Here is a 111,672-nt window from a genome sequence, read left to right as displayed (position 1 = left end):
CGGCTGCGCGGGCGTCCCTACCAGCGGTGAGGGCTCCGTCGAGGGCATGGCCGACGACCCGGTCGCCACCGCGGCCTCCAACAACCCGCTCCTCAAGACGCTGGTCTCCGCCGTGACCGAGGCCGACCTGGTCGACACGCTCAACTCGGCCGAGAACCTCACCGTCTTCGCGCCGACCGACGACGCGTTCGCCGCGATCCCGAAGAAGCAGCTCAACGCCCTCCTCAAGGACAAGGAGATGCTGACCACCGTCCTGACGCACCACGTGGTCGGCGAGCGGCTCAGCCCGGAGGACGTCGCGGGTGAGCACGAGACCCTGGCCGGCGACATGCTCACCGTCGAGGGCGAGGGCGAGGACTTCACCATCGGTGACGCCAGCGTCGTCTGCGGCAACGTGCAGACCGCCAACGCCACCGTGTACGTCGTCGACCAGGTCCTGATGCCGGAGATGTGAGTCGTCGCCTGACGACCACTACGTAAGGATGCTGACGTGGACCACGTGAGGCCCGTTCCGGACGGGACGCCCGAGGGCGTCCCGTCCGGGGGCGACCCAGCCCGGCTGGCCGACCTGCTGCGGCAGGCGGCGCGAGGTGACGAAGCGGCCTTCGCCGCCTTCTACGACGCGACCTCGGCCCGGGCCTACGGCCTGGCCCTGCGCGTCGTACGCAACCCGGCGCACGCCGAGGAGGTCACCCAGGAGGCCTACCTCGACGCCTGGCGGTCCAGCACGAGGTACGACGCCGGGCGCGGCAGCGCCGTCGGGTGGCTGCTCACCATCGTCCACCGCAAGTCCGTCGACCGGGTCCGCTCGGTCGAGGCGGCCACGTCCCGCGACGAGACCTGGAACCGCGAGACCGCACCGACCGACCACGACCAGACCTCGGAGGCCGCGCACGCGTCGCTCGACGCGGCCCGGGTCCGCAGTGCGGTCGCCACGCTGACGGACGTGCAGCGGCAGGCGGTCGAGCTCACCTACTTCGGCGGCTACACGCACACCGAGGTGGCTACCTTGCTGGACGTCCCGCTCGGGACGGCCAAGACACGAATACGCGACGGCCTGATCCGCCTGCGAGACCTGATGGGAGTGGCGTCATGAGTGAGATGGACATCCACAAGCTCACGGGCGCCTATGCCATGGACGCGCTCGAGGAGCTCGAGCGTGCGCGGTTCGAGCAGCACCTCGCCACCTGCGAGGACTGCCGGGCCGAGGTCGCCGAGCTCCGCGAGACGGCAGCCCTGCTCGCCGAGACCGTCGCGGTCCCGCCGCCGGACTCACTGCGCGAGTCGGTGCTCGCCGGCATCTCCCAGGTCCGCCCGCTCCCGCCGGAGGTGCCCACGGCCCCGTCGCGACACGTCGACGGTCCGGCAGCTCGGAGGCGGGGCTGGATGCCCTTTCTGGTCGCGGCGGCACTCGCGCTCATCGTCGGCGTCGGCGCCCTGGTGACGCAGCCCTGGGCGCCCTCCGACGACGTGAAGCGCCTCACCGCGGCCGAGCAGGTCCTCCAGGCCCCGGACGCGCAGGAGGTGTCCGTCGACCTCGGCGAGGCGGGACGTGCCACCGTCACCCGGTCGAAGTCCCAGGACCGCGCGGTGATCACCACCGAGGACATGACCTCCGCGCCCACGGGCAAGGACTACGAGCTGTGGTTCATCGACGGCGACTCGTTCGTCTCCGCCGGGCTGATGCCCGACGAGCCCGACCAGACCGTCGTCCTCGACGGTTCCGCAGCGGCGGCCGCGGCCGTCGGCATCACGGTCGAGCCGGACGGAGGATCCGAGCAGCCGACCAGCGACCCGATCGCCGTCTTCGACCTGTCCGAGGCGACATGAGCACCCCGGAGCCCCGGCGGATCGCCGTCGTCGGCTCCGGCGTGGCGGGGCTCACCGCGGCCTGGGTCGCGTCGCGCACCGCCCACGTGACCCTCTACGAGGCCGACGACCGGCTCGGCGGCCACGCCGACACCCACCGCGTCACGACCCCCGACGGCGAGCTGGCGATCGACACCGGCTTCATCGTGCACAACCGCCGGACCTACCCCACGCTGCTGCGGCTCTTCGCCGAGCTCGGCGTGGAGACCCAGCCCTCGGAGATGTCGCTGTCGGTCAGCGACGCCGGCACCGGGGTCGAGTACGCCGGCGCGCTCGGGCCGCGCGGCCTGTTCGCCCAGCGGTCGTCGCTCCGCTCGCCCGGGCACTGGCGGATGCTGCTGGAGATCCCGCGCTTCCACCGCCGGGCGCGCGCCCTGCTCGCGTCCGATGCCGGGGCCGACGAGACACTGCGGGACTTCCTCAGCGAGGGCGGCTTCTCCCCCGGCTTCGTCCGGCACTTCATGGAGCCGCTCGTGGCGGCCGTCTGGTCGTGCGACCCGGCGACGGCGCTGGACTACCCCGCCCGCTACCTCTTCACCTTCCTCGAGCACCACGGGATGCTCGGCGTCTTCGGCTCGCCGGAGTGGCGCACCGTTGCGGGCGGCTCAGCGACGTACGTCGCCGCGGTGGCGGCCGGCCTGCAGGAGGTCCGGCTCGAGACCAAGGTGACGTCCGTGCGCGAGCTCGCCGACGGCGTCGAGGTCACCGACGGCAGCGGAGCGACGACGCGCTTCGACGCGGTCGTGGTCGCGACGCACCCCTCCCACGCGCTCGCGATGCTCGAGGCGCCGACCGACCTCCAGCGCGAGGTCCTCTCCGCGCTGCCCTACAGCAGCAACCCGGCCCTCCTCCACACCGACACCTCACTGCTTCCCACCGCCCCCGGCGCCCGGGCCTCCTGGAACTTTCACCGCCCGGCGTCCGAGCCTGAGACGCCGCAGGGAGTGACGGTCACCTACGACCTCACCCGCCTGCAGCGCCTGCCGACCGACACCCACTACCTCGTCACCCTGGGCGGCGAGGACCTCGTCGACCCGGCGAGCGTCATCGACCGGATGGAGTACGAGCACCCGATCTACACGCCGGCGTCGGTGGCCGCGTCGCGGCGCCTGCCGGAGATCAACACCCCGCACATCGCCTTCGCCGGGGCCTACCACGGCTGGGGCTTCCACGAGGACGGCGCCCGCTCGGGCCTCGCGGCCGCCACCCACCTGGGCCTGCCCTGGGTGCGGACGACGCCTGCGCTCCCGCGGCCGGGCCGCTTCGAGACCACCGTCCGGCACACCCGTCGTACGCCCTTCAAGCGGACCTTCGAGCACCGCTCGACCTTCTGGCTCGTCGACCTCGACGACCTGCCCGACCACGGCGTGCTCGCCCGGTTCGAGGCGCGCGACCACCTCGGGTCGCCCGAGCGGACCCTCCGGCAGAACGTCGAGGACTTCCTCGGCCTCCACGGCGTGCGCCTGGGCACCGGCGGCGGCACGATCCTGATGGCCGCACAGCCTCGCTCGCTGGGCTACGCCTTCAACCCGATCAGCGTGTTCTGGTGCTTCGACGACGAGGGCCGCCAGGCGGGCGTCGTGGTCGAGGTGCACAACACCTACGGCGACCGGCACGCCTACCTCGTCCACCCCGACGAGCAGGGTCGCGCGACGACCGACAAGGCGATGTACGTGTCCCCCTTCCACGGTGTCGACGGCACCTACGACGTCGCCGTACCGATCCCGACCGACCGACTCCACGTCGCGGTGACCCTCCGTGGTCAGGACGACGGTGGCTCGGCGCCCTTCAGCGCCAGCCTGACCGGCACCCGCAGCGACGTACCCGTCCGCAGGACCCTCGGCGCTGCACTGCGCGGCAGCGCGCTGATCCGGGCACACGGCACCTGGCTGTGGGCCCGCCGGCTGCCGGTCCGTCCCCGACCCATCCATCGACAGGAGGGAGTCTCGTGACCCTCGAGAAGAACCACGACCAGCCCGGGCGCACGCGGGGGATGCCCGCCCTCGAGCAGCTGCCGTCCGGACCGCGCACCGCCGTCTCGGCCGCGGTCGCGCGCCGGCTCTTCCGGGCCGCCGTCGCCCGCCTCGACGTCACCGTCGTCGAGGAGCCGACGGGTCGCACCTACGGGCGGGGCGGACCGCTGATGCGCCTGCACCGGCCCGAGGAGTTCTACGCCCGGGTCGGCCGTGACGGCCTGATCGGCTTCGGCGAGGCCTACCTCACCGGGGCGTGGGACGCCGACGACCTGGCCGGCTTCCTCACCGTGCCGGCGGCCCGGATGGCGACCCTGGTCCCGGAGCCGCTGCAGCGGCTCCGCGCCCTCGTCACCCACCGGCTGCCCAGCCACCAGCGCAGCACCGAGGCCAACAGCCAGGCCAACGTCTCGCACCACTACGACCTGTCCAACGACCTCTTCGCGCTCTTCCTCGACGAGACGCTGAGCTACTCCTCCGCGCTCTTCGACACCTCCGTCCTCGCCACCGGCGACGGGCCCGGGTCCGTCGCCGACCACCTCGTCGCCACTCCACCGGAGCCCACCGACGACGCCGACCCGACGCGCCACCACCACGACCTCGCCGAGGCCCAGGGCCGCAAGGTCGAGCGGCTCCTCGACGAGGCCGGCGTCACCGCCGGCTCCCGGGTCCTCGAGATCGGCACCGGGTGGGGTGAGCTGGCCATCCGCGCCGCCCGCCGCGGCGCGAGCGTCCACACCATCACGCTGTCGGTCGAGCAGCTCGAGCTCGCCGAGAAGCGCATCGCCGCGGCCGGGTTCGCCGACCGCGTCCGCGTCGAGCTGATGGACTACCGGGCGCTCGCGGCCACCGGGGCGACGTACGACGCCGTGCTGTCGGTGGAGATGATCGAGGCCGTCGGCCACGAGTTCTGGGGCACCTACTTCGGCACCATCGACCGCGTGCTGGCGCCCGGAGGCCGCGTCGCGATCCAGGCGATCACGATGCCGCACGACCGGATGCTCGCCACGCGCGACGGCCACACCTGGATCAACAAGTACATCTTCCCGGGCGGCTTCCTGCCCAGCGTGGAGGCCATCGACCAGGTCACGCGCGACGGGACGAGCCTCCGGCTCACCGGACAGCTCGCGATGGGCAGCCACTACGCCGAGACGCTTCGGCGCTGGGACCGCCGGTTCCTCGCCCAGCGCGACGCCGTCCTGGGGCTCGGGTTCGACGACCTCTTCGTGCGCGTGTGGCACTTCTACCTCGCCTACTCGCAGGCCGGCTTCGCCAGCGGCTACCTCGACGTCTCGCAGCTCACCTTCAGCCGAGAGGACGGAACGACCCCGTGACCCAGACCGCTCCCAGCGACACCCGGCTCACGACGCCCGGGGTGGCCGACCGCCTCGCCACGGCGGTCCGGCCCTTCATCGGGGGCGACCTGCCGGTGCGCCTGCAGGCCTGGGACGGATCGGTCGCCGGACCCGACGGCGCCCCGCTCGTGGTGCTGCGGTCCCCCGACGCGCTGCGCCGGCTGCTGTGGCACCCGGGCGAGCTCGGCGCCGCGCAGGCCTACGTGACGGGCGAGCTCGACGTCCCCGAGCAGGACGGCTGGGACCTCGGCTCCGCCCTCACCCACGCGTTCGCGGTGGGCGCCGAGCGCGGCCTGTCCGGCGTACGCCTCTCCCCCCGCGCCATGGTCGACGCGGTCCGCACGGCCGCCGGCCTGGGCGCGCTCGGCCGGCCGCCGGCGCCGCCCGCCTCGCAGGCGCAGGTCAGGGGCAGGCTGCACAGCCTCGCCCGGGACCGGTCGTCCATCAGCCACCACTACGACCTCTCCAACGAGTTCTACTCCCTCGTCCTCGAGCCGCAGATGGCCTACAGCTGCGGCTACCACGCGACCCCCGACGTCTCCCTCGAGGAGGCGCAGCGCGCCAAGCTCGACCTGGTCTGCACCAAGCTCGGCCTCGAGCCGGACATGCGGCTGCTGGATGTCGGGTGCGGCTGGGGCTCCCTCTCCCTCCACGCGGCCGAGCACTTCGGCGCGCGGGTCACCGGGGTGACCATCTCGCACGAGCAGAAGGCGTTCATCGACGCCCGGATCGCCGAGCGCGGGCTGCAGGACCGGGTCGAGATCCGGCTGCAGGACTACCGCGAGGTCCCCGAGCGCGACCACTTCGACGCGGTCGGCTCGCTGGAGATGGGCGAGCACGTCGGCGCCCGCAACTACCCGACGTACGTCGAGGTGCTGCGCCGCTCGGTCCGGCCCGGCGGGCGCGTCCTGGTGCAGCAGATGTCGCGCCAGGGAGCCGGTGGCGGCAAGCACCCGGGCGGAGGACCGTTCATCGAGTCGTTCATCGCGCCCGACATGACGATGCGGCCTGTCGGCGAGACCGTCGGCCTCATCGAGGCGGGAGGGCTCGAGGTGCGCGACGTGCACGCGATGCGCGAGCACTACGTCCTCACGGTCGCAGGCTGGACGGCCAACTTCGAGGCCAACCTCCCCCGGCTCCGCGAGCTGGTCGGAGAGGAGGTCGTGCGCGTGTGGCGGCTCTACCTCGTCGGCGGCGCGCTCGCCTTCCGCGACGGCCGGATGGGCGTCGACCAGGTCCTGGCCGTCCGCCCGGGCGCTCCCCACACCCTGCCGGCGGTGCGCACGTGGTGAGCGCCGCGCTCGTCGCGCTCCTCGCCGCCGCCGTCGTCATGGGGTCGACGGCGGCGGTGAGCCGCCGCCTGGACAGGGTGGCCGTGGTCGACGTGGCCTGGGGGCTGGCCTTCGTCGCGATCGCCCTCGCCCTGGCGCTCGTGTGGCCCGACCCCCACTCGTGGCTGCTCGCGGCGCTCGTCGTCGTGTGGGGCGGTCGCCTGGCGTGGCACATCGCACGCCGCTCCCGCGGCCACGGCGAGGACCCTCGCTACGAGAGGATGCTCGGCGGACCCGGCTGGTCCGCCGGCGCGGGCCGCGTGATCACGAAGGTCTTCCTGACCCAGGCCGTCGTCGCGTTCCTCGTCTCGGCGCCCCTCCAGGTCGCGGCGGCGTACGACGTCCACTGGTGGCCGGTGGTCTGGGTCGGCGTCGCGGTCTGGGCGGTGGGCGTGTTCTTCGAGGTGGTCGGCGACGCGCAGCTCGAGGCCTACAAGGCGCAGCCGCGCGAGTCGCGCCCGAAGATCCTCGACACCGGCCTGTGGGCCTGGAGCCGGCACCCCAACTACTTCGGTGACGCGTGCGTCTGGTGGGGCCTGTGGATCGCCGGCGCGCTTGCCCTGGGCTGGCTCCCGGGGCTGCTCACCGTGTGGGCGCCCGCCGCGATGACGTACTTCGTGCGCAACGTGACCGGGGCCAGGCTGCTGGAGCGGACGATGTCGCAGCGCGAGGGGTGGGACGCGTACGCCGCCCGCGTGCCGATGTTCGTCCCGCGCCCCCCGCGCCACTGACGCACTGGTGATCTCCGCGCATCCGCCCGGGGGTTCTGTACGCCTGACGACCGTCCTCGGGTGACAATGCGCCGGTGGGTGAGCAGGAGGGGCTCGACTGCGCCGTCGAGGCGATGCAGGCGGGGGACGAGGCGGCGTTCCGCGTCGTCTACCGCCACGTCCAGCCACCCCTCCTGCGCTACCTCACCGTCCTCGTCGGTCCCGCCGAGGCCGAGGACGTCGCCAGCGAGGCCTGGGCGCAGGCCTTCCGGGACCTCGACCGGTTCAGCGGCGACGCCGACGGCTTCCGGGGCTGGATCACCACCATCGGCCGCAACCGCGCCCTCGACCACCTGCGCCACGCCCGTCGCCGCCCGGTCGCCGACGAGTCGATCGACGACCTCGTGGACCTGCCGGACGACGTCGACGTCGAGGCCGACACCATCGGCCGGGTCGACTCCGAGGCCGTGATCCGGCTGATCGGCAGCCTGCCCCGGGACCAGGCCGAGGCCATCATGCTGCGGACGGTGCTCGGCTTCGACGCCCCGACCGCGGCCCGCATCCTCGGCAAGCGCCCCGGCGCCGTGCGCGCTGCGGCCCACCGTGGCCTCAAGCAGCTGGCCAGGCGAATCTCCGAGGAGCCGTAACACCTGTGACTGCCGTGACGCTGAAGGGAGTGAGATGAGCACGCCGGACCCCCGCCTGTCCCGCCGTGACGCCGAGCGCCTGCTCGACGCTCCGGCGGAGCACGACAGCGTCCTCGGCTGGGCCCTCACTGCCGCCAGCGCCCCTGCGCACCCCACCGAGCTGCGCGGTGAGGACGCCGCGGCGGCAGCCTTCCAGGCCGCGCGGCTCTCGCCCCCTCCGGCAACCCGGAGCGGCTTCGTCTCACCATCGCGCCTCGGCAGCCGCGCCGCCGTCCGCGCCGTGGTCGCCACCGGCGCCGTCGTGGCCCTCACCTCGGGCGGCTTCGCGCTCGCCAGCTCCACCGATCTCCCCGGCCTGCCCGGGCTGCCGGGGCTCCCCGACCTGCCCGGGATCCCCGGCCAGGCGTCCGACCGGGCCAGCGAGTCCGTGGCCGACGGTCCGGCCGGCACGAGCGCCCCGAGCGGGGACAGCAGCGGTGGCCACTCCTCCGGCAGCGGCACCCGCTCGCCCGCGACATCCGGATCGGCCGGTTCCTCCACCACGACCGACGCACCCGGACCGTCGTCCACCGCCCCGTCGCGCTCTCCGTCCGAGACCCCCACCGACTCGCCCACCACGCAGTCCCCCAGCTTCGAGGGCCTGTGCCGGGCCTTCCAGGCCACCGACCGCACCGACGCCGGCACGTCGCTCGACAGCACCGCGTTCCTCGCGCTCGCCGCCGAGGCCGGCGGCGCCGACCGCATCGCGACCTACTGCATCGACCTCATCGGTCCGCCGAAGCAGACCAGCAAGCCCACTCCGTCCCCCGGCAAGCCCACCGACCAGCCGACGAAGGGCAACCAGGGGAATCAGGGCAACCAGGGCAACCAGGGCAACCAGGGCAACGGCAACCAGAACCCTGGCAACGGCAACCAGGGCAACCAGAACAGCTCCAGCAACGGCAACCAGAGCCCCGGCAGCCCGAGCACCGGATCGACCAACCAGCCGAACCCGAACAGCCAGACCAACAGCGGCAACGGCAATGGCAACGGGCCGGGGAAGTCCGGCAACCCCTCGACCCCGGCTCCGGTGCCCACCACCGCACCAACGCCCAGCAGCCTGGCGAGCCCCGCCAGTCCGACCAGCACGGGGAGCTCGCGCGACCCGGGCGAGAAGGGTGGCACACAGACGTCCGGGTGATTCCGGCGGCGGCCGCGTTCCGCAGGACCCGGCTCTCGTGCCCGTACGTCGACCTCCCGCCGACGTCCGGGATCCCCCCAGAACCACGAGATCCACGTCCTACCAACGCACAGACGGCGGCATGGCCCTCCCCCGGGGCCGTGCCGTCGTCGCGTCCGGAGCGGGGTCGCCCGGTCCCCGGCACGCGTTAGGTTCCTCGGCATGGGCCGCACGCTCTCCGCGCAGGAAGACACCAACCGACGGATGCTCCGCGCCCGCGACGAGATGGACCGGCGCTACGCCGAGCCGCTCGACGTGCCCACCCTCGCCGCGATCGCCCACCTGTCGGTCTCGCAGTTCGGCCGGGTGTTCAAGGAGGTCTACGGCGAGACGCCCCACCGCTACCTCCAGCGGCGCCGCGTGGAGCGAGCGATGACGCTCCTGCGGCAGACCGACCGCCCGGTGACCGACATCGCCTGGGACGTCGGGTTCGCCAGTCTCGGCACCTTCAGCCGCACCTTCAGCAACGTCGTCGGCTGCTCGCCCTCGGAGTTCCGCGCCCGCCACGCGCCGGTCGCCGTGCCGTCGTGCTTCATCGCCGCGTGGACCCGTCCGCGCGAGAGGGCGCAGACCGTCCCGGACGCGACGACATCCGGCCCCGGGACAGCCGCCCCCAGGACAGTGCTTTCGGAGAAGCGGGAGGAGGTCGTCGCTGACTAGCGTCGTCTTCCATGAACACCAACCACATCACCAGCCTCCACATCCGCAGCGTGCCCGTCCTCGACCAGGACGAGGCGCTCGACTTCTACACCACGCACCTGGGCTTCGAGGTCCGCGACGACATCGACCTCGGCTTCATGCGCTGGCTCACCGTCGGGGTGCCGGGACAGGACACCTCGATCCTGCTCGAGCTCGTCGGTGGGCCGCAGCACGACGAGGCGACCGCCTCCCAGGTGCGCGAGCTCGTGGCCAAGGGCGCCCTCGGCGGGGTCTTCCTGCTGAGCGACGACGTGCACGCGACCTACGCCGCGCTCCGCGACGCCGGCGTCGAGATCACCCAGGAGCCGGTCGAGCAGCCCTACGGCACCGACTTCGGCATCCGCGACCCGTTCGGCAACCAGATCCGCATCAACCAGTTCAAGACGGTCTCGCCCGAGGACGTCCAGGCGTCCTACGACGCGGCAGGAGCATGATCGCTCCATGAGCTATCCCCCTCCGATCTACCACGGCGACTCCGGCGAGGTGTCGGCCCACGTCGTGCCGGCGGGCATCGAGCCCGCGGTCGTCTACCCCAACGGCAACAAGGTCTTCTACCTCGCCCAGGGCACTGCCACCCAAGGCACGTTCGGGCTCTACCGGTGGGAGTTCGCGGGCCCCGAGAGCGGCCCCGGTGCCCATTTCCACCGCACGATCACCGAGTCGTTCTACGTCCTCGAGGGCACCGTCACCATCTTCGACGGCACCGACTGGGTGAAGTGCCACGCCGGCGACTTCGCCCACGTCCCCGCCGGGGGGATCCACGGGTTCCGCAACGAGGACGGCGCCGCCAGGATGCTCCTCCACTTCGCGCCGGGCGCTCCGCGCGAGGCCTACTTCGAGGGCCTTGCCGCCGGCATGGGCAACCTCGACGGCGACGCCTACGACCGCTTCATGCAGGAGCACGACAACACATGGGTCTGAGCGAGCCCTGATGGACCGCGTCGCCGCGGCGTTCGACGCCACCCCGCGCCAGGACTTCCTGCCGCGCGCGGTGCGGCGTCGAGCGTCGTACGACGGCCCGCTGGGGATCGCCGCGGGCCAGACCAACTCCCAGCCCCGCACCGTCGACGACATGCTGCGGCTGCTCGACGTCCGCACCGGGCAGCGGGTGCTCGACGTCGGGTCCGGGAGCGGGTGGACGACCGCGCTGCTCGCGCACCTCGTCGGCCCGGAGGGGTCGGTGCTCGGCGTCGAGCTCGAGCCGGAGCTGGTGTCGTTCGGGTCGGCCAACCTCGCCCGCGCCGACCGGCCGTGGGCGAGCATCCGGCAGGCCGACGCCGGCGTGCTCGGCGACCCCGCCGGGGCGCCGTACGACCGCATCCTCGTCTCCGCGATGGCCGACGCGCTGCCCGTCGCCCTGGTCGAGCAGCTCACCGACGGCGGGATCCTGGTGGTGCCGGTGGACGGGACGATGCTGCGCGTGACCAACCCCGGCGCGGTCGTCACCGCGCACGGGCGCTACCGGTTCGTGCCGCTGCGCTGAGCCTCCCGGCCGGTCGACCGGCGGGCGAGCCGCACGGGCAGGCTGGCCGCGGCCTCCAGCGGACCGCGCAGCCGGAGCAGGCGGAGCAGCGCCCCGATCGCCAGCAGCACGACGACGTGCGCGAGGTAGGTCGAGGGATCCTCCTCGGGCCACACCGCCTCGGTGCGCATCACGACGTGGAGTGAGTAGAGCGTGAGCGTCGCCGCACCCGCACCGAGCAGGACGGCGAGCACGGCGGTCGCCGGCCGGGGCAGGAGCTGTGCGACGAGCAGGCACAGCGCGATCACCAGGACCGCACTGCCGATGGTCTGCGCGAGGTCGAACGGCGTCGCGGAGTGGGGTGCGACGAGCAGCAACCAGTCCCAGTCGCCGTCGGCGGGCGTCGTGCCGTACATCCCGGTCGCGTTGTCGGAGGCGACCGCGGGATCGACCAGCGTCCGCGACACCTGCGTCGCGAGCACTGCCAGCGACAACCCACCGAGGGCCAGGCCGCCGAGCAGCGAGGTGTCGCGCAGGTCGAGACGACCGAGCACGAGGCCGGCGAGGAGGTAGGCCAGCCACGGCACCACCGGGTAGTAGCCGGTGAGGAGCAGCTCGCTCGCCAGCTGCCCGGGGTCGGCGAGCTGCTCGAAGGTCGGGCTGTCGAAGCCCCGCTCGGGCAGGTGCGGCCGCACCAGGTGCGAGGCGACCGGCGCGAGGGCCACCCACGCGACGGTGAGCGGCAGGAGCGAGCGGACGCGCAGCAGCGTGAAGGGCAGGCCCAGGACGAACAGCACGCCGTAGTAGGTGAGGATCACCGCGATGCCGGTGTCGAGGCCGCCGAGCACGAGGCCGAGCGCCCCGATCAGCAGTGCCCGGACGGCGATGCCGAGCGTGTGCAGCGCGAGCGGGCGGCCCCGCAGCGGCTCGCGCGTCATCAGCGCCAGGCTCACCCCGGCCAGCACGGCGAAGAGCGCTGAGGCCCGGCCGCCGGCCAGCCACTGGGCGGTGGTGAGGTCGCCGGCGGGTGTGCGCTCGTCGAGCACGTGGGTGGCGACCATGCCCAGCAGTGCGAGGCACCGGGCGACGTCCAGCCCGACGAGGCGGTCGCGCGACGTCCCGGTCATGGCGCCCATCCTGCCGGGCGGCCCGCGACGGCTGACGCCCCTCAGGCCCTGGGCCGGGCGACCTGCTCGGCGAGGTGCGCCGGCGCCTGGATGCAGTAGGAGTCGGTCAACAGCTCGGCGAGCTCGTCCCAGTCGGTGTCGTCGTCGAGGAGCATCCCGATGTAGTTGCCGCCCCAGCCGGCACGGAAGTACGGGTCACCCATGTGCTCGAAGGCCGCCACCTCGTCGGGCTCACCGCGGAAGGTGATCCGGAAGAGCTGGTCCTCCCCGCCGAAGACGTGGGCGACGGTCGCACTGCCGACGCGCCACCGCGTGCCGGTCCACGCCGACTCCTGCCGGCAGCGCGGCAGCGCGCCGAGCACCGCGTCGATGCGCAGCACCCACTCCTCGGGCACGAGGGGACGGTCGGCGAGGGCCACGGTCGTGATCCTGCCACCGCGCACCGACACCATGGAGGCAGTTCGGGGCCGGCCCGTCGCGTGGTTACGCTCGAGCGCGGGCCATCACACGCGAACTGCCTGCATGGTGCACGCGCCAGGCCCCGATATCTGAGGACGCGGCGAACGGATTCAGCGGCCCGATCTGCACGTGACGTCCTCAGATATCGGGGTGTGGGGGTCGACCAGCGATTGGCGTCAGCCGAGAGGACGCAGCACGTACCGGACCAGGGCGGTCCCGCCCCACCGGGGCGCGGCGCCGACGAAGCCGAGCTCGACCTTCACGCGGAGGCCGCGCCCGTGCGCGCGGACCACGAACTCCTCGCGCAGCTCGGGCTCGGTCTCGGGTCCGGTCTCCACCTCGACCGTGCGACTGACCGAGGCGACGCCCTGGAACCCCTTCGCCCGCAGCTGGCGCACCAGGTGGCGCCGCTCCGGCGCGAGGTCGTCGGTCTCCATCGCCAGATCCAGGTACTGGGTGCAGTCGGCCCGGATGTAGCCGCGCACCGTGAACGGTCCCTGGGGCAGCGGCACCGCCCGTGGGAAGTCCGCCGGATCGGTGCTGACGGCAGCGCACGCACCCGGTCGGTCCGCGGCGCGCGCGTGCGCCGGTCCCGCGGCCACCGCGGCCACGGAGCTGCTCCCCAGGACGACGAGGGCTCCGGCCAGGGCGTGGATCAGGCGGGTGGGTACCAGGCTCGGCTTCGGCATGGGTGGAGTGAAGCGCACCGACCGGCGCCCTCGCAGCGTTTTTCAGTAGGACTTCGGCAGGCCGAGGCTGTGCATCGCGACGAAGTTGAGGATCATCTCCCGGCTCACCGGGGCGATCCGGCCGGCGCGGGCGGCGACCAGCAGGCCCGCCATGCCGTACTCCTGCGTGATGCCGTTGCCGCCGTGGGTCTGCACGGCCGCGTCGACGGCGTGCACGGCGGCCTCGGCGGCCGCGTACTTGGCCATGTTGGCCGCCTCACCGGCTGCCATGTCGTCGCCGGCGTCGACGAGCGCGGCGGCCTTCTGCGTCATCAGCCGGGCGAGCTCGTTCTCGATGTGGGCCGTGGCCAGCGGGTGGGCGATCGCCTGGTGGGAGCCGATCGGCGCCTTGAAGACCGTGCGCTCCTGGGCGTACGACGACGCCCTGGCGAGGGCGTGGCGGGCGAGACCGGTGGAGAAGGAGGCAGCCATGATCCGCTCGGGGTTGAGCCCGGCGAAGAGCTGGACCAACCCGCCGTCCTCGTCGCCGACGAGCGCGTCGAGGGGCAGGCGTACGTCGTCGATGAAGACCTGGAACTGCTTCTCCGGACTGACGATCTCCATCGGGATGGCGGTGTACTCGAAGCCGGCGGCGTCGGTCGGGACGACGAAGAGGCACGGCTTGAGCTTGCCGGTCCTCGCGTCCTCGGTGCGCGCGACGACGAGCACGTTGGCCGCCTCGTCGACGCCGGAGATGTAGATCTTCTGGCCCCTGAGCACCCACTCGTCGCCGTCGCGGCGGGCGGTGGTGGTGATGTTGTGCGAGTTGGTGCCGGCGTCGGGCTCGGTGATCGCGAACGCCATGGTCGCGGTGCCGTCGCAGATCCCGGGCAGCCACTGCTGCTTCTGCGCCTCGGTCCCGTAGCGGGCGATGACCGTGCCGCAGATCGCCGGGCTGACGACCATCATCAGGAGCGGGCAGCCCTGCGCGGCGAGCTCCTCGCAGACCGCGGCCACGTCGCCGATGCCGCCGCCCCCGCCGCCGTACTCCTCCGGGATGTTGATGCCGAGGTAGCCCGCCCTGGCGATCTCGAGCCACAGCTCGGTGGTCTTCTCGCCGGAGCGTGCGCGCTCGACGAACCAGTCGCGCCCGTACTTGCCGGCGAGCCTCGCGACCTGCGTGCGCAGCTCCACGCGCTCCTCGGACTCCGTGAAGTTGGTCATGCGTTCTCCTCGACTACTGCCAGGACCTCCCCGGACGCGACCTGCGACCCGGGCTCGACGTTGATCTCGGTGACGGTGCCGTCGTGCGGCGCGGTCACGGTGTGCTGCATCTTCATCGCCTCGAGCACCAGGACGGCGTCGCCCGCGGCCACCTCCTCGCCGGCCGCGACCTTGACCGCGACCACCGTCCCTGGCATCGGCGCGAGCAGCGAGCCGCTCGCCACCGCGTCGGCGGGGTCGGTGAAGCGCGGCAGCTCGCGCAGCCGGACGGACCGAACGGCCCCGTCGACGTACACCTCACGCGTGCCGGAGCGCCGGTCGACCTGGATCAGTCCGTCCCACCGCTGCTCCACGCCGTCGACCTCGAGCCGGGCGTGGGTCGGCGAGACCTCGAGCACCGTCACGCCGTCGACCGCGAACCCGTCGCGCGCACCCCACCACTCGACCGGGTCGTGACCCTCGAACGTCGTGCGCTGAGGCTGGCTGACGACGTTGCGCCAGGCGGCGGGGACGCCCAACTGGACCGTGCGCCGGGCGGCGTCGTCGGCCGCGAGCATGAGGGCTCCCGCGACGAGCGCGGTGCGGTCGCTGGCCAGTGAGTCGCTGGGAGACTCAGCGGGAATCGGACCTGACTCCAGCCAGGTGGTCGTCATCTCGCCGGCCACGAAGACCGGGTCGGTGAGGATCGCGACGAGCTGGTCGCGGTTGGTGGTGACGCCGTGGATGCGTGCCCGGCGGAGGGCCGCGACGAGCATCCGGATCGCCCCCTCGCGGGTCGGCGCCCACGCCATCACCTTGGCCAGCATGGCGTCGTAGAACGTCGACACCTCGTCGCCCGACGCGAAGCCGCTGTCGACCCGGACACCGAAGTCGGCCATCGGCAGGAACTCGTCGTCCGACGGCAGGTCGAAGGTGACCAGCCGCCCGCTCTGCGGGACGTACGCCGCGTCCTCGGCGTAGAGCCGGACCTCGATCGCGTGACCACCGCGGAACGGGACGTCCTGCGGCAGGCCACGACCCTCGGCCACCGCGATCTGCTGCTCGACGAGGTCCAGCCCGCGGACCAGCTCGGTCACCGGGTGCTCGACCTGGAGGCGCGTGTTCATCTCGAGGAAGAAGTAGCGGTCGGTGGCCGGGTCGTAGAGGAACTCGACCGTGCCCGCGCCGCGGTAGTCGATGTCGCTCGCGAGTCGCTCGGCCGCCTCGCACATGGCCGCTTCCGTGGCCGCCGGCAGCCCGGGTGCCGGTGCCTCCTCGACCACCTTCTGGTGCCGACGCTGGACCGAGCAGTCCCGGGTGCCGATCGCGATGGTGCGCAGAGCGCTCGACACGACCTGCACCTCGACGTGGCGGCCGGCCTCGACATAGGGCTCGACGAAGACCGTGCCGTCGCCGAAGGCCGACTCGGCCTCGGCCCGCGCCGCCTCGATCTCGGCGTCGAGCCGGTCGAGGGCGCGTACGACGCGCATGCCACGACCACCGCCACCGGCCGACGCCTTCACCAGCAGCGGGAGGTCGGCCTCGGTGGGTGACGAGGGAGCCGACAGGACCGGGACGCCCGCCTTCTCGGCGATCGCCTTGGCGCGGACCTTGTCGCCCATGGCCTCGATCGCCTCCGGCGGCGGGCCGACCCAGGTCAGGCCCGCGGCGATGACGGCGCGGGCGAAGTCGGCGTTCTCGGACAGGAAGCCGTAGCCGGGGTGGATCGCGTCGGCGCCGGACCGGCGCGCCGCCTCGATGACGACGTCGGCGCGGAGGTAGGTGTCGGCGGGAGCGTTGCCGGGCAGGCGCACGGCCCGGTCGGCCTCGGCGACGAACGGCAGCCCGGCGTCCGCGTCCGAGTGCACGGCGACGGTCTCGATGCCGAGCCGGCGGCAGGTGGCGAACACCCGGCGGGCGATCTCGCCGCGGTTGGCGACGAGGAGTCGATCGATCATGGGCGGAACACCCCGAATCCCTCGGCACCCTTGATCGGTGCGTTCTCGATGACGGACAGGCAGATGGCCAGCACGGTGCGGGTGTCCCGGGGGTCGATGACGCCGTCGTCGTAGAGCATCCCGGACAGCACGTAGGGCAGCGACTGCTCCTCGACCATCTGCTCGACCATCGCGCGCATGCCGGCGTCGCCCTCCTCGTCGTACGCCTGTCCCTTCGCCTCGGCCGCCGCGCGGGAGACGATCGAGAGCACGCCGGCGAGCTGGGCCGGGCCCATGACGGCCGACTTGGCGCTGGGCCAGGTGAAGAGGAAGCGCGGGTCGTAGGCGCGGCCGTTCATGCCGTAGTTGCCGGCTCCGTAGGACGCGCCCATGATCACCGAGAGGTGCGGGACGGTGCTGTTGGAGACGGCGTTGATCATCATCGCGCCGTGCTTGATGATGCCGCCCTGCTCGTAGTCCTTGCCGACCATGTAGCCGGTCGTGTTGTGGAGGAACAGCAGCGGGGTGTCGGCCTGGTTGGCGAGCTGGATGAACTGGGTCGCCTTCTGCGCCTCCTCGGAGAACAGCACGCCCTGGGCGTTGGCGAGGATGCCGATCGGGTGCCCGTGCAGCTGCGCCCACCCGGTGACGAGCGAGGTGCCGTAGAGCGGCTTGAACTCGTCGAAGGGCCGACCGTTGCGCTCGCTCGTGCCGTCGACGATGCGGGCGATCACCTCACGCGGGTCGAACGGCTCCTTGAGGTCCGCCGGCACCAGGTCGAGGAGGCCCTCGGGGTCGGCGTCGGGCTCGGCGAACGCGGACTGGGACACCCCCGTTGCCGCTGGACGCACGCCATGGCGTGCGTCGAGCGGACGATGGTCCGCTCGACCCGCGCCGTGGCGGCGGTTGAGCCGGGCGACGATCCGGCGCCCGATGCGGATGGCGTCGTGCTCGTCCTCGGCGAGGTAGTCAGCCAGGCCGGAGACCCGGGCATGCATCTCGGCGCCGCCGAGAGACTCGTCGTCGGACTCCTCGCCGGTCGCCATCTTCACCAGCGGCGGGCCGCCGAGGAAGACCTTGGCGCCGCCGCGCACGAAGACGGTGTAGTCGCTCATGCCCGGGACGTACGCCCCGCCGGCGGTCGAGTTGCCGAAGACCAGCGCGATCGTCGGCTGGCGCCGCGCGGAGGCCCGCGTCAGGTCGCGGAAGAGCTTGCCGCCGGGGATGAAGATCTCCTTCTGCGTCGGCAGGTCCGCGCCGCCCGACTCGACGAGGGAGATCGTCGGGAGGTTGTTCTCCTCTGCGATCTGCGAGGCGCGGAAGATCTTCTTCACCGTCCACGGGTTCGACGCGCCGCCCTTGACGGTGGGGTCGTTGGCGCTGATCAGGCACTCCACGCCCTCGACGACGCCGATGCCGGTGACGACGGACGCGCCGACGGTGAAGTCCGAGCCCCACCCGGCCAGCGGCGACAGCTCGAGGAACGCCGACCCGGGGTCGAGCAGCAGCTCGATCCGCTCGCGCGCGGTCAGCTTGCCGCGGGCGTGGTGGCGGTCGACGTACTTCTCGCCGCCACCGGCCACCGCGACCGCGTGCTGCGCGTCGAGATCGGCGAGCTTCTCGAGCATCGCCTCCCGGTTGGTGGTCACGCTTCGACCACCGCCTTCATCCGCTCGAGCGTCGTCCGCATGCCGTGGCGGTTGGTCCTCCGGCGCAGCGGGCCGAGCACCAGCCAGTAGAGGCGGGTCGGCAGGTTGGGGTCGAGCCGGAAGTACTCCGTGACCAGCGTCCCGCCGTCCTGCGCCTCCAGGCGGTAGCCCCAGTTGTTGACGGTGATCGCGTCGGTGCCGACGGAGAACTCGAAGACGCGCTCGGGCTCGCACGCGGTGACGCGGCACGGCGACCAGTACGTCGGTCCCACGCCGTTGCGCTTCACGTGGCCGGCGAAGAAGGCGCCCACCTCGGGCCCGGTCGAGCCGCGGGTCCACTTCGCCTCGAACGTCTCGGGACTGAACTCCCCGATCCGCGTCACGTCGCTGACGAGGTCCCAGACGTCGGCGGGCGGGGCGTCCATCCAGAGCGACACCTCGTCGCCCAGGGACGGGAGCTTGATCATCGTTGTCCTCTCATCACGCGTAACCCATCAGCTTGGCCGTCAGGTCACGCAGCACCTCGTCGGCGCCACCCCCGATCGGCAGGACCCGGGCGTCGCGGTAGTGCCGCTCCACCTCGGTGCCGTGCATGTAGCCGGTGCCGCCGAAGAGCTGCACCGCGCGGTCGCAGACGTACGCCGCGCAGTCCACCGCGGTCTGCTTGGCCAGGCACGCCTCCGCCACCACGAGCTCCCCGGCGGCGTGCCGAGCGGCCACGTCGCGGGTGTAGGTGCGCGCGACCTCGACCTGGCGCCGCATCTCGACCAGCGTGTGCTGGACGGACTGGTTGGCCGACAGGGGCCGCCCGAACGTCTCGCGCTCGCGGGCCCAGGCCGCGGCGAGGTCGAGCGAGCGGGCCGCGATGCCGTAGCCGTGGACCGCCAGGGCGATCCGCTCGACGACGAACTGGTCCGCGATCTGGCCGAACCCGGAGCCCTCCGCGCCGACCAGGTTGGCGGCCGGCACCCTCGCGTCGACGAACGCCAGCTCGGCGGTGTCGGAGCAGTGCCACCCCATCTTCCGCAGCGACCGGGAGACCGTGAAGCCAGGTGTCCCCTTCTCGACGACCAGCAGCGAGATGCCGCCGTGGCCGGGGCCGCCCGTGCGGACGGCGGTGGTCACGAAGTCGGCGCGGACGCCGGAGGTGATGAAGGTCTTGGCGCCGTTGACGACGTAGTGGTCGCCGTCGCGCACCGCGGTGGTGGTGATGCGCGCGACGTCGGACCCCCCGCCGGGCTCGGTGATGGCGAGCGAGCCGATGGTGTCTCCGGCCAGGGTGGGCCGGACGAACCGGTCGACGAGGTCGCCGTTGCCGCTGGCGGCGATGTGGGGCAGCGCGATGCCGGCGGTGAAGAGCCCGGCCATCAGGCCGCTCGACGCGCCCGCGTCGAACATCGCCTCCTGCAGCACGACGCTGTCCACCAGGTCACCGCCGCCACCGCCCACCTCCTTCGGGAAGGAGACGCCGATCAGGCCGAGGTCTCCCGCCGTGCGGTGCAGCGCGCGCGGGATCTCCCCGGCGTCCTCCCACTCCTGGAGGTGCGGCACGACCTCGCGGCGGGTGAACTCCGCCGCCGTGGCCCGCAGTGCCTCGTGCTCGTCTGGGGTCACAGCAGCGAGTCCTCGATCGAGACCAGCCGCGAGCGCAGCCACTCGCCCAGCGCCTTGGCCTGCGGGTCGAAGCGGGTGGACGCTGCGACGCCCTGCCCGAGCAGGCCGTGGACGACGACGTTGACCGCACCCAGGTGGGGCAGGAGCCAGACGTCGACGTCGAGGTCGGCCGCCTCCGGCAGCAGGGTGGGGATGCCGCGCGGCGACATCAGCTTGAAGAGCCACTGCACCCGGGCGTCGTACGTCGCCGGGTCGGCGCCGTCGTGCGCGACCCAGAGGCCGACGTTGGCGTCGCCGCCCTTGTCGCCCGAGCGCGCGTGGACGAACGTGCCCAGTGGCAGCCGGCGGGTGAGCGTGTCCGGGCTCGCCGGGTAGGGCGAGGGACGCCGACCCGGGGCCTCGACCTCGGGCGTGTACGCGGTCGGGTCGGCGACGACCTCCCGTCGGCCGTCGGCGTGGACCACGGTGTGCGTGACGTCGGCGCGGTCGACGTACTCGGGGCGGTAGACACCGAACGGCGTGGCCGGCGCGGGAGGGGCCGTCATCGTGAAGCCCGGGTAGGAGCCGAGGGCGAGCTCGACGGCGGCGGCGGTGAAGGCGCGGCCGACCGGGTCGGGCGAGGGGTCCTTCACCGTGCAGCGCAGCAGGGTGGAGGCGGCCTCCTGGGAGCTGGCGTCGGCGGTGGGCGGGCTGGCCTCCGACCACGTCACCTCGGCTGCGGTGAGGCGCGGCGCGAGCTGCTCCCGCACCCAGGCGGCCTTGGCGTCGACGTCGAGGCCGGTGAGGACGAGCTCGACCTGGTTGCGCCAGCCGCCGAGCTCGTTGACGCAGACCTTGAGACGCTCGGGCGGCGCCTCGCCGGTGACGCCGAGGATCGCGACCCGGTCCTCGGCCTGCTGCTCGAGCCGGACCGAGTCGAGGTGGACGGTCACGTCGGGGCCGAGGTAGCGCGTGGACTGGATCTCGTAGACGAGCTGCGCGGTGACGGTGTCGACGGTGACGGCGCCGCCGGTGCCGGCGTGCTTGGTGATGACGCTCGACCCGTCGGCGGCGACCTCGGCGACGGGGAAGCCCAGCGGCCGGTCGCGGTGGGGCAGGTCGAGGAAGCCGCTGAAGTTGCCGCCCGTCGCCTGGGTGCCGCACTCGATGACGTGGCCGGCGACGACCGCGCCCGCCAGCTCGTCGTACGACGTCGGCGTCCAGCCGTGGTGCGCGACGGCCGGGCCGACCACGAGCGAGGCGTCGGTGACCCGGCCGGTGACGACGACGTCGGCGCCCGAGTTCAGCGCCGCCGCGATGCCGAAGCCGCCGAGGTAGGCGTTGGCGGTGAGGGCGCCCTCCCACCCGTTCCGGCCGGAGAGGTGGCGGACGTTGTCGCCCTCGACGTGGGCGACCCGCGGGTCGAGGCCGAGGGCGTTGGCGACCTCGCGGACCCTGTCGGCCAGGCCGACGGGGTTGAGGCCGCCGGCGTTGGCGACGATCCTCACCCCGCGCTCGAGCGCCAGGCCGAGGCAGTCCTCGAGCTGGCGGACGAAGGTGCGGGCGTAGCCGAGCGAGGGGTCCTTGAGCTGGTCCTTGCCGAGGATGAGCATCGTCAGCTCGGCGAGGTAGTCGCCGGTCAGCACGTCCAGCTCACCGCCCTCCAGCATCTCGCGCATCGCGCTGAGCCGGTCGCCGTAGAAGCCGGAGCAGTTGCCGATCCGGACGGCCCGGCTCATCGCGGCGCCCGTCCCTCGCCCGGCTGGCCCGCGAAGGCCTGGGCGATGTCGAGCCACCGGTCGACGTCGGCGCCGCTGGCGACGAGGCCGGTGTCGGCGCGGTGGAGGCGCTGCGTGACCAGGCGGCAGAAGTCGCCCGCGCTGCCGGTGAGCGTCTGCGCGGCGTCCTCCGGCCCCCACGACCAGACGGCGCCCGACGGCGCGACCAGGTCGATGCGGAACTCCTCGGCAGGTGCGTCGAGGCCGTGCACGGCGTAGGCGAAGTCGCGCGTGCGGACGCCGAGGTGGGCGACGTGGCGGATGCGGTCGGTGTCGTCGACCCGCGCTCCGAGGCCCTCGTGGACGTCGAGGCTGTGGGCCCAGGTCTCCATCAGTCGCGCGGTCGCCATCGAGGTCGGCGACATCGGCGGGCCGAACCACGACATCTTCTCGCCCTTCGGCATCGCGACGAGGGTCGCGCGGAGGTCGGCCCGCGCCCGACGCCAGCGCTCGAGGAGGCCGGGCTCGCGCGCGATCGCGAGCGCCTCCGCGTCGACGTAGCCCGTCGGGTCGGCGATGGCGCCGAGGACGACCGCGTCCCACGCGTCCTTGTCGGTCGCGGCCTTGACCGCGACCTCGTCGGTCCACGCGAGGTGGGCGACCTGGGTCGCGACGTCCCAGCCGGGGGCGGGCGTGGGAGTGCGCCAGCCGGCGTCGTCGAGGCCGGCCACCAGCTGCTCCAACCGGTCGCCCTCCGCCTCGAGGTCGGCGAGCACCTGCCTGAGCACGTCGGTCATGTCGTCTCCTGTCGTCCCAGCTCGCGGTCGAGCACGTCGGCCCACTCCCGCAGGATCCGGCGGCGGCGCGCCGAGTCGTCGGTGATGGTGGAGGCGAGGCCGAGCCCCCGGACGAGGTCGAGGGTCGCCTGCACCAGCTCGCGCACGCCCGGCCGCGACTCGTCGACGCCGAGCGCGGCGACGGTCATCCGGTGCGCCTCGCGACCGACCCGCTGCTCGAGCGGGCCGACGGCGGCGAGCAGCGCCTCGTCGGTGCGGGCGGCCACCCACAGCTCCAGCGCGGCGGCGAAGACCGGGGAGGCGAAGTGGTCGCCGAGCATCTCGACGACCGCGCGCGTACGACGTCCACCCGTCGGCAGGTGCGCCACCGCCTCGGCCAGCTCGGCACCGCGGCGCTCGGTGAGGTGCTCGACGGCGGCGACGACGAGGTCGTTCTTGGTCGGGAAGTGGTGGAGCTGTGCCCCACGGCTCACGCCGGCCCGCTCGGAGACGAGGGTCGTCGAGGTGCCGGCGAAGCCTCGCTCCACCAGCAGGTCGACCGTGGCCTCCAGCAGACGTGCCCGCATCGCCCGGGTCCGGTCGGCCTGCGGCACGCGCGGGGCAGTCGCTGCCGGCGTGGAGGGGGAGGTCACGGCGCCAGCCTGCCGTCGTACAAACAAACAGTCAAGCCTGCCTTTTTATTGGACCGAGGTCCGCGACCCCGGCGCCCCGCACACCGACTCGGCGCCCTGCCACAGGTCACCGGGGTCGGCCTCCACCTTCCAGGAATAGACGCCCGCGGTGTCCAGCAGCACCGAGCCCGAGACGACCTGGCCGTTGCCGAGCCGGCTCATCGTCGATGTGCTGATCGCGTTGGTGCAGGTCGTGTCGCCGGGCCCGTAGAGCTTGAGCCGGACGTCCACCCGCATCGGGAACGGCATCCCGCTGATGGTCACGGGGACCTGGACGCTGCTGCCGAGGGCGGCGGTCGACGGCGCCGACGCGGAGACGGTCGGCCTGCCCCGCACCTTGACCACGGCACCGCACGCGGCGGCCGGAATGACCGTCCCGGTCCCGTCGACGTCGACCTGCCAGGCGTAGTAGCCGCCGGCTGCCGGATGCACGCCGGGGAGCGTGTACGCCGCGTCGCTCGGGACGGTGGCCGCCGTGGTCGCGACGGCCGGTCCCGTGCACGCGGCCGCGGCGGCGGTCTGGAACGGTCCGTGCAGCGCAGCCCTGGCACCGCGGGGCGTCGCGTCGCCCTGGGCCGTGACGGACACGGCGGCCTGGCCCCCCAGGACGAGCGAGCTGGGCACCGGCGCCAGCGACAGCGACTGCGGCCCTCGTACGGCGACCCGCGCGCTCGCCACGATCGTGCGGCGGACGCCGCCCTCCGCCGTGGTGGCCTGGCGCTTGCGGTCCGGCCGACGGACCCGCAACCAGTGCAGGGGAACCTGCTTCACCTCGGCCACGACCGTCCGCCAGCCGGCGGACGGAGCAGCCAGCCGGACCAGTGCCCGGCCGTCGTCGCCGGTCACCGTGTCGACCGGTCCGGCGACGGGCTGGGACGGGCCGCTGTCGGGCGACGTCACGCGCACCGGCAGGCCGGAGACGGGTCCTCCGTGACCGTCGGTCACGCGGACGGTCACGCCCGTCACCCCGCCCGCGTCCGCCGTGGTGGGGGCGAGCGCCACCTCGTAGGGCCCTGCGCTCGCGCGCGACCCGCGCAGCATCAGTCGGACGTATCGACGCACCGTGGCCGGGTCGCCGGACGCCCGGATCCGGGCGGCGCCGCGTCGTGCGCCGTACCGCCACGCGCGTCCGCCGAGCAGGTGCAGCACGGCGGCGTCGACCGCGGCGGCCTGGACGGCGTCCTTGTGGCCGCCGTACTTCGACAGGATCCAGGCGGCGCGCTCGGTGGCGGCGCCCGACGGGCCCTTGGGGCCGCGGAGGTCCGAGACGGCCTTCGCGCGCCGGAAGCCGGCGCGGTTGGGACGTCGCCCCGGCGTGATCACGAAGACCGGGGTGTCACCGACGCGGTAGCCGCCGATCCAGCCCCCCGCCGCGTGACCGGTCCGTGGGATGTGGAACCCGGCCCAGTGCTTCGCCCGGTCGTTCGCGCCGGCCGCCCGGGAGGCCGGCAGCGCCACCAGGGCGGCGGTGGTCGCCAGCAGGACGGCGAGCAGCGCGGCGGTCGCACGTCGTCGTGGGTCGGGTGCGGTCGGTGTTCGTGTGGTGGTCGACATCGCGCTGGCTCCTCACCCGAGGGGGCCGGGGTCCTGCGTCCCGGGGTCGGTCGGTTCGCTCGACGGGCTCGGGTGCCGCGTCGGGCTGGGCTGGGGGTTCTGGCTGGGGGTCGGACTGGGAGTCGTATTGGGAGTCGGGGTGGGGTTGGGGGTGGGGTTGGGGGCAGGGCTCGGCTGGTGGGTCGGCGTCGAGGTGGGCGTCGGGTTCGAGGTGGTCGGGGTGGTCGAGATGGGCGTCGGGTTCGAGGTGGACGCGCTGGACGGGGTGCTCGGACCACCGGTCGGCGCCGCGGCCGCGGCGAGGGCGGGGGCCTCGACCTCGGCGACCCGGACCTCGCCGGCGACCGGCGCCGCCGTGGGTGAGGTCGCCGACCACTCGTAGGTGCCGCCGTCGAGGCCGTCGAGCACGAGCCGGTTGCCGTCCCGGCTGCGGACCACCACGCTGCGTACGACGCTGCTGCCGGACGGGCCCGCCATCTCCAGCCGCACCCGGGCCGGCCGCTGCGTGGCACGGACCATGAACGCCGCGGCTCCGTCGACGGCGGCGACGGGACGGACCAGCACCTCGCGGGCGGCGGGCGGCAGGTCGCGGCCGCGGTCGGCGGCGGGCGACCCGGCGGGCTGGTCCGACGTCGCGTCGCCGGCGGGAGCCGGGTCCGGCTGTTCGCGGTCGGGACCGAGGTTGGCGATCGACACGGAGACCGCCAGGACGAGGGCCGCCCCCACCGCCAGCCGGGCGGCGGTCGCCCGCCAGGACAAGCCGGCCGGCCCTGTGGGGGCCAGGGGGATCGGTGGGGGCGGCGGTTCGGTGGGCACAGACGCGCGGGGCGTGCGACGGGGCGTGCGCCGCGGGGCGGGGACGGACACGGCGGCCGGGACCGGGGCGGGACCCGGCTCGGCGACCGGCTCGGCGACCGGCTCGGCGACCGGACCGGGTGCTGGTGGAGCGGTTGGCGCGGCCTCGACGAGCGCGACGAGGGCGGGCGACGGCACCACCCCGAGCTCGGTGCCGACGACCTCGCGGTAGCGCTCGAGCTCGCGCACCGCCCCGGCGCGGTCGTCGCGACCGAGGAGGGCGCGGACGACCAGCTCGCTCGCCGACTCGCGCAGGGGCTCGAGGCGCGCGACGGCGCGGGCGGCGTCCTCGGCCAGCACGGTGTCGCCGTGCTCGAGCGCCCCGGCGGCGAGGCGTTCGAGGGCGCCGATCCGCTGCCGCTCGAGGTCGTCGCGCTGGTCCTCGACCCACTCGTCGTACCAGCCCGGGAGCAGCTGGCCACCCGACAGCGTGTCGAGGAGCGACCGGTCGACGGCCCTGTCCGTCACGGCGGCCCGGAGCGCGTGCACGTCGACCCCCACGTCGGCCGCGAGCCCGATGCTCGTCCGGTCGGCGGCGAGGAGGCCGGGACACCGCTGGTGGGTCTGCGCCACGGCTCGCCGGAGGCTGGCCAGCGCACGAGCGTCGGTGCTGTCGGGCCACAGCGTGCCGGCGACCTGGGCGCGGGCGCGCGTGCCGGTGAGCGCGAGCAGGGCGCACAGGCGCTGCTCGCGTCCGCCGAGCGCGACGACGTCGCCGTCCACGACGAGCTGCCACCCGCCGAGGAGGGCCAGGTCACGACTGGTGGTGCGACTGGTCTCCCGCATGGTCGATCACCGAGACATCCCTCTCCCACACCGCTCCTCACGGTCCGAGGCGCGGTCATCCCATGCTCAGCAGCGTGACGCGGAGCCCACCCGTAGGGGCAGGTGACCGACGGGTCATACCCACGATTGGGGTCGACGTCTGGACCGGTCACGGTGCAGGACCCGGCCGTACGCCGGTGGAGCGGCGCAGTCACGCAGGAGTCACGCACGGTCGTGTCCGATGTGCCCGCCAGAGAAACCGCACCGAGGGGGGGAGGTGAACATCATGCGGGAACTGTCATTCGCCGAGCTCGACACCGAGCGCACCGAGCTTCTTCCGACCCGGGAGACGCTGACCTACGGCAACTTCAACTGGGCCAACATCGTGGCGACCAACTCGTCCATGGCCCTCAACGCTGCGTCCTACTTCGCCGTCGCGAACAGCGCCGCCCAGCAGACGATCCTCGTCAACCAGGGCTGACGACCTCGCGTGGCCTCCCTGCGGAGGGGGAGGCCACGCAGGGTCATCGCCCTCCGTCCCGACCAGCACGACCCCAGCACGAGAGGAGGTGAACCGGCATGGTCCGACCCGAGCTCGCCATGGCCGACCTCGAGGCCGAGACGGCCACGCCGCTGCCCCGGCGCGAGACGCTGAGCTGCTACGTCGGCTGCGTCAACGTGACGAACGTCGTGGGCGTGAACCTCGCGCTCGCCGTCAACGCGGCCACGATCGGTTCCCAGGCCAATGCACTGGCGTTGCAGTACCTCGCCTCGGTGCAGATGCACATGCCGTGAGACCCGGCGGCGGGTGCGTTAGCTCTGGCGCACCCGCCGCTGTCACCCGTTCCACACCCTCCAGAGCACAGAGCAGACAGAGCACCCAGAGCGATGGACCTGACGACTGCAGAACACCCGATCACCACCCCACCACCCGCCTCCGGACAGCGGTGGCGACAGGCGCGCGGCCTCGACTTCCTGGGCCCGGTGCAGGGCTCGGGCCTCAAGGACCCGGCGTTCCTGGTCAGACGCGTGGACGACCAGGTGGTGCAGCTCTCGGAGCTCCTGCACCTGGTGGTGCGCGCCGTCGAGCCGCCACGGCCCGCGGAGCAGGTCGCCGCCGACGTGAGCGCCGCCTACGGCCGGACGTTGAGCGTGGACGGCCTGACCCACCTGGTGACCACCCGGCTCGAGCCGCTCGGGCTGGTGGTCCCCGACGAGTCGCCCGAGCCGACACGGTCCGCCCGCGCGCGTCCGCTCCTGGTGCTGACCGCGAAGGGCACGCTGGTCCCGGCCCGGGTCGTCGACCGGCTGGCCCGCGTCCTGGCGCCCGTCTTCTGGCCGCCGCTGGTGGCCCTCGCGCTCGCCGCGTTCGTCGTCGCGGACGTCGTGCTCCTGACGCAGGGCGACCTGTGGGCGGCGGTCAACGAGCTCTTCGTGACCCCGACCATCGCCCTGCTCATCTACGGCCTCCTCACGGCCGCCGCCCTCGTCCACGAGCTCGGCCACGCGGCCGCCTGCCGCTACGGCGGCGCGCACCCGGGCGAGATCGGCTTCGGGCTCTACCTCGTCTTCCCCGCCTTCTACACCGACGTCACCGACTCCTACCGCCTCGGCCGGTCCGGTCGGGTGCGGACCGACCTCGGCGGGCTGCACTTCAACGCGCTCACCGTGGTCGCGCTGGCGGCGGCGTACGTCTCGACCGGCAGCGGCGTGCTGCTCCTGACCGCGCTGGTCCTCCAGGTCCAGATGCTCCAGCAGCTCATCCCGGTGGTCCGCTTCGACGGGTACTACGTGCTCTCCGACCTGGCTGGCGTGCCCGACCTGTTCGCCCGCGTCGGACCGGTGCTGCGGAGCCTGCGCCCCGGGCACCCGGTCGACCCGCGCGTCACCGAGCTGCGGCCCCGCTCGCGAAGGTTCGTGACGGGTTGGGTGGTGGTCGTGGTGCCGCTGCTGGTCGGCGCCCTGGCCTGGGCGATCTGGTACCTGCCGGAGTTCGTCGCGCGGGGCCGCGCCGGCGTCCAGCTGCAGCAGCTGGTCTTCGACCTCGCCTGGGAGCGCCGCGACTGGGCGGCCATGGCACTGGCGGTGGTCTCGATCGCCCTGCTGCTGCTGCCGATCCTGGGCGCGTTCCTCGCCCTGTGGCGGGTCGCGGCGAACCTGTTCCTCCTGGCCCGGGCCAAGCTCGCGGAGGGCACCCCGACGTCGTACGAGCCGAGCGTCGTGCCCGACCCGCCGCGGGTCGTCTCGGCCTCCGACTTCACCGACGAGGTGATGTACGCCGCCCCGGCGCCGGTCCCGACGCAGGGCTGGCGCGGCGCGGTCTACCGCGGCACCGGCCACGTGGTGAATCCCGGGCCGAGCCTCCCCGAGCAGCGCCGCCGCGAGCTCGAGCGCCGGCTGCGGACGCCCATCGACGGCTCGCGGCGCGTGGTGGTGATGAGCCGCAAGGGCGGCGTCGGCAAGACCACGATCACGCTCGCCCTCGGCAGCACCTTCGCGCTGCTGCGCGGCGACCGCGTGATCGCGGTGGACGCCAACCCCGACGCGGGCAACCTCGCCCACCGGGTCGCACCGCCGCACGACCGCACCGTCACCGACGTCCTGCGCGAACTCGACCGGATCACGACCTACGCCGCGCTGCGCCGCTACACCTCTCAGGCCACCGAGTCGCGGCTCGAGGTGCTCGCCTCCGACGACGACCCCGGCATCGGGATGGCACTGGCGCGCGACGACTACCACCGGCTGATCGGCCTGCTCGACCGCTTCTACAACCTGATCCTCCTCGACACCGGCACCGGCATCCTCGACAGCGCCAACCAGGGACTGCTCACCGAGGCCGACCAGGTCGTGCTGGTGGTGCGGGCCGGGCTGGACGGCGGGCGGGCCGGCGCGCTGACCCTCGACTGGATGGACCAGCACGGGTTCGACGACCTCGTCGCCCGGACGGTCGTGGTGGTCAACGCGGAACGGCGCGGCAGCGAGCCGCCGGAGCCGATGCGGCGCCACTTCGAGAAGCGGTGCGCCCGCGTCGTGACCGTCCCGTGGGACGACGCCCTCGAGCCGGGCGCGCTGACCGACATGTCCGCGCTGCACCGTCGTACGCGTGACGCGCTGGTCGACATCGCGGCAGCGGTCGCCGACAACTTCGTCGTCGAGGACAAGGCGTGACCGGGCGCGGAGTGGTGGCCCACGCGGTGGTGGCGACCCTGCTGCTGGCCGGAGCGGCCCAGGCGACCTCGCGCGGGCCTTCCGACGAACGTCGCTCCGTCGACCTCGTCGCGAGCGCGCAGCCCAGCGACCAGCGTCGCGACGACAGCGACGTCGTCGTCGACGAGGTCGTGGTCCGCGACGGCGACGTGAAGGCGGACGCGGTCTCGACGAGCGTGACCGCGTGCCACGGGTGTCGCGGCGAGAGCGCCCTGCTGCAGGTGGTCTACGTGGCCGCGCCGGCCGCGGCACGCTTCGACAACGTGGCCTCCGCCTGGACCCAGGACTGCTGGGACTGCCGGGCGACGGCGCTCTCCGTGCAGGTGATCGTGGTCGGACCGGGCACGCGGGCCCGGCCGACCAACCGGGCGCTGTCCGCCGGCGGCGCGTGCGCCACGTGCGTCACCGCGACCGCGGCCTTCCAGGTCGTCGCGCAGGTGGACACGGTGGGGCGGCTCCCCGACGCGGCCCTGGCCGAGGTCACGGCGTGGTTCGAGGCGCAGGCTGCCGCCCTCCGCGCCGCGGCGCTCGCCCCGCCCGCACCGCGCCGGGCCGAGCGGTCGGCGACCCGTTCGCTCGGCGACCTCCGCCGGGTCGTCGTACGCGCCCTCGACGCCCGCGCCCGCTCCGCCCGGGTGGCCGTCACCCGCTGACCGAGAGATGTCTGAGGACGTGGCGGTCGTCGATCGGCCACGATTCCGTCCACGACGTCCTCAGATGTCTCTGGGGAGTCAGTCGAGGCGCGCGACCAGCGGCAGGCGCGAGCGGGCGGTCAGGCCGACGACCGCTGCGGTCAGCAGCGGCAGGGCGAGCACGATCACGCTGATGAGGAGCCACGGGACCGCCAGGAACGGCCCCTCGTCCCCGAAGGATGTCAGCGGCCGCGAGATCGCGATTCCGGGGATGAAACCGACCACGGCACCGAGGACCGCGCCGACGAAGCCGATGACGAGGGCGTACGCCGCTGCGACCCGGCGGCGGGTGCGCGGCGCCGCCCCGACCGCGGCCAAGGTCGCCAGGTCGGGCCGCGCGTCGGAGAGGGCGAGGAACGTCGCGGTCAGGGTGCCGCCCAGCATCAGCACGCCGCCGAGCGCACCCAGCACGAGCAGCACGATGAACGCCTCGGGAGGGCGCTGGTAGCCGCGCTCGACGTAGATCCCGGCTCCATCAGCCGCCCCCTGCACGGCCTCCTTGATGCGGGTCTCGGTCGCGCTGTCGAGGTCACCGGTCAGGCGCAGGCTGGTGGTGATGACGTCGATCCCGGCCGACTCGGCGGCCGGGGTCGGCACCAGCGTCAGGGCCGGCGCCGGCCCCCAGGCCTCGTCGTCCCAGGCCATGAGGGTCGCCGGAAGCGAGTCCTCCTTCGTCGTCTCGGCCTGGTCCAGCCCCTCGCGCCAGGTCTCCTGGCGGACCGTGATGTCAGCGTCGCGGTCGGTGCGGACGGTGAACATGACCGAACGACCCGCCGCCAGTGCCTCGTCGATCGCGGCCGCCGGCTCGTCGTCGATGCCGAGCTCGGCCGCGGTGTCAGCGACCGCGACCACCGGCCCGTAGACGTCGAGGCAGCACTCGTCGGACTCGACGCCGCGCGGCCCCTCGGCCCAGGTGTTGGTGTAGCCGTCGGGGTCCCACGTGTCGTTCGGGCCTCGCAGTGCCGTGACCTCGACCTCGGGGGCGGCGTCGTGCACGGCCGCCTCGATCCGGTTCCAGGTGGCGACGGGATCGGGAGCCACCTCGCCCGGCAGGAGGTCGAGGCCCCACTGCACGTAGCCGCTGCCCATCCGGGCCTGCGGCTGGTACGTCTCCTCGTTCTTCAGCTCGTCGCTGGCGTTGGCGATGCCGAGCGCGACCACACCGGCGACCGTCGCCGCGACGGCGGCCACGGCAGGCACGGTCCGGGTGCGGTGCCGCGCGGCGTCGCGGGCGGCGTACCTCCCGGTGAGCGGCAGCCGGCGGGCGAGCCGCGCGACCGTCGACACCACGACCGGCACGACCAGGATCATGCCGAGCACCGACACGACCGCAGACACCGCGATCCAGTAGGCGCCCGCGCTGCTGTCGTCCGAGGTCGCCGCGCCGTAGAGGGACGACGCCGTCCCGGCACCGAGCATCACCAGCCCCACCACCGGCGTGGACGCGCGCGGCTTGCGGTCGCCGCGGCGCCCGGCCAGCACGGCGACGACGTCCTGCCTGCTCGCCAGCCAGGCCGGCACGACCGAGGCGAGGACGGCCGAGACGATGCCGAAGGCAGTGATGGCCGCGAGGTACGGCCACGGCAGCTCGATCGGGCCGAACCACTCGTCGTCGAATCGCTGCACCAGCGGAAGGAGGGCCCACCCGGTGACGATGCCGAGCACCAGGCCGACGGCGGCCGCCACCAGCCCCAGCACCAGCCCGCTCCCGAGGATGACCCTCCTCGCCTGTGCGGGCGTGCCCCCGGAGGCGGCGATCAGGGCGAGCGTGCGGGCGTGCCGGCGCGCGCCGACGGCGAACGCAGGTCCCGCCAGCAGCACGACCTCGATGAGGGCCATCACGACGATCAACGTGGCCACGGCGAGCAGCTCGTCACGGCCGGTGTCGTAGCCCATCTGCTCCGCCATGGACGCGACGTCGGGCGGGTCCTCCAGGACTGCACGCGAGGTGACGATGGCGCCTATCTTGTTGGCCTCGAGCACCGCGCCCCACGTCACCGGGCCGGTCTCGACCAGCCACTCCCGCACGTTGTCGCCATCCACCCCGAGGTCCTCGGCCGCGCCGAGGACGACCGGGTTGGTGCGCGCGGTGGCGTCGCGTCCGAGGCCGACGATCGTCAGAGTCGTGCCGTTGACGTCGAGCTCGTCCCCGACCGCGAACCCCTTGTCGATCATCGCGTCGTTGACCACGACCTGACCGGGCGCCTCCGGCAGGTGGCCGCTCTCGAGGTCGAACAGACCTTGGGCCAGCGGATCGGACAGGTCGACGCCCGTTGTGGAGAAGTCGATGACCCGCTCGCCGAGCCGCGTGCGCGACCAGGACGTCGTGATCGGCACGAAGCGGGTGTCACCGCCGAGGACGGCCGTGACCTCGTCCTCGGTCAGCGGGTCGTCGGTGTCGAGTTCTCCGAGCTGCGACCACATGCCGTCGCTGGGATCGGGGGCCTGGAGGATCCGGCCGCTGCCTTCGCTGCGTACCCGGGCGTCCGCTGCACCGAGGATGCGATCGATCCCCTCGATCCCGCTCACGTCGGAGGTCTTGATGACGATCGCGGCAGCGCTCACCGCCAGCACCGGCAGGCTGATCATCACCAGCACGAGGATGCTGCGGCCCTTGTGGCGCACGGCGTCGCGCCAGGCGATGAGGAGGGCGGGGCGCCAGCCGGTCATGCGGGGTCCCCGCGGTGTTGTTCGGGGGAGCGGAGCGGAGGAGAAGAACATCGTGGGGTGCTCACCTCGTTGCCTCGTCGGCGAGCAGCGACTCGGGCTCGTCGGAGCCGGTCTCGTCGACCACGACGCCGTCGCGCAGGAAGACCACGCGGTCGGCCCACGCGGCATGGCGCGCCTCGTGGGTCACCATCACCCCGGCCGCGCCGGCGTCGCAGCGAGCCCGCAGCAGCCGGAGGATCTCCTCGCCGGTGTCGGTGTCGAGGGCGCCGGTGGGCTCGTCGGCGAGGATCAGCCGGCGGTCACCGACGATGGCGCGGGCGATGGCCACGCGCTGCTGCTGGCCACCGGACATCTCGTCGGGGAACCGGTCCGCGAGGTCGACGATGCCGACCTCCTCCAGGGCGGCGAGCGCCAGCCGGCGCGCGACGCGGCCCTTCTCCCCGTCGAGCTCGCGCGGGAGGGCGACGTTCTCGGCGGCGGTGAGCGCGGGGATGAGGTTGAAGTCCTGGAAGACGTAGCCCACGGACGTACGCCGCATCCGGGCGCGGCCGGCGTTGTCGAGCGAGGCCAGGTCGGTGCCCTCGATCCAGACCGAGCCGGACGTCGGCGCGTCGAGCCCGCCCGCCAGGGTCAGGAGGGTCGACTTGCCCGAGCCGGACGGCCCCATCACGGCGACGAGCTCACCGGGGTGGGCGCGGAAGGTCACCCCGCGCAGCGCGTGGACCTCCGCAGCGCCCTCGCCGTGGACGCGTGAGACCGCGGTGAGGTGGAGGACGGCGTTCACCGGGCCGCCTCCTCGGTGCGCGTCGCGACGGGCGCACCACGTCGTACGGCCCCACGTTCTGCCGCCGCGCGCCGCAGCCTCGCCTCGCAATGGTCGAGCCAGCGCACCTCCGCCTCGGCGTCGAAGACGAGCGAGTCGAGGACCAGGCTCCAGGCGAGGTCGGCGGGCTCCTCCGGCCGGGCGGCACGGCCGGTGCGCTTGAGCCGGGTGTAGTCCTGCAGCGAGGCCATGGTGGCGCTGCGCTGCCGCTGGATGATCGTGCCGACGTCCACGCCGGGCAGGGTCACTGCGATGGCGAGCTTGATCGCGAGCTCGTCGCGCGGGGGCTGGGTGCGAGGCACCGGAGTGGCGAACCACTCCGACACCTCGCCCCGTCCCGCCTCGGTGGCGCGGTAGCTGACGTGCTGACGGTCGCTGCCGGCGTCGGTCCCGTCGCCCTCGTCGGCACCCCCGTGTCCGACGACCTCGACCAGTCCGTCGCGCTCGAGCCGGGTCAGGGTCGTGTAGACCTGCCCGATGTTGAGCGGCCAGGTCTCCCCCGTCCGCTGCTCGAACTCCGCCCGCAGCTGGTAGCCGTACATCGGCCCCTGCTCCAGGATCGCCAGCATCGCCTGCCGGATCGACATCCGCGCCTCCGTGATCCGCCCACCGCCCCCGTCGGACGATGGATACCGGGTATGTATACCACGTATGCATAGGTCTCCGGCCGTCGCGCGCCTTCCTATCTGAGGACGCAGTGGTCGTCCGAACGACCGGATCCCGTCCAGGACGTCCTCAGATATCGGGGGAGGGAATCAGACGGCGGCGACGGTCAGCACCACGCGTGCCCGCTGCTCGCCGACCAGCCAGCGGCGGCGGGCGCGGAGGAGGCGGCGGGTCGACCAGGCGAGGAAGGGCAGGGCCACCACAGGGGGCGCCCAGGCCCACGGCAGCGCTGCGAGGGCGGTGAAGACCATCGCGGTGAGGGTGGTGACGAGCGAGAGCCGCCCGGCGTAACCGGCCATCGCCGCGTGCGGTGCAGGAGTGGCGCGGGGCGAGGACAGGTCGACGGAGTACGGCGAACGGATCGACCAGGTCATCGCGATCGCGAGGACCTGCACCACGACGACCAGCCAGCACGACGCCACGGCGGCACCGGTCACGAGCGGCGGCAGGCCGTTGCGCAGCAGCGCGAGCACGACCGTCACCCCCGAGACCGCAGCCATGCACTCGGCGACCACCAGGGCGCGTACGTCGAACACGTCGGCCGCGGAGACCGGCAGGGTCTCGCGCCAGACCATGCCCTTGCCGTCGAGGCACCAGGCGTTCACCCCGAAGAGCAGCGCCGCGCCGCTCGCGGCCAGGCCGGGGAGCAGCAGCACGGTCCCCCACTCCAGCCCCGCGACCAGTGCGACCAGGCCGGGACCGATCCCGAGGACCATCAGGCCGCGCCGCATCCCGACCGACCGCCACACCGACCCGCGGTCCAGGCGACGGAGGAGGGCGCGGTCCGCAGATCCCCAGCGCGGTTCGGGCAGGGGGCGCGCCTCGTGCACGCCGGACTGCACCCGCAGCTCCTCGCGCGGCGGCAGTCCGAGCGCCCAGGCGGCGGGGACGCCGCCGACGGCGACGGCGAGCACGGCGAGCACGAGCAGGCCGAGCGCTGCGAGCGGCCACCGGTCGTCCTGCATGGCCTCTGCGACCCAGGTCGTCGGCAGCCCGTCGACGACCGCGCCCAGGTGTCCGGTCAGGTGCAGCGCACCGACGACGAGGGCGATCGCGATGCCCGCGGCCCGGACGGCGAGGACGCCGTGCGGGGTCCGTCGTACGCCCTCGACGGCCCAGCCGACGACCTGGCCCAGCGCGGTCGCTGCGAGCACCCAGGTCACGACGACGACCTGCGCGCCGAGGCGTGCGCCGCCGGGCGTCACGAGCGCGACGATCGCCAACAACCCCCAGACCTGGATCAGCCAGGCGAGGTTGAGCGGGGCGAGGGCGAGGGCGCCGAGGTGCTCCGTGCGCGGGCTCAGCGGGTGGATGGAGGCCTCGCTGCGGGAGAGCAGCTCACGGCCGCCGCCCGAGCTCGTCGCCGACACGATGGACAGCAGCAGCGTCCCCGCGAGCGCCGCGCCGACGTTGCCGCTCAGGGCGTCGACCAGGGTGTCGAGGACGTCGCCCAGCGTGCCGCCGGCCTCGACGTCGGCGGGGCCGACGGCGAAGAGCACCGTCAGCAGCAGCACGAGGCCGGCGCCGGCCGCCGCGGCACCACGACGCCGTACGGTCCGGGCGCGGAACACGATCAGGTGCCCGGCGTCGCGCAGCGCGTCAGCCCAGCCGGGCGCGCGGTCGACGTCAGTCGAGGAGCGCACGGTAGGCCTCGCCGGTGAGGTCGGCTGCCTGCATCGCGGCGACGCGGTTGCCGCCGCGCAGCACGACCGCCTCGCCGCAGGCCTCCAGCGCGAGGTCGCGCAGGTGCGTGGAGAGCAGCACGCAGGCGCCTCGGGCGCGGGCGTCGGCGACGACCTCGAGGGTCGCCTCGACGCCGAGCGGGTCGACGCCGTCGAAGGGCTCGTCGAGCAGCAGCACCGCCGGCTCGTGCAGCGCCGCCAGCACGACGCTGAGGCGGCGGCTCATGCCGTGGCTGAAGCCGCCGACCACCCGGTGCGCGACGTCGCCGAGCTCGAAGCGCTCGAGCAGGTCGCGCCCGCGCTCCTCCCAGACGCCCATCCGGCGCAGGCGCGCGCTGAGCTGCAGGTGCTCCCACGGAGTGGCCCGGGGGACGAGTCCGCCGACGTCGGGGCAGTAGCCGACCACGCGCTTCACGCCGAGGGCGTCGGTGGCCGCGTCGTGCCCGGCGACGGTGACCTGCCCGGCGGTGGGTGGTACGACGCCGGCGAGGACCTTCATGGTCGTCGACTTGCCGGCGCCGTTGCGGCCGAGCAGCGCCGTGGCCCGGCCGCTGTCGGCGGTCAGGTCGACGCCCGAGACGGCCTCGACGTCACCGAAGCGGACGTGCAGGTCGCGGACGACGACGGCGGGGGTCTGGCTCACCCCCCCATCCTCGCCGAGTCGGCGCATCCTCGCCCCGGAAACGCGTCGAGTCGGCCTTCGTTCGGCGTGCAGATGCGCCTGCTCGACGGTCAGGCGGGGAAGGTCTCCCCCGCCGCCGCCATCTCGCGCAGGCGTGCCGTGGGCCGGAAGCGCTCGCCGTAGGCCTCGGCCAGCTCGTCCGCACGGTCGCAGAAGGCCTGCAGGCCGACCGGTCCGACGCCGTGGCCGGTCTCGTCGAGCGCCTGCCAGCCGGTCATGAACTGGGCCGCGCCGCCGGTGAGGGCCGGGAAGCCGATACCCATGATCGAGCCGATGTTGGCCGCCGCGGCCGAGGTGATGACGCCCTCCTCGAAGCACTTCGCGGTCTCGAGCGCCTCGATGAAGAGCATGCGGTCCCGCACGTCGCGGATCGGCACCTGCTGCTCCGCGACCGGGAAGTGCTCGGCGAGCCCGGACCACAGCGTCGTACGACGTCCGGACTCGTCGTAGTCGTAGAACCCCGCACCCTTCAACCGCGACGGGCGGCCGAGGCCGATCATCGTCGCGATGACGTCGCCCGCCGGGTCGGGGCCGAGGTCGATGCCCTCGCGCTCGGCCGCGTCGGCGGTCGCCTTGCGGATCTTGGCCATCAGCTCCATGTTGAGCTCGTCGCTGATCTGCAGCGGGCCCACCGGGAAGCCGGCCGACGTCGCGGCGCGCTCCAGCGAGACCGGGTGGACGCCCTCGGCGAGCATCGCCAGGCCCTCGTTGATCTGGGTGCCGATGACGCGCGAGGTGTAGAAGCCACGCGAGTCGTTGACGACGATCGGCGTCTTGCGGATCTGCTGCACGACGTCGTAGGCCTTGGCCAGCGCGACGTCGGAGGTCTCCTTGCCGCGGATGATCTCGACCAGCGGCATCTTGTCGACCGGGCTGAAGAAGTGCAGCCCGATGAAGTCGGCCGGGCGGTCGACGCCGGTCGCGAGCTCGGTGATCGGCAGCGTCGAGGTGTTGGAGCACAGCAGCGCGTCGTCGTCGACGTACGGCGCCACCTCGGCGAACACCTTGGCCTTGAGGGACGGGTCCTCGAAGACCGCCTCGATCACCAGGTCGCACCCGGCGAGGTCCTCCGCGGAAGCGGTGGGCGTGATGCGACCCAGGAGCTCGTCGGCCTTCTCCTGCGTGACCTTGCCGCGCTCGACGCCCTTGGCGTTGAGCTTCGCGGTGTACGCCTTGCCCTTCTCGGCCGCCTCGAGCGACACGTCCTTGAGCACGACCTGCATGCCGGCGCGGGCACACGAGTAGGCGATGCCGGCGCCCATCATCCCGGCGCCGAGGACGGCGACCTTCGTCGCCTGCCAGCGCTCGACGCCCTGCGGGCGCAGCGAGCCGGAGTTGATGGCCTGGAGGTCGAAGAAGAAGGCCTGGATCATGTTCTTCGCCTGCTGGTTGACGACCAGGTTGGTGAAGTAGCGGCTCTCGATGCGCGACGCGGTGTCGAAGTCGACCTGCGCGCCCTCGACCGCGGCGCTCATGATCGCGCGCGGCGCGGGGTAGACGGCGCCCTTGGTCTGCTTGCGCAGCAGCGCCGGGAACGCCGGCAGGAACTGGGCGAGCGCCGGGGTCCTCGGGGTGCCGCCCGGCATCTTGTAGCCGGCGCGGTCCCACGGGTTCTTCGCCGCGTCCTCGTCGTCCCGGTGCTCGAGGATCCAGGCCTTGGCGGCCGGCACGAGCTCCTCGCGAGTCGGTACGACGGCGTCGACCAGGCCCTTGGCGAGCGCGCCCTGCGGGTCGAACTGGGTGCCGGGCATGAGGACGTCCATCAGGGCGGACTGGAGCCCGAGCATGCGTACGACGCGGGTGACCCCGCCGCCGCCGGGCAGCAGGCCGAGCGTGGCCTCGGGCAGTCCGATCTTGACCGAACGGTCGTCGACGGCGATCCGGCGGTTGGCGGCCAGCGCGATCTCCAGGCCACCGCCCAGCGCGGCGCCGTTGATGGCGGCCACGACGGGGCGCGGGAACGTCTCCAGGCGGCGGAGGCTGGACTTCACGGCCTCGCCCATCGCGAAGATCTCGTCGGCGTCGTCGGGCGTCGCCTTCATCATGCTCTTGAGGTTGCCGCCGGCGAAGAAGGTCTTCTTCGCGCTGGCGATGACGACGCCGGTGACGTCGTCGACCTCGTCGTGCAGCCGCTGGACGGCGGCCTCCATGGACGACTGGTAGAGCTCGTTCATCGTGTTGGCGCTGGCCGTCGGGTCGTCGAGGGTCAGCGTGACGATGCCGTCGGCGTCGCGGTCGTAGCGGACGGCGGTCTGCGTTGCGGTGTCAGTGGAAGTCATGTGGGGTTCTCTCACTCGCTGGTCGAGTAGGGCCGAGGAACGAGGTCCGTATCGAGACCTGGCTCTCGGCTGGGGTTGTCTGTCGTCTGATCGGGTCTCGATACAGCGCGGTCACGACCTCGTTCCTCGGCCGTGCGCGCCACTCGACCACCATCAGCTGGCCTGAGCTCGTCCCTCGCTCAGACCAGCTCGACGATCGTGGCGATGCCCATTCCGCCGCCGACGCAGAGCGTGGCGAGGCCGCGCTTCTGGTCGCGGCGGGCGAGCTCGTCGACGAGGGTGCCGAGGATCATCGCCCCGGTGGCGCCGAGCGGGTGGCCCATGGCGATGGCGCCGCCGTTGACGTTGGTGACGTCGTGGCTGATGCCCATGTCGCGCATGAAGCGCATCGCGACGGCCGCGAACGCCTCGTTGATCTCCCACAGGTCGATGTCGTCGACCTCGAGGCCGGCGCGGGCGAGGGCCTTGCGCGCGGCGGGGGCGGGGCCGGTGAGCATGATCGTCGGGTCGGCGCCCGAGACGGCGGTCGAGATGATCCTCGCCCGCGGCGTGAGGCCCAGCGACGCACCGACCTCCTCGGTGCCGATCGCCATCACGGCCGCGCCGTCGACGATGCCGGAGGAGTTGCCGGCGTGGTGGACGTGGTCGATCGCCGGGATCCAGTGGTACTTCTCGAGCGCGACGTCGTCGAAGCCGGCGTCGCGGCCGATCTGCGCGAACGACGGCTTGAGGCCGGCGAGGCCCTCGACGGAGGTGTCGGGGCGGACGGTCTCGTCGCGGTCGAGCACGGTCACGCCGCTGAGGTCCTTCACCGGGATGACGGCGTCGTCGAAGTAGCCGTTGGCCCACGCCTTGGCGGCGCGGTGGTGCGACTCGGCGGCGTAGGCGTCGACGTCCTCGCGGTTCCAGCCCTCGATCGTGGCGATCAGGTCGGCACCGATGCCTTGCGGCACGAAGCCGGTCTGGAGCGCGGTCGCCGGGTCCATCGCCCAGGCGCCGCCGTCGCTGCCCATGGGCACCCGGCTCATCGACTCGACGCCGCCGGCGATGACGAGGTCCTCGAAGCCCGAGCGCACTCGCTGGGCGGCCTGGTTGACGGCCTCGAGGCCCGAGGCGCAGAAGCGGTTGAGCTGCACGCCGGCGACGGTCTCGGGGTAGCCGGCCTTGAGCGCGGCGGTCTTGGCGATGTCGCCGCCCTGGTCGCCGATGGGGGTCACGACACCGAGCACGACGTCGTCGACGCGCGCCGGGTCGAGCGTGGGGTTGCGGGTCTTGAGCTCGTCGAGGAGTCCGACGACCAGGTCCACCGGCTTCACCTCGTGCAGCGAGCCGACGGCCCTGCCGCGGCCGCGGGGTGTGCGGATGTGGTCGTAGACGAATGCTTCTGCCATGTGGCTGATTGTGACACCATTACTGTCACAGTCCAACAGGTGTGGCGCGGGTCACCCACCCGACGGGGTCTCCAGCGGAGCGGGCTGGTGAGGAGAGGATGGTCCGGTGGAGACCGAGCTGCATGCCGACCTGCCGAACAGGCAGGACGCCGAGCTGCTGACCCTGGACGAGCTCACCGAGCGCACCGGGGTCAGCGCCCGCAACGTGCGGTTCTACGCCTCGCGCGGCCTGGTGCCCTCGCCCGTACGACGCGGCCGCTCGGGCTACTACGGGCCCGACCACGTCGCCCGCCTCGAGCTGGTGCGCGAGCTGCAGGGCCACGGCTTCACGCTGTCGGCGATCGAGAAGTACGTCGAGCAGATCCCCGACACCGCCACGCCGTCCGACATCGCCCGCCACCTCTCCCTGCTCGCGCCCGTCACCGGCGACCGCGAGGTCGACGTGCCGGGCGGCCTGTCGGGCATGGGCATCTCCCCCGAGGCCGCCGAGGCGGTCGCGGAGGTCTACGCCGAGCACGGCCGCCAGGTCGCCGAGGAGCTCTCGGAGATCGTCCGCACCAAGGTGTGGCCGCAGTTCCGCGAGGCCGGCTACACGGCCGAGCAGCTGCGCGAGTTCATCCACCGCCTCAAGCCGCTCACCATCGCGGGCCTCGTCACGGCCTACGAGCAGGCGATCGATGACAGCCAGGCGTCGTACGACGGCAGACGTCGATGACCGCCGGTGCGGTCTACCTCCTCCTCGGCCTCTCGCTGCTCCTCGCGATCGTCCTGCCCCAGCTCGTGCACCGCTTCCCGGTGTCGCCCCCGATGGTGCTCGTCGCCCTCGGCATGGCCATCGGCCTGCTGCCCCTCGACGACTCGGTCAGCCTCGACCCCCTCGACCACCACACCCTGATCACCCACGTCACCGAGTTCACCGTGCTGGTCTCGCTGATGGGCGTCGGGCTCGCGATCGACCGGCGGCTCGACCCGCGGTCGTGGCGGTCGTGGCACTCGTGGTCGCCGGTGTGGCGGCTGCTGCTGGTCACGATGCCGCTGACCATCCTCGGCGTCGCAGTCCTCGGCTGGTGGGTGGCCGGACTGGCGCCGGCGGTCGCGCTCCTGCTGGGCGCCGCGCTCGCCCCGACCGACCCGGTGCTCGCCTCCGACGTGCAGGTCGGCGAGCCGCTCACCGAGGACGTCGACGACCGCGAGGACGCGGACGACGCGGGTCCCCGCGACGAGGACGACGACATCCGGTTCTCGCTGACCGCCGAGGCCGGGCTCAACGACGGGCTCGCGTTCCCGTTCGTGCACCTGGCGCTGCTCCTCCTCGCCGGCGGCTTCGGCCTCGCGGACGCCGGCGCGTGGCTGGGCTGGTACGTCGTCGGCAAGATCGCCGTCGGCGTGGCGGTCGGGCTCGCCGCCGGCTGGCTCCTCGGCCGCCAGGCCTTCCGCTCCCGCAGCGACAAGCTCCGGCTGGCCGACCACGGCGAGCCGATGCTGGCGCTCGCCGCCCTGCTGTCGGCGTACGGCGCCGCCGAGGTCGTGGGCGGCTACGGCTTCCTGGCGGTCTTCGTGTGCGCGATGAGCCTGCGCGCCTCCCACCGGGGCCACGCCTACCAGCGCGCGATGCACGCTGTCGTCGAGCGGCTCGAGCGGCTGATGACGCTGCTCGTGCTGCTGGTGCTCGGCATGGCGATGACCGAGGGGCTGCTCGAGCACCTCGACCTGCGCGGGGTGGTCGTGGCGCTGGCGCTCGTGCTCGTCGTACGCCCCGTCGCCGGCTGGGTCGCGGTGGGCGCCCTGCCCCGGGACGAGCACCTCGACGGCGGGCTCGACCGCGGCGAGATGGCGGCCGTGGCGTTCTTCGGCGTCCGTGGCGTGGGCTCGCTGTTCTACCTCGGCTACGCCGTCAGCCACGAGCACGTCCCGGGCGAGCCGTGGCTGTGGTCGACGGTGGCCTTCACGGTCATCGTGTCGGTGCTCCTCCACGGCATCACCGCGACACCCGCGATGGCGCGGCTCGACGCACGCCGCGCGGCCCGCGGCGACCGACAGCCCGCCGGGTGAGCCCCGCATCGCGACCGGGCTGACAGCATGGGCGTCATGAGCACCGTCCTCGTCACCGGCGCCACCGGGTTCATCGGCCGCCGCCTCGTCCCCGCCCTGCTCGACGCCGGGCACGACGTCCGGGCGATGACCCGGCGGCCGGAGTCGTACGACGGACCGGGCGAGCCGGTCGGCGCCGACGTGTCCGACCGCGCCTCGCTCGACGAGGCGCTGCGCGACGTCGACGTGGCGATCTACCTCGTGCACTCGCTCGACGACCCCGACTTCGAGCGCAAGGACGCCGACGCCGCGCGCAACTTCAGCGCCGCCGCGGCCGCAGCCGGGGTGAAGCAGATCGTCTACATGGGCGGCCTGGGCGACGAGGGCCAGGAGCTGTCGGCCCACCTGCGGTCGCGCCGCGAGGTGGAGCAGCTGCTCGGCGGCGACGGCGTGCCGGTGACCGTGCTGCGGGCGGCGATCGTCGTGGGCCACGGCGGCATCTCGTGGGAGCTCACCCGGCAGCTGGTCAAGAACCTGCCGGCCATGGTCGTGCCCCGGTGGGTCGGCACCCGCACCCAGCCCATCTCGATCCACGACGTGGTGCGCTACCTCGCCGGGGTCGTCGACCACCCCGACGCGATCGGCCGGGTCTTCGAGATCGGCGGGCCCGACCAGCTCACCTACAAGGAGATGCTGCTGGTCGCCAACGAGGAGAGCGACGGACGCCAGATCCCGATCGTGGTGGTCCCGCTGCTGACGCCGCGGCTGTCGTCGTACTGGTTGGCGCTGGTCACCGACGTCGACGTCACGACCGGGCGCAACCTCATCGACTCGATGTCGACCGAGGTGGTCGTGCGCGACACCTCGATCCGCGAGGTGGTCCCCGGCGAGCCGCTGTCCTACCGCGAGTCGGTGCGGCGCGCGCTGGACGAGCGGGCCGCCGAGGGGCGCGCGTCAGAAGAGCAGCGGTAGCAGGAACAGCATCGACAGCGACCACGTGATGTGGGTCAGGATCGGCGCGAGGATGCCACCGCTGGCCCGCCGCTCGAGGCCGCAGACCGTGCCGAGCAGGATGGCGGCGAAGGCGAGCATGACGTTGCCGGTCGCGAGCGTCGCGACGACGTACGCGACGGTCGTCCACAGCACCGGGTGGCGTGGGATCGCGGCGTACATCGCGCCGCGGAAGAACAGCTCCTCCGCGATGCCGTTGACGAAGGTGATGGCGGCGAGCAGCGCCAGCGAGCCCTGGTCGGCGTACTCCAGGACACTGCTGACGTAGGTCGCGAGCGGGTCGATCTCGCGCACGACGAGCGCACCGAGGACGAAGACCCCGACCATCAGCAGCCCCAGCAGGATCGGCGCGAGGATCGGCCGGACGAACACCTCGCCCTCACCGGCGATGCGACCGAGGTGGAGGCGACCGGACAGGAAGGCGCCGGCCGCCCAGACCCCGGCCAGCACGACCGCCGCGACGTAGAAGGTGTTGCCGCCCGGCTCGAGGCGCAGCGACCAGCCGAGGACGACGGCGCCGACGAGGACGACGACCGCCGCCACGACCTGGCGGCGGCGGAAGGCGGCATCGGTGTCGCGTTGGTCGCGCGGGACGACGTCCCACAGCGATCGCTGGATCCAGGCGCGCATGCGGGTCAGCCTAGGAGGACGGCGCCAGCCGTCCTCTCCTAGGAGTCCGCCCGCAGCAGCTCGCGCACGCGCGGGATGACCTGCTCGCCGTAGAGGCGCACCGACTCCATCCGCTGCTCGTGCGGCAGCGAGCCGACCGAGTACTTCAGCTGAAAGCGACTCAGGCCGAGCGTGCGGGCCGCCCAGGCGATCTTCTGCGCGACCGTCTCCGGGGAGCCGACGAAGAGCGCGCCCTGCGGGGAGGCTGCCTGCTCGAACTGGATGCGGGAGTACGGCGGCCAGCCGCGCTCGCGACCGATCCGCGTGTAGAGCTCGGCCTGGTTCGGGTAGAGCTGCTCGCGGGCCTCCTCGTCCGTGGCCGCGACGTGGCCCGGGGAGTGCATCCCGATCGGCAGCTCCGGCAGCTCCATCCGGCCGAGCGCCTCGCGGTAGAGGTCGGCGAGCTGGACGAAGCCGGCCGGCGAGCCGCCGATGACCGCCAGCATCAGCGGCATGCCGTACTGCGCGGCGCGCACCACCGACTGCGGGGTGCCGCCGACGCCGATCCAGGCCGGGAGCCGGCCGGCGGCGGTGGTCGGGTAGACCCGCTGGTCGACGAGCGGCGGGCGGACGGTGCCCTCCCACGAGACGGGACCCTCGGCCTGGAGCGCTGCGAAGAGGTCGAGCTTCTCGGCGAACAGCCGGTCGTAGTCGGACAGCTCGAGGCCGAAGAGGCCGAAGGACTCGATGAACGACCCACGACCGAGCTGCACCTCGGCGCGGCCGTTGCTCACCGCGTCGAGGGTGGCGAAGCGCTGGTAGACCCGGATCGGGTCGTCGGAGGACAGCACGGTGACGCCGGTGCCGAGCCGGATCCGCTCGGTCTGCCCGGCGATCGCGGCGAGCACGACGTCGGGCGCCGAGATCGCGTAGTCGGGCCGGTGGTGCTCGCCGAGGCCGATGTAGTCGACGCCGACGCTGTCCGCGAGCGCCGCCTCCGCGACGACCTCGCGCAGCGTCTCGGCGTGGTTCGCCGGGGCGTCGTCAATCGGTGCGTCGCCGAAGGTGTCGAGGCCGAGCGTGGGGTGCTCGCGCGTGCCGAGCACGGAGAAGTCGAAGTCAGGCATCGGTGTCGCCCTCCTGGTTGGTTGAAGGGTGAACGACCAGGGGGCGTCCGGCATTCCGCGGTGCGGCGGGGGCCCGGACGCCGTACTGGCCCTTGAGTCTCCTAGCGACTCAAGGGCCAGCACGGGTGGATCGGGGTGGCCGATGGACGGTGAGTCTCCAGGAGACCCAGCGGCAAAGGTGCAGGTCAGCGGCCGCGGCTGAACGACGCGGCGCTGTGGCCGCCGCCGCGCTGACCGCCCTGACCGCCGCCCTGGCCGCCCCCCGAACGACGACGACGCTGGCCGCCGCCCGACGGCTGGCCCTGCGTGGACTGGCCGCCCGAGGCCTTGGCGCCCGAGCGCTGACCGCCGCCGCCCTCGCCACGGGACTGGCCGCGGGACTGGCCCTGGCCGCGCGACTGACCGCCGCCCTGCCCGGTGCTCTTGCCGCGACGGCGCGACCGGTTGCGTCCGCCACCGCCGGCGCGGGCACCCTGGGCACCGGCGCCGGTGGGGGTCTCGACGACGAGGCCGCCCGGGACGAGGGTCCGCTCGCCGGGGGCGAGCTGGACCAGGACCGGGTGGTCGGGGCCGTTGACCTTGGTGGTGACCGGCTTGATGCCGGCCTGACGGGTCAGGTCGCGCACGTCGCGGACCTGCTCGTCGGTCATCAGGGTGATGACGGTGCCCTCGTTGCCGGCGCGTGCCGTACGGCCTGAGCGGTGCAGGTAGGCCTTGTGCTCGACCGGCGGGTCGGCGTGGACGACGAGCGCGACGTCGTCGACGTGGATGCCGCGGGCGGCGATGTCCGTCGCGACGAGCGTGGTGGCCGTGCCGGAGTGGAAGGCCTCCATGTTGCGGGTGCGGGCGTTCTGCGACAGGTTGCCGTGCAGCTCCACGCTGGGCACGCCCGACTTGTTGAGCTGGCGGGCGAGCGCCTTGGCGCCGTACTTCGTGCGGGTGAAGACGACCGTACGACCGGGCGCGCTGGCGAGGTCGACCAGGACCGGCACCCGCTGCTCGCGCGAGAGGTGCAGCACGTGGTGGTGCATCGTGGCGACCGGCGACTGGGCCGAGTCGGCCTCGTGGGTGACCGGGTTGCTCAGGAACCGCTTGACCAGGACGTCGATCGCCTTGTCGAGGGTCGCCGAGAAGAGCAGGCGCTGGCCCGACTGCGGGGTCTTGTCCATGATCCGGCGTACGCCCGGCAGGAAGCCGAGGTCGGCCATGTGGTCGGCCTCGTCGAGGACGGTGATCTCGACCGCGGACAGGTCGGCGTGGCCCTGGCCCATGAGGTCCTCGAGGCGACCCGGGCAGGCGATGACGATGTCGACGCCCTTCTTGAGCGCGGTGACCTGTGGGTTCTGGCCCACGCCGCCGAACACGGTGCGGGTCGTCAGGCCGGTGGCCTTGGCGAGCGGCGCGAGGGAGGCCTCGATCTGGCCGACGAGCTCGCGCGTCGGGGCGAGGATGAGGGCGCGCGGCTTGCGCGGCATCGCCGGCAGCTTGGACGCGTCGAGGCGGGCGACCAGCGGGAGCAGGAAGCCGTACGTCTTGCCGGAGCCGGTGCGGCCGCGGCCGAGGACGTCGCGGCCGGCGAGGCTGTCGGGCAGCGTCGCGGCCTGGATGGGAGTAGGAGTGGTGATGCCCTGCTGCTCGAGGATCTGGACGAGCGAGGACGGAACGCCGAGGTCGGCGAAGATCATGTGACTGCTTTCGGTTGGCGTCTCGCCACCGTGAGCCGCGGGTCCGGAGACGCAGTGCGGCGTACGTGCCTCAGAAGTGAGGGAAGGTCCCGAACCGACGTGCGGAGCGAGCCTGCGTCCGGGGCAAGACCGGCCGGACGTCTGTGCTCACAACGCTAGTGGGGCTGGTGGTGTTCCCGCGAATCGATTGCCGTGTGAGTCCGGACTCACGCGCCGGAACACCACCGTCCCTCGGGATGTCAGGCGCAGCACACGGCGCCAGGGGCGTCCCCCGACTCGTTCGTCGCGGGCGCGTCGTCGGTGATCGCGTAGACCTCCCACTGCTCACCGTTGGGAGCTCCCTGCACCCAGAACTTGTCCTGCTTGGCGTAGCAGCAGGTGGTGTCGCGCTCCTCCGTGGTCGCGAACCCGGCGGCGGCGAGCCGGGTGAGCTCGGCGTCGACCGTGTCGACGTCCTCGACCTCGACGCCCAGGTGGTTGATGCTCCCGCCCTGGCCGGCGTTCTCGATCAGGACGAGCTTGAGCGGCGGCTGCGCGACCGCGAAGTTCGCGTAGCCCGGACGCACCTTGTGGGGCTCGGTGCCGAAGAGCGCGGAGTAGAAGCCGATCGACGTCTCGAGGTCGTCGACATTGAGGGCGAGCTGCAGGCGGGACATGAGGTTCTCCTCAGATATTGATGGATGTCGATGTATGGAGATTGCCCCAGAGATCGATGTCTGTCAATATTGATTGGTGTCGAAGTCTGAGCTGACCCTCACCCCCGTCGAGACCGTCGCCTGCTGCTCGCCCCTCGTCCGCGAGCCGCTGTCGGCCGACCAGGCCGAGAGCGTGGCGCCGCTGCTCAAGGCGCTCGCCGACCCGGTCCGCCTGCGCCTGGTCTCGATCGTCGCGGCCAGCGAGGGCGGCGAGGCCTGCGTCTGCGACCTGAACGACGCCTTCGACCTCTCGCAGCCCACCATCAGCCACCACCTCAAGGTGCTGCACGAGGCGGGCCTGCTCGACCGCACCAAGCGCGGCGTCTGGGTCTACTACGCCGTACGCCGCGAGGTGCTGTCCGACCTCGCCGTCCTCATCGGTGGCGCGTGAGCACGACGCTGCCCCTCACCCCTGGAGACCGTCCGTGACTGACACCCCCACCGTCCTCTTCGTCTGCGTCCACAACGCCGGCCGATCGCAGATGGCGGCCGGCTGGCTCCGGCACCTCGCCGGCGACCGGGTGGAGGTGCTGTCGGCCGGTTCCGCCCCGGCCGGGACGATCAACCATGTCGCCGTCGAGGCGATGGCCGAGGTCGGGATCGACATCGCCGGCCAGCAACCGAAGCTGCTCAGCGACACGGCCGTGCAGTCGTCCGACGTCGTCATCACGATGGGCTGCGGCGACGCGTGCCCGTTCTACCCGGGCACGCGCTACGAGGACTGGAAGCTCGACGACCCCGCAGGCCAGGGGATCGAGGCGGTGCGCCCGATCCGCGACGAGATCAAGGTGCGCGTCGAGGAGCTCCTCGCGTCGCTCGCGCCACGGTGATCGAGCCCGAGGGACGAGGGCGTATCGAGATCAGGCGCTGGCACGCCGGACCAGGGTCGGCGGGATGATCACCCGCATCGGCCGGCTCGAGTCGGGCTCGTCGACGCGCTCGAGGAGCAGCCGGGTGGCGCGCTCGGCCATCTCGTCGACCGGCTGCCGGACGGTGGTCAGTGCCGGCGAGGTGCGCTCGGCGACGCCGAGGTCGTCGAAGCCGACGACGGCGATGTCGTCGGGCACCCGGCGGCCGAGCTCGGCCAGCACGCGGAGCGCGCCGGCGGCCATCAGGTCGGAGGCGACGACGAGGCCGTCGAGGTCGGGGTGGCGCTCCATCAGCGCCCGGGCCGCGGCCTCGCCGCTGGCCTCGGTGAAGTCTCCGTGCTCGACCGCGTCGTCGGCCAGGCCGGCGCCCGACATCGCCTGGCGCCAGCCGGCAAGCCGGTCCTCGGCAGCCGTCATGTCCGCGGGGCCGGCGATGGTGCCGATGCGCGTGCAGCCGCGGGCGACGAGGGCCTCGGTCGCCTCGCGCTCACCAGCCACGTTGTCGATGTCGACGTACGCCACCCGGTCGCCGCCGGTCCAGGGCCGACCGCCGAACACGCACGGCAGGCCGATGTCGGCGAGGTGCTCGGCGAGCCGGTCGTCACGGTGGTGGGAGACCACCAGCGCACCGTCGACGTGCCGGTTGGTGAGGTAGCGCAGGGTCCGCGCGGTCGACGCGCCGGGCCGGGCCAGCAGCAGCACGAGCTGGATGTCCCGCTCGCCGAGCACCCGGGTCACGCCGCGCAGCGTGCCGGCGAAGAACGGGTCGGAGAAGACCCGGTCGTCGGGCTCGGGCACGACCACGGCGATCGAGTCCGTACGCCGTGTCACCAGGCTGCGGGCGGCGGGGTTCGGGACGTAGCCCAGCGTGCGGACCGCAGTGTCGACGGCCGACTGGGCGCGCGCACTGACGCGCTGGCCGCCGTTGATCGCACGCGACGCCGTGGCGCGAGAGACGCCCGCGACCCGGGCCACCTCGTCGAGGGTGGGTTGCCCCGCGCTGGCTGGGGTGCGCGGGGTCGTCACTCGCGCCACGCTAGTCGTCCGCGGGCGGTGGCGTGGGCAGGGTCCCGGTGCGGGCGAGCTCGGCGTACCAGTGGGCACTCGACTTCGGCGTACGACGCTGCGTCGCGTAGTCGACGTGGACCAGCCCGAAACGCTTGGCGTAGCCGAAGGCCCACTCGAAGTTGTCGACGAACGACCACTGGAAGAACCCGCGCACGTCCACGCCCTCCTCGATCGCCCGGTGCACCGCGCGCAGGTAGGAGTCGAGGAACGCGATGCGGTCGGGGTCGTGCACCCGCCCGTCCTCGTCGAGCCGGTCGTCGAAGGCCGCGCCGGTCTCGGTGAGGTGGATCGGCAGGTGCGGGTAGTCGTCGTGGAGGCGGCGGAGCAGCCGGTGGAGGCCCTCGGGCTGGATCTCCCACCCCATGGCGGTCAGCGGCAGCCCGCGGCTGGGGAAGGTGACGTGCTCGGAGCCCGGGAACGGCGAGAGCGCGACCCGGGCGGGGTGGTCGGCGCCGACCCCGACGACGTCGGTGCGCGGGTGACCCGAGACCTCGTTGCCGTGGTAGTAGTTCACGCCCAGCACGTCGATCGGGGTCGAGATGACGTCGAGGTCGCCGTCGCGGACCACGTCGAGCCACGGCCGGTCCTGCCACGTCCGCTCGGCGGTGTCGGCGAGCACGTCCGCGGGGTAGGAGCCGCGGAAGATCGGGTCGAGGAAGAAGCGGTTGTGCAGCCCGTCGACCCGGCGCGCGGCGTCGACGTCGACCGGGTCGCCCGGGTCGCTGGGGTCGGGCACCGTCAGGTTGAGGCTCAGCCCGAGCCGGTCGGCGCCGCGGCTGCGCAGCTCCTGCGTGGCCAGGCCGTGCGCGAGCAGCAGGTGGTGCCCGGCGACGAGGCCGGCCGCGCCCTCCTGGCGACCCGGCGCGTGGTGGCCGGCGGTGTAGCCGAGGAACGCCGAGCACCAGGGCTCGTTGAGGGTCGTCCACGTCGGCACCCGGTCGCCGAGCGCCTCGTGCACCGAGACGGCGTACTCCACGAACCGGTGGGCGGTGTCGCGGTTGGTCCAGCCTCCCGCGTCCTCGAGCACCTGCGGCAGGTCCCAGTGGTAGAGCGTCAGCCACGGCGCGATGCCGCGGGAGAGCAGCTCGTCGACGAGCCGGTCGTAGAACGCGAGCCCGGCCGCGTTGACCGGTCCGGCGTCGGGGCGCACGCGCGGCCACGCCACGGAGAAGCGGTACGACGTCGCGCCGAGGTCGGCGAGCAGGGCCACGTCGGAGGGCATCCGGTGGTAGTGCTCGCAGGCCACGTCGCCGGTGTCGTCGTTCAGCACGGCGCCGGGGAGGTGGGAGAAGGTGTCCCAGATCGAGGGCGTACGTCCGTCCTCCGCGACGGCGCCCTCGATCTGGTAGGACGCGGTCGCCATCCCCCAGACGAAGTCGTGCGGGAACTGGACGGACGCCGGGCTGGTCCGGGTCGTGCTGGTCTGGACGGTCATCCCTTGACGGCTCCTTGCATGATGCCGGACACGAGCTGGCGGCCGGCGACGACGAACAGGATCAGGAGCGGGATGGTGGCCAGGGTGGTCCCGGCGAGGACCAGGCTGAAGTCCTTGAAGTACCCGCTCTGCAGCTGGTTGAGCGCCACCTGGATGGTGGGGTTGTCGGGCGGCAGCGCGATGAGCGGCCAGAAGAAGTCGGTCCACACCTGCATGAAGGTGAACAGCCACAGGATCGCCGCCGCGGGCCGAGCGGCCGGGACGGCAACCGTCCAGAAGACACGGATCTGCGAGCACCCGTCCATCCGCGCGGCCTCGATGAGCTCGTCCGGCACGGCGTCGACGAGGTACTGCCGCATGAAGAAGACGCCGAACGCCGTCACCAGCCACGGGATCATGACCGAGAAGGTGCTGCCCGCCCAGCCCAGCTTGGACATGAGGATGAAGAGCGGGACCACGCCCAGCTGGGTGGGCACCGCCATCGTGGCGATGACGAAGACCAGCAGCGGCCCCCGGCCGCGGAACCTCAGCTTGGCGAACGCGTAGCCGGCCAGGGTGCAGAAGAACACCACCGAGCAGGCGGTCACCGTCGAGACGAGGAGGCTGTTGCCCAGGGCCTTCCAGAAGGGGATCGAGTCCAGCGCGCGCTGGGCGTTGGCCGCGAAGTGGCCGCCCGGCAGGAGCGGCGGGATGCCCTGGGCCGCGACCTCCTTGGTCTGCGACCCGAGCAGGAAGGACCAGTAGAGGGGGGCGGCCGAGCCGAAGGCGAAGGCGAGCAGCAGGCCGTAGACGAGGAACCCCGGCCGGCGGCTCATCGCTTCCCCCCGAGCACGCCGACGCGCCGCAGGAGCACGAAGTTGAGGACGGCGAAGGCGCAGATCACCAGGAAGAGCAGCCAGGCCGTGGCGGAGGCACGGCCGAGGTCTCGCAGCTGCCAGCCGAAGTCGTAGATCAGCATGGTGATCGTCCCGAACTGGCGGTCACTGCCGCCGTTGCGCGCGTTGGTCTGGTCGAAGAGGCGCGGCTCGGCGAAGATCTGCAGGCCACCGATGGTCGAGGTGACGATGACGAAGATCATCGTGGGACGGATCATCGGCACCGTGATGGAGACGAGCTGGCGGATCCGGCCGGCGCCGTCGATGGACGCCGATTCGTAGACCTCGCGCGGGACCGCCTGCATCGCGGCGAGGAAGATCAACGCGTTGTAGCCCGTCCAGCGCCAGTTGACCATCGTGGCGATCGCGACGTGGCTGGCCCACCGGTCGGTGTGCCAGGCGATCGGGTCGATGCCCACCATGCCGAGGACCTCGTTGACGAGGCCGTAGCGGTCGCCGTACAGGCTGCCGAAGATGATCGCGACGGCGACCGGCGAGACCACGAACGGCAGCAGGACGCTCATCCGCCACGCCGTGCGTGCCCGGAGCTGGTTGTCGAGCAGCGCGGCGACGACGAGGGCGATGAGGACCTGCGGCACCGAGGAGATGAGGAAGATGCTGATCGTGTTGACCAGCTGCTTGGTGAAGTACGGGTTCTCCAGGACCTCGCGGAAGTTGTCGAGGCCGACGTAGTCGCCCTTCCCGCCGAGCAGGCTCCAGTCGTGGACCGACACCCAGGCGGTGTAGGCCAGCGGGAACATGCCGACCACGAGGAACAGGACGAAGAACGGCGCGACGTAGAGGTAGGGCGAGAACCGGTGGTCCATCCGGCTCAGCCGCTGCCGCCACTGCGGTGCTTCCCGTCGGCCTGGTGGGGTGGCCGGCCGGGGTGGCGACACCTGCTCGGTGTCGCCACCCCGCGTGGGGAGGTGAGTGGTCACGTCGCGCCGTTCGGTCGTGGGGAGCCCGGGCCCGTCAGCCCAGTGACTCGACGTCGGTCAGGAATTGGTCCCACGACTGCTCGGGGTCCTGCGAGCCGTCGTCCACGCGGAGGATCGCCGCCTGGAAGGCCTGCAGGATGTCGGAGTACTTGGGACCCTTGTAGGGCTGGACGGTGACCGCCTTGGCCCGCTCGGCGAGGATCTCACCGGTGGGCGCGTCGTTGAAGAACGCGTTGGTGGCCCCGGTGACCTCGGGGGACTCCAGCGCGTCGACCTGGCTGGGGAAGGTTCCCTTGGCAGCGAACGCCTTGACCTGCTGCTCCGGCGCGGTGAGCCACGCGGCGACCTCCTTGGCCTCCTCGGTGTTCTCGCCCTGCGCGGGGACGGTCAGGAACGAGCCGCCCCAGTTGCCGCCGCCTCCGGGGAACACGTTGGCGAAGTCCCAGCCCTCGACGCCCTCGGCGTTGCCCTCGACCACGCCGAGCATCCAGCCCGGGCAGGCCATCGTGGCGAAGCCGTCGTTCTGGAAGGACGCGGTCCAGTCGTCACCCCACTGGGGGAGCTTCGTGGACAGGCCCTTCGCGATGTTGCCGGTGACGGCGCCGTAGACGGCCTCGAGCTCGGGGTTCTCGACGTCGACGGTGTTGTCGTCGGCCTCGAAGGGGTTCGCGACCTGGTTGAGCATCGCCTGGGCGAGGCCGCCCGAGGAGTCGTACCAGGCGGTGTCCGGCATCTTCTTCACGAACTGCTCGCCGGTGGCGAAGTAGTCGTCCCAGGTGCCCATCAGCTCGGCGACGTCCTCGCGGTCGGTCGGGAGGCCCGCCTTCTTGAACAGGTCGGAGCGGTAGCAGATGCCCTCGGGCCCGATGTCGGTGGCGTACCCGATCATCTGGCCATCGGCGTTGGTGGCCTTCGTGGACACCCAGTCCAGCCAGCGGCCCTCGAGCTCGCTGTCGGAGAGGTCGACGAACGCATCGCTCTCGGCCAGGATCGCCGGCATCGCGTCACCCTCGATGGCCTCGATGTCGGACAGGCCCGAGCCGGCCGCGAGCTTGGTGTAGAGGTTGGCCTTGGCGTCGTCCCAGGTGCCGACCTTCACCTGCTTGATCTTGATGTCGTCGTGCGAGTCGTTCCACTCGTCGATGAGGTCCTCGTAGCCGAACTCGTTGAAGGTCGCCACGCTGATCGTGGTCGTGCCGTCCGCGCTCGCGCCGTCGTCGTCACCGCCGCCGCACGCGGCCGCCGTCGTCGCGAGGGTGAGCGCGAGGATCGCGCTCGAGGCGAGTCTGAATCGCCGGGTCCTAGGTGTCTGCACCACTGCACTCCTGCCGTCCTGGGGCGCCGGGCTGACTGCCCGGCCGGGAGGTGGACGTGAGCGGGGTGTGAGAGCGCTTCCACTTCCGTCCGGCAGTCACTATGACGCCGGTCACATGGCGCTGTCAACGCTCGCGCCAAGTGTTGTCCCCGAAATGTGGGAGCGCTTCCACTCCCCCGGGTGTCACGACCAGCGCAGCACGCCGTCGTCGAGCCGGGCGCGGCGGATGGTCCGGGCGTCGTGCAGGTAGTTCTGCTTCAGCGACCACGGCGCCCGCGTCCCCTGGCGCGGAAGCGTGTGCACGACCCGCTGCACGTAGCCGGCGTCGAAGTCCATCAGCGGGACCTCCTCCACCTCCGGGTCGCGCACCGGGACGACCGACCTGGTGCCGGTCGACCGCAGCCGCTCCAGCAGCCGGACGACGTACTCCCCGACGAGGTCGGCCTTGAGCGTCCAGGAGGCGTTGGTGTAGCCGATCGTGAAGGCGAAGTTGGGCACGCCCGAGAGCATCATGGCGCGGTAGGCCATGGTCCTGCTCGGCTCGACGGTCTCGCCGTCCACGGACAGCTCGGCGCCGCCGAACACCTGCAGGTTGAGCCCGGTCGCGGTGACGACGACATCGGCCTCGAGCCGCTCGCCCGACTCGAGCTCGAGGCCGGTCTCGGTGAAGGTGGCGATGCGGCCGGTGACCACGTCGGCCCGGCCGGCCTTGATCGCCCGGAACAGGTCACCGTCGGGCACCAGGCACATCCGCTGGTCCCACGGGTCGTAGGTCGGCTTGAAGTGGGTGTCGACGGCATAGCCGGGCGGGAGCTGGGCGACGTTGGTCTTGCGGACGAAGCGGCGCACGAGGTCGGGACGGCTGCGGCTGACGCGGTAGAGGGCGGACTGCAGCGCGATGTTCTTCCACCGCGTGGCGACGAACGACCGGTCCTCCCCGACGAGCTTGGTCAGCCGGCCCTTGACCGCGTCCCTGGCCGGCACCGAGAGGATGTACGTCGGTGAGCGCTGCAGCATCGTGACGTGAGCGGCGCCGCTCTCGGCGAGCGCTGGCACGAGGGTGACCGCGGTCGCGCCCGAGCCGATGACGACGACCCGCTTGCCCGTGTGGTCGAGGTCCTCGGGCCAGTGCTGCGGGTGGACGAGCCGGCCGCCGAAGCGCTCCTGCCCCTCGAAGTGCGGGGTGTAGCCGGCGTCGTAGTCGTAGTAGCCACTGCACGCCCACAGGAAGCCCGCGGTCATCGTGCGCGTCTCCCCGTCGACCTCCGCCGTCACCGTCCACCGCGCGGTGGGCGAGTCCCACGCGGCCGCCACGACGCGGTGGCCGTAGCGGACGTGGCGGTCGACCCCGTACTCCCGGGCGGTGTCGCGCAGGTAGTCGAGGATCGAGGCCCCGTCGGCCAGCGCGGTGTCACCGCGCCACGGCCGGAACCGGTACCCGAGGGTGTGCATGTCGGAGTCGGAGCGCACGCCCGGGTAGCGGAACAGGTCCCAGGTGCCGCCGCTGACCTCGCGCCGCTCGAGGACGGCGTACGACGTCGCGGGCAGGTCCTTGGCGAGGTGGGCCGCCGCGCCGATGCCCGACAGGCCCGCGCCGATGATCAGCACGTCCACGTGCTCGACACTTGTCACGCTCCGAGCCTAGGTCAGCCCCGGCGAAATCGTAACTGCGAGTTACAGGCGTCACCCGCGCGCGTGCAGCTCCACGAAGCGGCCGAGCAGCCGCACCGGCTCGGTCACCATCGCCTCGCGAGCGGCCGCCTTGAGGTGCTCCTGCTCGTGCGGCTCGTAGTAGCCGTGGGCGCTGTAGGCGTCGATCCGGTCGCAGATGGCGACGGCGTCGAGCTCGGGGTGGAACTGCGTGGCGTAGACGTTGCGGCCGATGCGGAACGCGTGGACCGGGCAGGTGGCGGTGGAGGCGAGCAGCACCGCGCCGTCGGGCAGCCGCGAGACGGCCTCCTTGTGGCCGAGGTAGGCCGTGAACGTGGGCGGCAGGCTGCCGAACAGCGGGTCGGCCCGGCCCTCGTCGGTGAGCCGCACCGAGAGGGCGCCGATGGGCTCGCCGTGGGTCCGGTCGACGACACCGCCGGGCAGGGTGCCGAGCACGCCGATGCCGTAGCAGGCGCCGAGGAAGGGGACGTCCGCCTCCACGACCCGCGCGGCGAGGGTCCGCAGCTCGGCCTCGGCCCGGCGCTGGGCCGGCGACTTCACGTCCTCGGGGTCGGACATGTTGTAGGGCCCGCCGCCCAGGATGATGCCGGACCAGTCGTCGAGGTCGACCTCCCCGAGCGGGCCTGCCTCGAGGCGGACCCGCACCAGCTCGTCGGGTCGCAGGCCGCAGCCGGCGAGCACGGCGTCGTACTCCTGCTGCGCGACGTCGTCCTCCGCGCGGGTGCCGAGGAAGAGGAAGGGCTTCATGCCTGCGTGGCCGCCCCGCTGTCGATCAGGTCGTCGACGTCCGCGAGGCCCCACGCGGTGAGCGCCTCGCGGGTGTGCTCACCGGGGAGCGCGGGCGCGCTGCGGATGGTGGACGCGGTCCGAGAGAAGCGCGGCGCGGGCGCCGGCTGGGTGACGCCGTCGTGCTCCACGAACGTGCCGCGTGCGGCGAGGTGCGAGTGGGCAGGCGCGTCGGCGAGGGGTACGACGGGCGCGACGCAGGCGTCCGTGCCGTCGAAGACCTCGGCCCACTCGGCCTGCGTCCGCTCCTTGAAGCGCCGTGTGAGCGCCTCCCTGATCGCACGCGAGCTGGCCGGGTCGTCGCGGTCGGGCAGCTCGACGCCGATGCGCTCGACGAGCGCGGCCCAGAACTGCGGCTCGAGCGCGCCGACGCTCACGTGCCGGCCGTCCGCGGTCTCGTAGACGTCGTACCAGGGGGTGCCGCCGTCGAGCAGCCCCGAGCGGCGCTCGCCGGTGTCGAGGCCGAGGGCGGCGAAGGTCGAGGCCATCGTGTTGAGGTGGGCCGTGCCGTCGACGATGGCGGCGTCGACCACCTGGCCGCGGCCGCTCGTGCGCGCCTCGAGGAGCGCGGCGAGGATGCCGATCACGAGGTACGTCGAGCCGCCGCCGAAGTCGCCGAGGAGGTTGCTCGGGAAGTGCGGTCGGTCGCGGTCCTGGCCGAGCCCGTGGAGGGCGCCGGTGATCGCGATGTAGTTCATGTCGTGGCCCGCCGCCTGGCTCCACGGCCCCTCCTGCCCCCACCCGGTCATCCGGCCGATGACCAGCAGTTCGTTGCGGGCGTGGCAGGCGTCCGGCCCGAGCCCCAGCCTCTCCATCGCCCCCGGGCGCATCCCCTCGACGAGCACGTCGGCCCGCTCGACGAGGTCGAGCACGGCCTCGATCGCCTCCGGCCGCTTGAGGTCCAGCGCGACGCTCGGGCGGCCGCGGTTGAGCAGGTCCTTGTCCCCCATGCCGAACAGCCCGCCGCCCGGACGGTCGACGCGGATGACGTCGGCGCCGAGGTCGGCCAGCAGCATGCACGCGTGCGGCCCCGGCCCGATGCCGGCGATCTCCACCACCCGCACGCCCCGCAGCGGCCCGGTCCCCTGCCCCAGCTCGTACGTCATGCGCCGATCATGACACCGGCGCTGTCAGGGTTGCGACGGTCGTCTCGTGGCGGCGTCGTCTCGTCGTCGGATTCCCCGCTCGAGCGGGGATTCCGACTCCTGGAGGCCTTTGCAACCCCCTCCAGGAGTCAGAAAGGGCCAACAAGCCCAGCGAGGGTCCGGGCTTGCAACTCGTTGCATAGGTCGGGCACCATGGCCGGCATGGCCCTCGAGCACGCCCTCCTCGTCGCGCTGAGCGAGCGCCCGGCGAGCGGGCTCGAGCTGACCAGGCGGTTCGAGAAGTCGCTGGGGTTCTTCTGGCACGCCACCCACCAGCAGATCTACCGGGTGCTGGGGCGGATGGAGGCCGACGGGTGGGTGGACGTCGAGGTCGTCGAGCAGGAGGGCCGGCCCGACAAGCGGGTCCACACGCCGTCGGCCGAGGGGCGGCGGGTGCTCGCCGAGTGGCTGGCCACCCCGATGCCGATGGAGACCTTCCGCAGCGAGCTGGCCGTCAAGCTGCGCGGGGCGTCGTACGGCGACCGCGCGGCGCTGACCGCCCACCTCCGCGACGCCCGGGCCGACCACGCCGCCCGGCTCGCGCACTACGAGCAGCTCGAGCGCGAGCAGTTCCCCGACACCGACGGCCTCGACGGGGCCGGCCTCGACCAGTGGCTGGTGCTGCGCGGCGGCATCCGGCTCGAGCGCTTCTGGATCGACTGGATCACCGACTACCTGCACGCTCACGCGAAGGACTGACATGACGCACCCCCGCTACCCCCACCTGCTCGAGCCGATCACCCTCGGCACCGGACCGGACGCGCTGACGCTGCGCAACCGCGTGGTCATGGGCTCGATGCACACCGGTCTCGAGGACCACCCGTGGGACATCGACAAGCTCGCGGCGTTCTTCGAGGAGCGGGCGCGCGGCGGCGTCGGCCTCATCATCACCGGCGGCTACGCGCCGACGAAGCGCGGCTGGCTCAAGCCGTTCGCCTCCGAGATGACCAACCGCCTCCACGCGATGCGGCACGAGCGGGTCACCGGGGCCGTCCACGACGCCGGCGGCGCGATCGCGCTCCAGGTCCTGCACGCCGGCCGCTACGGCTACCATCCGCTGTCGCAGAGCGCGTCGGACAAGAAGTCGCCGATCACGCCCTTCAAGCCGAGCGCGATGTCCAGCAAGGAGGTCGACCACACCGCGACCGCCTTCGCGAAGAGCGTCGCCCTCGCCCGCAAGGCCGGCTACGACGCAGTCGAGATCATGGGCTCCGAGGGCTACCTCATCAACCAGTTCCTCGCCGCCCGCACCAACGACCGCGACGACCAGTGGGGCGGCTCGGCTGCGCGCCGGATGCACTTCGCCGTCGAGGTCGTACGGCGCTCGCGTGAGCTGGTCGGCCCCGACTTCCCGATCGTCTACCGGATCTCCCTGCTCGACCTCGTCGAGGGCGGGCAGACCTGGGAGGAGACCGCCGAGCTGGCCCTGCACCTGCAGGCGGCCGGCGTCACCGTCTTCAACACCGGCATCGGCTGGCACGAGGCGCGGGTGCCGACGATCATCACGCAGGTGCCGCGCGGGGCCTGGCGCTCGCACACCGCGCGCCTGAAGGAGGTCGTCGACGTCCCGGTCTGCGCGTCCAACCGGATCAACACCCCCGAGCTGGCCGAGGAGATCCTCGCCGCCGGCGAGGCCGACCTCGTCTCGATGGCGCGGCCGCTGCTGGCCGACCCGGCCTTCGTCGCCAAGGCGATGGACGAGCGCGCCGACGAGATCAACACCTGCATCGCCTGCAACCAGGCCTGCCTCGACCACGTCTTCAGCAACGAGCGCGCCTCGTGCCTGGTCAACCCGCGCGCCTGCCACGAGACCGAGCTCGTCCTCATGCCGACGCTGCGCAAGCAGACCGTCGCGGTGGTCGGCGCCGGCCCGGCCGGCCTCGCCGCCGCCACGTCCGCGGCCGAGCGCGGCTTCGCGGTGACCCTCTTCGAGAAGTCGCCCGAGCTCGGCGGCCAGTTCCGCCTCGCGATGGCGGTCCCGGGCAAGGAGGACTTCGCCGACACGCTGCGCTACTTCACCCGCCGGCTCGAGGTCCTCGGCGTCGACGTACGCCTCTCGACCGCGGCGACCCCCGCCGACCTCGCCGGCTTCGACCAGGTGGTCGTCGCGACGGGCGTGCAGCCCCGCATCCCGGAGATCCCGGGCATCGACCACCCGAGCGTGGCGTCGTACGCCGACGTGCTCAGCGGCGCGGTCGTGCCGGGCAGGCGGGTCGCGGTGATCGGCGCCGGCGGCATCGGCGTCGACGTGAGCGTCTTCCTCACCCACGAGGAGGAGGACCTCGACGACTGGATGGCCCACTGGGGCGTCGGCGACCCGGCGCTCAGCCCGGGCGGCCTGACGGAGGCGAAGCCGCGCACACCCGCCCGTGAGGTGACGCTCGTGCAGCGCAAGACCACGCCCATCGGCATCGGGCTCGGCAAGACGTCCGGCTGGGCGCACCGCGCCGTGCTCAAGCAGTCGAGGGTCACGCAGGTCAGCGGGGCGACGTACGACCGCATCGACGACGAGGGCCTGCACGTCACCGTCGACGGCGTCCCCCGCGTCATCGAGGTGGACACCGTCGTGGTGTGCGCCGGCCAGGACTCCGTGCGCGGGGTGTACGACGACCTCGGCCGCGACGCGCACCTGATCGGCGGGGCCGACGTCGCCGCGGAGCTCGACGCCAAGCGGGCGATCAAGCAGGGCACCGAGGTCGTCGCGGCGCTCTGACGGACAGCGGACCGGGGCCCGAGCCGGGGCTGGGAGGATCGGCGGGTGAACCGTCGCGCCCTCGTCCGCCGCCCCAGCCCTCGCCTCGCCGACGGTCTGCTGACCCACATCGACCGCCTCCCGGTCGACCTCGACCTCGCCGAGCGGCAGTGGGAGGCGTACGTCGCCGCGCTGCAGGCCGAGGGCTGGGAGACCATCGAGGTCCCACCGGCGCCGGACTGCCCCGACTCGGTCTTCGTCGAGGACACCGTGGTGATGTACGACGACCTCGCGGTGATCACCCGCCCCGGCGCCGACGAGCGCAAGCCCGAGGTCGAGGGCACCGAGCACGTGCTGCGCGACCTCGGCTACCGGATCGCCCGCATCGAGGCGCCCGGCACCCTCGACGGCGGCGACGTCCTCAAGCACGACGACACCGTGTGGGTCGGCCTCGGCGGACGCACCAACCAGGCCGGCATCGACCAGCTCGCCGCACACCTCGCGCCGCTCGGCGCCACCGTGGTCGCCGTACCGCTGACGAAGGCGCTGCACCTCAAGTCGGCGGTGACCGCCCTGCCCGACGGCACGGTCGTCGGGTGGGACGAGGTGGTCGACGACCCGCAGGTCTGGACGTCGTACCTCCCCGTCCCGGAGGAGCCGGGGTCGCACGTGGTGCTGCTCGACGAGGCCACGGTGCTGATGTCGTCCGCCGCGCCCCGGACCCGCGCGCTCTACGAGGAGCGAGGGCTGCGGGTGGTCGCCGTCGACGTCACGGAGTACGAGAAGCTCGAGGGATGCGTGACCTGCCTGTCCGTGCGCCTGCGCGGCTGAGGCGGGCGGGCGGACGCCCGAGGCCACAGCCGCCACACGTGTCCGAGAAGTTGCCCCTGGGCGACCCGATCGAGGGCCACAACCGCCACACGTGTGGGCGCCCGGCACCGGCGGCCGGGTCCGAGGACCCGGCCGCCGGGCAACCCCTGCCGATGTGGTCGGACCACTGTTCACGGATCACGGTCGCCGCGCAGGTCGAGCCTGCGGAGCCCGTCCGCCCCAGGGGTGAGGCGAGGGTTCGAGGCTAGCCCGCGACGGCCGCCGGGCGCACCCGGGTTCCGCGAGCGTGGGGGTGGCGTGGGAGTCGTGTGAGTGTGCCGGGCCCGGGCCCGTGGCGACGCTGGTGACAGCCGACCAGCCACTCCAGGAGGACCCGATGACCACCACCACCGACCCGACCACCGCCCGACCCGCCATCGAGGAGATGTACGTCGTGCACCGCGTGTTCCGCCGCGAGCTCGCGCTGCTGCCCCGCCTCGTCCGCGCCGTGGGCGAGGGCGACACGGACCGCGCCGCCCTGGTGGGTGGCCACCTCCGGCTCGTCCTCGACGGCCTGCACATGCACCACACCGGCGAGGACGAGGTCCTCTGGCCGCGCCTGCTCGAGCGTGCCGCTCCGTCGGCGGAGCTCGTCGAGACGATGCAGGCCCAGCACGACGTGGTCGACAAGCACCTCGACCGCCTCGGCCCGCTGCTCGGGCAGTGGATGCGGAGCGCCTCGGTCCTGCGCGGTGAGCAGGTCGCCCGCGTCACCGACGAGCTCCGCGAGTCGCTCCTCGAGCACCTCGACCTCGAGGAGCGCGAGATCCTGCCCCTCATCTCCCAGCACGTCACCGCCGCCGAGTGGAACCTGCTGGGCGAGCACGGGCGGGACTCGATCTCGTTCTCGCAGCTGCCGCTGCTGTTCGGCAGCCTCCTCGAGGACGCCGACCCGCAGGAGCGGGCGATGATGCTCGGCCCGCTGCCCGCACCCGTGCGCCTGCTCATGCGCACGTGGGGAGCCCGCCGCTACGACCGCTACATCAGGCGCGTGCGCGGCGAGTGACGTCGCGCGCGAGCTCGCCGAGGTCGGCGATGGTCGCCGCGCGGCCGGCGTCCCACTCTTCCCGGAACGCGGTCTCGCCGAGCCTGCCCCGGGCGTCGGCGAGGTCGCGCGCGGCCAGGTCCCGGCTCGCCTGGAACGTCGTGGCGATCCCGTGCTGGGCGGCGTACGACGCCGAGGCGCCGAACAGCCGCGCGCCGGCGGCGACCTCCCCGACTTTCACGGCGACCCCGGCCAGCGCCGGCAGCGCGTAGGCCAGCGACCAGCTCAGCGACGCGTCGGCGGACAGCTCCGTTGCCTCGCCCAGGCGGAGGGCCGACGTCGCGTGGTCCTCCCTCAGCTCGGAGACGGTGGCCAGGACGTTGAGCGCGACCGCGAGGCTGAACGGGTTGCCGAGCCGTCGCGCCATCGACTCCGCCTCGAGCAGCCTGCGCTCGGCCTCGGCGAGGTCTCCGCCGAGGAGGGCGAGCTGCCCGTCGACGATGCCGAAGTGCGTACGGACGTAGCCGTCGCCGCTCGTGACGAGGAGGTCGGCGTGGTCGCGGACGAGGGCGGCGGCCGCGGCGTGGTCACCGGCGAAGACGGCACCGAAGCCCCCGAGCACGGCCGCCTCGAGGAGCAGGAGGTCGTCCCCCGCGAGACGGGCCAGCGCACGGGCCGCCTCCGTGGTCCGGCGCAGGTCGTCGGTGTCGCCGGCCAGGTGGCAGAGGCCGGCGTGCGCCACCATCCAGCTCGCCCGGCCGCGGTCGGACATCGGCAGGCTGCGCACCTGCGCGAGCCAGGCCTGGCCGTGGCGCGCGTGCCCGCGCAGCGCCAGGTGCAGCCAGCTGTGCCGCAGGACGTCGGCGGCGTCGTCGTGGCGGCCCTGCTCGACCAGGCTCGCGAGACCGGCCGCCTGGTTCGCCAGCTCGGCGTCCAGGAAGTCGAGGGCGCCGGCCTGGCCGTCGGCGCGCAGCTGCTGGCCCCGGACCAGCGCCGTCTGCCACGCGTGCGCACCGAGGCCCCGGCGAGCGGCGGCAGCCCCGTCCTGGGGCCACCTGCGCCCGGCGTACTGGCGCACCGGCTCCAGCAGGCGGTAGCGGGGAACGCCGTCCACGTCGTCGACGCGGGTCAGCAACGAGTGCTCGAGGAGGGTGTGCACGCCCGACAGGGCACCTTCCCCACCCACCGCCTCCGTCGCCGCGGGCGTGAAGCTCGCCGGCAGGACGGCGAGCCGGCCCAGCAGCTCCTGGGCGGCTGCCGGCAGCAGCGCGACGCTCCAGTCGAGCGTGGCCTCGATCGACCGCTGGCGCGCCGGCAGGTCACGCGGCCCCTCGGTCACCAGGGACCCCAGCCGCTCGAGGAGGGCGGCGGGCCCGAGCGAGGAGGCAGCCGAGGCGGCGAGCTCGATGGCCAGCGGCAGGCCCTCGGCCTCCTGGCACAGCGCTGCGACCGTCCTCGCCTGGTCGGGCGCACCCAGGTCCGCCCCGGCGGCGTCGGCCCGCTCGAGGAACAGGCGCAGGGCGTCGCGGGGATCCAGCGGCGGCACCCGGTACTCCCGCTCGGGCCGGACCCGCAACGGAGCGCGGCTGGTGGCGAGCACGACGAGGTCGGGGCACACGGTGACGAGCTCGGCGACCTGCGGGGCGCAGTCGAGCACCTGCTCCAGGTTGTCCAGGACGACGAGCACGTGGCGGTGCTCCAGGTACGGCGCGAGGCTGGCGGCCGTCCCGGCGTACCCGCCGTCGGGCACGCCCAGGGAGGTGGCCACCGCCGGCAGCACGGCGTCGGGGTCGCGGAGAGCAGCCACGTCGACCAGGGCCACCCCGCCGGAGAACTCGGCTGCCACGCGGCCGGCCACCGTCAGCGCGAGGGTGGTCTTGCCGACCCCGCCGGGGCCGGTGAGCGTCACGAGTCGGCGTACCCGGTCCACCAGCAGCCCGGCGACGGCGTCGACGTCGGCGTCCCGGCCGAGCACCGGGCCCTGCGGCACGGGGAGCGCCGCCACGGCCCGCCCGCTCGTGGTGCGACCCGGCACGGAGCCGACGAGCCGGTCACGCTCGGCGTCGTCGAGCCCGAGCGCGTCGGCGAGCGCCCGCACCGTGTGCGGGTAGGGACGTCGGCGATCGCCCCGCTCCAAGGCGCTGACGGCCTTGGCCGTGATCCCGGCGCGCTCGGCGAGCTCCTCCTGGGTCAGGGACCGGGCCGTCCGGAGCTCCCGGAGGACGTCGGCGAAGGAGCTCACGGTCGAACGCTAGCCGCGCTTCGTCCTCCGGTCATCCACTGTGGGAGTGGTGTGGGGGTCGTTGTGGGTGGGCTGTCACGCGACCCGCGACGAGGCTCGGGCCATGACTTCCTCGACTGCTCCGCACCCGCTGGACACCGCCCGCCCCGCCGACCTCCACCGCTCCATCCGCTACGGCGACGCCGTGGGGTGGACACTGGTCGCTGCCTTCACGCTGTCGGTCGTGCACACGGTCTACGCGTGGCGCACCGGGCTGGAGGACCCGGACTTCACCGTCGACACCCCACTGACGTGGCTCTTCTACGGCGTCGCCTTCGCGATGGCGGCGCTCGCGCGCCGGACGTCCGTCCTCGCCCAGGGGGTCGTCCTGGCCTTCCTGGTCGCCGTCCTGGCGATCTCCGTCTTCTACTACCCCACCACCTTCACGGTGGAGAAGCAGACCACCTTCGGCTGGTTCGAGAACGACGTCTACGTCGGGCTGCTGGTCGTGGCGCTGTTCCTGTCCGTGGCTCGCCTGCTCCGGCGCCCGCTCGTCCCCTGACCGGGGCGCGCGGGGCACGGGGCGCCGCCGCCGTACAGTCGCGCGCATGCTCCCCCGCACCCGGCCCGCGAGCGAGGCCGTCCTCGCAGCGACCGGCCTCAGGTCCCGTGCCCGAGCCCGCGACGACGTCCGCGACCTCGCCCGCCCCGACGGCCCACCGACGCCGTGGACGACGCTCGGCGAGGTCACCTCGCCGCTCGACGCGGCCCGTCTGGTCGCTGCAGCCCCCCGGCTGGCCGCGGCGCCCCGCGGCGACGGCCACCTCGTGGTGGACATCCCCGGCTGGAGGGCGCCCGAGCTCACGGGTGCGCCGCTGCGCGCCTACCTCTCGCGACTCGGGTACGACGCCCGCGGCTGGGGCTTCGGCACCAACACCGGCGACCCGCGCCGCGACGTCGAGCGCCTGGCGGGCCGGGTCCTCGAGCTCGTCGACGAGCGGGGCGCGCCGGCCTCGCTGGTGGGCTGGAGCCTCGGGGGTGTCATCGCCCGCGAGGTCGCCCGCCGCCACCCCGACGCCGTACGTCGCGTCATCACCTACGGCACGCCCGTGCGCGGCGGCGCCCGCCACACCAGCGTCGCCCGGGCGTCCCGGGCGTCGGTCGACGCCGACGTCGACCGAGTCACCCGCCGGCTCGACGCCGATTCGCCGATCCGGGTGCCGCTCACCGTCCTGTTCTCGCGCCGCGACGGTGTCGTCGCGTGGCAGGCGTGCATCGACCGCGCGACCGCGTCCGCCGAGCACGTAGAGGTGTCGTCGACGCACCTCGGGATGGGGTCCGACCCGGACGTGTGGACGGTCGTGGCCGACCGGCTGGCCCGCAGCGCGAGCGAGCCGGGTTCTTAGCCCAGCGGCGGGATCGTGACGACCTGGCCGGCATAGCTCAGGCCGGCGCCGAAGGCGATCAGGAGCGCGGTGTCGCCGGCGGCCGCCTCGTCCTTGCGCAGCATCGCCTCCATCGCGAGCGGCACGGACGCTGCCGAGGTGTTGCCGGAGTCGACCACGTCGGTGGCGATGGCCACGGACTCCGGGAGCTGGATGTTCTTGGCGAGGGTCTGGGTGATGCGCAGGTTGGCCTGGTGCGGGATGAAGGCGTCGAGGTCGTCGACCGAGACGCCGGCGAGGTCGAGCGCCTCGTGGGCGACCTTCGCCATCGCGAACGGCGCCCAGCGGAAGACCGCGGTGCCCTCCATCTGGACCACGGGGTGGTCGAAGCCCTCACCCGCCGAGTGTCCGCCCAGGCAGCTCGGGGTCTGCGTGATGACATGGGCCTGCGACCCGTCGGAGCCCCAGGCCGTGGGGCCGATGCCCGGCGTCTCGGACGGACCGACCACGACCGCGCCGGCACCGTCGGCGAAGATGAACGCAGTGCCCCGGTCGGTGGGGTCCATGAAGCGGCTCAGCTGCTCGACGCCGATGACCAGCACGTGGCTCTCGGCGCCGGAGCGCACCATCGACGCGGCCAGGTTGAGCGCGTGGCAGAAGCCCGCGCACCCGGCGGAGATGTCGAACGCCGCGGCCGTGACGCCGAGCGCGGAAGCCACCTGCGGCGCCGAGGCGGGGGTGTGCTCGGGGTGGGTCGAGGTCGCGACGATGACACAGCCCACCTGCTCGGCGCGCACGCCGGCCGCCTGCAGCGCCTTCTCCGCGGCCGAGATGGACATGCCGACGAGGGTCTCGCCCTCGCCCGCGAAGCGGCGGGTCCGGATGCCCGACCGGGTCTGGATCCACTCGTCGGAGGAGTCGAGGACCTCGCAGATCTCGTCGTTGGTCACGACCCGCTCGGGCCGGTGGACACCGAGCCCCAGCATCGCGGCGTGGGTGAGCTCGGTGGGCTGCTGGATGGTCATGGGGCGAGCATAGGCACGGCAGCCGGACGTGTTACCTGTCGCCGGCGGGCTGCGTCTCGGGGATGGGCGAGTCGGGTACCTCGCCCGGGTCGATCGGGTCGAGGCCGGGCTCTCCCGACGGCACGATCTCGGGCTCGGGGTCGGGCTCGGCTGGTGTGGTGGTCATCCTCCAGTCCTACGCCGACGACCGGGGAGTGGCAACGCCTCCCCACCCCGAGTGATGGGATCGGTGGGACCGCGCCCGTAGGTTGGCCGGGTGCCTGCCACCCGGTCGCGCGCCGCCCGGCTCGGTGCGCTCGTCCTCCTGCTGCGGCCCACCTACGTCGCGGCCGAGGTCGTCACTGCCGCGGCGACGATCGGTGGCTACAGCTTCGTCTCCGACTCGGTGAGCCGGCTCGGCGAGGTGGGGTGCACGGCGGCGTACTGCTCACCGCGCCACGAGGTGATGAACGGCGCGTTCGTGGCCTACGGCGTCGCGCTGGCCGTCGGCGCGCTGCTGCTCGCGAGGCCGCTCGGGCCGTGGGTGACCGGGCTGCTCGTGGTGTCGGGACTGAGCTCGTACGCCACCGGGCTGGCGCCGCTCGACCAGGACGCCACGCTGCACGCGGTCGCCGCGACGCCGCTCTTCGTCGCCCAGCCGCTGGCGCTGCTGCTGCTCGGGCGACGCGTCCGCCCGGAGCGGCCCGGGCTGGGCCGCGTGCTGACGGCCACCGGTGCCCTGACGGCTGCGGCCGCGGTGGGGTTCGTGGTCGCCGGCGATGGGCGGGCGTCCGGAGCGCTCGAGCGGGCCGCGCTGTGGCCCGTGCTCCTCGGGCTGGCGGCGTACGCCTGGGACGCCGTCCTGCGCCCGCGAGGCCCCCAGGACGCGGCCGCCCGCGCTCAGTAGCGCTTGCCGCCGCGGCGTTCCTGCACCTTCTGCACGGCCTGCCTGATCTTGGCCTGGTTGTGGGGCTTGCGTGCCTCGTCGTAGACCTTCTTGGCGATGCCGAAGGCCGCGATCTTCTTTGCCATACCCATGCCGTCACAGTGCCACTGGCGGCCAACTCCCATGCGCGCCGCCGATGAGAGAACTCTCATCAATCCGTGACCCGGGTCACTCCGAACCCCGTGCGAGCCGTCGGTCCCGGCGGCCCCACCGATGAAGGGTTCCGTCATGCGCCTCCCTGCTCTCCGCCGTCCGTCCCCCTCGATGGCCGTCTCCGTCATGGCCCTGGTCGTGGCCTCCACCGGCACGTCGTACGCCGCGGGGCTGATCGGCTCCGACGACATCCGCAACAACTCGATCCAGTCCAAGGACATCAAGAACAGGACCATCCAGGGCAAGGACATCAAGACGGGCACCATCGGCGCCAAGCAGGTCAAGGACGGGTCGCTGCGCGCCCGCGACTTCAAGGCGGGCCAGCTGCCCGCCGGCAAGCAGGGCCCCGCCGGGGTCGGGCGCTGGGCGCTCGTCGACGCGACCGGCGCCATCGTGGCGCAGTCCGGTGGCTTCTCGGTCACCGCCGCCTACCCGACGCTCGCGCCGATGGGAGCCGACACCGCCGGGCTGCGCGCCAACGGCAACGTCTACATCGACGCCGGCGAGAACCTCACGAACAACGGCGTCCTCGCGGTCGTCGCCCTGCAGAACACCGTCGACCAGAACGGCGACGCCGTCACCAACGGCCGCGCCCCGGGCGCCGACGCCAACCCGGAGTTCTCCGGCGAGATCTCTGCGGCGATGTGCCAGCCCGGCGTCGTGAACTGCGCGCCTCCCGGCACCGGCAACACCAACCACCTCGTGGTCAGCCCGCGCAACAGCGACGGCAGCGTCACCTCCGACGGCACCCGCAAGCGGTTCTACGTCGTCGTCACCGGCGACTCCTCCGAACGCGGCTGACCCCACCAGCCCGGCGGGGCGCGGTAGACATGGGTCATGAGCGACCTCCCCGCCGGGCTCGTCCAGCCCGACCGCACCACCTGCGGATCCGCGTGCCTGGTCGTGGCCCGGATGCTGGGCGACCGCGACTACTCCCGCTGGCTGGAGACCGGCGAGGTCACCGGGCGCACGCGTGACCCGAGACCGCGCCGGCGGCGGTTCGCCGACGAGGTCCTCGCCACGCACGTGCGCACGAGCCGCTGGTACGGCGCCTCCGGGGCGCTGCAGGTCGCGTGGCCCCGGGCGCTCGGCACCGCCCCGTGGTCCCTGGCGCACGAGCTGACCGTCACCGGCGGCACCTCGGCCCCGGGCACCCGCCACCGCGTGCGGGTGGCCTGGCCGCGGCGCCGCGGCGAGACGTACGACGACGTGGCGCGCGCGGTCGCCCGTGGCCAGGCGGTGCCGCTCTACGTCGGCAACCGGCTGCTGCCCCGCCACGTCGTCCTGGTCGTCAGCGGGGACCGCGCGGCGCTGACGGCGTACGACCCCGCGAGCGGGAGGCCGGTGGCGATCACGCGGGACGCCTTCGTCCGCGGCAGCCTCCGGGTCGCGGGCTGGTCCGTGCCGTGGTTCGCGGTCCTGCCGGCCGGACGTACGGCACACTGACGGCGTGACCACGAAGATCTCCGTCGCGGGCCTCGGCTACGTAGGCCTGTCCATGGCCGTGCTGCTCGCCCGGCACAACACCGTCGTCGGCCTCGACCTCGACGCCCCACGCATCGACACCCTCCGGCGGGGCGAGAGCCCGATCCACGACGACGACATCTCGCGCTTCCTCTCCGAGGAGGAGCTGGACCTCACCTTCACCACCGACGCGGAGGAGTCGCACACGGGTGCCGACTTCGTGATCATCGCGACGCCGACCAACTACGACCCGGTCACCAACTACTTCGACACCAGCTCGATCGAGGCCGTCATGCGCGACGTGCGCCGCATCGCGCCCGACGCCACCATGGTCGTGAAGTCGACGGTGCCGGTGGGCTACATCGAGGACGTGCGCGAGCGCCTGGGCATCCCGGACGTGATCTTCTCCCCCGAGTTCCTGCGCGAGGGGCGGGCGCTGCACGACAACCTCCACCCCGCCCGCATCGTCGTCGGCGAGGACTCCGAGCGGGCCCGCGCGTTCGCCGAGCTGCTCGTCAAGGGCGCCGACGCCGACGACGTACCGGTGCTCTTCACCGAGCCGACCGAGGCCGAGGCGATCAAGCTCTTCGCCAACACCTACCTCGCCATGCGGGTCGCCTACTTCAACGAGCTCGACTCCTTCGCCATCTCCCGCGGCCTCGACAGCCGGCAGATCATCGACGGCGTCGGGCTCGACCCGCGCATCGGCACCCACTACAACAACCCGTCGTTCGGCTACGGCGGCTACTGCCTGCCCAAGGACACCAAGCAGCTGCTGGCCAACTACTCCGACGTCCCACAGACGCTGATCTCCGCGATCGTCGACGCCAACACGACGCGCAAGGACTTCATCGCCTTCGACATCCTCGACCGCGCGCCGCAGGTGGTCGGCATCCACCGGCTGATCATGAAGGCCGGCTCGGACAACTTCCGCGAGTCGTCGGTGCAGGGGATCATGAAGCGGCTCAAGGGCAAGGGCGTGGAGGTCGTCGTCTACGAGCCCGAGCTCGACGTCGACTCCTGGTTCGGGTCCGAGGTCACCGACGACCTCGCCGGCTTCAAGCAGCGCGCCGACCTGATCGTCGCCAACCGGATGGTCGACGAGCTGCGCGACGTGGCCGACAAGGTCTACACGCGCGACCTCTTCGGCGCCGACTGAGCTCGTCGCTTCGCCCCCTCCGCTGCGGTGGTTGAGGAGGTCGCGCAGCGACCGTCACGAAACCCCCAGCCAAGTCCGCCCGACCGGATCAAGGTCTCGTGACAGGCGCCAGGGCGCCTTCCTCGACCAGCGACCACTTTCACCGCCTGCGGCCGAAGAGCCCGCGCCGGTGCTCCTCCTCGGCAGGCACGGCCGTCGGGGCGGGACCGTCGACCGGCCGCCCGGCGGCGCCGTCGCGTCCCTTGTCGAGGGCCTTGCGCAGGCGGTTCTCCGACTTGTCGGGGTCCATCGGGGGGCGGGCGCCGAGGACGAAGCGCTCGACCTCGCGCTCGGCCACGGGCACCCAGCCGACCGCCGTGGCGGGATAGGTCTTCACGCCGAACGACTCGTCGAGCAGCGCCTCGCGGTCGTCGCCGGGGCCGGCGATGCGGCCGACGCGGGCCAGGGCCGAGGTGCGCTCGAGCCGCGCGGTCGCGCCCGAGTCGTACGACAGCACGCGCGCGCCGTGGTGGGTGCGCTCGAGGTCGTCGAGGAGGGCGGCGACAGCAACGGGCTGCGGGGCGAGCGACACGTCGGGCAGCGTCAGCACGAACTCCGCGTCGGTGCGCGACGGCGCCTCCTCGACCAACCGCACCCGCGGCTCGTGGAGGAACGACCGGTGCACCAGGCGGGTCTCGAGCACGGGGTCCTCGACCGGCTGGACACGGTCGTCGTGGACGCTCGACCACGGCCCCACGACCGTCACCCGGAGGTCGGGGACGTCGCCGTCGAGCAGCGAATCGACGAGGTGGATCGTCTCGTCGGCAGGACCGGCCTCGAGCACGACCTCGAGGTAGGGCACCTGGTAGGCGCGGCCGTGGCGGTTGCGCTTGGGGCGCATCGTCGGCACGAGGTCGGCGAGGTAGGGGTCGTTGAAGCGGTTGACCTGCTCGGCCCGGCGCAGCACCTGCGAGCGTCCGAGGTGCCAGCTGCGCGCCTCCCGGTCGACCACGAAGACGCCGCCGGCCTGCGCGAGCGAGTGGCCGAGGTGCATGTCCTCGCCGAGGCGCAGGCTGCGGTCGAAGCCGTCGGAGTCGTCGTAGAGCGCCTTGGTCACCGAACCGGTCATGCCGATGTGGAAGCGCTGGGCGCGCGGCCCCGCCTCGCGCAGGTCGTGGGTCTTGGCCCAGTAGTCCTCGACCCACTGGTGCGCCTCGTGCTCCTGGCCGGGGAACAGCTCGCCCGCCTCGCCCGCGGCCACGCGGTCGCGCACGACGGCGGGATCGACCTCCAGCAGGGAGGTCGGGTCGACGAACAGCTTGTGCCCGCCCGGGACGGCGTAGTCGACGAGGTGGTGCCAGCGCGCGTGGGCCTCGACCTCCTCGCGGTGGGCGAGCATGTCGGCGTCGTACCAGTGCAGGACGTCGCCGTCGGCCGCGAGCGCACCGAGGTGGCACGCGTTGGCGCGGCCCCAGCCCTCCTCGACGCGGATCAGCCGCGTGTTGTCGGGGCGCACCTCGGGCAGCTCCTGCGGCGGCGAGCTCTGGTCGTCGACGACCAGCACCTCGAGCAGGTGCGAGGGGTAGGACTGCCCGGCCAGCGCGGCGAGGACGTAGGGCAGGGTGCGCTGGTAGTTGAACGTCGGCACGACGACCGTCACCGACAACGTCGGCTCCCAGTCCCCGAGCGTCGGCGGGCTGAGCGATCCCCAGTCGTTGTGACGCACCACCGGCTGCCGTGCCATGTCCTACCTCCCCCCGTCAGGTCGGTCGACCGGGTCGACCTCGAGCGCGCGGCTCGGCTGGAAGCCGGCCCACTCCGAGGCCACGATGTCAGGTCGGCGGAACTCCTCGTCGTCACGCTGCCAGGTGTGTCCCGCGCCCGTGCGACGCAGGACGTAGCCGAGGCCGTGGGTGCGGTAGATCCGCCCGCCGGACGCCTCGACGCCGGCGAGCAGCTGGGCGTCGACGTACCTCCGCACGCGGCGGAAGTCGCCGAGCGAGCGGAGCAGGCCGCGGTCGAGCAGCAGCGTGCCGCCGGCGACGAAGCGGGCGAAGATCTCCGAGGGGTGGTTGCGCCGGACGGTGAGGTCGTCGCGGTCGTCGTTGGCGTGGAGGTAGACGAACTCCGACGGCATCCCGACCACGTCGGCGCCGGAGAAGCGGCGCGCCATCAGCAGGTCGTGGACCGCGTCGGGTGAGTACCAGTCGTCGTCGTCGACCTTCAGCAGCACCTCGCTCGACGCGGCCCGCGCCGCGGCGGTGAGGACGTCGCCGAAGAACGTCGACTCGTCGAAGGTCAGCACCTGGTGCGGCCGGTCGCCGAGCGCACGGCGTACGACGTCGCGGTCGGGCTCGAAGCCGTGCGCGGCCAGCACCAGCTCGACCTCCGCGCCCCGCTGCCGGGCGACCTGCCGCAGCGCGAAGTCGAGCATCTCGGGCCGCTTGGTCGACAGCAGCGCGCTGACCGGCGGCAGCCCGACGTGGCGGACGCCCGCCCGGCTGGCGAGCGCCGAGCGCCAGGCCAGCGTCGAGTGGTGGTCGAAGGCGGCGCGCCGCACGGCGAGGCTGTGCTCCTCGCGGCGCAGCGGGTCGTCGAGGTCGACGTCGGCGTCGAGCGCGGCGGCCAGCGGAGGGGCGACGTCGAGCACGCCCTCGGTGACCACCGGCACGCCGGAGATCGCCAGCGCGAGCAGGTCGGCGGTGCGGGTGTCGGCCGGCAGCCGCACGCCCTGGAAGGCGCGAGCCGCGGCGACGACGTCCTCGGTCACCGGGCCGCGACCCGACCGGCTGACCAACCGGTCGAGGTCGACCAGCGGGTGGTCCCAGTCCTTGCGGAAGCCGATGGGGTTGAAGACGCGCTCGTCGACCGGCTCGGGCCCCGGGTCGGTGACGACGGTCGGCGCGCGGTCGATCACGTGGTGCTCCGCGACGCCCTGCTGGGAAGGGGTTCCCCGGCGGGCGACCACCACGTCGGGCGGCACGTCCCGCTCGGGGTCGCCGGCGCCCGAGACGTCGGGCAGCAGCACCGCCCGGGCGTCGAGGCCGGGGGCGGCCGGGCGACCGGCGTAGGCCACGACGACGCCGCCGTGGGTGGTGTCGCCGGGACCGGCGGCCTGGCGGGCCATCTCCATCACGACAAGCTGGGCGCGCGCGCCGGAGGCGAACCGGACGACGGTGAGCACGCCGCGGTCGCCGGCCTCACGGGCGGCGAGGTGGACCAGCCGCGGCCACTCCGGCCGCGGCACCAGCACCCACGGTGTGGGGGCGTCGGTGAGCCAGCAGGCGATGGCCTTGCACTGGCCGAGGAGGGGTACGGCGCTGGCCATCCGCCGCAGCCGGGCGCGGTCGGCGGCCACGACGAGCACCGAGCCCCAGCCCTTGCGGGGGCCGTCGAGCGTGGACAGCGGCACGATGGTCGGCTCGATGCCCGGCAGGTCCTCGATGCCGTGCAGCGCCTCGAGCGCGAGGCTGTCGGAGTCGTCGACCAGCACCAGCGTGGGGCCGGGCAGCCGGACGTCGTGCAGTGCATGTTGGTGGGGCGGATGCGTCACGGTCGTACGCGCTCCTTGAGCGAGGAGGGCAGCGAGTGCTGCACGAGCGGTCGGGGCTGTCGCCAGAGCCAGTCGCGGCTGACGTGGTCGACGATGTGGACGCCCTCGGGGGCGGTCACCCGGACCAGCCCGCCGAGCGCCTCGGGGTCGCCGTTGCGGATGGCCTCGTCGACCTCGAACTCCCGCAGCTTGCGGTAGAGCCGGGTGTTGGTGAAGTCGACGCCGTCGCGCCGCCAGTGGGCGTACTCGTCGGCGTCGAGCCACTTCACCTCGAGCACCAGGCCCTGCTGCAGCACGATCCGCTCGACGCCCGGCGGGAACTCGCGCAGCTCCCAGTCGAAGGCCTTCACGAACGTGAAGTCCGGGCCCATGGGATAGATCCACGGTTCGAGGAAGCGCAGCGACAGGTCGAGCCACCCCGTCGACTCGTCGACGACGGTCAGCGGGTGGCGGGGCATCGCGACGATGGCGCGGGTCGACTGCAGCTGCCACGACAGGTCGCGCAGGATCCCGGAGCCCTCGGGGGTCAGCACCATGTCGCCGTCCCACTTCATCGAGTAGGTCGTGCGGACGTGGGAGAAGCACCAGTTGTAGAAGTGCGTGAGCGAGTGGACGCTCGTCGCGGGCGTGGCGAGGTGCTCGCCGCCGGCGCGCGAGACGCGGTGGGGGTAGTCGAGGACGGTCAGCCGGTCGGCGGCGCCGCACTGCTCGGCCACGGTGCGGGCGACGTCGGCGGTGCCGTCGTCGGAGCCGTTGTCGACGAGCAGCACGTGCTGGACGGCCGCGAAGACCGGCGGCAGCACCCACGGCAGGTTGCGCGCCTCGTTGCGGACCCGGAAGACGCACGTCAGCCCGGGGACCAGCGGCTCGCCGGACGTCCAGGGCCACGTGACGTCGTACGCCGGGTCCCCCTCGAGGGAGGCGATGTCGGGCATCAGGCCTGTTCCTGCGGCCGCTCCCGGCCGATCACCTTGCGCAGCTTCTGCCGGGCCCCGGCCGGCACCATCGCGCGGACGGCGTGGGGCACGCGCTCGACGCCGCTGCGGGCGGGCTGCCCCGCCTCGCGGCGCGCCTCCGCGGCGGCCGCGCGCCGCTGGGCGACGACGGTCGAGTGGGCGAACGCCTCCGCCTCGGCGTACTGCTCGGAGTAGGCAGCCCGCAGCTGGTCGCAGCGTTCCTGGTTCTCGGCGGAGTCGTCCCCCGCGATCGCGTCCAGCGCCTGCCAGGTCTCGTCGGCGAGCTCGCGGAGCCGCGTGGGCACGCCGATGTCGTCCCACGTCATCGTCACCCGGCGCAGCGACGGGTCGATGAAGCGGTGCACCTCGGCGATGTCGACGGCCATCGCAGTCTTGACCGCCGCCAGGTCGAAGGCCTCCCCGAGGGCGAACACCGGTTGCGTCCAGTCGTCGAGCAGGTCGCCGTAGTGGACGAAAGCCCGCTGCTGGCCGCGCGTGGCCCGCTCGGTGTGGAGCATCATGTTGACCCACGCGGCGGTGCGGGTGACGGCGCCCTGGTCGGAGCCGGCACCCATCCGGCCGTAGTAGGTCTGCTTCGAGCCGACGACCTCGGTCACCGGGCGCAGCATGGTGACGTACGACGACGTGGCACCGCAGCGGTCGGCCGCGGCGCGCCACAGGCCGAGGAACCAGGCGGCGCGGGGGTCCTTGACGACGAGCTCGTCGCCGGAGGAGAACTGCCCCTCGAGCCACTCGGCCACCCGCGCCCGGGTGGCGTGGTCGCCGCTGGTGGTGCCGGTGTCGAGCCACGCCCGTGGCCGGGCGTCGGAGACCTGCACGTTGCTGCGGGCGAGCAGCTGGGTGTGGAGGTCGACGACCCAGCGCGGCTCGCCGAAGCCCTTGGGGTTGGTCGCGTCCGCGACCACCTCCGGCTGCGGGACGTGCAGGCCCAGGGTGCGCAGGGTCCCGGCCATCGTGCTCGTGCCGCTGCGGCCCGAGCCGACGACGAACACGACGCGGCGGCGGGTGGGCTCGGTCATGCTCGGAGCCTATCGGGGGCGTCGGGCACCGATCAGCGCTCGGGGGTGGCTCGCTCCTGCTGGGCCCGGGCGGCGGCGTCGGCCTCCTGGAAGGCCTCGTCGTGCTCGAGCTCCTCGCGCAGCGCGGCCAGGCTGGTGCCGAGGTGGGCGCGGGCCGCCTCCGCCGTCGGATCGGCGTCGGCCCCGGAGGCGATGTCGCGCCACGAGGTCTCGCCCGCGTCGACGCGTCGCTGCAGGCGCTCCTGGTCGGGACCGAGCTCGCCGCGGCGCGCCTGCGCCTGCAGGTCCTGGATGCGGCGGGCCGACTCGGCGCGGAACTTGTCGCGCTCGGCGCCGAGGTGCGCGGCGAGCCGGCGCAGCGACGCCGTGGCCTCGTTGGCCTGGCGGCGCGAGTCCTGGAGGGCGGCCTGCAGGCCGGGGTCGTCGGAGAGGGCCATCAGAATCCTCGCTCGGCGGAGTCGTCGGTGCGGTTGCCGGCGGTGGCGTGCTGGGCGGTGCTGATCGAGGACAGGACCGAGTTGGCACCGCCGAGGCCGGCGTTGACGTAGCGCAGCACCTTGAGCAGGGCCTGCGCCGCCTGGGTGAGCTTCTCGATGGCCCGCAGGCCGTCGTGGATCAGCTCGACGATGCGGCGGGCCTTTCCGGGCGCGGTGACCCCTGCCTTGACCCAACCGATGGGCCCCGCGAGGCCGGAGATGATGAGCTCCTGGATGACACCGTCGATGAAGTCGATGGCGATGACCAGCACGTCGAGGGTCGCCTTGCCCACCTCGATGACGTGCCCGAGCTGCTCGGCGATGTAGCCGGAAGCCTCCTGCTGGTCGGCATGCATCTGGCCCACGTCGGCCATCCGCGAGGCCGCGGCGCTGCCGGCCGGGCCCTGCCAGACGGACGGGAGCTGCTGGCCGAGCGAGGTGTAGTTCTGGCCCACGGACCCGCAGGCGTTGCCGACGTTGCCCCAGGCGAGCTGCATCGAGGAGACCGCGTTGAAGTCGCCGGCGACCGGCTTGAAGAGCGCCTCGAGGAGGCTCCACCCCGTGATCTTGTCGACGATGCTGTCGATCGCCGGGATGATCAGGCCGCACTCGCCCTTCTTGTCCTCGATGTACTGGCCCTGGGTGCCGGGGGGCGTGCCGCCGGCCACCGCCGACACCGGGTTCACGTGCTCGGTGATGGTCGTCATCGTCCGGCCCACTCCTGTGCGCTCTCGTCCTCGTCCTGGGACTGGTAGTCGTCGTAGCGGTCGAGGTCGTCGGCGTTGTCGCCGATCTCGCCGACGGTGTCGACGAGGTCGTTGACCCCGTCGATGGTCTTCTTGCCCTCGTTGTAGAGGTCGTTGTAGGTGCTCGCCGTGCTGCCGATGTCGCGACGCCGGTCGTGGTCGGCGGAGTCGCGCGAGCGCGAGTCGGCGTAGGCGTCGTTGGCGCGCTCGCGGGCGTCATCCGGCGAGGCACCGTCCGCGATCGCCCGGTGGTACTCGGTGTTGTAGGCGGTCTCGGCGGTGCGGTTGATCCGGTCGTGGTTGAGGGTGTCGGCGATGCCGTCCGCGTTGTCGGTCTTCGCGAACTCGAGCGCCTCCTGGTCGGAGTAGCCGAGCGAGCGGTAGTACTGGTACTCGTCCGTGCGGCGCTCCACGGCGTCCTTGATCGCGTCCTCGGCGGCCTTCTTCGGGTCCATCCACGAGGGCGGCTTGTCGACGTCGTTGCCGGGCTTGACCTGGTCGACGGCCTTCCTGGCGACGTCGTCGACGCCGGGGCCCTTGTCCTCGAGGTCGGGCAGCTTCGTGCCGTCGGCGGGCGCGTTGGAGAGCGGGGCGCCCGGGGCGTCGTTGCCGCTGCCGGCCGGGTCGTAGGGCGGGAAGCCGGCCGGGTCGGGCGAGAGGGCGCGGAAGCGGCCGTAGGTCGCCTCGTCGGTGTCGAGGTAGTCGTCGCGCGAGTCGATGAAGGCGTCGCGCACCTTGTCGGCCACGGCCTTCGAGTCGCGCAGCCCGTCGTGCGCCGTCGACACGGCCGACTCGTAGCTGCCCTGGAAGAGGTTGAGCACCCCCGAGAACGCCCCGAAGTTGCTGCACGACGAGCTGATGTAGTCGTCGATGGTGCCGATGTGGTCGTGCTGCCGGGTCGCGAGTCGCGACGCCGCGGTCAGCGCGTCGGGGTCCACCTGGAAGCTCACGGGCACGTCCTCCGTCGGTCTCGTCGCGGGCGGTCGGGGTCGACCCCAGTCCTACCCGGCGACGTCACCGCCAAACCCGGAAACCCGCGTCAGGTGGGCGATTCGTGCTTCTTCGCCCTCGACCTCACCCGGAACCAGCCGAACGTCATGAGGAGCAGGAGCCCCATCCCGACGCCCCAGAGGACGACCCCGCCGACGGACTTCTCGGACGTCGTGCGCCACTCGCCGCTGCTCCGGTAGACGGTGATGGTGTCGCCCTTCTCGGCCTCGCCGAACCGCCGGAGCTGGTAGAGCGCGGACTCCTCCGCGCCGTCCTCGAGCCGGAAGTGGATCGAGGCGTACTCCGGCGACCCGTCGCCCGGACGGCTGCGGCCCAGCTCCTCGAAGCCGAGCACGGTCGCCTCCTGGGTCCGCACGTCCGACGGCGGCTGGCGGCTGTCCCAGAACTCGAAGAGCCGCCAGCCGCAGATGAGGATCATGAAGACCAGCAGCGCGAGCGCCACCCACGTCATCCCGTAGCTGTTCCGCGCTGCGCCCGAGGAGAACCCCTCGTCCGGCCCTCCCGGCCTGCCGGGGACGGGACGGTCGGGGACGGGTCGCTCGTCGGCCATGCCGGAAGTCAACCACCCGATATCTGAGGACGTGGCGGACGGGTCGAGGCCCTCTGCACGTACGTGGCGTCCTCAGATATCAGCTGACCGCGTACGGCGACGCCGGGCGGTCAGAGGTGCTGGGGCTGGGCCGCGATCAGGTCGGCGTACCAGTGGAACGACTTCTTGCGCGTCCGCTTCAGCGTCTCGTAGTCGACGTGCACGAGGCCGAAGCGCTGGGTGTAGCCCTCGGCCCACTCGAAGTTGTCCATCAGCGACCAGCAGTAGTAGCCGCGGACGTCGACACCGCGCTGGATGGCCTCGGAGACGGCGTTGACGTGGGCGCGGAGGTAGTCGATGCGCGCCTGGTCGTCGACGACGCCGAACTCGTCGGGTCCGACGTTGTAGCTGCAGCCGGACTCGGTGATCACGATCGGCGGGAGCGCGGCGCGGAAGCGGGCGCGGAACATGACCAGCCACTCGCGCAGCGCGTCGGGCACGATCGGCCAGCCGAAGTCGGTGGTCGGGTAGCCGACGACCTCGCGCAGGTCGAAGGGGATCTCGGAGTCCTCGTCGGCCGCGGCGACCTTCATCGGGTTGTAGTAGTTGACGCCGTAGAAGTCGAGCGGCTGCCGGATCGTGGCGAGGTCGCCGTCGGACATGACGTCCTCGAAGAGCGGCATCAGGTCGACCGGGTAGCGCCCGAGCAGCATCGGCTCGAGGAACGTGCCGTTCCACAGGGCGTCGAAGATCTTGCTCATCCCGACGTCGGCGTCGTCGTCGCTGGCGGGCCAGATCGGGGCGTGGTTGTTGGCGCACCCGATCGACGTCGCACCGGCGTTGCGGAGCTCGATGGCCGCCCGGCCGTGGGCCAGGAGCAGGTGGTGGGCGGCGGGCAGGCAGTCGAACAGCATCGCCTTGCCTGGGGCGTGCGTGCCGAGGCCGTAGCCGAGGATCGAGGCGACGTTCGGCTCGTTGACGGGGATCCAGTGGGCGACGCGGTCGGCGAACCGCTCGCCCACGATCGCGGCGTACTCGGCGAAGCGCTCCACGGTGTCGCGGTTGAGCCAGCCGCCGTCGTCCTCGAGCGACTGCGGGAGGTCCCAGTGGTAGAGCGTGGCCATCGGCTCCTGGCCGTTGGCGAGCAGCGTGTCGAGGAGCCGGTCGTAGAACGCCAGGCCCTTCTCGTTGGCCGGGCCGCGCCCCGTGGGCTGGATGCGGGGCCAGGCGATCGAGAAGCGGTAGCCGCCCGTCCCGAGCTCCTTCATCAGCGCGACGTCCTCGTCGACGCGGTGGTAGTGGTCGCACGCGACCTCTCCCGTGGCGCCGCCGGCCACGCGCCCCGGCTCGGCGGCGAAGGTGTCCCAGATGCTCGGGCCCCGGCCATCCTCCGCAGCAGCGCCCTCGATCTGGTAGCTCGCCGTGCTCGTGCCGAAGCGGAAGCCGGGAGGAAGCAGGGGGAAGTCGTGCGGGGAAGCCACACCCGCGAAGATATCGGCATGAGCAGCGCCCTGTACGCCGGTTCGGACAGGTCGTCCGACGCCGTCAAGGGCCGCTTGACCAGGCACTCCTTCTCCTTCGGGCCCCACTACGACCCCACCAACCTCGGCTTCGGACCGCTGGTCTGCCACAACGACGACCTGCTCGACCCGGCGGCGTCGGCGGTGGCGGGCTACCCCGAGCACCCGCACACCGAGCTCGAGATCGTGACGTGGGTGCTCGAGGGGGCGCTCGTGCACACCGACTCATCAGCCCACCGGCACGTCGTCGAGGCCGGCCGCGCCCAGGTGCTCTCCGCCGGCACCGGTGTCCGCCACAGCGAGGTCGCCGACCCGGGGTCGGGTCGCTGCCGGTTCGTCCAGGCCTGGCTCACCCCGTCCGTGCCGGGCGCGGTGCCGTCGTACGCCCTGGGCGAGGCGCCGCCGTCGTCGTCCGGGCTGGTGCCCGTTGCCGGCGGCGACGGCCTGCCGATCGGGACGTCCGGCGCCCGGCTCCTCGTGGCGCGCCTGTCCCCCGGTCAGTCGGTCGAGCTGCCCGACGACCCGCGCCAGCACGTCTTCGCCGCGACCGGGGCCGCTTCCCTCGACGGCCTCGACCTGCGCTCCGGTGACGCCGTACGCCTCACCGACGAGCCCGGTCGCCTCGTGACGGCCGCCGAGGAGACCGAGCTGCTCGTCTGGTCCTTTGCGGAAGTCGCTGGTTGAGGATGGTCAGGGGATCAGGACACCCGGGTTGAGGATCCCCGCCGGGTCGAGCTCGGCCTTGACGGCGCGGAGCACGCGCACCCCGACGTCCCCGACCTCCTGCGCGAACCACGGCTTGTGGTCGGTGCCGACGGCGTGGTGGTGGGTGATCGTCGCGCCGGCCGCGAGGATCGCGTCGCTGGCCGCGGACTTCGCCGCCTGCCACTGGGCGATCGGGTCGTCGCCCTGCCGCGCGGCGACGGTGAAGTAGAGCGAGCAGCCGGTCTCGTACACGTGCGAGACGTGGCACAGCACGAGCGACCCCTCGCCGAGCGAGGCGGTGAGCGCGGCCCTCACGTCGGCGTGCAGCCGCTCGCGGTTCGACCAGAACGTCGCGGTCTCGAGGGTCTCGACGAGCACGCCGTGGTCGAGGAGCGCATCGCGGAGGTAGGGCCCCTCGAAGCGGCCGTGCACCCACTTCTCCCCCGGCTCGCCCCCGAGCGCGGTCCCCCCGAGTCCGGTCAGGACGGCCGTGACAGCGGCGCGGCGGGCGGCGACCTGCTCCTCGGTGCCCTCGTAGCCGGTGACCATCAGGCACCCGGGGTCCTCGGCGCCGCCGATGGACGAGGGGTCGGCGAGGTTGATCGCCGTCTCGGACTCGTCCGACAGCCGCAGCACGGTCGGGAGCAGACCAGCCTGCGCCAGGGTGCGCATCGCGTCGGAGCCGGCACCGAAGGACGGCCACCGCCAGCCCTCGTACGACGTCACGGCGGGCGCTCGCCGGACGCGGACCGTGACGGAGGTGATGACGCCGAAAGCGCCCTCCGAGCCCAGCAGCAGCTGGCGGAGGTCGGGCCCCGCGGCGTTGGCCGGCGACGAGCCGAGGTGCAGCGTCCCGGTCGGCGTCGCGGCGGTGAGGCCCACGACCATCGCGTCGAAGCGTCCGTAGCCCGCGCTCGACTGCCCGCTCGAGCGCGTGGCGGCGAAGCCGCCGATCGACGCGTGCCGGAAGGACTGCGGGTAGTGACCGAGCGTCATGCCGTGCTCGCCCAGGAGGGCATCCGCCTCGGGGCCGCGCAGCCCCGGCTCGAGGGTGGCGGTCATCGAGACGTCGTCGACGGCGACCAGCCGCTTCATCCGCACCAGGTCCAGGCTGACCACACCGGCGAACCCGTCGCGGCGCGCGGCCAGCCCTCCGGTGACCGAGGTGCCGCCGCCGAACGGGACGACCGCCACCCGGTGCTCCACCGCCCACGCCAGCACGGCCGCCACCTCGTCGTGCCCGTCGGGCCGCACGACGGCGTCGGGAGCGTCGTCGAGGTCGCCGGCGCGGGCGCGCAACAGGTCGGGGGTGGACTTCCCGCGCGTGCGGAGGGTGCGGGTCGCGTCGTCGGTCAGCACGTGCTCCGCGCCGACGACCGCACGCAGGGCGTCGAGCACAGCGTCGCCCAGCGCGGACGCGGGCGGCGTTGCTCCACTGACCGCCGAGCGGTCCTGCAGACCGAAGGCGAGCTCGACGAGCCCGAGCGCGGAGCCGGGCAGGACGCCGGCGGCGGCGGGGTCGCCCCAGCGCTGGGGGTGCATCTCGGGAGACATGGGCTCGGTCGACATGCGTTACAGTGTGACACATGTCGTCACTTCGTCACACGGGTCCGTCGAACACCGAGCCGCGGCTCGACGGCTACCTCGACGCCGCTCGCGCCTGCATCCTCGACGTCGGCTGGCGACGTACGACCCTCACCGAGGTCGCGAAGCGCGCCGGGGTGTCCCGGATGACGATCTACCGCGCGTGGCCCGACATGGGCTCGCTCCTCGGCGACCTGATGACCCGCGAGTGGGTCGGCATCGCCGCTGCGACGCAGGCGGCCGCGGCGGACACGACGACCCCCGACGGGATCGCCGCGGCCGCGCTCGCCACCGTGCGCGCCCTCCGCGACAACGAGCTGTTCGTCCGGATCGTCGAGCTCGACCCCGACCTGATGCTCCCCTACCTCCTCCACCGCCGCGGCCGCTCGCAGGAGGCGCTCGTGGAGATCCTCGCCGCCGAGATCGCCGGCGGGCAGGCCGCCGGCGCCATCCGTCCCGGCGACCCGGTGCTGATGGCGCGGTCGCTGACCCTGGCGGGCCACGGGTTCGTCTTCTCGGCGCTGACGATGACCGACGACCGGATCGGCCTCGACGACCTGGACGCGGAGTACACCCGCGCCGTCACCCGCACGCTGGAGCCCTGATGCAGCCTGCTCGCCGCATCGTCCCCGGCCTCGTCGACGTGCCCGACGAGGTGGACGTCGTCGTGGTCGGTCTCGGCATCACCGGCGCGGGTGTCGCCCTCGACGCCGTCACCCGCGGCCTGTCCGTCCTCGCGGTCGACGCCCACGACCTCGCCTTCGGCACCTCGCGCTGGTCGTCCAAGCTCGTCCACGGCGGGCTGCGCTACCTCGCCCAGGGGCAGCTCGCCATCGCCCACGAGAGCGCCGTCGAGCGCGGCATCCTGATGGACGTCACCGCCCCGCACCTGGTCCACCCGCTGCCGATGCTCACCCCCGTCAACGACGCGATGCCCCGCAGTCGTACGGCGCTGACGTGGGCCGGGCTGCACGGCGGCGACGTGCTCCGGCGCACCGCCCGCACCCCCGCGCGCACCCTCCCCCGGCCCCGTCGGCTCAACGCGACCGAGGCGCTCGACCTCGCGCCCGCGCTGCGCGCCGAGACCCTCCGTGGCGGCTACCTCGCCTGGGACGGCCAGCTCGAGGACGACGCCCGTCTCGTCGTCACCGTGGCGCGCACCGCGGCGTCGTACGGCGCCCACGTCCGCACCCGCGCCCGCGCCACCTCGGCGACCGGCACCGGCGTCGAGCTCCGCGACGAGCTGACCGGCCGGACGTGCACGGTCTCGGCGAGGGCAGTCGTCAACGCGACCGGGGTGTGGGCCGGCGGCCTGGACGACCAGGTACGACTCAGGCCCAGCCGCGGCACCCACCTGGTCCTGCGGGCCACCGCCCTCCCGGAGACCCGGATCGCGGTGATGGTGCCGATCGCGGGCTCACGCGCGAGGTTCGCGATGGTCCTCCCGCAGCCCGACGGCACGATCTACGTCGGCCTCACCGAGGAGCCCGTGAGCGGACCCGTCCCCGACGTGCCCACCCCCAGCGAGGCGGAGATCGACTTCCTCCTCGACGCGGTCGCGTCCGCGTTTTCCGCCCCGCCCACCAGGGCCGACGTGGTCGGTGCCTTCGCCGGCCTGCGCCCGCTGCTCGAGGTCGCGGGCGCCGGCGAGACGTCCGACCTCTCGCGCCGCCACGCCATCCTCACGTCGTCCACGGGAGTGACGACGGTGGTCGGCGGCAAGCTCACGACCTACCGCCGGATGGCCCAGGACGCCCTCGACGCGCTGGTCGCCGACGGGCGCCTGACGGCCGGCCCGTGCCGGACCGCCGCGCTGCCGCTGCTGGGCGCCGCACCCCGCGAGGAGCTGCGCCGCAGCACCGCGCCCGCCCGGCTCGTACGCCGCTTCGGCACCGACGCCGACCTCGTCCTCGCCACCGCCCGCGAGGTGACCCGGCTGCCGGACGACGAGCTGCTCGCGCCGGTCTCCGACCAGGTCCCGGTGACGCTCGCCGAGCTCGTCTTCGCCGTCACCCACGAGGGCGCACACGACCTCGACGACCTGCTCGACCGGCGTACGCGGGTCGGGCTCGTGTCCGCCGACCGGGCCTCCGCGGAACCGTCGGCCCGGCGTGCACTGGCGCTCGTGGCCGATGCGTCGCAACCAACCGGCCCGGCGTAGCGTCTCCCCGCCAGGCGCAGGGTGCGCCGCCAGATCTGGGGGAACTCCCGTGCTTCGTCGACTCGCGGGCTGCGCCGTCGCCCTCGCGCTGCTCGTCCCCGCTCACGCCGCCACGACCGAGGCCGCCAGCGCCGCCCCCGTGGCGGAGCGCGGCGCCGAGCCGGTCTCCCGGGACGTACGCCTCGGCCACCGACCCGTCCGGTACGACGGAACCCGTCCGGCCGTCCGCCTCACCTTCCACGCCCGCAAGGGCCGGCTGGTGGAGCTCGCGGACTGGTCGGCGTGGCCGGACAACCCGTGCGTGCGCAAGACGCTGCGCCGCGAGGGTGGCGGCAGGGTCGCGCCCTGGGCGGAGGGCTACTGGAAGCTGCCGCGCACCGGCACGTACACCGCGGTGCTGCGTCCCTGCGAGCGGCTCGTGGACACCATGCGGGTCCAGGTGAGGCGCGTCGCCGTGCGCGACTCGACCGTCGACGGGCCGGCCACTGCGGTCGGCGCCGACCCCGACAAGACCCACCTGGTCCGCGTCAGGCTGGCTGCAGGCGAGCGCCTGCTGCTGGGGCCGAGCGCGACGCCGCGCCACGTGGTCCGGCCCGACGGCAGCATCGACGAGGACCTGCCCTACGGCCGGACGGCACTCGACGCCTCGTCCGGCGTGGGCCGCTACTACGTCGCCGCGCGACCGGACAGCACGCTGCTGGCGAGCCGCGCGCTCCAGCACCAGGGGGCCCTCGACGGACCGCCCGTCACGCTCGCCAACCAGGGCGTGCCCTTCCGTGAGCACGACGTCACCTTCACCGCGCGGGCCGGCCAGTGGGTCTACCCCGAGCTCCTCGACAGCACCGGCTCGCTCGTGCCGGAGGGCAGCGCCGTCGTCGGTGTCCTCGGCGCCGCGAGCAGGCCCGTCATGACCAGCTGCCCGGGCAGGCCGACGACGCAGCCGTGCAGCTACCTGGCCGCGGGTCCCTGGCAGGTGCCCGCCGACGGCACCTACCGCATGTCCGCGGCGGTCAGGGCGTCCGCAGCCGACGCCACGTTCACCCTCCGCGTCCGCGCCGCTGCGGAGGCGCCGGCCCTGGCGCTCGACGGTCCGGCCGTGACGTACACCTCCACGACCCCGGGCCAGTGGGTCGTCGGCCCCTACACCGAGCGCCTGCCCGGCAACGGCCCCGTCGTCACGGCGAGCAACGCCTCCACCGACCTGACGGACTGGCGCATGTCCCTGGCGAGCGGCTTCCCCAACCAGTGCGGCCCCCGCGACACGTCCAACGGGTGCCCCGACTACTGGCACGTGACCCTCACCCCGGACAAGCCCCGACAGCTCGCCCCGATGGACGGGAACGCCGGTCCGTCGATGGCCGTCCTCGCGGTCCCGCCGGGCGTGAAGGGGTCCCTCGAGGTGCGGCTCACCAGCCAGTGACGTAGGCGACAGCAAAATCCGTCGGTAGTTCCAGCGAAGCCCGGACAGGACGCAGGCCCGATGGGAAGGTTCTCCACGGCGCGCCCCTTGCCGACCCCATGCGGCAAGGGGCGCCCAGTCCATTTCCGGACCGGATGCCCCGGTAGTTCAGGCCGACCTGGTTGTCCCGGTGGCGCTCGGACAGCCGACTTGTCCTGAACTACCCCTCACTCGACGGTGACCGACTTCGCGAGGTTGCGCGGCTTGTCGATGTCATGACCGAGGTGCAGGGCCGCGTGGTAGGCGAGCAGCTGGAGCGGCACGTTGAGCAGGATCGGGTCGAGCTCGGGCTCGTTGCGGGGTACGACGATGCGGCGGGCGGTGACCTCCCCGAGGTCGACCCCCTCGTGCGTGATGACGACGAGCGGTCCCTTGCGCGCCTCGATCTCGTGCAGCGCACCGACGTTGCGCTCGGCCAGCTCGTCCTGCGGGACCAGGGCGACGGTCGGCACCTCGGGGTCGATGAGGGCGAGCGGGCCGTGCTTGAGCTCGGAGGTCTGGTAGGCCTCGGCGTGGCGGTAGCTGATCTCCTTGAACTTCTGCGCGCCCTCGCGCGCCACCGGGAACCCGCGAACGCGGCCGATGAAGAACAGGCTGCGAGCCTCGGCGAGGTCCTTCGCCACCTCGACCAGGTCGGGCTCGCCGGCCAGGACCTCCTCGATCTGCGCGGGCAGCTTCTCGAGCCCGGCGACCAGCCGCTTGCCGTCGGCGATGGACAGGTCGCGCACCCGGCCGAGCTGGAGCGCGAGCAGCGCGAAGGCGAGGAACATGTTGGTCAGCGCCTTGGTGCTGGCGACGGCGACCTCGGGGCCGGCGTGCAGGTAGATCCCGCCGTCGCACTCGCGGGCGATCGCCGACCCGACGACGTTGACCAGGCCCACGCAGCGCCCGCCCTTGCGTCGTACCTCCTGGACGGCCAGCAGGGTGTCGATGGTCTCGCCGGACTGGCTGACCGCGACGTAGAGGGTGTCGGGCTCGATGACCGGGTCGCGGTAGCGGAACTCGCTGGCGGCCTCGGCATCCGCGGGGATGCGGGCCAGCTCCTCGATGAGCGCTGCGCCCATCTGGCCGACGTAGTAGGCCGAGCCGCAGCCGAGGATCTTCACACGGCGCACGGCGCGCAGCTCGCGGGCGTCCATGTGGAGCCCGCCGAGGTGCGCGGTGCCGAAGCGCTCGTCGAGGCGACCGCGCAGCACGGCCTGCGCCGTCGTCGGCTGCTCGAGGATCTCCTTGCGCATGAACGACTCGTGCTCGCCGGCCTCGTACGCCGCCGCGTCGACGTCGACCTCCGCTGCGGTCTTGCCCGTGGCGACGAGGTCGCTGTGGCGCATCGTGCTGAACCCGTCGGCGGTGACGGTGGCCATCTCGCCGTCGTCGAGGACGGCGACGGTCGTCGTGTGCCGCACGATCGCGGCCAGGTCGGAGGCGACGTACATCTCCTTGTTGCCCACGCCCACCACCAGCGGGCTGCCGTTGCGGGCCACGACGATGCGGTCGGGGAAGTCGGCGTGGACCACCGCGAGGCCGTACGTCCCGACCACCGCGCCGAGCGCGTCGCGGACCTTGCCCTCGAGGGTGTCCGCGTCGCTGCGCGCGACGAGGTGGGCGAGCACCTCGGTGTCGGTGTCGCTGGTCAGCTCGACGCCCGCGTCCGTCAGCTCGGCCCGCAGCGCGGCGGAGTTGTCGATGATCCCGTTGTGCACGACCGCGACCCGGCCCGCCTCGTCGGTGTGCGGATGGGCGTTGGCGTCGGTCGCGGGGCCGTGCGTGGCCCAGCGGGTGTGCCCGATGCCGGTGGCCCCGGCGAAGCGCTTGGGCAGGGCGTCACCCAGGTCGCGCACCCGGCCGGCCTGCTTGGCGACCCGGATGCCCCGGCCGCCCAGCACCGCGACACCGGCCGAGTCGTAGCCGCGGTGCTCGAGCCGGGTCAGGCCCTCGAGGACGACCGGAGCGGCCTCCTGGCGGCCGATGTAGCCGACGATTCCACACATGCGTTCGTGTCCTATCCGTAGACGATGCGTCGCAGCTGCCGCTCGGACAGGTCCGGGGGCGCGACGACGCGCTGGGCGAGCTCCTCGGCGATCCGCGCGAAGATCTCGGGGTTCTTGGCGCCGTACGTCCTCAGGCTCGCGTGGCGGGCCCGGACGTAGTCCTCCACCGGCTGGGCGTGGAAGGCGATGACGTCCTCGACCACCCGCGCTGCCTCCCCCGGCGTCAGCGACGTGGTGGCGACGACGTGGGCGACGAGGGCGGGGTCCGGCACCGGACGATGATGCGCCGGTGTGCGGCTGACTGACAACTTCCTGCCCGAAATCGGGCAAGAACTCGCCGGCGGTCTAGCCAGTGAGGCTTTGCGGGGCATCACTCGCGTCACAAGTGGGGCGGCCCGCTCCCGGAAAGCGCTCGCAGAAGTCTCAGGTGGAGGAGCCGGGGCCCGGTTGAGCGAAACCGTGGTGCGCAGGTGGGGACATGCTACTCTAGGTGAACACAAGGTGAACGGGAGGTGTCACATGAGCAAGCAGCCGATGACCGGAGCGCCGGTCTGCACCTGGGTCGCCGTCACGGACGCGTCGGGTCGCACCCGCATGGAGGCACGCTGGTCGACCGCACCGACGGTCGCGACCCGGGCCGCCTGACCCAGCTCACACGCACGAGCCACGCTCCCCTCGGAGCGTGGCTCGTCGTCATCTCCACCCTCATCGGGAATTCCTGGCGAGGGTCGGGAATGAAGCCGGGCGGTCACCCGTTATGGTGGTTGAAAGTTCTACCAACCACCGCCTTCTCCCAGGAGCACCCATGACCACCGGTTTCGACGCCCCCACCACCGCCATCGACGACACCACCGGCGACTACACCATCGACACCAGCCACAGCCGCCTCGGCTTCGTCGCCCGTCACGCCATGGTGACCAAGGTCCGCGGCCAGTTCGGCGCCTTCGAAGGCACCGCGCGCATCGACGAGGCGAACCCGTCCGCGTCCAAGGTCGACCTCACCATCCAGGTCGCCTCCGTCGACACCGGCAGCGCGGACCGCGACGGCCACCTCAAGTCCGGCGACTTCTTCGACGCCGAGACCTACCCGACCATCACCTTCACCTCCACCGACGTGAAGCGCGACGGCAGCGACTGGGTCATCACCGGCGACCTGACCATCAAGGACGTCACCAAGCCCGTCGCCATCGAGTTCGAGCAGACCGGCTCCGCCGTCGACCCGTTCGGCAACACCCGCGTCGGCTTCGAGGGCGAGACCACCATCAACCGCAAGGACTGGGGCCTCACCTGGAACGCCGCGCTCGAGACCGGCGGCGTCCTCGTCTCCGAGAAGATCAAGCTCGAGTTCGACGTCTCGGCGATCCGCAACGCCTGATCGGGCACTTCCTCGCGCTAGGAACAGCCGAGCGGGCACTTCCTCGCGCTAGACACCGCCGACCGGGCGCGTCCTCACCAGAGGATGCGCCCGGTCGTCGCATGTGTGCGGGAGGAGATGCCCGGTCGACGCGGTGTAGCGCGAGGAACCGCCCGATCAGCGCGTTGTAGCGCGAGGAACCGCCCGGTCGACGCGTCGTAGCGCGAGGAAGTGCCCGCTCAGCGGGGGTTCTTGCCCTTGTAGCCGCCGCCCCTGCGGTGCCCGCCGCCGTGGCCACCGTGACCACCGCCGGTACGACCACGGAACGGGCCGTTGTCGGGCTTGATCTCGATGAGCTTGCCGGAGATGCGCGTGCCGGCGAGGCGGTCGAGGGTCCCGGCCGGGAGGTCGGCGGGGAGCTCGACGACGGAGAAGTCCGGCTTGATGGAGATGTAGCCGAAGTCGCCGCGCGAGAGCCCGCCCTCGTTGGCCAGGGCGCCGACGATCTGCCGCGGCTCGACCTTGTGCCGCTTGCCCACCTCGATGCGGTACGCCGCCATCGGCTGGCCGCTGCGCGAGTCGCGGGGCGCGCGGCCGGCCTTGCCGCCGTGGGTCGAGCGCTCCTCGAAGGACCGGGCGCGCGGCTCGGGCTCCGGGTCGAGCAGGAGCGGCTGTTCGCCGTGCATCACCGCGGCGAGGGCGGCGGCGACGTCGACCTCGGCCACGTCGTGCTCGCTGACGTAGTGGGAGACGACGTCGCGGAAGAAGTCGATCCGCTCGGGCTGGGTCAGCGCCTGCGTGATCTGGTCGTCGAAGCGGGAGAGCCGCGTGGCGTTGACGTCGTCGACGGTCGGCAGCTGCATCTGGGTCAGCGGCTGGCGGGTCGCCTTCTCGATCGCGCGGAGCAGGTGGCGCTCGCGCGGGGTGACGAAGGCGATCGAGTCGCCCGAGCGGCCCGCACGGCCGGTGCGGCCGATGCGGTGGACGTAGGACTCGGTGTCGGTCGGGATGTCGTAGTTGACGACGTGGCTGATCCGCTCGACGTCGAGGCCGCGGGCCGCGACGTCGGTGGCGACGAGGATGTCGAGCTTGCCGGCCTTGAGCTGGTTGACCGTCCGCTCGCGCTGGACCTGCGCGACGTCGCCGTTGATCGCCATCGCGGAGTAGCCGCGGGCCCGCAGCTTCTCGGCGAGCATCTCGGTCTCGTTCTTGGTGCGGACGAAGACGATCATGCCCTCGAAGTTCTCGACCTCGAGGATGCGCGTGAGGGCGTCGACCTTCTGCGGGTAGCTCACGATGAGGTAGCGCTGGGTGATGGTCGACGAGGTGGTCGTCTTGTTCTTGACGGTGATCTCGACCGGGTCCTCGAGGTACTTCTTCGAGATCCGGCGGATCTGCGCCGGCATCGTCGCGGAGAACAGCGCGACGTGCTTGTCGTCCGGGGTGTCGGCGAGGATCGTCTCGACGTCCTCGGCAAAGCCCATCTTCAGCATCTCGTCCGCCTCGTCGAGGACGAGGAAGCGCAGCTCGCTCAGGTCGAGCGTGCCCTTCTCGAGGTGGTCCATGATGCGGCCCGGCGTGCCGACGACGACGTGCACGCCGCGTCGCAGCGCGGACAGCTGGACGCCGTACCCCTGGCCGCCGTAGATCGGCAGCACGCGCACGCCCTTCATGTGCGCGGCGTACTTCTCGAAGGCCTCCGACACCTGGAGCGCGAGCTCACGGGTGGGTGCGAGGACGAGGGCCTGCGGCGTCTTCTGCGAGAAGTCGAGCTGAGACAGGATCGGCAGGGCGAAGGCGGCCGTCTTGCCGGTGCCGGTCTGGGCAAGGCCGACGACGTGCCGGCCCTCGAGGAGCGGCGGGATCGTCAGGGCCTGGATCTGCGAGGGAGTCTCGTAGCCGACGTCCGCCAGCGCCTTGAGGACCTCCGGCGCGAGGCCGAGGTCGGAGAAGGTCTGCTCGGGCACGTCGGGCTGCTCGTCACTCACCCCCCAACGGTAGGGCCTCGCGCGGGAAGTCGACATTCCCCGAGCCCCGATAAGGGCGCGACAACGCGCCACGTGAGCAAGCACACTCCCTCCATGCGAGAAGCGATGCCGGACCTGCCCGACGGGCTCACCACGCGGCCGTTGCAGAGGTCCGACGCCCACGACGTGTTCGTGCTCATGGCGGCGCAGGAGAAGGAGGACATCGGGCAGGTCGCGATCGAGGAGGCCGACATCGTCAGCGACTGGGCGAAGCCGAGCCACGACCTCGCCGCGCGCTCGGTCGGCGTCCTCGACGGCGACACCCTCGTCGGCTACGCCGAGCTGATGGGTGCCGACCGCGCCGACACCTCGGTGCTCCCGTCCCACCGCGGTCGCGGCATCGGCACGTGGCTGGCCCACTGGCTCGTCGACCTCGGCCGCAGCCTCGGCTCGTCCGTCGTCGGGATGCCGGTCCCGGAGGGCTCACCGGGCGACCGGCTGCTCGACGAGCTCGGCTTCCGGGTCCGCTGGACGAGCTGGGTGCTCAAGCTGCCCGAGGGGGCGACCATCCCCGAGCGCACGCTGCCCGCGGGCTACGTCGTCCGCACCGCGCAGCCCGACGAGCTGCGAGCGGCCCACGACGTCCTGGAGGACGCCTTCCTCGAGTGGTCGGTGCGCGACCGGGAGCCGTTCGAGGACTTCGCCGCCGCGACGAGCGGCCGACCAGGCTTCGAGCCGTGGAACCTGCGCGTGGCCGTGGACCCCGCGGGCGCCGTGGTCGGCGTCTCGCTGGTCCTGGTGTCCGACGACGGCGCGACGGCGTACGTCGACCGGCTCGCGGTGCGGCGCGACCAGCGCAACCGCGGGATCGCCCAGGCGCTGCTCGTCGACTCCTTCGCCCGGGGTCGCGAGCACGGCACGCGGACCTCCGAGCTGAGCACGGACTCCCGCACCGGGGCGCTGCCGATGTACGAGCGCGTGGGCATGGTCGTGGACCACGTATGGGTCAATCGCGCGATCAACCTCGCCTAGACCACGGAAAGCGCAGAAGTACGACCTATCCACCACAGATTCCTTCAAACCAGGCCGGTCTAGACATCTGTTCACTCGTCAGACCTTCCCTATGTCTGGGCGGTTCATGGCATTAGCATCGAGCGACACCGCTCGGGGGTTGTCACGGCGAGGGCGTGGGGCCCTTGCCTTCGCAAATGTGGGGGTTTGACGTGCAAGAGCTACATGCATTGGTCGTCGAGGACGATCCGGACATCTCGTCAGCGCTGGTGGAGACCCTCGAGGGGGCGGGCTTCCGCGTCACCTCGGCGCCCGACGGACGACAGGCGGTCAGCGCGGCAGCAGCCGACCCGCCCGACCTGGTCACGCTCGACCTGACGCTGCCGCACATGGACGGCATCGAGGTGTGCCGCCGCATCCGTGAGACCAGCGACTGCTACATCGTCATCGTGTCGGCACGCTCCGACGAGGTCGACAAGCTGATCGGTCTCGAGGTCGGGGCGGACGACTTCGTCCTGAAGCCGTTCTCGCCGCGCGAGCTGCGGGCCCGGGTCGCAGCGCTGTTCCGGCGGCCGCGGACCGCGACGGGCGTCGAGGAGCCGGCCAACGGCCGCAGCCCGCAGGTCCCGAGCCCGGCGCAGCCGGTCGACGAGCCGACGACGATCTCCGCGGGGGCGGGTCTCGTCATCAACTCCGCTCGCCGTGAGGTGCAGGTCAACGGCACGATCGTCGACCTGACCCGCATCGAGTACGACGTCCTGGAGTACCTCGCGACGCACCTGTCGCGCGTGTGCACCCGGGAGGAGATGGTGCTGGCGATCTGGAGCAGCGCGCTGACGCACGACCACCACCTCGTCGACGTCCACGTCGCCAACCTGCGCGGCAAGCTGCGCCGCCACTCCGACGCCACCTGGATCCACACCATCCGCGGCATCGGCTACCGGATGGACCGCGAGGGCGACGAGCAGGACCGCCGCGCCGGCGGCGGCCCCTACCTCGTGGCCCGGATCGACTCGGAGGACTGGGCCCGGGGCCTGGACTTCTGAGCCGGGCTCCCCTCTGAGGGGGTGCTGCGCCCCCGTTCGACCACGCTCCCCACCTGCTGCCGCCTAGCATCGACAGCGGGCGGGGGGCGCCGCCCGTGCCCGACCCGGTTTCAGCCGGGTGTCACTGGGTAGGTGAATGGTCAACCGGGGAGCTGACGGATGGTGAACGCACGGACAGCCGTGGTCGTCGAGGACGACCACGACGTCGGCGACGCCATCTCCAAGCTGCTCGACCAGGCCGGCTTCGACGTCACCGTCGCCCGGACCGGCGCCGAGGCCATCTCGCTCGTGCGCACCGGCCGTCCCGACCTGGTGACGCTGGACCTGACCCTGCCCGACATCGACGGGGTCGAGGTCTGCCGGCAGATCCGCACGGTCACCGACTGCTACGTGATCGTCGTGAGCGGACGCGCGGCCGAGGTCGACCGGTTGGTCGGACTCGAGGTCGGCGCCGACGACTACCTGGTCAAGCCCTTCTCGATGCGCGAGCTGCAGGCGCGGGTGGCCGCACTCTTCCGTCGTCCACGCAGCGGCGACCTCGTCACGGAGGCCGCCGGGGCGCAGCCCGCGGCCGCCCCCGGTCCCCAGGCCGACCCGACCAGCTTTGAGGGCTGCAGCGACCTCACCCTCAACCGCGGGGCGCGCGAGGTGCTCGTGTCGGGGCGGGAGATCGACCTGACCCGCACCGAGTTCGACCTGCTGGCCCACCTCGTCCGCCACCCGGGCGTGGTGGTCCCGCGCGACGAGCTCATGCGCGCGGTCTGGGCCAGTGACTTCGTCCCCGACAGCACCCACGTCGTCGACGTCCACCTCGCCAACCTGCGCCGCAAGCTGCGCGGTGCCGCCGACGGCAACCAGTGGATCCGCACGATCCGCGGCGTCGGGTTCCGCTTCGACCCCTGCTGCCCCTGACGCCGCCCCGTCCGGGCCACCGGCCGTAGGGGTGGGATCCCCGCGGGCGCTGAGCGTGGGATCGTCCGACTCGCCCGGTCCGAGGGTTCAACGACGGCAAAGAGCAGTACCTTGAGCCCATGGTCATTCGAGTCGCGCTGGTCAACGACGACGAGGTCGTCGTCCGCGGCCTCGACGCGATGATGCGCAGCTACGGCCACCGCGTCGAGGTGGTCGAGCTCGTCGCGGGCAAGCCCGTCGCCCAGCCGGTCGACGTCGCCCTCTACGACACTTTCGGGATGGGCCAGGGCAACGGTCCCGCCGTACGCCACCTCGTCGAGAGCACGCAGGTCCGCGCGGTCGCGGTCTACACGTGGAACTTCCAGCCCTGGCTGACCCGCGACACGCTCAGCCAGGGAGTGCGCGGCTACCTCTCCAAGAGCCTGCCGGCGGCCCGCCTCGTCGACGCCCTCGGCGCCATCTCGTCCGGGCAGCTCGTCGTCTCGCCGTCGCGAGGTCGCTCGCCGCTCGTCGGCGGCGACTGGCCGGGGCGCGAGGAGGGCCTCACCGCGCGCGAGGCCGAGGTGCTCTCGCTCATCACCATGGGCCTGAGCAACCAGGAGATCGCCGAGCGCACCCTGCTGTCGCTCAACTCGATCAAGTCCTACATCCGCTCGGCCTACCGCAAGATCGACGTCGACTCGCGCTCGCGGGCGGTGCTCTGGGGTGTCGAGCACGGCATGCGCGCCGACCGGGTGCGCATCAACGGGTCGCCCGCTCGCGACTGATGGAGTCACCGGATATCCGGTGAGTCCCCCGCTTGGCACCCGAGGTCTCGGGTGCGGAGCGTGAAGGTCTCCGGATATCCGGGGATCGCTGAAGTCGCCGTACCCTCCTCCGCGTGACACAGCAGCAGGACGCCCCCGTCGCCACCGGCATCGACCCCGAGAGGCTGGCCATCGCCCTCGAGGTCCTGCAGGAGGTCTCGGCGCTGCCACCGGACCACGATGACGTACGCACCATGAAGCGCGCGGCGTCCTCCATGTACAAGCTGATCAAGAAGCAGCGGCGTGCCGAGATCCGCCAGGAGCGGCTCCAGCACGACCTCGACATCATCGCGAGGACGGCGACCGGCTCGCCGATGCGGATCGACGACGAGACCGCCGGCATCCCGCTGGTCTCGACCACGGTCGGCGCCTTCGCCGGCGAGCTCATCACCGCGCGCGGCTGCTACATCTGCAAACAGGACTTCACGCTGGTCGACGCGTTCTACCACTGGCTCTGCCCGTCGTGCGCGGCGATGAGCCACGCCAAGCGCGACCAGCGCACCGACCTCACCGGCAAGCGCGCGCTGCTCACCGGCGGTCGGGCGAAGATCGGGATGTACATCGCGCTGCGGCTGCTCCGCGACGGCGCGCACACCACGATCACGACCCGCTTCCCCAAGGACGCCGTACGTCGCTTCGCTGCGATGGAGGACTCGGCCGACTGGTTGCACCGGCTCAAGGTCGTCGGGATCGACCTGCGCGACCCGACCCAGGTGATCTCCCTGACCGACGACGTCGCGGCGGACGGGCCGCTCGACATCATCATCAACAACGCCTGCCAGACCGTACGACGACTCCCGGGCGCGTACTCCCACCTCATCGACGGCGAGGCCGCACCGCTGCCGACCGCCGAGTCGCTGGGCGTGCGGGCGCTGCCGGAGATGGTCACCTTCGACCGGATCTCCGAGGCGCACCCCGCCGCGATCGCCGGTGCGCTGTCCGCGACCGCGGTCGCCCACCACGACGGCGAGTCCGCCGAGCACGCACTGGCCGCGCACAACGCCGCGTCGCTGACCGCACTCGCCCTCAAGGCTGGAGGCGCCTCGCTGGAGGCGCACCTGGCCGGCACGGCGATCGACGCCGGTGGCCTCATCCCCGACATCCAGGACAACAACTCGTGGACGCAGGTCCTCGACGAGGTCGACCCGCTCGAGCTCCTCGAGGTGCAGTTCTGCAACTCGATCGCGCCGTTCCTGATCAACTCCCGGCTGCGGCCCTCGATGCGGGCCGCCGTGCAGAACGGCGCCCGCCGCGCCTACATCGTCAACGTCTCGGCGATGGAGGGACAGTTCGGCGGCCGGCGCTACAAGGGCGCCGGGCACCCGCACACCAACATGGCCAAGGCCGCGCTCAACATGATGACCCGCACGTCGTCCGGTGAGCTGTTCGAGTCCGACAGGATCCTGATGACCGCCGTCGACACCGGCTGGATCACCGACGAGCGCCCGCACCACGAGAAGCTGCGGATCGCCGCCGAGGGCTGGCACGCCCCCCTCGACCTCGTCGACGGAGCGGCCCGGGTCTACGACCCGATCGTGCTCGGCGAGCAGGGCGAGGACGTCTACGGCTGCTTCCTGAAGGACTACCAGCCCGCACCCTGGTGACCTCCGGCAAAGCCCCGCGCGGACGCGCATCGCTACCTAGACTCCGCCGGTGCGCACCCTGACCCTCGCGGCCGTCGTCGCCGCCACGATGCTGTCCCCTGTCGCCGCGTCAGCTGCCGAGCCGACCGAGGACTGGCGCGCCACGGCGTGCATCGACCAGAGCCGGTGGAACGTGCCGGGCCCGCCGGAGCAGGCAGTGGCGTCGGGTGCGTCCACCTTGGTGGCGAGCGACCGGGTCGCGGTCGACGGCCTGCCCGGTGTGCGGGTCGGCGTCGACCGGCTCGACTTCTCGGGCGTCACCTGCGAGGTCCTCTACGTCGACGGCGTCCTGCCGCGCGACGCCGTGCTCGAGGTCTCGAAGAGCTCCTGGTGCGCAAAGTTCGACCGTGCGCTCGACGGCAAGGAGGAGGGTAGAGGGGGGATGTGCTCGTACGACAACGGGTCGTCGCTCTACTCCGACAGCGCGACAGCTGCCCCGGAGGACACGATGGTGCTCACCGTGATGGCCTTCCGGGCTCACTACTCGGAGGTCATCAAGGCCGGGCGAAACACACCTCCCGGCTGGGTCGGGAAGACCCTGACCAGCGACCACACCGGCTCGACGTGGACGGTCGCGATCACCGGCACCACCGCCGTGCGACGCGAGTTCGACCGCTCGCGCGCGACCGACCGCGCCGCGCGGGCTGCGTACGCCAGACACGTCGCGCGAGCCCAGCGCACCTTCGCCGAGCGGGTCGCGACGATCGAGAAGAGCCGCCGCTCGGTCGGGTGGAAGGCGTGGAAGACGCAGGAGGCCCGTGACGCGCGGAGGGCCGAGCTGGCGCTGGCGCGCAAGAAGCAGCGCCTTGCCCTCGACGGCGTCCGCCTCGTCGTCCGGGACTTCCGGAGCAACGACAGCGGCACGCTCCCGCCGGCTGCCTGAGCGTCGCCTCCGACGAGTGGTTGACTCGGCGCCATGAGCCGACTCGAGACCGCCGAGGACTTCCACGCCCGCGTCGCCGCGGCGACCGACGACGAGGGCCGGCTGGCCGTCGCGATCGAGGCGATGCCGGGGTGGGACATCTTCCCGTTCGAGCTCGAGGGCCTGCGGATCAAGCCGCTCGAGCCGCTGCAGGACGCCGAGCCGCCCCGCGAGGGCGAGGACCCGGCCGACTGCTTCTGCCAGCAGCCGTTGCCTCCCGAACGAGCCGCCCAGGTTGCCTGGCGCAACGAACGCTGGCTGCTCGTCGCCCTCGACATGAAGCTGCCGGTCTCGTTCATCCTCCGCCCGGTCGAGCACGTCGACATCGCGGACCTGCCTGACGACATGGCCGCCGAGATGGGGCTGCTGATCGTGCGGATCACCGCGGCTGTCGAGGAGCTGCCGAGCGTCGGCCGCTGCCACGTCGGGCGGTACGGCGACGGCGGCGCGCACGCCCACCCGTTCTTCTTCGGCCGTCCGGCACGCATGCCCCAGCTCCGCGGCTCGTGCCTGCTCGACTGGGAGGAGAACCTCCCGCCGGTGCCCGAGGCCGTACGCCACGCCAACGCCGGCCACGTCGGCCGCCGGCTCGTCGAGCGACTCGGCGGGGAGGGCCCGGCCTGGGAGGCCTGAGCCTGCTCAGGGGCCACTTCCCGGACAGGTGCGGCGGGTCAGGACCCGGTGACGGCCTGACTCAGGTTGTCGAGGGTCTCCTCGAGCTGGGCCTCGGTCACCAGCGGGAAGCCGACCTTCTGCAGCAGCTCCTCGTCGGTGACGTTGCTCCAGTCGTAGGTGTGGCGCACGAGCGTCGAGTCGGATCCCTCCGACTCCAGCTCCCACACCCACTGCCACCCGGGAGGCTCCTGGCCGGCCGGCGCGGTCTGCCACGCCAGCAACTGGTTCTGCGAGAACCCGGTGACGTGGTTCTCGGTCTGGTAGTCGCCGCCCATGTGGTCCCCGGTCATGTTCATGGTGAACACGTCGCCGGTGCCCTGGATCCGGTCGGTCTTCTCGTCGCTGACGACGAAGCCGGACCCGTCGAGCTGCACGTGGCGCTCGGGGTTGCTGAGCACGTCGAACACGTCGGCGCTCGACGCCTGGATGGTGCGCTGCACGGTGATCTTGTTGTCGCTCATGCCGTCGACACTGCCCCGGCATCCACGCCCGGAACACCCCAGAAGGGGTGGGCGCACCGTGCCCGCCACGTCACCCCTCCGGGTGCGAGATCGAGAATCTTCCGATCGGGTCCCATCCGTCCCACCAGTCGCCCCGAAGCACCTGTGATGCTTCTCCGACGACGCTCCGGCCTCCCCGCCGGGGACGGCTCCGTCCCGATGCCTGCGGGCTCGCGTCGTCGCCTCGCCGTCTGGTTGGTCTCCGGCCTGGGAGTCGTGGCCGCCTTCCTGCTCCTCGGGACCGGTTCGGCCAGCGCCGAGACAGATCCGGGCGAGCCGCCCACGGAAGGCCTGCTCGCGACCGTGGGTGAGGCGGGCGCCGGAGTGACCGGCGCCGTGTCCGAGCAGACCGCTCCGGTGACCGATGCGGTGCGCACCGAGGTCGTCGAGCCCGTCGTCCAGCCCGTCGTCCAGCCCGTCCAGCAGGCGGTCGAGCCGTTGGTCGAGCCCGTGGTCGAGCCGGTCCGCAAGACCGTGGAGCCCGTCGTCGAGCCAGTGACGCAGCCCGTCCGGGACGCGACCGAGCCGGTCGTGAAGCCGGTCCGCGAGGCCGTGGAGCCGGTCGTCGACCCGGTGCGGCACGACGCGGTCGAGCCAGCCACCGACCCGGTCGTCCAGCCCTCCGCGCAGCAGCCGGCAGCACCCACCCAGCCCGCGGCGGAAGCCGTCGAGCAGGCCGCCTCGGCGAACCCGGAGCCCGTCACCAGCACGGACCGGCCTGCGGACGAGGCGGGCACGGGCCGAAAGGATGCCGCCTCCGCGCCGGAGCTCGTGACGGGCGAAAAGACCACTGTCAGCGCCGACTCCACCCCGGACACCTTCGCCGACACGTCGGCCACCGACGCTGCGGGCGAGGGCGAGGCCGACCGCGCGGACCCGCCCGGCGACGACCGGCAGCCGACCCCGGCCCCGCCGCAGGGCGAGACGGTCCTGACGACCTCGTGGTCGTCCTCGTCGCAGTCGGGTGGCCAGGGCGACAACCCCGTCGGCGGCGCAGCCGCCGTCCTCCCCGACTCGCGTGCCGACCTCTGGCACGCCACGTGGTCGATGCGTGTGATCCCCCGCGACCACGCCCTGCCCCGCTCGGCGACGTACCGTCCCGGCTTCTCCCCCGACTGACCCTCCTTCGCCTGGTCATCCGCGTCCGCGCACCCACCTCGGGAGCAGCGCAGGCGCAGCCGTCCGGCCTCCTGCCGACGCGCACACCACTGACACGAAGGAACCCACATGAACACCTGGATCAAGCGATCCCTGGCAGTCACGGCCGTGGCAGGCGGGCTGATGCTCGCCGGCGCCACCGCCGCCAACGCCGACGACACCGAGTCGAGCTCCACCAGCGACTCGAACATCTCCGCCCCGATCGAGGTCGGTGGCCTGGACCTGGGGCTGGACCAGTCCCAGTCGTCGACCGACAGCTCCACCACGACGCAGACCGACGAGGACGGTACGACCACCACGTCGGAGGCCGGCTCGACCGACACCGACCGGTCCCTCGGCCTGCAGACCAACCCGACGACCGTCGACCCGGGTGCTGCGCTGGGCAACACCCAGCAGTCGGCGTCGGACGACATCCGCGACGTCGAGTCGTCCGAGCAGTCCTCGCAGGCGACCGGCAGCGCCCAGGCGCCGATCACGGTCGGCGGGGTCACCGTCACCGGCCAGCAGGACCAGGCCACGCACGAGGCGCAGTCGGCGACGACGACCGACGACGACGGCACCCGGTCGTCCTCCTCGGAGTCGCACGAGACCCACTCCACCGGCGGCGCGATCGGAACCGGTGACGTGGCCATCGACCCGCAGGGTGCGTTCGGCCAGTCGAGCTCCTCGGAGTCCGACGAGGCCGGGAACACGTCCTCGGACGAGTCGCAGTCGACCGGCTCGGTGAGCGGCGCGGTGCCCTTCAGCATCGACGGTGCCACCGTCGGCGTCCACGACGACCAGGCCTCGCAGGGCTCCTCGTCCTCCAGCGTGACCGACGAGGACGGCACCCGGTCGTCCGAGGAGTCGCACGCCGACGCCACCTCCACCGAAGGCGGCCTCGTCCTCGGCGAGATCGCCGGCAACCCGTCCGGAGCGCTCGCCCAGTCGAACAGCTCGTCCTCCGACCAGGTCGGTGACGGCATCGACAGCAGCGACAGCTCCAGCAGCAGCGCCGGTTCGCTGAGCGGCCCGTTCTCCTTCGAGGGTGCCGGTGGCTTCCTCGGCCAGGAGACCTCGAGCGAGGACGCCACCTCCTCGACGGTGACCGACGAGGACGGCACCCGGTCGTCCTCCTCGACCGAGTCGTCGTACGCCGACCGCCAGCTCGGCGGCGTGACGGGCGCCTTCACCGGCGACCCGTCGCTGGCGTTCGCCCAGGAGGGCAGCGACGAGTCCGAACGGGTCGGCGACGACACGGACCGTGACTCGACCAGCCGCCAGCAGGCGGCGTACGCGATCCCGTTCGACTACGACGGCTTCGCGGCGTTCTTCTCCCAGGTGACCGACGACCGGTCCAAGGACACCACCACCGTGACCGACGAGGACGGCACCCGTACATCGCAGGACGCGCAGCACACGCACGACGAGATCGCCCAGACCTTCGGGTTCGACGGTCTCTCCGGCCACCCCGCCGGTGACCTCGACTCCGAGGACATCACCGAGCAGGACTGACCGCAGCACAGGTTCGGCGGCGCGCCCCAGCCAGGGGCGCGCCGCCGGCGCGCCGCCGACCAGGACCGCAACGAGCTACCCGGTCCGCGCCCGGGCGGCGTCCCAGAGCCGACGGCACTCGCGGACGTCCTGGCCGTAGACCGCGACGAGCTCGGGCGGGAGCCCGTCGGGGTGCGCGGCGAGGAGGTCCTCGAGGGCGGCGTACGACTCGAGGAACGCCGCGGTGTCGGGGTCGGAGACGTCGGTCGAGCCGGCCGAGGTGAGCGGAGCGAGGGGGTCGGTCACGGCGCGGGTCCACTCCTCGCGGATGGCCTCGTGCCGCTCGCGGGAGACGGCGAGGAGGCCGACGAGGGACGGGTCGCGGGTGACACCGTCCCGGTCGGTGTCGCCGTACGACGCCTCCAGCCGGCCGACGTCGCGGCGGGCCCGCTCGCGCAGCACCCACAGCCCGGCGAAGCCCACGGCATCGACGGCGAGGAGCAGCGGCACGGCGACCGCGGTGGCGTCGAGCTCCCAGAACAGCGGGAGGAGGAAGACCACCTGCAGGACGAGCAGCACGATCGCGACGCCCGTGATCGGGTAGTCGGCCCGGACCCGCAGCCGGTCGGCGCGCACCGTGCCCGCGTGGACGCGCGGCCGCTCAGCGGGCGCCGCGCGCCACGGGACGAGGTCGGTCACGCGTCAGGACGCGGCGCCGGCGATGTTGAACAGCCAGCTGATGCCGTAGCGGTCGACGAGCATGCCGAACTCGTCGCCCCACGGAGCCGCCTCGAGCGGCTGGCGCACCTCGCCGCCCTCGCCCAGCGCGGCGAACCATCCGCGCAGCTGATCGGCCTCGTCGTGCGGCCCCGAGATGCTCACCGACACGTTGTCGCCGAAGGTCACCTGCACCATCTCCGGCGGCGCGTCCGCGCCCATCAGCGTGAAGCCGGACGGCGTCTCGAGCTGCCCGTGCATGACCTGGGTTGCGGTCGGACCCTCGGTGCCCATGTCGCCGAAGGTCATGACGTTGAGCTCGCCGCCGAGCACCGACTGGTAGAGCTCCAGCGCCTCGCGGGCCTTCCCGTCGGCGAAGTTGAGGTAGGGATTGAGGGTGGCCATCACGCGCTCCTTCGGATCTGGGGTGACTCCAACGTAGTGACGTGGCGCGGGCCGGGGAAGGCGCCCGGACGCACGGCGCCCCGGACGAACGTGTCGTCCGGGGCGCCGGCGCGGGGGTGCGCCGGGGTTTCAGCGGCTGGAGTACGGCGTGTAGTAGTCCGTGTGACGACCGCGGGAGTCGTCGTTCCAGTCGTCCTTGTCGTAGTCCGGGGCGGACTTGATCTGGTCCTTGGAGAGGTTGACCATCACGGTCTTCCCGTCGTGGTCGATGCCGGTGACGGCGCCGGCGGGGATGAGCCGCTTCTTGCCGAAGATCCAGAAGCCCGTGTCCACCACGAGCCACTGGCCACTGGCCTCGTTGCTGGCCTCGTCGATCTTGCCGATCGACCCGTCGCTCGCCTCGACGTCGTAGCCGACGAGGTCGCTGTCCTGGCTCCACGTGGTGTCGCGGTAGCTCCACACGGTGTCACTCATGGTTCCCTCCCAAGGGATCGGTGGTTGTGCCGAACCATCGACGCAACCACCAGTCCTGGGAGGCGGACACCCCCGTGGGGCGGTGTCACAGTCGTTCACCGCCTTATGGGTACGTCCGCAGGGGTACGACGCCGAGGGCGCAGCCCTCGACCGGCGGGTCAGTCCAGCCAGGCCAGCACGGCGAGCACCCGACGGTTGTCGTCGGGTGCAAGCGGAAGGTCGAGCTTGGTGAAGATCCCGCTGGCGTGCTTGTCGACGGACTTCTCGGTGATCACCAGCCGCGCCGCGATGGCGGCGTTGGACCGGCCCTCGGCCATCAGCGCGAGCACCTCCCGCTCGCGCGGTGACAGGCGGTCGACCGCTCGCGCCCGCGGTCGGGCCATGAGCGCGGCGACCACCTCGGGGTCCAGGACGGTGCCCCCACCGGCGACGCGTCGTACGGCGTCGACGAAGTCGCGGATGTCGCCGACCCGGTCCTTCAGGAGATAGCCCACCCCGCCCTCGCCGCTGGCCAGCAGCTCGCGTGCGTACAGGTGCTCGACCCACTGGGAGAGCACCAGGACGGGGAAGCCCGGTCGCGCGGCGCGCACGGCGATGGCAGCGCGCAGGCCCTCGTCGGTCAGCGTCGGAGGCAGGCGTACGTCGAGGACGGCGGCGTCGACCTGCGGGTCGGCCAGCGCGACCTCGAGCTCGGGCGCGTTGGCGACGGAGTGCCGGATGGTGAGGTCGTGCGCCTCGAGGATCCGGGTCAGTCCGTCCCGGAGGAGGGCGTTGTCCTCGGCGAGGACGAGCTGCACGGCACCTCCAGCGTCACGAGCGTCGGGCCACCCGACGGGCTCGAGACTCTCACGGTGCCGTCGAGCGCCGCCAGCCGCCGCGCGACCCCGCGCAGGCCCGTCCCGGCAGCCGGGTCGGCGCCGCCCCGGCCGTCGTCGCCGACGACCACGGTCAGCAGGCCGTCGACGTGACGGAGCTCCACCCAGGCGTGCTCGGCGGCGGCGTGCTTGCCGACGTTGGCGAGGCACTCCACGACCGCGAAGTAGACCGCCGACTCCACCGGTGCCGGCAGGCGGGCCGGGAGGTCCGTGGTGACCGGGACGGGCACCGCGAGGTCCAGGGCGACCGCCTCCACGGCGCCGCCGAGCCCACGGTCGGCCAGCACCGGCGGGTGGATGCCGCGGACGACATCGCGGATGTCGCCGAGCGCGGCACCCGTGGTGGCCGCCGCCTCCGCGAGCAGCGTCCGCGCGGCCGTCGGGTCCGTCTCCACCAGCTCCTGGGCGAGGCCGAGGTTCATCCGCAGGGCCACCAACCGGGCCTGGGCACCGTCGTGGAGGTCTCGCTCGATGCGCCGCAGCTCGGCGGCCGAGTCCTCGACCCGCTCGGCCCGGGTCTCGGTCAGCACCGCGACCCGCTCCTCGAGCAGCTGGTGGCTGCCCCGGCTCAGCAGGCGCGCGTCGAGCCGGCTGCGCAGCGTCATCAGCTGCGGCGTCGCGAACCACCACAGCACGAGCGTCACGACGAGCACCGCCAGCAGCACCACGGTGAGCGAGATCGCCAGTCCGACGGTCGTCGAGACGAGGCCCCAGGCGAGCTCCCGCCACGACATCGGGTCGGCGGCCCAGGTCCGCAGGCGACGCAGCACGGGCTGCCCATCCACCGACCGGCGCTCGGCCGGGACGGGGTGGCCGAGGGCCTCGGCGGCCATCGTGCGATGGCGATCGGCGATCCAGCGCAGCATCGGCAGCCCCACGAGCACGATCGGGATCCCCACGACCAGGAGGGCCGTCGCCCCGCCGACCACCGTGAGCACGAGGGCCAGCAGCGTGGGGACGGCGAGCAGCACCTGGAGCAGTGCATTGCGCGTCAGCCGCGCGGGTCCCGCCGTGCTTGCCATGTCCCCATCCTCACCGATCCGCGGGCCCCGCACGGTGGGGTTGACCCCACTCCGGCTCGGGAGGTGCCCCCGCTGCGCCGTACGCCGAGCGACGCGAGGTTGGAGGACGACCCACCACCCACCGAACGGAGCACGGCCATGGCCGCCGACCTGATCACCCGGATCCCGCAGCGGGCTGCGCGCTGGAGCGCCGAGCACCCCTGGCGCGCGATCCTCACCTGGCTGGTCCTCGTGGTGGCCGCCACGAGCCTCGCCGTCCTCGTCCCCACCCATGAGGCGGAGGAGGCCGACTACCGCATCGGGCAGTCCGGGCGCGCCGACGCGATGGCCGAGCAGGCGGGCCTGTCGGCGCCACCGGGCGAGGTGGTGCTCCTCAAGGCAGACGGAGCCGACCGGGCCGAGCTGCCGCAGGCCGCGAAGGAGGTCGCCAGCGGGATGGCGGACGCCGCCGGGGTGGCCGAGGTCGACGCCCCGGTGTGGAACGAGGCCCGGACCGCGATGCTCGTCGCGGTGTCGCTCGAGGAGGGCGCCGAGGACCCCGCACCTCTCGAGGCCGTCACCGCCACCGTCGGCGCGGACCACCCTGACCTCACCGTCCGGCAGGCGGGCGACCTCACCACGGACCGGGACATCAACGACCAGGTCGCCGAGGACCTGTCCTCCGCGGAGGGGATCAGCCTGCCGGTGACCCTCCTGCTCATGCTGCTCGCCTTCGGTGCCCTCATCGCGGCCGGCATCCCGGTCCTCCTGGCGATCGGCAGCGTGGCGGCGACGATGGGCATCGCGGCGGCGGCCTCCCACGTCGTACCGGCCGAGCCCACCGTGAGCTCGATGATCGTGCTGATCGGGATGGCCGTCGGGGTCGACTACTCGCTGTTCTACCTCAAGCGCGAGCGCGAGGAACGCGCCCGCGGCCGCACCACGCTCGACGCCGTCGAGATCGCCGCCCGGACCTCGGGGCACTCGATCGTGGTCTCCGGCCTGGCGGTCGCGGCATCGATGGCGGGCCTCTTCCTGGTCGGCTCCGTCACCTTCAACTCGCTCGCCCTCGGCGCGATCGTCGTGGTCGCGGTGGCGGTCGTCGGGTCGATCACGGTGCTGCCCGCGCTGCTGGTGGCGCTCGGCCGCTGGGTCGACCGACCGCGGGTGCCCCTGCTCTGGCGGCTCAACCGGCGCATCGGCGCCGGCGGGATCAGCAGCCGCATCCTCGCCCCGGTCGTACGCCACCCGGCGGCCGCGCTGGCCGCGTCGGTCGCGGTCGTCGGTGTCCTCGCCGTGCCCGCGCTGGGCATGACCATGCACGCCTCGAGCCTCGAGACGCTTCCCCGCGGGATCCCCGCCGCCGACACGCTCCGCGCCGTGGCCGACGAGTTCCCCAGCGAGGGCACGACCGTCACCGTCGTCGCCCACGGCGACGACGCCCGCAGCGCGCTCGCCACCCTGGAGTCGGCTGCTGGACGCGCCGACTTCGAGCAGGTGCCCGGCGGCCTCGTCGACGCCGAGGACGGCGCCACGTCCGCGCTGACGATGTCGCTGCCCTGGCAGGAGTCCGACGACCGCAGCGCCGCCGCGATCAACGAGTTGCGCGACGACCTCGCCCCGGCGGCGTTCGCCGGCTCGGGCACGGAGTGGGCGGTGGGCGGGGACGCGGCGTCCAACCTCGACTTCGACGACCACCTGCGGGCATGGATGCCGGGGGTGATCGGTTTCGTGCTCCTGCTGACCCTGGTGATGATGGGGACGGCGTTCCGCAGCGTGCCGGTCGCGTTGCTGTCGACCTTCCTCAACCTGGTCTCGGTCGGCGTCGCCTTCGGCGTCCTCACGCTGGTGTTCCAGCACGGCTGGCTCGAGGGGCTGCTCGACTTCACCAGCCCGGGGTTCGTCATCGACTGGATCCCGCTCTTCGTGCTGGTGGTGCTGGTCGGGCTGTCCATGGACTACCACGTGTTCGTGATGAGCCGCATCCGCGAGCTCGTCGGGCGCGGTCTGCCGACCCGCCTCGCCGTCGAGCAGGGCATCCGCGACAGCGCGTCCGTGGTGACCAGCGCGGCTGCGGTGATGGTGTCGGTCTTCGCCATCTTCGCGACGCTGAGCATGCTCGAGATGAAGATGATGGGCGTCGCCCTGGCGACCGCGATCCTCGTCGACGCCACCCTCATCCGGCTGGTGATGCTGCCGGCCGCGCTCGTGCTGCTGGGCGAGCGGGTGTGGTGGCCGCGACGCCCGGCAGCGCCCCGCGGCGACGTCGTCGACGCGGCCGCCGCCGAGCCGGAGCTCGCAGCGGTGCGTTGAGCGCTGGCGGGCGGGGTGCGCCGGCGGGGCTCAGGCCTCGCCGGCGTGCCCCTTGAGCAGGTCACCGAACGGCGTCACGTCGGCCTCGACCTGCGTGCCGGACGTACGCCGCGGACGGGCTGCGAGGTCAGGGGCGAACCCGCCGACCCCGTAGCCGCCCTGGCTCAGCACCAGCGTGGCGAGCTCCGCCGCCGCGCGGGTGATCCGGTCGGACAGTCCGTGGCTGCCGAAGTCCTCCGTCGCCGCGAAGATCCCGGTGGGTACGACGACCGCACGCAGGTAGGCGAACAGCGGCCGCAGCGCGTGGTCGAGGACCAGCGAGTGGCGAGCACTGCCCGCGGCCGCGGCGATCAGCACCGGCGTACCGGCGAGCGAGTCCTTGTCGAGGGCGTCGAAGAACATCTTGAACAGCCCGCTGTAGCTGCCGTTGAAGACCGGCGTCACGACGATGAGACCGTCGGCGGCGGCGACCTGCTCGCGCAGCTCCGTCAGCCGGGGCGTGGGGATGCCGCCGGTGACCATGAAGGTCGCCAGCTCGCCGGCGACCTCGCGGAGCTCGATGAACTCGATGTCCACGGCCTCACCGCGCGCGGTGACCTGCGCGGTGGTGGCCTCGGCGAGCTGGTCGGCCAGCAGCCGGGTGGACGACGGGACGGTCAGTCCCGCCGTCACCGCGACGATGCGACTGCTCATGCGCGTACTCGCTTCGCTCCGTGCGCGCATGAGGCACAAGGGGCGCTGTGTTGGATGACTCGCTCGCTCCGCTCGCTCATGCGGTCACCTGCGAGTCATTCTCGGCCTGCTTCGCGAGCTCCTCGGCGCGGGCCCGGGCGGGCTCGACGAGGTGGTGCGGGGCGTCGGGTCCGGCCGCGACCAGGGAGGCATGGGTGGGCGGATCGCTGGGCACGTGGGCCGGGCGACGGCGCTCGAACTCGGTGCGCAGCACCGGCACGACCTCGGTGCCGAGCATCTCGATCTGCTCGAGCACCAGCGAGGTGGGCAGGCCGGCGTGGTCCATGAGGAACAGCTGGCGCTGGTAGTCGCCCACGTAGTCGGCGAAGCCGAGGGTGCGCTCGATGACCTGCTCGGGGGTGCCGACGGTCAGCGGCGTCATCTCCGAGAAGTCCTCCAGCGACGGGCCGTGGCCGTAGACCGGGGCGTTGTCGAAGTAGGGCCGGAAGACGCGCTTGGCCTCGGCCTCGGTGGAGGCCATGAAGGCCTGCCCGCCCAGGCCGACGTAGGCCTGGTCGGCGGCACCGTGGCCGTAGTGCTCGAAGCGCCGGCGGTAGAGCTTCACCATCTGCTCGGTGTGCTCCTTGTTCCAGAAGATGTGGTTGTGGAAGAAGCCGTCACCGTAGTAGGCCGCCTGCTCGGCGATCTCGGTGCTGCGGATCGACCCGTGCCACACGAACGGCGGGGTGCCGTCGAGCGGGGCGGGCGTGGAGGTGTAGCCCTGAAGCGGAGTGCGGAACTGGCCCTGCCAGTTGACGACCGGCTCGCGCCACAGCTTGCGCAGCAGGTGGTAGTTCTCGACCGCGAGCTTGATGCCGTCGCGGATGTCCTTGCCGAACCAGGGGTAGACGGGTCCGGTGTTGCCGCGACCCATCATCAGGTCGACGCGGCCGCCGGAGAGGTGCTGCAGGAACGCGTAGTCCTCGGCGATCTTCACCGGGTCGTTGGTGGTGATCAGAGTCGTGCTCGTCGAGAGCAGCAGCTTCTCGGTCTGGGCCGCGATGAAGCCGAGGTGGGTGGTCGGGGACGACACCACGAACGGCGGGTTGTGGTGCTCGCCGGTCGCGAAGACGTCGAGGCCGACCTCCTCGGCCTTGAGGGCGTACTGCGTCATCGCCGAGATGCGCTCGGCCTCGGACGGGGTCCGTCCGTCGGTCGGGTCCGTCGTGACGTCACCGACGCTGAAGATGCCGAACTGCATGGTGTCCTCCTGCCTAGGTCCAACCCAGTGGTTGAAGTTTGTACCACCTTCAACGGGACTGCCCTGCCCAGTATTCCGTGCGATCGGGCATGGAATCGCCGGGGCACCTGCGGCGTTGGAACGGCGTCCGGGCGCACGCTCGGACCAAGGCCCCCGGCGACCTGTCCTCCGGACACCCGGGGAGATGCTCTGCGAGAGGAGCGACGATGACCGACTTCACCCCCTTCGAGGACCTGCTGCGCGGACACGCGGGCCTGCTCGAGGACACCACCCACGATCGCTGGCTGCGCGCCCAGGCCCTCTTCGAGGAGCGCGCCTACCGCGAGGCCGCGGTCATGCTGACCGAGTTGCTCGACGATCCCGGCGACGTCGGGCACGAGCTGACCGACGTACGCCTGCTGCTGGCGCGCTCGCTCTTCCACTCGGCCCAGCTCGACGGCACCATCCGGGTCGCCACCGAGCTGCTGGAGCACGACCCCAACGAGCCCTACGCCCACCTGCTGCTCGGCCGCGCCCTGCAGCGCAAGGGCCGCAGGGACGAGGCGCAGCCGCACCTGCGGCTCGCCGAGCTCCTCGGGGGCTACCGCAGCTGATCGTCAGCCCTGGTCCACGGCGGGGGTTGGGCGGACCAATGACCGCTCGACCCCCGCCATGACGTGCGTCTAGCGACCACGGGGGTGTCCTGGTCCGAACCTAAGGTGAACACTCACCCGGAGGCCGCTCACCGGCGCGACAGGGGCGTCCGGAGCGGCACATGCTGGACGCGTGACCAGCTACGGCGACCACACCGGACCGCTCGCCATCGCCCACCGGGGCGGCATGGCCCTGGCTCCCGAGAACACCCTGGCCGCCTTCGGGCGGGCGACCTCACTGGGCCTGACCCACCTCGAGACCGACGTCCGCACGACCCGCGACGGCCACGTCGTGTGCTTCCACGACCCGACGCTGCGCCGGGTCACCGGCCATCCCGGTCGCGTGTCGGACCTCGACCTGGCCGACCTGCGCCGGCTGCGCGTCGCTGGCACCGACCGGATCCCGACGCTGACCGAGGCGATGGCGTCCTTCCCGCAGGCGAGGTTCGCGATCGACCTCAAGGACGAGGGGTCGATCGGCGCGATGGCGCGGCTGCTGCGGGCCAACCCGGGCTGGGCGGAGCGGGTCCTCGTCGCCGGCGCCTGGTGCCGCTGGCTGGACCGGCTCCGCGCCGAGGCGCCGGGGGTGACGACGGCGCTCGGCTGGCGCTCGCTCACCACCCTCATCGCCTGCTCGCGCGGCGGCGTACGCCCTCCCGGGCTGCGGACCGACGTGCTCGCGGGCGGGGCATTCGCACACGTGCCTATCCGGCTCGGCCGGCTGCCGGTGCACTCCGAGCGGGTGATCCGGCGCGCCCACGAGCTCGGCATCCGAGTGGTGGTGTGGACCGTCGACGACCCCGCCACGATGCACGCGCTGCTCGACATGGGCGTCGACGGGATCATCACCGACCGCCCCGACGTGCTCCGCGAGGTGCTGATCGGCCGCGGCGAGTGGGCCCGCCCGTCCGTCGTACGACCGGCGACGCCTGCACCGGCACCGGCGAGCGCCGGCTGACCCGCGGCCTCAGACGCGCTCGAGGGCCTCCGCCGCCAGGCCGTGCGAGACGGCCCAGAGCACCGCCTGGCTGCGGCTCTGCACGCCGGTCTTGCGGTAGGCGCTGCGGATGTAGGACTTCACGGAGTTGAGCGAGATCTGCATCTGCCGGGCGATCTCGTCGTTGCTCTTGCCGGTCGCGATGTGGGCGAGGGTCTCGCGCTCGCGGGCGGTGAGGAAGTCGATCTGGGTCGTCGAGCGCAGGTCCTTGGTCGGCAGCACCGGCAGCAGCGGAGCGACGACGGTCTCGCCGAGGTGGATCGAGCGCAGGGCGCGGCCGAGCTGCTGGGCGTTGAGGCTCTTGGCCAGGTAGCCGCTGACACCGTCGCCGAGGGCCTCGTGGGCGAGCCCGGGCTGGTGGTTCCACGTGTAGACCGCGACCCGGCGGATGTGCGGGTCGGTGACCGCGCGCTGCAGCGTGGTGTCGCCGCGCGCCGTCCCGAACGTCTCGACCAGCGCGATGTCCACGGGCAGCCGAGCGCGGTCCTTGATCGTCCCGAGCTCGAAGCCGCCGAGCGTCTTCAGCATGCTGTCGAGGCCTCGCCTCACGAGCTCGTCGCCGCCGAGCAGCGCCACACGGATGTCCATGGTGGGGTCCTAGAGATCGTCTCGGAGGGACGGAACATCCATCCCTCGACGACCCCCCGACCGTC

108 protein-coding genes (1 of these 108 running past the window's edge) are annotated in these 111,672 nt (G+C 72.8%); 50 read left to right on the top strand and 58 right to left on the bottom strand.

Annotation, left to right across the window (positions count from 1 at the left end; genetic code table 11):
* The 13 genes from AC3A3L_RS09340 to AC3A3L_RS09280 form a co-directional block, all read left to right on the top strand.
* Positions 1-454 carry the 3' portion of a fasciclin domain-containing protein gene (locus tag AC3A3L_RS09340; RefSeq protein ID WP_487639722.1) on the top strand. Its footprint begins 209 nt before the window's first position, so the window shows 454 of its 663 coding nt (coding positions 210-663); its start codon lies off the left edge, out of view; its stop codon occupies positions 452-454.
* Between the two features lie 36 nt (positions 455-490).
* Positions 491-1,096 carry an ECF RNA polymerase sigma factor SigK gene (gene sigK, locus AC3A3L_RS09335; protein WP_487639721.1) on the top strand — a complete coding sequence of 202 codons (606 nt, stop codon included), beginning with the start codon at positions 491-493 and terminating at the stop codon, positions 1,094-1,096.
* Positions 1,093-1,830 carry an anti-sigma factor gene (locus tag AC3A3L_RS09330; protein WP_487639720.1) on the top strand — a complete coding sequence of 246 codons (738 nt, stop codon included), beginning with the start codon at positions 1,093-1,095 and terminating at the stop codon, positions 1,828-1,830. The genes sigK and AC3A3L_RS09330 overlap by 4 nt, the downstream gene beginning before the upstream one ends.
* Positions 1,827-3,821, top strand: coding sequence for an FAD-dependent oxidoreductase (locus AC3A3L_RS09325; RefSeq protein ID WP_487639719.1), 1,995 nt, complete (start codon positions 1,827-1,829; stop codon positions 3,819-3,821). The genes AC3A3L_RS09330 and AC3A3L_RS09325 overlap by 4 nt, the downstream gene beginning before the upstream one ends.
* Positions 3,818-5,176, top strand: a complete 1,359-nt coding sequence (locus AC3A3L_RS09320) for a class I SAM-dependent methyltransferase (protein WP_487639718.1) — start codon at positions 3,818-3,820, stop codon at positions 5,174-5,176. Before AC3A3L_RS09325 ends, AC3A3L_RS09320 begins: the two co-directional genes overlap by 4 nt.
* Positions 5,173-6,489 carry a class I SAM-dependent methyltransferase gene (locus AC3A3L_RS09315; protein ID WP_487639717.1) on the top strand — a complete coding sequence of 439 codons (1,317 nt, stop codon included), beginning with the start codon at positions 5,173-5,175 and terminating at the stop codon, positions 6,487-6,489. Before AC3A3L_RS09320 ends, AC3A3L_RS09315 begins: the two co-directional genes overlap by 4 nt.
* The gene (locus AC3A3L_RS09310; RefSeq protein ID WP_487639716.1) at positions 6,486-7,259 is read left to right on the top strand and encodes a DUF1295 domain-containing protein; all 774 of its coding nucleotides are present in this window, start codon (positions 6,486-6,488) and stop codon (positions 7,257-7,259) included. The genes AC3A3L_RS09315 and AC3A3L_RS09310 overlap by 4 nt, the downstream gene beginning before the upstream one ends.
* Positions 7,260-7,333: 74 nt before the next feature.
* On the top strand, positions 7,334-7,885 hold the full coding sequence (locus tag AC3A3L_RS09305) for an RNA polymerase sigma factor (protein ID WP_487639715.1): 552 nt from the start codon (positions 7,334-7,336) through the stop codon (positions 7,883-7,885).
* A 34-nt stretch (positions 7,886-7,919) separates the two neighbouring features.
* Positions 7,920-9,065: a hypothetical protein gene (locus AC3A3L_RS09300; RefSeq protein ID WP_487639714.1), complete on the top strand. Its 1,146-nt coding sequence runs from the start codon at positions 7,920-7,922 to the stop codon at positions 9,063-9,065.
* Between the two features lie 201 nt (positions 9,066-9,266).
* Complete coding sequence (locus AC3A3L_RS09295) at positions 9,267-9,764, top strand: helix-turn-helix domain-containing protein (RefSeq protein ID WP_487639713.1); 498 nt, start codon at positions 9,267-9,269, stop codon at positions 9,762-9,764.
* 11 nt (positions 9,765-9,775) lie between these two features.
* Entirely contained in the window at positions 9,776-10,237 is a 462-nt protein-coding gene (locus AC3A3L_RS09290) for a VOC family protein (RefSeq protein WP_487639712.1), read from the top strand.
* A gap of 7 nt (positions 10,238-10,244) precedes the next feature.
* Positions 10,245-10,724, top strand: a complete 480-nt coding sequence (locus AC3A3L_RS09285; protein WP_487639711.1) for a cupin domain-containing protein — start codon at positions 10,245-10,247, stop codon at positions 10,722-10,724.
* A gap of 10 nt (positions 10,725-10,734) precedes the next feature.
* On the top strand, positions 10,735-11,286 hold the full coding sequence (locus AC3A3L_RS09280; RefSeq protein WP_487639710.1) for a protein-L-isoaspartate O-methyltransferase family protein: 552 nt from the start codon (positions 10,735-10,737) through the stop codon (positions 11,284-11,286).
* On the opposite strand, the gene AC3A3L_RS09275 is transcribed toward AC3A3L_RS09280, so the two are convergent.
* The 13 genes from AC3A3L_RS09275 to AC3A3L_RS09215 all read right to left on the bottom strand — a co-directional run bounded on the left by AC3A3L_RS09275 (position 11,262) and on the right by AC3A3L_RS09215 (position 26,282).
* A complete protein-coding gene (locus tag AC3A3L_RS09275; protein WP_487639709.1) occupies positions 11,262-12,392 on the bottom strand; it encodes a heparan-alpha-glucosaminide N-acetyltransferase domain-containing protein in 1,131 nt (376 codons plus the stop codon). The genes AC3A3L_RS09280 and AC3A3L_RS09275 overlap by 25 nt on opposite strands.
* Before the next feature lie 41 nt (positions 12,393-12,433).
* Positions 12,434-12,811 (bottom strand): MmcQ/YjbR family DNA-binding protein, encoded by a 378-nt coding sequence (locus tag AC3A3L_RS09270; RefSeq protein WP_487639708.1) that lies wholly within the window; start codon positions 12,809-12,811, stop codon positions 12,434-12,436.
* Positions 12,812-13,027: 216 nt separating this feature from the next.
* Positions 13,028-13,540 carry a hypothetical protein gene (locus tag AC3A3L_RS09265; RefSeq protein WP_487639707.1) on the bottom strand — a complete coding sequence of 171 codons (513 nt, stop codon included), beginning with the start codon at positions 13,538-13,540 and terminating at the stop codon, positions 13,028-13,030.
* 42 nt (positions 13,541-13,582) lie between these two features.
* Positions 13,583-14,743 (bottom strand): acyl-CoA dehydrogenase family protein, encoded by a 1,161-nt coding sequence (locus AC3A3L_RS09260; protein WP_487639706.1) that lies wholly within the window; start codon positions 14,741-14,743, stop codon positions 13,583-13,585.
* The gene (locus tag AC3A3L_RS09255; RefSeq protein ID WP_487639705.1) at positions 14,740-16,680 is read right to left on the bottom strand and encodes an acetyl/propionyl/methylcrotonyl-CoA carboxylase subunit alpha; all 1,941 of its coding nucleotides are present in this window, start codon (positions 16,678-16,680) and stop codon (positions 14,740-14,742) included. Before AC3A3L_RS09255 ends, AC3A3L_RS09260 begins: the two co-directional genes overlap by 4 nt.
* Positions 16,677-18,287, bottom strand: a complete 1,611-nt coding sequence (locus AC3A3L_RS09250; RefSeq protein WP_487639843.1) for an acyl-CoA carboxylase subunit beta — start codon at positions 18,285-18,287, stop codon at positions 16,677-16,679. The genes AC3A3L_RS09255 and AC3A3L_RS09250 overlap by 4 nt, the downstream gene beginning before the upstream one ends.
* A gap of 17 nt (positions 18,288-18,304) precedes the next feature.
* A complete protein-coding gene (locus tag AC3A3L_RS09245; RefSeq protein WP_487639704.1) occupies positions 18,305-18,775 on the bottom strand; it encodes an SRPBCC family protein in 471 nt (156 codons plus the stop codon).
* A gap of 13 nt (positions 18,776-18,788) precedes the next feature.
* Entirely contained in the window at positions 18,789-19,922 is a 1,134-nt protein-coding gene (locus AC3A3L_RS09240) for an acyl-CoA dehydrogenase family protein (RefSeq protein ID WP_487639703.1), read from the bottom strand.
* Positions 19,919-21,640: an acyclic terpene utilization AtuA family protein gene (locus AC3A3L_RS09235; RefSeq protein WP_487639702.1), complete on the bottom strand. Its 1,722-nt coding sequence runs from the start codon at positions 21,638-21,640 to the stop codon at positions 19,919-19,921. Before AC3A3L_RS09235 ends, AC3A3L_RS09240 begins: the two co-directional genes overlap by 4 nt.
* Complete coding sequence (locus AC3A3L_RS09230; protein WP_487639701.1) at positions 21,637-22,416, bottom strand: TIGR03084 family metal-binding protein; 780 nt, start codon at positions 22,414-22,416, stop codon at positions 21,637-21,639. Before AC3A3L_RS09230 ends, AC3A3L_RS09235 begins: the two co-directional genes overlap by 4 nt.
* Positions 22,413-23,048, bottom strand: coding sequence for a TetR/AcrR family transcriptional regulator (locus tag AC3A3L_RS09225; protein ID WP_487639700.1), 636 nt, complete (start codon positions 23,046-23,048; stop codon positions 22,413-22,415). Before AC3A3L_RS09225 ends, AC3A3L_RS09230 begins: the two co-directional genes overlap by 4 nt.
* Positions 23,049-23,093: 45 nt before the next feature.
* Positions 23,094-24,641 carry an Ig-like domain-containing protein gene (locus tag AC3A3L_RS09220; protein WP_487639699.1) on the bottom strand — a complete coding sequence of 516 codons (1,548 nt, stop codon included), beginning with the start codon at positions 24,639-24,641 and terminating at the stop codon, positions 23,094-23,096.
* Between the two features lie 12 nt (positions 24,642-24,653).
* Positions 24,654-26,282, bottom strand: a complete 1,629-nt coding sequence (locus tag AC3A3L_RS09215; RefSeq protein ID WP_487639698.1) for an AfsR/SARP family transcriptional regulator — start codon at positions 26,280-26,282, stop codon at positions 24,654-24,656.
* 265 nt (positions 26,283-26,547) lie between these two features.
* On the opposite strand from AC3A3L_RS09215, the gene AC3A3L_RS09210 reads away from it, so the two are divergent.
* From AC3A3L_RS09210 to AC3A3L_RS09195, 4 genes are all read left to right on the top strand, one after another.
* Positions 26,548-26,742 (top strand): hypothetical protein, encoded by a 195-nt coding sequence (locus AC3A3L_RS09210; protein WP_487639697.1) that lies wholly within the window; start codon positions 26,548-26,550, stop codon positions 26,740-26,742.
* 98 nt (positions 26,743-26,840) lie between these two features.
* Complete coding sequence (locus AC3A3L_RS09205) at positions 26,841-27,056, top strand: hypothetical protein (protein WP_487639696.1); 216 nt, start codon at positions 26,841-26,843, stop codon at positions 27,054-27,056.
* 93 nt (positions 27,057-27,149) lie between these two features.
* Positions 27,150-29,429 (top strand): MinD/ParA family ATP-binding protein, encoded by a 2,280-nt coding sequence (locus tag AC3A3L_RS09200; protein ID WP_487639695.1) that lies wholly within the window; start codon positions 27,150-27,152, stop codon positions 29,427-29,429.
* A complete protein-coding gene (locus tag AC3A3L_RS09195) occupies positions 29,426-30,121 on the top strand; it encodes a hypothetical protein (RefSeq protein ID WP_487639694.1) in 696 nt (231 codons plus the stop codon). Before AC3A3L_RS09200 ends, AC3A3L_RS09195 begins: the two co-directional genes overlap by 4 nt.
* A 78-nt stretch (positions 30,122-30,199) precedes the next feature.
* Here the strand turns inward: AC3A3L_RS09195 and AC3A3L_RS09190 are convergent, their stop codons facing one another.
* From AC3A3L_RS09190 to AC3A3L_RS09160, 7 genes are all read right to left on the bottom strand, one after another.
* The gene (locus AC3A3L_RS09190) at positions 30,200-32,830 is read right to left on the bottom strand and encodes an ABC transporter permease (RefSeq protein WP_487639693.1); all 2,631 of its coding nucleotides are present in this window, start codon (positions 32,828-32,830) and stop codon (positions 30,200-30,202) included.
* Positions 32,831-32,891: 61 nt separating this feature from the next.
* On the bottom strand, positions 32,892-33,614 hold the full coding sequence (locus AC3A3L_RS09185; protein WP_487639692.1) for an ABC transporter ATP-binding protein: 723 nt from the start codon (positions 33,612-33,614) through the stop codon (positions 32,892-32,894).
* A complete protein-coding gene (locus AC3A3L_RS09180; protein ID WP_487639691.1) occupies positions 33,611-34,240 on the bottom strand; it encodes a PadR family transcriptional regulator in 630 nt (209 codons plus the stop codon). Before AC3A3L_RS09180 ends, AC3A3L_RS09185 begins: the two co-directional genes overlap by 4 nt.
* A 168-nt stretch (positions 34,241-34,408) precedes the next feature.
* Entirely contained in the window at positions 34,409-35,962 is a 1,554-nt protein-coding gene (locus tag AC3A3L_RS09175) for a hypothetical protein (RefSeq protein WP_487639690.1), read from the bottom strand.
* A complete protein-coding gene (locus AC3A3L_RS09170; protein WP_487639689.1) occupies positions 35,946-36,644 on the bottom strand; it encodes an ABC transporter ATP-binding protein in 699 nt (232 codons plus the stop codon). The genes AC3A3L_RS09175 and AC3A3L_RS09170 overlap by 17 nt, the downstream gene beginning before the upstream one ends.
* Before the next feature lie 89 nt (positions 36,645-36,733).
* Complete coding sequence (locus AC3A3L_RS09165) at positions 36,734-38,962, bottom strand: 3-hydroxyacyl-CoA dehydrogenase NAD-binding domain-containing protein (RefSeq protein ID WP_487639688.1); 2,229 nt, start codon at positions 38,960-38,962, stop codon at positions 36,734-36,736.
* 179 nt (positions 38,963-39,141) lie between these two features.
* Positions 39,142-40,353 carry an acetyl-CoA C-acetyltransferase gene (locus AC3A3L_RS09160; RefSeq protein ID WP_487639687.1) on the bottom strand — a complete coding sequence of 404 codons (1,212 nt, stop codon included), beginning with the start codon at positions 40,351-40,353 and terminating at the stop codon, positions 39,142-39,144.
* A gap of 106 nt (positions 40,354-40,459) precedes the next feature.
* Between AC3A3L_RS09160 and AC3A3L_RS09155 the strand changes: the two genes are divergently transcribed.
* From AC3A3L_RS09155 to AC3A3L_RS09145, 3 genes are read left to right on the top strand one after another with little or no spacing between them, the layout of a single operon-like run.
* Positions 40,460-41,068, top strand: a complete 609-nt coding sequence (locus AC3A3L_RS09155) for a helix-turn-helix domain-containing protein (RefSeq protein WP_487639686.1) — start codon at positions 40,460-40,462, stop codon at positions 41,066-41,068.
* Positions 41,065-42,405, top strand: coding sequence for a cation:proton antiporter domain-containing protein (locus AC3A3L_RS09150; protein ID WP_487639685.1), 1,341 nt, complete (start codon positions 41,065-41,067; stop codon positions 42,403-42,405). Before AC3A3L_RS09155 ends, AC3A3L_RS09150 begins: the two co-directional genes overlap by 4 nt.
* 36 nt (positions 42,406-42,441) lie before the next feature.
* Positions 42,442-43,356 (top strand): NAD(P)H-binding protein, encoded by a 915-nt coding sequence (locus AC3A3L_RS09145; RefSeq protein WP_487639684.1) that lies wholly within the window; start codon positions 42,442-42,444, stop codon positions 43,354-43,356.
* Here the strand turns inward: AC3A3L_RS09145 and AC3A3L_RS09140 are convergent.
* The 4 genes from AC3A3L_RS09140 to AC3A3L_RS09125 form a co-directional block, all read right to left on the bottom strand.
* A complete protein-coding gene (locus AC3A3L_RS09140; protein WP_487639683.1) occupies positions 43,339-44,025 on the bottom strand; it encodes a CPBP family intramembrane glutamic endopeptidase in 687 nt (228 codons plus the stop codon). The genes AC3A3L_RS09145 and AC3A3L_RS09140 overlap by 18 nt on opposite strands.
* 38 nt (positions 44,026-44,063) lie before the next feature.
* The gene (locus AC3A3L_RS09135) at positions 44,064-45,131 is read right to left on the bottom strand and encodes an LLM class flavin-dependent oxidoreductase (RefSeq protein WP_487639682.1); all 1,068 of its coding nucleotides are present in this window, start codon (positions 45,129-45,131) and stop codon (positions 44,064-44,066) included.
* A gap of 185 nt (positions 45,132-45,316) precedes the next feature.
* Entirely contained in the window at positions 45,317-46,816 is a 1,500-nt protein-coding gene (locus AC3A3L_RS09130; protein ID WP_487639681.1) for a DEAD/DEAH box helicase, read from the bottom strand.
* A gap of 239 nt (positions 46,817-47,055) precedes the next feature.
* Positions 47,056-47,472 carry an ArsI/CadI family heavy metal resistance metalloenzyme gene (locus AC3A3L_RS09125; protein WP_487639680.1) on the bottom strand — a complete coding sequence of 139 codons (417 nt, stop codon included), beginning with the start codon at positions 47,470-47,472 and terminating at the stop codon, positions 47,056-47,058.
* A 76-nt stretch (positions 47,473-47,548) separates the two neighbouring features.
* Here AC3A3L_RS09125 and AC3A3L_RS09120 point away from each other — a divergent pair, with 76 nt between their 5' ends.
* Both AC3A3L_RS09120 and AC3A3L_RS09115 read left to right on the top strand, forming a co-directional pair.
* Complete coding sequence (locus AC3A3L_RS09120) at positions 47,549-47,902, top strand: metalloregulator ArsR/SmtB family transcription factor (RefSeq protein ID WP_487639679.1); 354 nt, start codon at positions 47,549-47,551, stop codon at positions 47,900-47,902.
* A gap of 34 nt (positions 47,903-47,936) precedes the next feature.
* Positions 47,937-48,341: an arsenate reductase ArsC gene (locus tag AC3A3L_RS09115; RefSeq protein ID WP_487639678.1), complete on the top strand. Its 405-nt coding sequence runs from the start codon at positions 47,937-47,939 to the stop codon at positions 48,339-48,341.
* 30 nt (positions 48,342-48,371) lie between these two features.
* Here the strand turns inward: AC3A3L_RS09115 and AC3A3L_RS09110 are convergent, their stop codons facing one another.
* The 8 genes from AC3A3L_RS09110 to AC3A3L_RS09075 all read right to left on the bottom strand — a co-directional run bounded on the left by AC3A3L_RS09110 (position 48,372) and on the right by AC3A3L_RS09075 (position 57,577).
* Positions 48,372-49,406, bottom strand: a complete 1,035-nt coding sequence (locus AC3A3L_RS09110) for a LacI family DNA-binding transcriptional regulator (RefSeq protein WP_487639677.1) — start codon at positions 49,404-49,406, stop codon at positions 48,372-48,374.
* Positions 49,407-49,416: 10 nt separating this feature from the next.
* Entirely contained in the window at positions 49,417-50,883 is a 1,467-nt protein-coding gene (locus AC3A3L_RS09105) for a GH1 family beta-glucosidase (protein ID WP_487639676.1), read from the bottom strand.
* Entirely contained in the window at positions 50,880-51,698 is an 819-nt protein-coding gene (locus AC3A3L_RS09100) for a carbohydrate ABC transporter permease (RefSeq protein ID WP_487639675.1), read from the bottom strand. The genes AC3A3L_RS09105 and AC3A3L_RS09100 overlap by 4 nt, the downstream gene beginning before the upstream one ends.
* Positions 51,695-52,585: a carbohydrate ABC transporter permease gene (locus tag AC3A3L_RS09095; protein ID WP_487639674.1), complete on the bottom strand. Its 891-nt coding sequence runs from the start codon at positions 52,583-52,585 to the stop codon at positions 51,695-51,697. The genes AC3A3L_RS09100 and AC3A3L_RS09095 overlap by 4 nt, the downstream gene beginning before the upstream one ends.
* A 148-nt stretch (positions 52,586-52,733) precedes the next feature.
* On the bottom strand, positions 52,734-54,017 hold the full coding sequence (locus tag AC3A3L_RS09090) for an ABC transporter substrate-binding protein (RefSeq protein WP_487639673.1): 1,284 nt from the start codon (positions 54,015-54,017) through the stop codon (positions 52,734-52,736).
* A 180-nt stretch (positions 54,018-54,197) separates the two neighbouring features.
* Complete coding sequence (locus AC3A3L_RS09085) at positions 54,198-55,646, bottom strand: flavin-containing monooxygenase (protein WP_487639672.1); 1,449 nt, start codon at positions 55,644-55,646, stop codon at positions 54,198-54,200.
* A 51-nt stretch (positions 55,647-55,697) separates the two neighbouring features.
* Positions 55,698-56,432 (bottom strand): glutamine amidotransferase, encoded by a 735-nt coding sequence (locus AC3A3L_RS09080; protein WP_487639671.1) that lies wholly within the window; start codon positions 56,430-56,432, stop codon positions 55,698-55,700.
* Positions 56,429-57,577, bottom strand: coding sequence for a CaiB/BaiF CoA transferase family protein (locus AC3A3L_RS09075; protein ID WP_487639670.1), 1,149 nt, complete (start codon positions 57,575-57,577; stop codon positions 56,429-56,431). The genes AC3A3L_RS09080 and AC3A3L_RS09075 overlap by 4 nt, the downstream gene beginning before the upstream one ends.
* A 201-nt stretch (positions 57,578-57,778) precedes the next feature.
* Here AC3A3L_RS09075 and AC3A3L_RS09070 point away from each other — a divergent pair, with 201 nt between their 5' ends.
* The 4 genes from AC3A3L_RS09070 (at position 57,779) to AC3A3L_RS09055 (ending at position 62,184) form a co-directional block, all read left to right on the top strand.
* Positions 57,779-58,315 carry a PadR family transcriptional regulator gene (locus tag AC3A3L_RS09070; RefSeq protein WP_487639669.1) on the top strand — a complete coding sequence of 179 codons (537 nt, stop codon included), beginning with the start codon at positions 57,779-57,781 and terminating at the stop codon, positions 58,313-58,315.
* 1 nt (position 58,316) lies between these two features.
* Positions 58,317-60,329 carry an NADPH-dependent 2,4-dienoyl-CoA reductase gene (locus tag AC3A3L_RS09065; protein ID WP_487639668.1) on the top strand — a complete coding sequence of 671 codons (2,013 nt, stop codon included), beginning with the start codon at positions 58,317-58,319 and terminating at the stop codon, positions 60,327-60,329.
* 45 nt (positions 60,330-60,374) lie between these two features.
* Complete coding sequence (ddaH, locus tag AC3A3L_RS09060; RefSeq protein ID WP_487639667.1) at positions 60,375-61,139, top strand: dimethylargininase; 765 nt, start codon at positions 60,375-60,377, stop codon at positions 61,137-61,139.
* 376 nt (positions 61,140-61,515) lie between these two features.
* Complete coding sequence (locus tag AC3A3L_RS09055) at positions 61,516-62,184, top strand: hemerythrin domain-containing protein (RefSeq protein ID WP_487639666.1); 669 nt, start codon at positions 61,516-61,518, stop codon at positions 62,182-62,184.
* Here the strand turns inward: AC3A3L_RS09055 and AC3A3L_RS09050 are convergent.
* Positions 62,162-64,405, bottom strand: a complete 2,244-nt coding sequence (locus AC3A3L_RS09050) for an ATP-binding protein (RefSeq protein ID WP_487639665.1) — start codon at positions 64,403-64,405, stop codon at positions 62,162-62,164. The genes AC3A3L_RS09055 and AC3A3L_RS09050 overlap by 23 nt on opposite strands.
* A 103-nt stretch (positions 64,406-64,508) precedes the next feature.
* On the opposite strand from AC3A3L_RS09050, the gene AC3A3L_RS09045 reads away from it, so the two are divergent.
* A complete protein-coding gene (locus tag AC3A3L_RS09045; RefSeq protein ID WP_487639664.1) occupies positions 64,509-64,946 on the top strand; it encodes a hypothetical protein in 438 nt (145 codons plus the stop codon).
* Between the two features lie 46 nt (positions 64,947-64,992).
* On the top strand, positions 64,993-65,790 hold the full coding sequence (locus AC3A3L_RS09040) for an alpha/beta fold hydrolase (protein ID WP_487639663.1): 798 nt from the start codon (positions 64,993-64,995) through the stop codon (positions 65,788-65,790).
* Here AC3A3L_RS09040 and AC3A3L_RS09035 read toward each other — a convergent pair.
* Complete coding sequence (locus tag AC3A3L_RS09035; RefSeq protein WP_487639662.1) at positions 65,787-66,794, bottom strand: beta-ketoacyl-ACP synthase III; 1,008 nt, start codon at positions 66,792-66,794, stop codon at positions 65,787-65,789. The genes AC3A3L_RS09040 and AC3A3L_RS09035 overlap by 4 nt on opposite strands.
* A 31-nt stretch (positions 66,795-66,825) precedes the next feature.
* Positions 66,826-66,960, bottom strand: coding sequence for a hypothetical protein (locus AC3A3L_RS09030; protein ID WP_487639661.1), 135 nt, complete (start codon positions 66,958-66,960; stop codon positions 66,826-66,828).
* Positions 66,961-67,050: 90 nt separating this feature from the next.
* Between AC3A3L_RS09030 and AC3A3L_RS09025 the strand changes: the two genes are divergently transcribed.
* On the top strand, positions 67,051-67,680 hold the full coding sequence (locus AC3A3L_RS09025; RefSeq protein ID WP_487639660.1) for a DUF998 domain-containing protein: 630 nt from the start codon (positions 67,051-67,053) through the stop codon (positions 67,678-67,680).
* On the opposite strand, the gene AC3A3L_RS09020 is transcribed toward AC3A3L_RS09025, so the two are convergent.
* Entirely contained in the window at positions 67,674-67,811 is a 138-nt protein-coding gene (locus AC3A3L_RS09020; protein WP_487639659.1) for a hypothetical protein, read from the bottom strand. The two genes, AC3A3L_RS09025 and AC3A3L_RS09020, sit on opposite strands and share 7 nt — an antisense overlap.
* Before the next feature lie 136 nt (positions 67,812-67,947).
* Here AC3A3L_RS09020 and AC3A3L_RS09015 point away from each other — a divergent pair, with 136 nt between their 5' ends.
* The 3 genes from AC3A3L_RS09015 to AC3A3L_RS09005 are packed head-to-tail and all read left to right on the top strand — an operon-like array spanning position 67,948 to position 70,495.
* The gene (locus AC3A3L_RS09015; RefSeq protein WP_487639658.1) at positions 67,948-68,673 is read left to right on the top strand and encodes a hypothetical protein; all 726 of its coding nucleotides are present in this window, start codon (positions 67,948-67,950) and stop codon (positions 68,671-68,673) included.
* A gap of 36 nt (positions 68,674-68,709) precedes the next feature.
* Positions 68,710-69,318 (top strand): hypothetical protein, encoded by a 609-nt coding sequence (locus tag AC3A3L_RS09010; protein WP_487639657.1) that lies wholly within the window; start codon positions 68,710-68,712, stop codon positions 69,316-69,318.
* Positions 69,319-69,322: 4 nt separating this feature from the next.
* A complete protein-coding gene (locus tag AC3A3L_RS09005) occupies positions 69,323-70,495 on the top strand; it encodes a nucleotide sugar dehydrogenase (RefSeq protein WP_487639656.1) in 1,173 nt (390 codons plus the stop codon).
* 139 nt (positions 70,496-70,634) lie between these two features.
* Here AC3A3L_RS09005 and AC3A3L_RS09000 read toward each other — a convergent pair whose 3' ends face one another.
* The 9 genes from AC3A3L_RS09000 to AC3A3L_RS08960 all read right to left on the bottom strand — a co-directional run bounded on the left by AC3A3L_RS09000 (position 70,635) and on the right by AC3A3L_RS08960 (position 80,266).
* Positions 70,635-72,218 carry a glycosyltransferase gene (locus AC3A3L_RS09000; protein WP_487639655.1) on the bottom strand — a complete coding sequence of 528 codons (1,584 nt, stop codon included), beginning with the start codon at positions 72,216-72,218 and terminating at the stop codon, positions 70,635-70,637.
* Positions 72,219-72,221: 3 nt separating this feature from the next.
* A complete protein-coding gene (locus AC3A3L_RS08995) occupies positions 72,222-74,027 on the bottom strand; it encodes a glycosyltransferase (RefSeq protein WP_487639654.1) in 1,806 nt (601 codons plus the stop codon).
* The gene (locus AC3A3L_RS08990; RefSeq protein WP_487639653.1) at positions 74,024-74,962 is read right to left on the bottom strand and encodes a hypothetical protein; all 939 of its coding nucleotides are present in this window, start codon (positions 74,960-74,962) and stop codon (positions 74,024-74,026) included. Before AC3A3L_RS08990 ends, AC3A3L_RS08995 begins: the two co-directional genes overlap by 4 nt.
* A complete protein-coding gene (locus AC3A3L_RS08985) occupies positions 74,962-76,023 on the bottom strand; it encodes a sulfotransferase family protein (RefSeq protein WP_487639652.1) in 1,062 nt (353 codons plus the stop codon). The genes AC3A3L_RS08990 and AC3A3L_RS08985 overlap by 1 nt, the downstream gene beginning before the upstream one ends.
* A gap of 32 nt (positions 76,024-76,055) precedes the next feature.
* The gene (locus AC3A3L_RS08980) at positions 76,056-76,460 is read right to left on the bottom strand and encodes a hypothetical protein (protein ID WP_487639651.1); all 405 of its coding nucleotides are present in this window, start codon (positions 76,458-76,460) and stop codon (positions 76,056-76,058) included.
* Positions 76,460-77,206 carry a hypothetical protein gene (locus AC3A3L_RS08975; RefSeq protein ID WP_487639650.1) on the bottom strand — a complete coding sequence of 249 codons (747 nt, stop codon included), beginning with the start codon at positions 77,204-77,206 and terminating at the stop codon, positions 76,460-76,462. The genes AC3A3L_RS08980 and AC3A3L_RS08975 overlap by 1 nt, the downstream gene beginning before the upstream one ends.
* Positions 77,203-78,195: a hypothetical protein gene (locus tag AC3A3L_RS08970; protein WP_487639649.1), complete on the bottom strand. Its 993-nt coding sequence runs from the start codon at positions 78,193-78,195 to the stop codon at positions 77,203-77,205. The genes AC3A3L_RS08975 and AC3A3L_RS08970 overlap by 4 nt, the downstream gene beginning before the upstream one ends.
* Before the next feature lie 89 nt (positions 78,196-78,284).
* Entirely contained in the window at positions 78,285-78,806 is a 522-nt protein-coding gene (locus tag AC3A3L_RS08965) for a hypothetical protein (protein WP_487639648.1), read from the bottom strand.
* A 110-nt stretch (positions 78,807-78,916) separates the two neighbouring features.
* Complete coding sequence (locus AC3A3L_RS08960) at positions 78,917-80,266, bottom strand: GH1 family beta-glucosidase (RefSeq protein ID WP_487639647.1); 1,350 nt, start codon at positions 80,264-80,266, stop codon at positions 78,917-78,919.
* 18 nt (positions 80,267-80,284) lie between these two features.
* Between AC3A3L_RS08960 and AC3A3L_RS08955 the strand changes: the two genes are divergently transcribed.
* Complete coding sequence (locus AC3A3L_RS08955; RefSeq protein ID WP_487639646.1) at positions 80,285-80,989, top strand: pirin family protein; 705 nt, start codon at positions 80,285-80,287, stop codon at positions 80,987-80,989.
* Between the two features lie 6 nt (positions 80,990-80,995).
* Here AC3A3L_RS08955 and AC3A3L_RS08950 read toward each other — a convergent pair whose 3' ends face one another.
* Positions 80,996-82,579, bottom strand: a complete 1,584-nt coding sequence (locus AC3A3L_RS08950) for an FAD-binding oxidoreductase (RefSeq protein ID WP_487639645.1) — start codon at positions 82,577-82,579, stop codon at positions 80,996-80,998.
* A gap of 17 nt (positions 82,580-82,596) precedes the next feature.
* Here AC3A3L_RS08950 and AC3A3L_RS08945 point away from each other — a divergent pair, with 17 nt between their 5' ends.
* Genes AC3A3L_RS08945 through AC3A3L_RS08935 form a run of 3 tightly spaced genes read left to right on the top strand, consistent with a single transcriptional unit; the run spans position 82,597 to position 86,175 of the window.
* Positions 82,597-83,199: a TetR/AcrR family transcriptional regulator gene (locus AC3A3L_RS08945; RefSeq protein WP_487639644.1), complete on the top strand. Its 603-nt coding sequence runs from the start codon at positions 82,597-82,599 to the stop codon at positions 83,197-83,199.
* Complete coding sequence (locus tag AC3A3L_RS08940) at positions 83,199-84,755, top strand: glycerol-3-phosphate dehydrogenase/oxidase (protein WP_487639643.1); 1,557 nt, start codon at positions 83,199-83,201, stop codon at positions 84,753-84,755. The genes AC3A3L_RS08945 and AC3A3L_RS08940 overlap by 1 nt, the downstream gene beginning before the upstream one ends.
* A gap of 49 nt (positions 84,756-84,804) precedes the next feature.
* Positions 84,805-86,175: a hypothetical protein gene (locus tag AC3A3L_RS08935; protein WP_487639642.1), complete on the top strand. Its 1,371-nt coding sequence runs from the start codon at positions 84,805-84,807 to the stop codon at positions 86,173-86,175.
* 206 nt (positions 86,176-86,381) lie between these two features.
* Here the strand turns inward: AC3A3L_RS08935 and glmS are convergent, their stop codons facing one another.
* Together glmS and AC3A3L_RS08925 are read right to left on the bottom strand one after the other, a co-directional pair.
* On the bottom strand, positions 86,382-88,205 hold the full coding sequence (gene glmS / locus AC3A3L_RS08930) for a glutamine--fructose-6-phosphate transaminase (isomerizing) (RefSeq protein ID WP_487639641.1): 1,824 nt from the start codon (positions 88,203-88,205) through the stop codon (positions 86,382-86,384).
* 11 nt (positions 88,206-88,216) lie between these two features.
* Positions 88,217-88,477, bottom strand: coding sequence for a hypothetical protein (locus AC3A3L_RS08925; protein WP_487639640.1), 261 nt, complete (start codon positions 88,475-88,477; stop codon positions 88,217-88,219).
* Between the two features lie 247 nt (positions 88,478-88,724).
* Here AC3A3L_RS08925 and AC3A3L_RS08920 point away from each other — a divergent pair, with 247 nt between their 5' ends.
* Both AC3A3L_RS08920 and AC3A3L_RS08915 read left to right on the top strand, forming a co-directional pair.
* Positions 88,725-88,850 (top strand): hypothetical protein, encoded by a 126-nt coding sequence (locus AC3A3L_RS08920; protein WP_487639639.1) that lies wholly within the window; start codon positions 88,725-88,727, stop codon positions 88,848-88,850.
* Positions 88,851-89,010: 160 nt separating this feature from the next.
* A complete protein-coding gene (locus AC3A3L_RS08915; protein WP_487639638.1) occupies positions 89,011-89,580 on the top strand; it encodes a YceI family protein in 570 nt (189 codons plus the stop codon).
* 218 nt (positions 89,581-89,798) lie between these two features.
* Here AC3A3L_RS08915 and AC3A3L_RS08910 read toward each other — a convergent pair whose 3' ends face one another.
* Positions 89,799-91,547 (bottom strand): DEAD/DEAH box helicase, encoded by a 1,749-nt coding sequence (locus AC3A3L_RS08910; RefSeq protein ID WP_487639637.1) that lies wholly within the window; start codon positions 91,545-91,547, stop codon positions 89,799-89,801.
* A gap of 93 nt (positions 91,548-91,640) precedes the next feature.
* Here AC3A3L_RS08910 and AC3A3L_RS08905 point away from each other — a divergent pair, with 93 nt between their 5' ends.
* From AC3A3L_RS08905 to AC3A3L_RS08875, 7 genes are all read left to right on the top strand, one after another.
* The gene (locus AC3A3L_RS08905; RefSeq protein WP_487639636.1) at positions 91,641-92,558 is read left to right on the top strand and encodes a GNAT family N-acetyltransferase; all 918 of its coding nucleotides are present in this window, start codon (positions 91,641-91,643) and stop codon (positions 92,556-92,558) included.
* A gap of 191 nt (positions 92,559-92,749) precedes the next feature.
* Complete coding sequence (locus AC3A3L_RS08900; protein WP_487639635.1) at positions 92,750-93,583, top strand: response regulator transcription factor; 834 nt, start codon at positions 92,750-92,752, stop codon at positions 93,581-93,583.
* Between the two features lie 159 nt (positions 93,584-93,742).
* On the top strand, positions 93,743-94,495 hold the full coding sequence (locus AC3A3L_RS08895; protein WP_487639634.1) for a response regulator transcription factor: 753 nt from the start codon (positions 93,743-93,745) through the stop codon (positions 94,493-94,495).
* A 119-nt stretch (positions 94,496-94,614) separates the two neighbouring features.
* The gene (locus AC3A3L_RS08890) at positions 94,615-95,262 is read left to right on the top strand and encodes a response regulator transcription factor (RefSeq protein ID WP_487639633.1); all 648 of its coding nucleotides are present in this window, start codon (positions 94,615-94,617) and stop codon (positions 95,260-95,262) included.
* A gap of 113 nt (positions 95,263-95,375) precedes the next feature.
* Complete coding sequence (locus AC3A3L_RS08885; RefSeq protein ID WP_487639632.1) at positions 95,376-96,905, top strand: SDR family NAD(P)-dependent oxidoreductase; 1,530 nt, start codon at positions 95,376-95,378, stop codon at positions 96,903-96,905.
* Positions 96,906-96,954: 49 nt separating this feature from the next.
* The gene (locus AC3A3L_RS08880; protein ID WP_487639631.1) at positions 96,955-97,827 is read left to right on the top strand and encodes a hypothetical protein; all 873 of its coding nucleotides are present in this window, start codon (positions 96,955-96,957) and stop codon (positions 97,825-97,827) included.
* 33 nt (positions 97,828-97,860) lie between these two features.
* A complete protein-coding gene (locus AC3A3L_RS08875) occupies positions 97,861-98,499 on the top strand; it encodes a hypothetical protein (RefSeq protein ID WP_487639630.1) in 639 nt (212 codons plus the stop codon).
* 38 nt (positions 98,500-98,537) lie between these two features.
* Here AC3A3L_RS08875 and AC3A3L_RS08870 read toward each other — a convergent pair whose 3' ends face one another.
* Positions 98,538-99,002, bottom strand: a complete 465-nt coding sequence (locus AC3A3L_RS08870) for an SRPBCC family protein (RefSeq protein ID WP_487639629.1) — start codon at positions 99,000-99,002, stop codon at positions 98,538-98,540.
* 147 nt (positions 99,003-99,149) lie between these two features.
* Between AC3A3L_RS08870 and AC3A3L_RS08865 the strand changes: the two genes are divergently transcribed.
* Both AC3A3L_RS08865 and AC3A3L_RS08860 read left to right on the top strand, forming a co-directional pair.
* Positions 99,150-100,160 carry a hypothetical protein gene (locus tag AC3A3L_RS08865; RefSeq protein WP_487639628.1) on the top strand — a complete coding sequence of 337 codons (1,011 nt, stop codon included), beginning with the start codon at positions 99,150-99,152 and terminating at the stop codon, positions 100,158-100,160.
* A gap of 108 nt (positions 100,161-100,268) precedes the next feature.
* Positions 100,269-101,693, top strand: coding sequence for a hypothetical protein (locus tag AC3A3L_RS08860; protein ID WP_487639627.1), 1,425 nt, complete (start codon positions 100,269-100,271; stop codon positions 101,691-101,693).
* Between the two features lie 75 nt (positions 101,694-101,768).
* Here the strand turns inward: AC3A3L_RS08860 and AC3A3L_RS08855 are convergent, their stop codons facing one another.
* The 5 genes from AC3A3L_RS08855 to AC3A3L_RS08835 all read right to left on the bottom strand — a co-directional run bounded on the left by AC3A3L_RS08855 (position 101,769) and on the right by AC3A3L_RS08835 (position 105,165).
* Positions 101,769-102,371 (bottom strand): hypothetical protein, encoded by a 603-nt coding sequence (locus AC3A3L_RS08855; RefSeq protein ID WP_487639626.1) that lies wholly within the window; start codon positions 102,369-102,371, stop codon positions 101,769-101,771.
* Positions 102,372-102,374: 3 nt separating this feature from the next.
* On the bottom strand, positions 102,375-102,794 hold the full coding sequence (locus AC3A3L_RS08850) for a VOC family protein (protein WP_487639625.1): 420 nt from the start codon (positions 102,792-102,794) through the stop codon (positions 102,375-102,377).
* A 129-nt stretch (positions 102,795-102,923) separates the two neighbouring features.
* Positions 102,924-103,268 (bottom strand): PRC-barrel domain-containing protein, encoded by a 345-nt coding sequence (locus AC3A3L_RS08845; RefSeq protein WP_487639624.1) that lies wholly within the window; start codon positions 103,266-103,268, stop codon positions 102,924-102,926.
* A 158-nt stretch (positions 103,269-103,426) separates the two neighbouring features.
* Positions 103,427-104,065 (bottom strand): response regulator transcription factor, encoded by a 639-nt coding sequence (locus tag AC3A3L_RS08840; protein WP_487639623.1) that lies wholly within the window; start codon positions 104,063-104,065, stop codon positions 103,427-103,429.
* Positions 104,017-105,165, bottom strand: coding sequence for a sensor histidine kinase (locus AC3A3L_RS08835; RefSeq protein WP_487639622.1), 1,149 nt, complete (start codon positions 105,163-105,165; stop codon positions 104,017-104,019). Before AC3A3L_RS08835 ends, AC3A3L_RS08840 begins: the two co-directional genes overlap by 49 nt.
* Positions 105,166-105,303: 138 nt before the next feature.
* Here AC3A3L_RS08835 and AC3A3L_RS08830 point away from each other — a divergent pair, with 138 nt between their 5' ends.
* Positions 105,304-107,457 (top strand): MMPL family transporter, encoded by a 2,154-nt coding sequence (locus AC3A3L_RS08830; RefSeq protein ID WP_487639621.1) that lies wholly within the window; start codon positions 105,304-105,306, stop codon positions 107,455-107,457.
* A 30-nt stretch (positions 107,458-107,487) separates the two neighbouring features.
* Here AC3A3L_RS08830 and AC3A3L_RS08825 read toward each other — a convergent pair whose 3' ends face one another.
* A complete protein-coding gene (locus AC3A3L_RS08825) occupies positions 107,488-108,150 on the bottom strand; it encodes an FMN reductase (RefSeq protein WP_487639620.1) in 663 nt (220 codons plus the stop codon).
* 76 nt (positions 108,151-108,226) lie between these two features.
* Complete coding sequence (locus tag AC3A3L_RS08820; protein ID WP_487639619.1) at positions 108,227-109,390, bottom strand: LLM class flavin-dependent oxidoreductase; 1,164 nt, start codon at positions 109,388-109,390, stop codon at positions 108,227-108,229.
* A 206-nt stretch (positions 109,391-109,596) separates the two neighbouring features.
* Here AC3A3L_RS08820 and AC3A3L_RS08815 point away from each other — a divergent pair, with 206 nt between their 5' ends.
* Both AC3A3L_RS08815 and AC3A3L_RS08810 read left to right on the top strand, forming a co-directional pair.
* Positions 109,597-109,983 carry a tetratricopeptide repeat protein gene (locus AC3A3L_RS08815; RefSeq protein WP_487639618.1) on the top strand — a complete coding sequence of 129 codons (387 nt, stop codon included), beginning with the start codon at positions 109,597-109,599 and terminating at the stop codon, positions 109,981-109,983.
* 172 nt (positions 109,984-110,155) lie between these two features.
* The gene (locus AC3A3L_RS08810; RefSeq protein WP_487639617.1) at positions 110,156-110,980 is read left to right on the top strand and encodes a glycerophosphodiester phosphodiesterase family protein; all 825 of its coding nucleotides are present in this window, start codon (positions 110,156-110,158) and stop codon (positions 110,978-110,980) included.
* Positions 110,981-110,989: 9 nt separating this feature from the next.
* Here the strand turns inward: AC3A3L_RS08810 and AC3A3L_RS08805 are convergent, their stop codons facing one another.
* Entirely contained in the window at positions 110,990-111,607 is a 618-nt protein-coding gene (locus AC3A3L_RS08805) for a response regulator transcription factor (RefSeq protein WP_487639616.1), read from the bottom strand.
* Between the last annotated feature and the right edge of the window lie 65 nt (positions 111,608-111,672).

The sequence above is a fragment of the Nocardioides sp. Soil_C_8 genome (genome assembly GCF_057656315.1).
The sequence above is the reverse complement of the archived record's forward strand: the minus strand, read 5'-3'. Positions and strand labels throughout refer to the sequence as shown.

Bases quoted from the DNA above. Each gene is read 5' to 3' on its own strand.
- AC3A3L_RS09080 (WP_487639671.1), bottom strand. From the start codon at position 56,432: ATGAAGCCCTTCCTCTTCCTCGGCACCCGCGCGGAGGACGACGTCGCG.
- AC3A3L_RS09145 (WP_487639684.1), top strand. From the start codon at position 42,442: ATGAGCACCGTCCTCGTCACCGGCGCCACCGGGTTCATCGGCCGCCGC.
- AC3A3L_RS08990 (WP_487639653.1), bottom strand. From the start codon at position 74,962: ATGCCCGACATCGCCTCCCTCGAGGGGGACCCGGCGTACGACGTCACG.
- AC3A3L_RS09100 (WP_487639675.1), bottom strand. From the start codon at position 51,698: ATGAGCCGCCGGCCGGGGTTCCTCGTCTACGGCCTGCTGCTCGCCTTC.
- AC3A3L_RS09065 (WP_487639668.1), top strand. From the start codon at position 58,317: ATGACGCACCCCCGCTACCCCCACCTGCTCGAGCCGATCACCCTCGGC.
- AC3A3L_RS09125 (WP_487639680.1), bottom strand. From the start codon at position 47,472: ATGTCCCGCCTGCAGCTCGCCCTCAATGTCGACGACCTCGAGACGTCG.
- AC3A3L_RS08820 (WP_487639619.1), bottom strand. From the start codon at position 109,390: ATGCAGTTCGGCATCTTCAGCGTCGGTGACGTCACGACGGACCCGACC.
- AC3A3L_RS08845 (WP_487639624.1), bottom strand. From the start codon at position 103,268: ATGAGTGACACCGTGTGGAGCTACCGCGACACCACGTGGAGCCAGGAC.
- AC3A3L_RS09210 (WP_487639697.1), top strand. From the start codon at position 26,548: ATGCGGGAACTGTCATTCGCCGAGCTCGACACCGAGCGCACCGAGCTT.
- AC3A3L_RS08895 (WP_487639634.1), top strand. From the start codon at position 93,743: ATGGTGAACGCACGGACAGCCGTGGTCGTCGAGGACGACCACGACGTC.
- AC3A3L_RS08985 (WP_487639652.1), bottom strand. From the start codon at position 76,023: ATGACCGAGCCCACCCGCCGCCGCGTCGTGTTCGTCGTCGGCTCGGGC.
- AC3A3L_RS09130 (WP_487639681.1), bottom strand. From the start codon at position 46,816: ATGATCTTCGCCGACCTCGGCGTTCCGTCCTCGCTCGTCCAGATCCTC.
- AC3A3L_RS09295 (WP_487639713.1), top strand. From the start codon at position 9,267: ATGGGCCGCACGCTCTCCGCGCAGGAAGACACCAACCGACGGATGCTC.
- AC3A3L_RS09330 (WP_487639720.1), top strand. From the start codon at position 1,093: ATGAGTGAGATGGACATCCACAAGCTCACGGGCGCCTATGCCATGGAC.
- AC3A3L_RS08940 (WP_487639643.1), top strand. From the start codon at position 83,199: ATGCAGCCTGCTCGCCGCATCGTCCCCGGCCTCGTCGACGTGCCCGAC.
- AC3A3L_RS09000 (WP_487639655.1), bottom strand. From the start codon at position 72,218: ATGGCACGGCAGCCGGTGGTGCGTCACAACGACTGGGGATCGCTCAGC.
- AC3A3L_RS09260 (WP_487639706.1), bottom strand. From the start codon at position 14,743: ATGACCAACTTCACGGAGTCCGAGGAGCGCGTGGAGCTGCGCACGCAG.
- AC3A3L_RS09135 (WP_487639682.1), bottom strand. From the start codon at position 45,131: ATGCCTGACTTCGACTTCTCCGTGCTCGGCACGCGCGAGCACCCCACG.
- AC3A3L_RS08965 (WP_487639648.1), bottom strand. From the start codon at position 78,806: ATGGCCGACGAGCGACCCGTCCCCGACCGTCCCGTCCCCGGCAGGCCG.
- AC3A3L_RS09220 (WP_487639699.1), bottom strand. From the start codon at position 24,641: ATGTCGACCACCACACGAACACCGACCGCACCCGACCCACGACGACGT.
- AC3A3L_RS09010 (WP_487639657.1), top strand. From the start codon at position 68,710: ATGAGCGACCTCCCCGCCGGGCTCGTCCAGCCCGACCGCACCACCTGC.
- AC3A3L_RS09160 (WP_487639687.1), bottom strand. From the start codon at position 40,353: ATGGCAGAAGCATTCGTCTACGACCACATCCGCACACCCCGCGGCCGC.
- AC3A3L_RS08950 (WP_487639645.1), bottom strand. From the start codon at position 82,579: ATGTCGACCGAGCCCATGTCTCCCGAGATGCACCCCCAGCGCTGGGGC.
- AC3A3L_RS09070 (WP_487639669.1), top strand. From the start codon at position 57,779: ATGGCCCTCGAGCACGCCCTCCTCGTCGCGCTGAGCGAGCGCCCGGCG.
- AC3A3L_RS09165 (WP_487639688.1), bottom strand. From the start codon at position 38,962: ATGACTTCCACTGACACCGCAACGCAGACCGCCGTCCGCTACGACCGC.
- AC3A3L_RS09205 (WP_487639696.1), top strand. From the start codon at position 26,841: ATGGTCCGACCCGAGCTCGCCATGGCCGACCTCGAGGCCGAGACGGCC.
- AC3A3L_RS09030 (WP_487639661.1), bottom strand. From the start codon at position 66,960: ATGACCACCACACCAGCCGAGCCCGACCCCGAGCCCGAGATCGTGCCG.
- AC3A3L_RS08920 (WP_487639639.1), top strand. From the start codon at position 88,725: ATGAGCAAGCAGCCGATGACCGGAGCGCCGGTCTGCACCTGGGTCGCC.
- AC3A3L_RS09230 (WP_487639701.1), bottom strand. From the start codon at position 22,416: ATGACCGACGTGCTCAGGCAGGTGCTCGCCGACCTCGAGGCGGAGGGC.
- AC3A3L_RS09245 (WP_487639704.1), bottom strand. From the start codon at position 18,775: ATGATCAAGCTCCCGTCCCTGGGCGACGAGGTGTCGCTCTGGATGGAC.
- AC3A3L_RS09150 (WP_487639685.1), top strand. From the start codon at position 41,065: ATGACCGCCGGTGCGGTCTACCTCCTCCTCGGCCTCTCGCTGCTCCTC.
- AC3A3L_RS08825 (WP_487639620.1), bottom strand. From the start codon at position 108,150: ATGAGCAGTCGCATCGTCGCGGTGACGGCGGGACTGACCGTCCCGTCG.
- AC3A3L_RS09300 (WP_487639714.1), top strand. From the start codon at position 7,920: ATGAGCACGCCGGACCCCCGCCTGTCCCGCCGTGACGCCGAGCGCCTG.
- AC3A3L_RS09200 (WP_487639695.1), top strand. From the start codon at position 27,150: ATGGACCTGACGACTGCAGAACACCCGATCACCACCCCACCACCCGCC.
- AC3A3L_RS09285 (WP_487639711.1), top strand. From the start codon at position 10,245: ATGAGCTATCCCCCTCCGATCTACCACGGCGACTCCGGCGAGGTGTCG.
- AC3A3L_RS09015 (WP_487639658.1), top strand. From the start codon at position 67,948: ATGCGCCTCCCTGCTCTCCGCCGTCCGTCCCCCTCGATGGCCGTCTCC.
- AC3A3L_RS09180 (WP_487639691.1), bottom strand. From the start codon at position 34,240: ATGTCGATCCGGCAGGCGATGCTGGCGATCCTGGAGCAGGGGCCGATG.
- AC3A3L_RS09325 (WP_487639719.1), top strand. From the start codon at position 1,827: ATGAGCACCCCGGAGCCCCGGCGGATCGCCGTCGTCGGCTCCGGCGTG.
- AC3A3L_RS08805 (WP_487639616.1), bottom strand. From the start codon at position 111,607: ATGGACATCCGTGTGGCGCTGCTCGGCGGCGACGAGCTCGTGAGGCGA.
- AC3A3L_RS09075 (WP_487639670.1), bottom strand. From the start codon at position 57,577: ATGACGTACGAGCTGGGGCAGGGGACCGGGCCGCTGCGGGGCGTGCGG.
- AC3A3L_RS09215 (WP_487639698.1), bottom strand. From the start codon at position 26,282: ATGCGGGAGACCAGTCGCACCACCAGTCGTGACCTGGCCCTCCTCGGC.
- AC3A3L_RS09265 (WP_487639707.1), bottom strand. From the start codon at position 13,540: ATGCCGAAGCCGAGCCTGGTACCCACCCGCCTGATCCACGCCCTGGCC.
- AC3A3L_RS09235 (WP_487639702.1), bottom strand. From the start codon at position 21,640: ATGAGCCGGGCCGTCCGGATCGGCAACTGCTCCGGCTTCTACGGCGAC.
- AC3A3L_RS08890 (WP_487639633.1), top strand. From the start codon at position 94,615: ATGGTCATTCGAGTCGCGCTGGTCAACGACGACGAGGTCGTCGTCCGC.
- AC3A3L_RS08905 (WP_487639636.1), top strand. From the start codon at position 91,641: ATGCGAGAAGCGATGCCGGACCTGCCCGACGGGCTCACCACGCGGCCG.
- glmS (WP_487639641.1), bottom strand. From the start codon at position 88,205: ATGTGTGGAATCGTCGGCTACATCGGCCGCCAGGAGGCCGCTCCGGTC.
- AC3A3L_RS09255 (WP_487639705.1), bottom strand. From the start codon at position 16,680: ATGATCGATCGACTCCTCGTCGCCAACCGCGGCGAGATCGCCCGCCGG.
- AC3A3L_RS09190 (WP_487639693.1), bottom strand. From the start codon at position 32,830: ATGACCGGCTGGCGCCCCGCCCTCCTCATCGCCTGGCGCGACGCCGTG.
- AC3A3L_RS08815 (WP_487639618.1), top strand. From the start codon at position 109,597: ATGACCGACTTCACCCCCTTCGAGGACCTGCTGCGCGGACACGCGGGC.
- AC3A3L_RS09035 (WP_487639662.1), bottom strand. From the start codon at position 66,794: ATGACCATCCAGCAGCCCACCGAGCTCACCCACGCCGCGATGCTGGGG.
- AC3A3L_RS09140 (WP_487639683.1), bottom strand. From the start codon at position 44,025: ATGCGCGCCTGGATCCAGCGATCGCTGTGGGACGTCGTCCCGCGCGAC.
- AC3A3L_RS09020 (WP_487639659.1), bottom strand. From the start codon at position 67,811: ATGGGTATGGCAAAGAAGATCGCGGCCTTCGGCATCGCCAAGAAGGTC.
- AC3A3L_RS09290 (WP_487639712.1), top strand. From the start codon at position 9,776: ATGAACACCAACCACATCACCAGCCTCCACATCCGCAGCGTGCCCGTC.
- AC3A3L_RS08945 (WP_487639644.1), top strand. From the start codon at position 82,597: ATGTCGTCACTTCGTCACACGGGTCCGTCGAACACCGAGCCGCGGCTC.
- AC3A3L_RS08915 (WP_487639638.1), top strand. From the start codon at position 89,011: ATGACCACCGGTTTCGACGCCCCCACCACCGCCATCGACGACACCACC.
- AC3A3L_RS09275 (WP_487639709.1), bottom strand. From the start codon at position 12,392: ATGACCGGGACGTCGCGCGACCGCCTCGTCGGGCTGGACGTCGCCCGG.
- AC3A3L_RS08955 (WP_487639646.1), top strand. From the start codon at position 80,285: ATGAGCAGCGCCCTGTACGCCGGTTCGGACAGGTCGTCCGACGCCGTC.
- AC3A3L_RS09280 (WP_487639710.1), top strand. From the start codon at position 10,735: ATGGACCGCGTCGCCGCGGCGTTCGACGCCACCCCGCGCCAGGACTTC.
- AC3A3L_RS08835 (WP_487639622.1), bottom strand. From the start codon at position 105,165: ATGGCAAGCACGGCGGGACCCGCGCGGCTGACGCGCAATGCACTGCTC.
- AC3A3L_RS09095 (WP_487639674.1), bottom strand. From the start codon at position 52,585: ATGGACCACCGGTTCTCGCCCTACCTCTACGTCGCGCCGTTCTTCGTC.
- AC3A3L_RS08860 (WP_487639627.1), top strand. From the start codon at position 100,269: ATGAACACCTGGATCAAGCGATCCCTGGCAGTCACGGCCGTGGCAGGC.
- AC3A3L_RS09105 (WP_487639676.1), bottom strand. From the start codon at position 50,883: ATGACCGTCCAGACCAGCACGACCCGGACCAGCCCGGCGTCCGTCCAG.
- AC3A3L_RS09055 (WP_487639666.1), top strand. From the start codon at position 61,516: ATGACCACCACCACCGACCCGACCACCGCCCGACCCGCCATCGAGGAG.
- AC3A3L_RS09250 (WP_487639843.1), bottom strand. From the start codon at position 18,287: ATGCTCGAGAAGCTCGCCGATCTCGACGCGCAGCACGCGGTCGCGGTG.
- AC3A3L_RS08870 (WP_487639629.1), bottom strand. From the start codon at position 99,002: ATGAGCGACAACAAGATCACCGTGCAGCGCACCATCCAGGCGTCGAGC.
- AC3A3L_RS08865 (WP_487639628.1), top strand. From the start codon at position 99,150: ATGCTTCTCCGACGACGCTCCGGCCTCCCCGCCGGGGACGGCTCCGTC.
- AC3A3L_RS08980 (WP_487639651.1), bottom strand. From the start codon at position 76,460: ATGGCCCTCTCCGACGACCCCGGCCTGCAGGCCGCCCTCCAGGACTCG.
- AC3A3L_RS09040 (WP_487639663.1), top strand. From the start codon at position 64,993: ATGCTCCCCCGCACCCGGCCCGCGAGCGAGGCCGTCCTCGCAGCGACC.
- AC3A3L_RS09045 (WP_487639664.1), top strand. From the start codon at position 64,509: ATGACTTCCTCGACTGCTCCGCACCCGCTGGACACCGCCCGCCCCGCC.
- AC3A3L_RS08875 (WP_487639630.1), top strand. From the start codon at position 97,861: ATGAGCCGACTCGAGACCGCCGAGGACTTCCACGCCCGCGTCGCCGCG.
- AC3A3L_RS08975 (WP_487639650.1), bottom strand. From the start codon at position 77,206: ATGACGACCATCACCGAGCACGTGAACCCGGTGTCGGCGGTGGCCGGC.
- AC3A3L_RS08830 (WP_487639621.1), top strand. From the start codon at position 105,304: ATGGCCGCCGACCTGATCACCCGGATCCCGCAGCGGGCTGCGCGCTGG.
- AC3A3L_RS08850 (WP_487639625.1), bottom strand. From the start codon at position 102,794: ATGGCCACCCTCAATCCCTACCTCAACTTCGCCGACGGGAAGGCCCGC.